The sequence below is a fragment of the Actinophytocola sp. genome (assembly GCF_035712165.1).
Classification (GTDB): domain Bacteria; phylum Actinomycetota; class Actinomycetes; order Mycobacteriales; family Pseudonocardiaceae; genus DASYTH01.
Genome location: NZ_DASTBH010000562.1, coordinates 1 through 103,393, shown reverse-complemented (window position 1 = coordinate 103,393; position 103,393 = coordinate 1). Strand labels below are relative to the sequence as shown.

At 70.0% G+C, this 103,393-nt stretch carries 154 protein-coding genes and 1 tRNA gene (1 of these 155 cut by a window edge); 71 read left to right on the top strand and 84 right to left on the bottom strand.

What is annotated here, in order from left to right:
- The 4 genes in view from VFO68_RS32805 to VFO68_RS32790 are tightly spaced (at most 30 nt apart) and all read right to left on the bottom strand, a layout consistent with a single transcriptional unit that may run on beyond the window.
- On the bottom strand, window positions 1-1,327 hold the 5' portion of the coding sequence (locus tag VFO68_RS32805) for a hypothetical protein (protein WP_325162318.1). Its footprint begins 662 nt before the window's first position; 1,327 of the gene's 1,989 nt are visible here — the first part of the coding sequence; its start codon is at window positions 1,325-1,327; its stop codon lies beyond the left edge, outside the window.
- 30 nt (window positions 1,328-1,357) lie between these two features.
- Window positions 1,358-2,293 (bottom strand): hypothetical protein, encoded by a 936-nt coding sequence (locus tag VFO68_RS32800; RefSeq protein WP_325162317.1) that lies wholly within the window; start codon window positions 2,291-2,293, stop codon window positions 1,358-1,360.
- 3 nt (window positions 2,294-2,296) lie between these two features.
- Window positions 2,297-3,199 carry a DUF2637 domain-containing protein gene (locus VFO68_RS32795; RefSeq protein WP_325162316.1) on the bottom strand — a complete coding sequence of 301 codons (903 nt, stop codon included), beginning with the start codon at window positions 3,197-3,199 and terminating at the stop codon, window positions 2,297-2,299.
- Window positions 3,196-3,504 (bottom strand): hypothetical protein, encoded by a 309-nt coding sequence (locus tag VFO68_RS32790; RefSeq protein ID WP_325162315.1) that lies wholly within the window; start codon window positions 3,502-3,504, stop codon window positions 3,196-3,198. The genes VFO68_RS32795 and VFO68_RS32790 overlap by 4 nt, the downstream gene beginning before the upstream one ends.
- Window positions 3,505-3,611: 107 nt before the next feature.
- Between VFO68_RS32790 and VFO68_RS32785 the strand changes: the two genes are divergently transcribed.
- The 8 genes from VFO68_RS32785 (at window position 3,612) to VFO68_RS32750 (ending at window position 18,724) form a co-directional block, all read left to right on the top strand.
- Window positions 3,612-3,950, top strand: a complete 339-nt coding sequence (locus VFO68_RS32785; RefSeq protein ID WP_325162314.1) for a hypothetical protein — start codon at window positions 3,612-3,614, stop codon at window positions 3,948-3,950.
- Window positions 3,951-4,169: a hypothetical protein gene (locus VFO68_RS32780; RefSeq protein ID WP_325162313.1), complete on the top strand. Its 219-nt coding sequence runs from the start codon at window positions 3,951-3,953 to the stop codon at window positions 4,167-4,169. It begins immediately after the preceding gene.
- A 281-nt stretch (window positions 4,170-4,450) separates the two neighbouring features.
- Window positions 4,451-6,049: a phage portal protein gene (locus VFO68_RS32775; protein WP_325162312.1), complete on the top strand. Its 1,599-nt coding sequence runs from the start codon at window positions 4,451-4,453 to the stop codon at window positions 6,047-6,049.
- A 25-nt stretch (window positions 6,050-6,074) separates the two neighbouring features.
- Window positions 6,075-7,412, top strand: coding sequence for a hypothetical protein (locus VFO68_RS32770; protein WP_325162311.1), 1,338 nt, complete (start codon window positions 6,075-6,077; stop codon window positions 7,410-7,412).
- A gap of 168 nt (window positions 7,413-7,580) precedes the next feature.
- Entirely contained in the window at window positions 7,581-8,891 is a 1,311-nt protein-coding gene (locus VFO68_RS32765; RefSeq protein ID WP_325162310.1) for a 2'-5' RNA ligase family protein, read from the top strand.
- Window positions 8,892-9,184: 293 nt separating this feature from the next.
- Window positions 9,185-16,993 carry a hypothetical protein gene (locus VFO68_RS32760; protein ID WP_325162309.1) on the top strand — a complete coding sequence of 2,603 codons (7,809 nt, stop codon included), beginning with the start codon at window positions 9,185-9,187 and terminating at the stop codon, window positions 16,991-16,993.
- On the top strand, window positions 16,968-17,225 hold the full coding sequence (locus VFO68_RS32755) for a hypothetical protein (protein WP_325162308.1): 258 nt from the start codon (window positions 16,968-16,970) through the stop codon (window positions 17,223-17,225). Before VFO68_RS32760 ends, VFO68_RS32755 begins: the two co-directional genes overlap by 26 nt.
- A gap of 167 nt (window positions 17,226-17,392) precedes the next feature.
- Complete coding sequence (locus VFO68_RS32750) at window positions 17,393-18,724, top strand: phage major capsid protein (protein WP_325162307.1); 1,332 nt, start codon at window positions 17,393-17,395, stop codon at window positions 18,722-18,724.
- Window positions 18,725-18,793: 69 nt separating this feature from the next.
- Here the strand turns inward: VFO68_RS32750 and VFO68_RS32745 are convergent, their stop codons facing one another.
- The 8 genes from VFO68_RS32745 to VFO68_RS32710 all read right to left on the bottom strand — a co-directional run bounded on the left by VFO68_RS32745 (window position 18,794) and on the right by VFO68_RS32710 (window position 21,182).
- Window positions 18,794-19,231, bottom strand: a complete 438-nt coding sequence (locus VFO68_RS32745; protein ID WP_325162306.1) for a DUF6011 domain-containing protein — start codon at window positions 19,229-19,231, stop codon at window positions 18,794-18,796.
- Window positions 19,232-19,290: 59 nt separating this feature from the next.
- Window positions 19,291-19,431, bottom strand: a complete 141-nt coding sequence (locus tag VFO68_RS32740; protein WP_325162305.1) for a hypothetical protein — start codon at window positions 19,429-19,431, stop codon at window positions 19,291-19,293.
- The gene (locus tag VFO68_RS32735; RefSeq protein ID WP_325162304.1) at window positions 19,425-19,694 is read right to left on the bottom strand and encodes a hypothetical protein; all 270 of its coding nucleotides are present in this window, start codon (window positions 19,692-19,694) and stop codon (window positions 19,425-19,427) included. Before VFO68_RS32735 ends, VFO68_RS32740 begins: the two co-directional genes overlap by 7 nt.
- Complete coding sequence (locus tag VFO68_RS32730) at window positions 19,691-20,149, bottom strand: hypothetical protein (protein ID WP_325162303.1); 459 nt, start codon at window positions 20,147-20,149, stop codon at window positions 19,691-19,693. Before VFO68_RS32730 ends, VFO68_RS32735 begins: the two co-directional genes overlap by 4 nt.
- A 61-nt stretch (window positions 20,150-20,210) precedes the next feature.
- Window positions 20,211-20,372: a hypothetical protein gene (locus VFO68_RS32725; RefSeq protein ID WP_325162302.1), complete on the bottom strand. Its 162-nt coding sequence runs from the start codon at window positions 20,370-20,372 to the stop codon at window positions 20,211-20,213.
- 2 nt (window positions 20,373-20,374) lie between these two features.
- Entirely contained in the window at window positions 20,375-20,620 is a 246-nt protein-coding gene (locus VFO68_RS32720; RefSeq protein WP_325162301.1) for a hypothetical protein, read from the bottom strand.
- A 2-nt stretch (window positions 20,621-20,622) separates the two neighbouring features.
- On the bottom strand, window positions 20,623-20,811 hold the full coding sequence (locus VFO68_RS32715; protein ID WP_325162300.1) for a hypothetical protein: 189 nt from the start codon (window positions 20,809-20,811) through the stop codon (window positions 20,623-20,625).
- Window positions 20,808-21,182, bottom strand: a complete 375-nt coding sequence (locus tag VFO68_RS32710) for a hypothetical protein (RefSeq protein ID WP_325162299.1) — start codon at window positions 21,180-21,182, stop codon at window positions 20,808-20,810. The genes VFO68_RS32715 and VFO68_RS32710 overlap by 4 nt, the downstream gene beginning before the upstream one ends.
- A 205-nt stretch (window positions 21,183-21,387) precedes the next feature.
- On the opposite strand from VFO68_RS32710, the gene VFO68_RS32705 reads away from it, so the two are divergent.
- The 17 genes from VFO68_RS32705 (at window position 21,388) to VFO68_RS32625 (ending at window position 36,419) form a co-directional block, all read left to right on the top strand.
- A complete protein-coding gene (locus tag VFO68_RS32705; protein ID WP_325162298.1) occupies window positions 21,388-21,852 on the top strand; it encodes a hypothetical protein in 465 nt (154 codons plus the stop codon).
- Between the two features lie 49 nt (window positions 21,853-21,901).
- Window positions 21,902-22,243, top strand: a complete 342-nt coding sequence (locus VFO68_RS32700) for a hypothetical protein (protein ID WP_325162297.1) — start codon at window positions 21,902-21,904, stop codon at window positions 22,241-22,243.
- Window positions 22,243-23,316, top strand: coding sequence for a hypothetical protein (locus tag VFO68_RS32695; protein ID WP_325162296.1), 1,074 nt, complete (start codon window positions 22,243-22,245; stop codon window positions 23,314-23,316). The genes VFO68_RS32700 and VFO68_RS32695 overlap by 1 nt, the downstream gene beginning before the upstream one ends.
- A gap of 1 nt (window position 23,317) precedes the next feature.
- Window positions 23,318-24,004 carry a hypothetical protein gene (locus tag VFO68_RS32690; RefSeq protein WP_325162295.1) on the top strand — a complete coding sequence of 229 codons (687 nt, stop codon included), beginning with the start codon at window positions 23,318-23,320 and terminating at the stop codon, window positions 24,002-24,004.
- A 10-nt stretch (window positions 24,005-24,014) separates the two neighbouring features.
- Window positions 24,015-24,662, top strand: coding sequence for a hypothetical protein (locus VFO68_RS32685; protein ID WP_325162294.1), 648 nt, complete (start codon window positions 24,015-24,017; stop codon window positions 24,660-24,662).
- A 12-nt stretch (window positions 24,663-24,674) separates the two neighbouring features.
- A complete protein-coding gene (locus VFO68_RS32680) occupies window positions 24,675-25,172 on the top strand; it encodes a hypothetical protein (RefSeq protein WP_325162293.1) in 498 nt (165 codons plus the stop codon).
- A gap of 21 nt (window positions 25,173-25,193) precedes the next feature.
- The gene (locus VFO68_RS32675) at window positions 25,194-25,571 is read left to right on the top strand and encodes a hypothetical protein (protein ID WP_325162292.1); all 378 of its coding nucleotides are present in this window, start codon (window positions 25,194-25,196) and stop codon (window positions 25,569-25,571) included.
- A complete protein-coding gene (locus VFO68_RS32670; RefSeq protein ID WP_325162291.1) occupies window positions 25,568-26,179 on the top strand; it encodes a hypothetical protein in 612 nt (203 codons plus the stop codon). Before VFO68_RS32675 ends, VFO68_RS32670 begins: the two co-directional genes overlap by 4 nt.
- Before the next feature lie 5 nt (window positions 26,180-26,184).
- On the top strand, window positions 26,185-26,463 hold the full coding sequence (locus VFO68_RS32665) for a hypothetical protein (RefSeq protein ID WP_325162290.1): 279 nt from the start codon (window positions 26,185-26,187) through the stop codon (window positions 26,461-26,463).
- A 95-nt stretch (window positions 26,464-26,558) separates the two neighbouring features.
- Window positions 26,559-28,016, top strand: coding sequence for a hypothetical protein (locus tag VFO68_RS32660; RefSeq protein WP_325162289.1), 1,458 nt, complete (start codon window positions 26,559-26,561; stop codon window positions 28,014-28,016).
- A gap of 19 nt (window positions 28,017-28,035) precedes the next feature.
- A complete protein-coding gene (locus VFO68_RS32655) occupies window positions 28,036-28,446 on the top strand; it encodes a hypothetical protein (RefSeq protein ID WP_325162288.1) in 411 nt (136 codons plus the stop codon).
- A 160-nt stretch (window positions 28,447-28,606) separates the two neighbouring features.
- Window positions 28,607-29,197 carry a hypothetical protein gene (locus VFO68_RS32650; RefSeq protein ID WP_325162287.1) on the top strand — a complete coding sequence of 197 codons (591 nt, stop codon included), beginning with the start codon at window positions 28,607-28,609 and terminating at the stop codon, window positions 29,195-29,197.
- Between the two features lie 86 nt (window positions 29,198-29,283).
- Window positions 29,284-29,445 carry a hypothetical protein gene (locus tag VFO68_RS32645; protein WP_325162286.1) on the top strand — a complete coding sequence of 54 codons (162 nt, stop codon included), beginning with the start codon at window positions 29,284-29,286 and terminating at the stop codon, window positions 29,443-29,445.
- A gap of 170 nt (window positions 29,446-29,615) precedes the next feature.
- Window positions 29,616-32,810 carry a hypothetical protein gene (locus tag VFO68_RS32640; RefSeq protein WP_325162285.1) on the top strand — a complete coding sequence of 1,065 codons (3,195 nt, stop codon included), beginning with the start codon at window positions 29,616-29,618 and terminating at the stop codon, window positions 32,808-32,810.
- Between the two features lie 2 nt (window positions 32,811-32,812).
- Window positions 32,813-33,496, top strand: a complete 684-nt coding sequence (locus VFO68_RS32635) for a LysM peptidoglycan-binding domain-containing protein (RefSeq protein ID WP_325162284.1) — start codon at window positions 32,813-32,815, stop codon at window positions 33,494-33,496.
- A complete protein-coding gene (locus tag VFO68_RS32630) occupies window positions 33,493-35,346 on the top strand; it encodes an NlpC/P60 family protein (RefSeq protein WP_325162283.1) in 1,854 nt (617 codons plus the stop codon). Before VFO68_RS32635 ends, VFO68_RS32630 begins: the two co-directional genes overlap by 4 nt.
- Window positions 35,346-36,419 carry a hypothetical protein gene (locus VFO68_RS32625; protein WP_325162282.1) on the top strand — a complete coding sequence of 358 codons (1,074 nt, stop codon included), beginning with the start codon at window positions 35,346-35,348 and terminating at the stop codon, window positions 36,417-36,419. Before VFO68_RS32630 ends, VFO68_RS32625 begins: the two co-directional genes overlap by 1 nt.
- Here VFO68_RS32625 and VFO68_RS32620 read toward each other — a convergent pair.
- Window positions 36,416-36,631 (bottom strand): hypothetical protein, encoded by a 216-nt coding sequence (locus VFO68_RS32620; protein WP_325162281.1) that lies wholly within the window; start codon window positions 36,629-36,631, stop codon window positions 36,416-36,418. The genes VFO68_RS32625 and VFO68_RS32620 overlap by 4 nt on opposite strands.
- A gap of 73 nt (window positions 36,632-36,704) precedes the next feature.
- Between VFO68_RS32620 and VFO68_RS32615 the strand changes: the two genes are divergently transcribed.
- The 11 genes from VFO68_RS32615 to VFO68_RS32565 all read left to right on the top strand — a co-directional run bounded on the left by VFO68_RS32615 (window position 36,705) and on the right by VFO68_RS32565 (window position 44,060).
- Window positions 36,705-37,031: a hypothetical protein gene (locus VFO68_RS32615; RefSeq protein WP_325162280.1), complete on the top strand. Its 327-nt coding sequence runs from the start codon at window positions 36,705-36,707 to the stop codon at window positions 37,029-37,031.
- On the top strand, window positions 37,028-38,179 hold the full coding sequence (locus VFO68_RS32610; RefSeq protein ID WP_325162279.1) for a baseplate J/gp47 family protein: 1,152 nt from the start codon (window positions 37,028-37,030) through the stop codon (window positions 38,177-38,179). The genes VFO68_RS32615 and VFO68_RS32610 overlap by 4 nt, the downstream gene beginning before the upstream one ends.
- Window positions 38,180-38,243: 64 nt before the next feature.
- Window positions 38,244-39,005, top strand: coding sequence for a phage tail protein (locus tag VFO68_RS32605; RefSeq protein ID WP_325162278.1), 762 nt, complete (start codon window positions 38,244-38,246; stop codon window positions 39,003-39,005).
- Window positions 39,002-40,531, top strand: a complete 1,530-nt coding sequence (locus VFO68_RS32600; RefSeq protein WP_325162277.1) for a hypothetical protein — start codon at window positions 39,002-39,004, stop codon at window positions 40,529-40,531. The genes VFO68_RS32605 and VFO68_RS32600 overlap by 4 nt, the downstream gene beginning before the upstream one ends.
- A gap of 2 nt (window positions 40,532-40,533) precedes the next feature.
- Window positions 40,534-40,821, top strand: a complete 288-nt coding sequence (locus VFO68_RS32595; protein ID WP_325162276.1) for a hypothetical protein — start codon at window positions 40,534-40,536, stop codon at window positions 40,819-40,821.
- A 330-nt stretch (window positions 40,822-41,151) separates the two neighbouring features.
- Window positions 41,152-41,520 carry a hypothetical protein gene (locus VFO68_RS32590; protein ID WP_325162275.1) on the top strand — a complete coding sequence of 123 codons (369 nt, stop codon included), beginning with the start codon at window positions 41,152-41,154 and terminating at the stop codon, window positions 41,518-41,520.
- Window positions 41,517-42,389, top strand: coding sequence for a hypothetical protein (locus VFO68_RS32585; protein ID WP_325162274.1), 873 nt, complete (start codon window positions 41,517-41,519; stop codon window positions 42,387-42,389). The genes VFO68_RS32590 and VFO68_RS32585 overlap by 4 nt, the downstream gene beginning before the upstream one ends.
- A gap of 71 nt (window positions 42,390-42,460) precedes the next feature.
- Window positions 42,461-42,592: a hypothetical protein gene (locus VFO68_RS32580; RefSeq protein ID WP_325162273.1), complete on the top strand. Its 132-nt coding sequence runs from the start codon at window positions 42,461-42,463 to the stop codon at window positions 42,590-42,592.
- Window positions 42,582-43,382 carry a M15 family metallopeptidase gene (locus VFO68_RS32575; protein WP_325162272.1) on the top strand — a complete coding sequence of 267 codons (801 nt, stop codon included), beginning with the start codon at window positions 42,582-42,584 and terminating at the stop codon, window positions 43,380-43,382. The genes VFO68_RS32580 and VFO68_RS32575 overlap by 11 nt, the downstream gene beginning before the upstream one ends.
- Window positions 43,383-43,395: 13 nt before the next feature.
- Window positions 43,396-43,758: a hypothetical protein gene (locus VFO68_RS32570; RefSeq protein WP_325162271.1), complete on the top strand. Its 363-nt coding sequence runs from the start codon at window positions 43,396-43,398 to the stop codon at window positions 43,756-43,758.
- On the top strand, window positions 43,755-44,060 hold the full coding sequence (locus VFO68_RS32565; protein ID WP_325162270.1) for a hypothetical protein: 306 nt from the start codon (window positions 43,755-43,757) through the stop codon (window positions 44,058-44,060). Before VFO68_RS32570 ends, VFO68_RS32565 begins: the two co-directional genes overlap by 4 nt.
- 20 nt (window positions 44,061-44,080) lie before the next feature.
- Here the strand turns inward: VFO68_RS32565 and VFO68_RS32560 are convergent, their stop codons facing one another.
- The 42 genes from VFO68_RS32560 to VFO68_RS32355 all read right to left on the bottom strand — a co-directional run bounded on the left by VFO68_RS32560 (window position 44,081) and on the right by VFO68_RS32355 (window position 70,817).
- Window positions 44,081-44,263, bottom strand: a complete 183-nt coding sequence (locus tag VFO68_RS32560) for a hypothetical protein (protein ID WP_325162269.1) — start codon at window positions 44,261-44,263, stop codon at window positions 44,081-44,083.
- 107 nt (window positions 44,264-44,370) lie between these two features.
- Complete coding sequence (locus VFO68_RS32555; RefSeq protein ID WP_325162268.1) at window positions 44,371-44,775, bottom strand: hypothetical protein; 405 nt, start codon at window positions 44,773-44,775, stop codon at window positions 44,371-44,373.
- Window positions 44,772-46,550, bottom strand: a complete 1,779-nt coding sequence (locus VFO68_RS32550) for an ATP-dependent helicase (protein ID WP_325162267.1) — start codon at window positions 46,548-46,550, stop codon at window positions 44,772-44,774. Before VFO68_RS32550 ends, VFO68_RS32555 begins: the two co-directional genes overlap by 4 nt.
- A gap of 138 nt (window positions 46,551-46,688) precedes the next feature.
- Window positions 46,689-47,546: a PD-(D/E)XK nuclease family protein gene (locus tag VFO68_RS32545; RefSeq protein WP_325162266.1), complete on the bottom strand. Its 858-nt coding sequence runs from the start codon at window positions 47,544-47,546 to the stop codon at window positions 46,689-46,691.
- Window positions 47,543-47,755: a hypothetical protein gene (locus tag VFO68_RS32540; RefSeq protein ID WP_325162265.1), complete on the bottom strand. Its 213-nt coding sequence runs from the start codon at window positions 47,753-47,755 to the stop codon at window positions 47,543-47,545. Before VFO68_RS32540 ends, VFO68_RS32545 begins: the two co-directional genes overlap by 4 nt.
- A complete protein-coding gene (locus tag VFO68_RS32535) occupies window positions 47,721-47,987 on the bottom strand; it encodes a hypothetical protein (RefSeq protein ID WP_325162264.1) in 267 nt (88 codons plus the stop codon). Before VFO68_RS32535 ends, VFO68_RS32540 begins: the two co-directional genes overlap by 35 nt.
- A complete protein-coding gene (locus VFO68_RS32530) occupies window positions 47,987-48,337 on the bottom strand; it encodes a hypothetical protein (RefSeq protein WP_325162263.1) in 351 nt (116 codons plus the stop codon). The genes VFO68_RS32535 and VFO68_RS32530 overlap by 1 nt, the downstream gene beginning before the upstream one ends.
- Before the next feature lie 60 nt (window positions 48,338-48,397).
- On the bottom strand, window positions 48,398-48,712 hold the full coding sequence (locus VFO68_RS32525; RefSeq protein WP_325162262.1) for a hypothetical protein: 315 nt from the start codon (window positions 48,710-48,712) through the stop codon (window positions 48,398-48,400).
- Window positions 48,709-49,569: a hypothetical protein gene (locus VFO68_RS32520; RefSeq protein WP_325162261.1), complete on the bottom strand. Its 861-nt coding sequence runs from the start codon at window positions 49,567-49,569 to the stop codon at window positions 48,709-48,711. Before VFO68_RS32520 ends, VFO68_RS32525 begins: the two co-directional genes overlap by 4 nt.
- A gap of 93 nt (window positions 49,570-49,662) precedes the next feature.
- Window positions 49,663-52,008: a hypothetical protein gene (locus tag VFO68_RS32515; RefSeq protein ID WP_325162260.1), complete on the bottom strand. Its 2,346-nt coding sequence runs from the start codon at window positions 52,006-52,008 to the stop codon at window positions 49,663-49,665.
- The gene (locus tag VFO68_RS32510) at window positions 52,005-52,880 is read right to left on the bottom strand and encodes a hypothetical protein (RefSeq protein ID WP_325162259.1); all 876 of its coding nucleotides are present in this window, start codon (window positions 52,878-52,880) and stop codon (window positions 52,005-52,007) included. Before VFO68_RS32510 ends, VFO68_RS32515 begins: the two co-directional genes overlap by 4 nt.
- Window positions 52,881-53,033: 153 nt before the next feature.
- Complete coding sequence (locus VFO68_RS32505) at window positions 53,034-53,543, bottom strand: hypothetical protein (RefSeq protein ID WP_325162258.1); 510 nt, start codon at window positions 53,541-53,543, stop codon at window positions 53,034-53,036.
- A 69-nt stretch (window positions 53,544-53,612) separates the two neighbouring features.
- Window positions 53,613-53,852, bottom strand: a complete 240-nt coding sequence (locus VFO68_RS32500; RefSeq protein ID WP_325162257.1) for a hypothetical protein — start codon at window positions 53,850-53,852, stop codon at window positions 53,613-53,615.
- A 45-nt stretch (window positions 53,853-53,897) separates the two neighbouring features.
- Window positions 53,898-54,149: a hypothetical protein gene (locus VFO68_RS32495; protein WP_325162256.1), complete on the bottom strand. Its 252-nt coding sequence runs from the start codon at window positions 54,147-54,149 to the stop codon at window positions 53,898-53,900.
- On the bottom strand, window positions 54,146-54,361 hold the full coding sequence (locus VFO68_RS32490; RefSeq protein WP_325162255.1) for a hypothetical protein: 216 nt from the start codon (window positions 54,359-54,361) through the stop codon (window positions 54,146-54,148). The genes VFO68_RS32495 and VFO68_RS32490 overlap by 4 nt, the downstream gene beginning before the upstream one ends.
- Before the next feature lie 57 nt (window positions 54,362-54,418).
- Entirely contained in the window at window positions 54,419-55,207 is a 789-nt protein-coding gene (locus tag VFO68_RS32485) for a metallophosphoesterase (protein ID WP_325162254.1), read from the bottom strand.
- A gap of 161 nt (window positions 55,208-55,368) precedes the next feature.
- On the bottom strand, window positions 55,369-56,154 hold the full coding sequence (locus VFO68_RS32480; protein WP_325162253.1) for a hypothetical protein: 786 nt from the start codon (window positions 56,152-56,154) through the stop codon (window positions 55,369-55,371).
- Window positions 56,154-56,597 (bottom strand): hypothetical protein, encoded by a 444-nt coding sequence (locus VFO68_RS32475; protein WP_325162252.1) that lies wholly within the window; start codon window positions 56,595-56,597, stop codon window positions 56,154-56,156. The genes VFO68_RS32480 and VFO68_RS32475 overlap by 1 nt, the downstream gene beginning before the upstream one ends.
- A 312-nt stretch (window positions 56,598-56,909) precedes the next feature.
- Window positions 56,910-57,704: a DNA polymerase III subunit epsilon gene (locus VFO68_RS32470; RefSeq protein ID WP_325162251.1), complete on the bottom strand. Its 795-nt coding sequence runs from the start codon at window positions 57,702-57,704 to the stop codon at window positions 56,910-56,912.
- Complete coding sequence (locus VFO68_RS32465; protein ID WP_325162250.1) at window positions 57,701-57,982, bottom strand: DUF7352 domain-containing protein; 282 nt, start codon at window positions 57,980-57,982, stop codon at window positions 57,701-57,703. Before VFO68_RS32465 ends, VFO68_RS32470 begins: the two co-directional genes overlap by 4 nt.
- Window positions 57,979-58,428 (bottom strand): hypothetical protein, encoded by a 450-nt coding sequence (locus tag VFO68_RS32460; protein WP_325162249.1) that lies wholly within the window; start codon window positions 58,426-58,428, stop codon window positions 57,979-57,981. The genes VFO68_RS32465 and VFO68_RS32460 overlap by 4 nt, the downstream gene beginning before the upstream one ends.
- Before the next feature lie 17 nt (window positions 58,429-58,445).
- Window positions 58,446-60,731 (bottom strand): DEAD/DEAH box helicase, encoded by a 2,286-nt coding sequence (locus VFO68_RS32455; RefSeq protein WP_325162248.1) that lies wholly within the window; start codon window positions 60,729-60,731, stop codon window positions 58,446-58,448.
- Window positions 60,728-61,192, bottom strand: coding sequence for a hypothetical protein (locus tag VFO68_RS32450; protein WP_325162247.1), 465 nt, complete (start codon window positions 61,190-61,192; stop codon window positions 60,728-60,730). Before VFO68_RS32450 ends, VFO68_RS32455 begins: the two co-directional genes overlap by 4 nt.
- Entirely contained in the window at window positions 61,189-61,620 is a 432-nt protein-coding gene (locus tag VFO68_RS32445) for a hypothetical protein (protein ID WP_325162246.1), read from the bottom strand. The genes VFO68_RS32450 and VFO68_RS32445 overlap by 4 nt, the downstream gene beginning before the upstream one ends.
- Complete coding sequence (locus tag VFO68_RS32440) at window positions 61,613-62,221, bottom strand: hypothetical protein (protein ID WP_325162245.1); 609 nt, start codon at window positions 62,219-62,221, stop codon at window positions 61,613-61,615. Before VFO68_RS32440 ends, VFO68_RS32445 begins: the two co-directional genes overlap by 8 nt.
- Window positions 62,218-62,685, bottom strand: coding sequence for a hypothetical protein (locus VFO68_RS32435; RefSeq protein ID WP_325162244.1), 468 nt, complete (start codon window positions 62,683-62,685; stop codon window positions 62,218-62,220). Before VFO68_RS32435 ends, VFO68_RS32440 begins: the two co-directional genes overlap by 4 nt.
- A 59-nt stretch (window positions 62,686-62,744) precedes the next feature.
- Complete coding sequence (locus VFO68_RS32430) at window positions 62,745-62,993, bottom strand: hypothetical protein (RefSeq protein ID WP_325162243.1); 249 nt, start codon at window positions 62,991-62,993, stop codon at window positions 62,745-62,747.
- Complete coding sequence (locus tag VFO68_RS32425; RefSeq protein WP_325162242.1) at window positions 62,993-63,256, bottom strand: hypothetical protein; 264 nt, start codon at window positions 63,254-63,256, stop codon at window positions 62,993-62,995. Before VFO68_RS32425 ends, VFO68_RS32430 begins: the two co-directional genes overlap by 1 nt.
- 31 nt (window positions 63,257-63,287) lie before the next feature.
- Window positions 63,288-63,851 (bottom strand): hypothetical protein, encoded by a 564-nt coding sequence (locus VFO68_RS32420; protein WP_325162241.1) that lies wholly within the window; start codon window positions 63,849-63,851, stop codon window positions 63,288-63,290.
- Complete coding sequence (locus tag VFO68_RS32415; RefSeq protein ID WP_325162240.1) at window positions 63,851-64,591, bottom strand: hypothetical protein; 741 nt, start codon at window positions 64,589-64,591, stop codon at window positions 63,851-63,853. The genes VFO68_RS32420 and VFO68_RS32415 overlap by 1 nt, the downstream gene beginning before the upstream one ends.
- Window positions 64,592-64,662: 71 nt before the next feature.
- Entirely contained in the window at window positions 64,663-64,944 is a 282-nt protein-coding gene (locus tag VFO68_RS32410; protein ID WP_325162239.1) for a hypothetical protein, read from the bottom strand.
- Entirely contained in the window at window positions 64,941-65,402 is a 462-nt protein-coding gene (locus VFO68_RS32405; protein WP_325162238.1) for a hypothetical protein, read from the bottom strand. The genes VFO68_RS32410 and VFO68_RS32405 overlap by 4 nt, the downstream gene beginning before the upstream one ends.
- Window positions 65,403-65,636, bottom strand: a complete 234-nt coding sequence (locus VFO68_RS32400) for a hypothetical protein (RefSeq protein WP_325162237.1) — start codon at window positions 65,634-65,636, stop codon at window positions 65,403-65,405.
- Window positions 65,637-65,645: 9 nt separating this feature from the next.
- Window positions 65,646-66,062, bottom strand: coding sequence for a hypothetical protein (locus VFO68_RS32395; protein ID WP_325162236.1), 417 nt, complete (start codon window positions 66,060-66,062; stop codon window positions 65,646-65,648).
- A 2-nt stretch (window positions 66,063-66,064) separates the two neighbouring features.
- Entirely contained in the window at window positions 66,065-66,205 is a 141-nt protein-coding gene (locus VFO68_RS32390; protein WP_325162235.1) for a hypothetical protein, read from the bottom strand.
- A gap of 2 nt (window positions 66,206-66,207) precedes the next feature.
- The gene (locus VFO68_RS32385) at window positions 66,208-66,630 is read right to left on the bottom strand and encodes a hypothetical protein (RefSeq protein ID WP_325162234.1); all 423 of its coding nucleotides are present in this window, start codon (window positions 66,628-66,630) and stop codon (window positions 66,208-66,210) included.
- On the bottom strand, window positions 66,627-67,127 hold the full coding sequence (locus VFO68_RS32380; protein ID WP_325162233.1) for a hypothetical protein: 501 nt from the start codon (window positions 67,125-67,127) through the stop codon (window positions 66,627-66,629). Before VFO68_RS32380 ends, VFO68_RS32385 begins: the two co-directional genes overlap by 4 nt.
- On the bottom strand, window positions 67,124-68,191 hold the full coding sequence (locus tag VFO68_RS32375; RefSeq protein WP_325162232.1) for an HD domain-containing protein: 1,068 nt from the start codon (window positions 68,189-68,191) through the stop codon (window positions 67,124-67,126). The genes VFO68_RS32380 and VFO68_RS32375 overlap by 4 nt, the downstream gene beginning before the upstream one ends.
- A gap of 246 nt (window positions 68,192-68,437) precedes the next feature.
- Complete coding sequence (locus VFO68_RS32370; protein ID WP_325162231.1) at window positions 68,438-68,635, bottom strand: hypothetical protein; 198 nt, start codon at window positions 68,633-68,635, stop codon at window positions 68,438-68,440.
- Between the two features lie 43 nt (window positions 68,636-68,678).
- Complete coding sequence (locus tag VFO68_RS32365) at window positions 68,679-69,761, bottom strand: hypothetical protein (RefSeq protein WP_325162230.1); 1,083 nt, start codon at window positions 69,759-69,761, stop codon at window positions 68,679-68,681.
- Window positions 69,758-70,042: a hypothetical protein gene (locus VFO68_RS32360; RefSeq protein ID WP_325162229.1), complete on the bottom strand. Its 285-nt coding sequence runs from the start codon at window positions 70,040-70,042 to the stop codon at window positions 69,758-69,760. Before VFO68_RS32360 ends, VFO68_RS32365 begins: the two co-directional genes overlap by 4 nt.
- Before the next feature lie 73 nt (window positions 70,043-70,115).
- Window positions 70,116-70,817 carry a hypothetical protein gene (locus VFO68_RS32355; protein WP_325162228.1) on the bottom strand — a complete coding sequence of 234 codons (702 nt, stop codon included), beginning with the start codon at window positions 70,815-70,817 and terminating at the stop codon, window positions 70,116-70,118.
- 1,005 nt (window positions 70,818-71,822) lie between these two features.
- Here VFO68_RS32355 and VFO68_RS32350 point away from each other — a divergent pair.
- The 10 genes from VFO68_RS32350 (at window position 71,823) to VFO68_RS32305 (ending at window position 75,042) form a co-directional block, all read left to right on the top strand.
- Window positions 71,823-72,038: a hypothetical protein gene (locus VFO68_RS32350; protein WP_325162227.1), complete on the top strand. Its 216-nt coding sequence runs from the start codon at window positions 71,823-71,825 to the stop codon at window positions 72,036-72,038.
- Complete coding sequence (locus tag VFO68_RS32345; protein WP_325162226.1) at window positions 72,038-72,337, top strand: hypothetical protein; 300 nt, start codon at window positions 72,038-72,040, stop codon at window positions 72,335-72,337. Before VFO68_RS32350 ends, VFO68_RS32345 begins: the two co-directional genes overlap by 1 nt.
- Window positions 72,334-72,543 carry a hypothetical protein gene (locus tag VFO68_RS32340; RefSeq protein WP_325162225.1) on the top strand — a complete coding sequence of 70 codons (210 nt, stop codon included), beginning with the start codon at window positions 72,334-72,336 and terminating at the stop codon, window positions 72,541-72,543. The genes VFO68_RS32345 and VFO68_RS32340 overlap by 4 nt, the downstream gene beginning before the upstream one ends.
- Window positions 72,543-72,830 (top strand): hypothetical protein, encoded by a 288-nt coding sequence (locus VFO68_RS32335; RefSeq protein WP_325162224.1) that lies wholly within the window; start codon window positions 72,543-72,545, stop codon window positions 72,828-72,830. Before VFO68_RS32340 ends, VFO68_RS32335 begins: the two co-directional genes overlap by 1 nt.
- A complete protein-coding gene (locus VFO68_RS32330; protein ID WP_325162223.1) occupies window positions 72,817-73,371 on the top strand; it encodes a hypothetical protein in 555 nt (184 codons plus the stop codon). Before VFO68_RS32335 ends, VFO68_RS32330 begins: the two co-directional genes overlap by 14 nt.
- On the top strand, window positions 73,368-73,811 hold the full coding sequence (locus VFO68_RS32325; protein WP_325162222.1) for a hypothetical protein: 444 nt from the start codon (window positions 73,368-73,370) through the stop codon (window positions 73,809-73,811). Before VFO68_RS32330 ends, VFO68_RS32325 begins: the two co-directional genes overlap by 4 nt.
- A complete protein-coding gene (locus tag VFO68_RS32320) occupies window positions 73,808-73,996 on the top strand; it encodes a hypothetical protein (RefSeq protein ID WP_325162221.1) in 189 nt (62 codons plus the stop codon). The genes VFO68_RS32325 and VFO68_RS32320 overlap by 4 nt, the downstream gene beginning before the upstream one ends.
- Complete coding sequence (locus VFO68_RS32315) at window positions 73,993-74,307, top strand: hypothetical protein (RefSeq protein ID WP_325162220.1); 315 nt, start codon at window positions 73,993-73,995, stop codon at window positions 74,305-74,307. Before VFO68_RS32320 ends, VFO68_RS32315 begins: the two co-directional genes overlap by 4 nt.
- A 21-nt stretch (window positions 74,308-74,328) precedes the next feature.
- Window positions 74,329-74,556 (top strand): hypothetical protein, encoded by a 228-nt coding sequence (locus VFO68_RS32310; protein ID WP_325162219.1) that lies wholly within the window; start codon window positions 74,329-74,331, stop codon window positions 74,554-74,556.
- 246 nt (window positions 74,557-74,802) lie between these two features.
- Window positions 74,803-75,042 carry a hypothetical protein gene (locus tag VFO68_RS32305; RefSeq protein WP_325162218.1) on the top strand — a complete coding sequence of 80 codons (240 nt, stop codon included), beginning with the start codon at window positions 74,803-74,805 and terminating at the stop codon, window positions 75,040-75,042.
- Between the two features lie 4 nt (window positions 75,043-75,046).
- On the opposite strand, the gene VFO68_RS32300 is transcribed toward VFO68_RS32305, so the two are convergent.
- Window positions 75,047-75,403, bottom strand: a complete 357-nt coding sequence (locus VFO68_RS32300; RefSeq protein WP_325162217.1) for an HIT family protein — start codon at window positions 75,401-75,403, stop codon at window positions 75,047-75,049.
- A 159-nt stretch (window positions 75,404-75,562) separates the two neighbouring features.
- Between VFO68_RS32300 and VFO68_RS32295 the strand changes: the two genes are divergently transcribed.
- From VFO68_RS32295 to VFO68_RS32250, 10 genes are all read left to right on the top strand, one after another.
- Window positions 75,563-75,685: a hypothetical protein gene (locus VFO68_RS32295; RefSeq protein WP_325162216.1), complete on the top strand. Its 123-nt coding sequence runs from the start codon at window positions 75,563-75,565 to the stop codon at window positions 75,683-75,685.
- 70 nt (window positions 75,686-75,755) lie between these two features.
- Complete coding sequence (locus tag VFO68_RS32290; protein WP_325162215.1) at window positions 75,756-76,124, top strand: hypothetical protein; 369 nt, start codon at window positions 75,756-75,758, stop codon at window positions 76,122-76,124.
- A gap of 82 nt (window positions 76,125-76,206) precedes the next feature.
- On the top strand, window positions 76,207-76,587 hold the full coding sequence (locus VFO68_RS32285; protein ID WP_325162214.1) for a hypothetical protein: 381 nt from the start codon (window positions 76,207-76,209) through the stop codon (window positions 76,585-76,587).
- On the top strand, window positions 76,584-76,862 hold the full coding sequence (locus VFO68_RS32280) for a hypothetical protein (RefSeq protein ID WP_325162213.1): 279 nt from the start codon (window positions 76,584-76,586) through the stop codon (window positions 76,860-76,862). The genes VFO68_RS32285 and VFO68_RS32280 overlap by 4 nt, the downstream gene beginning before the upstream one ends.
- The gene (locus VFO68_RS32275; RefSeq protein WP_325162212.1) at window positions 76,862-77,554 is read left to right on the top strand and encodes a hypothetical protein; all 693 of its coding nucleotides are present in this window, start codon (window positions 76,862-76,864) and stop codon (window positions 77,552-77,554) included. Before VFO68_RS32280 ends, VFO68_RS32275 begins: the two co-directional genes overlap by 1 nt.
- A gap of 15 nt (window positions 77,555-77,569) precedes the next feature.
- Window positions 77,570-77,830 (top strand): hypothetical protein, encoded by a 261-nt coding sequence (locus VFO68_RS32270; protein ID WP_325162211.1) that lies wholly within the window; start codon window positions 77,570-77,572, stop codon window positions 77,828-77,830.
- A 250-nt stretch (window positions 77,831-78,080) separates the two neighbouring features.
- A complete protein-coding gene (locus tag VFO68_RS32265; RefSeq protein WP_325162210.1) occupies window positions 78,081-78,347 on the top strand; it encodes a hypothetical protein in 267 nt (88 codons plus the stop codon).
- 128 nt (window positions 78,348-78,475) lie between these two features.
- The gene (locus VFO68_RS32260) at window positions 78,476-79,150 is read left to right on the top strand and encodes a hypothetical protein (protein WP_325162209.1); all 675 of its coding nucleotides are present in this window, start codon (window positions 78,476-78,478) and stop codon (window positions 79,148-79,150) included.
- Complete coding sequence (locus tag VFO68_RS32255; protein ID WP_325162208.1) at window positions 79,137-79,388, top strand: hypothetical protein; 252 nt, start codon at window positions 79,137-79,139, stop codon at window positions 79,386-79,388. The genes VFO68_RS32260 and VFO68_RS32255 overlap by 14 nt, the downstream gene beginning before the upstream one ends.
- Complete coding sequence (locus tag VFO68_RS32250) at window positions 79,381-80,913, top strand: terminase large subunit domain-containing protein (protein ID WP_325162207.1); 1,533 nt, start codon at window positions 79,381-79,383, stop codon at window positions 80,911-80,913. The genes VFO68_RS32255 and VFO68_RS32250 overlap by 8 nt, the downstream gene beginning before the upstream one ends.
- On the opposite strand, the gene VFO68_RS32245 is transcribed toward VFO68_RS32250, so the two are convergent.
- From VFO68_RS32245 to VFO68_RS32150, 20 genes are all read right to left on the bottom strand, one after another.
- Complete coding sequence (locus VFO68_RS32245; protein ID WP_325162206.1) at window positions 80,914-81,123, bottom strand: DUF6233 domain-containing protein; 210 nt, start codon at window positions 81,121-81,123, stop codon at window positions 80,914-80,916.
- Window positions 81,124-81,137: 14 nt separating this feature from the next.
- Window positions 81,138-81,485 (bottom strand): DUF6011 domain-containing protein, encoded by a 348-nt coding sequence (locus tag VFO68_RS32240; RefSeq protein ID WP_325162205.1) that lies wholly within the window; start codon window positions 81,483-81,485, stop codon window positions 81,138-81,140.
- Between the two features lie 28 nt (window positions 81,486-81,513).
- Window positions 81,514-82,077 (bottom strand): hypothetical protein, encoded by a 564-nt coding sequence (locus VFO68_RS32235; protein WP_325162204.1) that lies wholly within the window; start codon window positions 82,075-82,077, stop codon window positions 81,514-81,516.
- A 136-nt stretch (window positions 82,078-82,213) separates the two neighbouring features.
- Window positions 82,214-82,287, bottom strand: a tRNA-Met gene (locus VFO68_RS32230).
- A gap of 9 nt (window positions 82,288-82,296) precedes the next feature.
- Entirely contained in the window at window positions 82,297-82,620 is a 324-nt protein-coding gene (locus tag VFO68_RS32225; protein ID WP_325162203.1) for a hypothetical protein, read from the bottom strand.
- The gene (locus VFO68_RS32220) at window positions 82,613-83,239 is read right to left on the bottom strand and encodes a hypothetical protein (protein WP_325162202.1); all 627 of its coding nucleotides are present in this window, start codon (window positions 83,237-83,239) and stop codon (window positions 82,613-82,615) included. The genes VFO68_RS32225 and VFO68_RS32220 overlap by 8 nt, the downstream gene beginning before the upstream one ends.
- A complete protein-coding gene (locus VFO68_RS32215) occupies window positions 83,236-83,541 on the bottom strand; it encodes a hypothetical protein (protein ID WP_325162201.1) in 306 nt (101 codons plus the stop codon). The genes VFO68_RS32220 and VFO68_RS32215 overlap by 4 nt, the downstream gene beginning before the upstream one ends.
- Window positions 83,538-83,774, bottom strand: coding sequence for a hypothetical protein (locus VFO68_RS32210; RefSeq protein ID WP_325162200.1), 237 nt, complete (start codon window positions 83,772-83,774; stop codon window positions 83,538-83,540). The genes VFO68_RS32215 and VFO68_RS32210 overlap by 4 nt, the downstream gene beginning before the upstream one ends.
- Complete coding sequence (locus VFO68_RS32205) at window positions 83,774-84,268, bottom strand: hypothetical protein (RefSeq protein ID WP_325162199.1); 495 nt, start codon at window positions 84,266-84,268, stop codon at window positions 83,774-83,776. Before VFO68_RS32205 ends, VFO68_RS32210 begins: the two co-directional genes overlap by 1 nt.
- 2 nt (window positions 84,269-84,270) lie before the next feature.
- The gene (locus VFO68_RS32200) at window positions 84,271-85,101 is read right to left on the bottom strand and encodes a hypothetical protein (protein ID WP_325162198.1); all 831 of its coding nucleotides are present in this window, start codon (window positions 85,099-85,101) and stop codon (window positions 84,271-84,273) included.
- Window positions 85,102-85,131: 30 nt separating this feature from the next.
- A complete protein-coding gene (locus VFO68_RS32195; RefSeq protein ID WP_325162197.1) occupies window positions 85,132-85,629 on the bottom strand; it encodes a hypothetical protein in 498 nt (165 codons plus the stop codon).
- Window positions 85,630-85,685: 56 nt separating this feature from the next.
- On the bottom strand, window positions 85,686-86,249 hold the full coding sequence (locus tag VFO68_RS32190; protein WP_325162196.1) for an LPD29 domain-containing protein: 564 nt from the start codon (window positions 86,247-86,249) through the stop codon (window positions 85,686-85,688).
- A 141-nt stretch (window positions 86,250-86,390) separates the two neighbouring features.
- Entirely contained in the window at window positions 86,391-87,509 is a 1,119-nt protein-coding gene (locus VFO68_RS32185) for an exo-alpha-sialidase (protein ID WP_325162195.1), read from the bottom strand.
- Entirely contained in the window at window positions 87,509-87,793 is a 285-nt protein-coding gene (locus VFO68_RS32180; RefSeq protein WP_325162194.1) for a hypothetical protein, read from the bottom strand. Before VFO68_RS32180 ends, VFO68_RS32185 begins: the two co-directional genes overlap by 1 nt.
- Window positions 87,790-88,254, bottom strand: coding sequence for a hypothetical protein (locus VFO68_RS32175; RefSeq protein WP_325162193.1), 465 nt, complete (start codon window positions 88,252-88,254; stop codon window positions 87,790-87,792). The genes VFO68_RS32180 and VFO68_RS32175 overlap by 4 nt, the downstream gene beginning before the upstream one ends.
- Complete coding sequence (locus VFO68_RS32170) at window positions 88,251-88,703, bottom strand: hypothetical protein (RefSeq protein WP_325162192.1); 453 nt, start codon at window positions 88,701-88,703, stop codon at window positions 88,251-88,253. Before VFO68_RS32170 ends, VFO68_RS32175 begins: the two co-directional genes overlap by 4 nt.
- Window positions 88,700-89,518, bottom strand: a complete 819-nt coding sequence (locus VFO68_RS32165) for a DUF4097 family beta strand repeat-containing protein (RefSeq protein WP_325162191.1) — start codon at window positions 89,516-89,518, stop codon at window positions 88,700-88,702. Before VFO68_RS32165 ends, VFO68_RS32170 begins: the two co-directional genes overlap by 4 nt.
- Window positions 89,515-89,943: a hypothetical protein gene (locus VFO68_RS32160; RefSeq protein ID WP_325162190.1), complete on the bottom strand. Its 429-nt coding sequence runs from the start codon at window positions 89,941-89,943 to the stop codon at window positions 89,515-89,517. Before VFO68_RS32160 ends, VFO68_RS32165 begins: the two co-directional genes overlap by 4 nt.
- Window positions 89,940-90,308, bottom strand: a complete 369-nt coding sequence (locus tag VFO68_RS32155) for a hypothetical protein (protein WP_325162189.1) — start codon at window positions 90,306-90,308, stop codon at window positions 89,940-89,942. The genes VFO68_RS32160 and VFO68_RS32155 overlap by 4 nt, the downstream gene beginning before the upstream one ends.
- Window positions 90,305-90,949 (bottom strand): hypothetical protein, encoded by a 645-nt coding sequence (locus tag VFO68_RS32150; RefSeq protein WP_325162188.1) that lies wholly within the window; start codon window positions 90,947-90,949, stop codon window positions 90,305-90,307. The genes VFO68_RS32155 and VFO68_RS32150 overlap by 4 nt, the downstream gene beginning before the upstream one ends.
- Window positions 90,950-91,081: 132 nt before the next feature.
- Here VFO68_RS32150 and VFO68_RS32145 point away from each other — a divergent pair, with 132 nt between their 5' ends.
- Window positions 91,082-91,582, top strand: a complete 501-nt coding sequence (locus tag VFO68_RS32145; RefSeq protein ID WP_325162187.1) for a hypothetical protein — start codon at window positions 91,082-91,084, stop codon at window positions 91,580-91,582.
- 50 nt (window positions 91,583-91,632) lie between these two features.
- Here the strand turns inward: VFO68_RS32145 and VFO68_RS32140 are convergent, their stop codons facing one another.
- The 4 genes from VFO68_RS32140 to VFO68_RS32125 all read right to left on the bottom strand — a co-directional run bounded on the left by VFO68_RS32140 (window position 91,633) and on the right by VFO68_RS32125 (window position 94,701).
- Entirely contained in the window at window positions 91,633-92,328 is a 696-nt protein-coding gene (locus VFO68_RS32140) for a hypothetical protein (protein ID WP_325162186.1), read from the bottom strand.
- A gap of 66 nt (window positions 92,329-92,394) precedes the next feature.
- Window positions 92,395-93,381 (bottom strand): hypothetical protein, encoded by a 987-nt coding sequence (locus tag VFO68_RS32135; protein WP_325162185.1) that lies wholly within the window; start codon window positions 93,379-93,381, stop codon window positions 92,395-92,397.
- A gap of 150 nt (window positions 93,382-93,531) precedes the next feature.
- Window positions 93,532-94,080, bottom strand: coding sequence for a hypothetical protein (locus VFO68_RS32130; RefSeq protein ID WP_325162184.1), 549 nt, complete (start codon window positions 94,078-94,080; stop codon window positions 93,532-93,534).
- A 72-nt stretch (window positions 94,081-94,152) separates the two neighbouring features.
- Window positions 94,153-94,701, bottom strand: coding sequence for a hypothetical protein (locus VFO68_RS32125; RefSeq protein ID WP_325162183.1), 549 nt, complete (start codon window positions 94,699-94,701; stop codon window positions 94,153-94,155).
- A 179-nt stretch (window positions 94,702-94,880) separates the two neighbouring features.
- Here VFO68_RS32125 and VFO68_RS32120 point away from each other — a divergent pair, with 179 nt between their 5' ends.
- Window positions 94,881-95,066 carry a hypothetical protein gene (locus VFO68_RS32120; RefSeq protein ID WP_325162182.1) on the top strand — a complete coding sequence of 62 codons (186 nt, stop codon included), beginning with the start codon at window positions 94,881-94,883 and terminating at the stop codon, window positions 95,064-95,066.
- A 57-nt stretch (window positions 95,067-95,123) separates the two neighbouring features.
- Here the strand turns inward: VFO68_RS32120 and VFO68_RS32115 are convergent, their stop codons facing one another.
- Window positions 95,124-95,927 (bottom strand): DUF7168 domain-containing protein, encoded by an 804-nt coding sequence (locus VFO68_RS32115; protein ID WP_325162181.1) that lies wholly within the window; start codon window positions 95,925-95,927, stop codon window positions 95,124-95,126.
- A gap of 5 nt (window positions 95,928-95,932) precedes the next feature.
- Complete coding sequence (locus tag VFO68_RS32110) at window positions 95,933-96,178, bottom strand: hypothetical protein (protein ID WP_325162180.1); 246 nt, start codon at window positions 96,176-96,178, stop codon at window positions 95,933-95,935.
- A gap of 98 nt (window positions 96,179-96,276) precedes the next feature.
- Here VFO68_RS32110 and VFO68_RS32105 point away from each other — a divergent pair, with 98 nt between their 5' ends.
- The 7 genes from VFO68_RS32105 to VFO68_RS32075 all read left to right on the top strand — a co-directional run bounded on the left by VFO68_RS32105 (window position 96,277) and on the right by VFO68_RS32075 (window position 99,201).
- Complete coding sequence (locus VFO68_RS32105; protein WP_325162179.1) at window positions 96,277-96,564, top strand: hypothetical protein; 288 nt, start codon at window positions 96,277-96,279, stop codon at window positions 96,562-96,564.
- Window positions 96,565-96,644: 80 nt separating this feature from the next.
- A complete protein-coding gene (locus VFO68_RS32100; RefSeq protein ID WP_325162178.1) occupies window positions 96,645-96,980 on the top strand; it encodes a hypothetical protein in 336 nt (111 codons plus the stop codon).
- Between the two features lie 59 nt (window positions 96,981-97,039).
- Window positions 97,040-97,918 carry a hypothetical protein gene (locus VFO68_RS32095; RefSeq protein ID WP_325162177.1) on the top strand — a complete coding sequence of 293 codons (879 nt, stop codon included), beginning with the start codon at window positions 97,040-97,042 and terminating at the stop codon, window positions 97,916-97,918.
- A 75-nt stretch (window positions 97,919-97,993) separates the two neighbouring features.
- Window positions 97,994-98,332, top strand: coding sequence for a hypothetical protein (locus VFO68_RS32090; RefSeq protein ID WP_325162176.1), 339 nt, complete (start codon window positions 97,994-97,996; stop codon window positions 98,330-98,332).
- Window positions 98,333-98,340: 8 nt separating this feature from the next.
- The gene (locus VFO68_RS32085) at window positions 98,341-98,604 is read left to right on the top strand and encodes a hypothetical protein (RefSeq protein WP_325162175.1); all 264 of its coding nucleotides are present in this window, start codon (window positions 98,341-98,343) and stop codon (window positions 98,602-98,604) included.
- Window positions 98,605-98,638: 34 nt separating this feature from the next.
- A complete protein-coding gene (locus tag VFO68_RS32080) occupies window positions 98,639-98,884 on the top strand; it encodes a hypothetical protein (RefSeq protein WP_325162174.1) in 246 nt (81 codons plus the stop codon).
- Between the two features lie 77 nt (window positions 98,885-98,961).
- Window positions 98,962-99,201 (top strand): WhiB family transcriptional regulator, encoded by a 240-nt coding sequence (locus tag VFO68_RS32075; RefSeq protein ID WP_325162173.1) that lies wholly within the window; start codon window positions 98,962-98,964, stop codon window positions 99,199-99,201.
- 111 nt (window positions 99,202-99,312) lie between these two features.
- On the opposite strand, the gene VFO68_RS32070 is transcribed toward VFO68_RS32075, so the two are convergent.
- Window positions 99,313-99,783 carry an IPT/TIG domain-containing protein gene (locus tag VFO68_RS32070; RefSeq protein ID WP_325162172.1) on the bottom strand — a complete coding sequence of 157 codons (471 nt, stop codon included), beginning with the start codon at window positions 99,781-99,783 and terminating at the stop codon, window positions 99,313-99,315.
- A 278-nt stretch (window positions 99,784-100,061) separates the two neighbouring features.
- On the opposite strand from VFO68_RS32070, the gene VFO68_RS32065 reads away from it, so the two are divergent.
- Entirely contained in the window at window positions 100,062-100,388 is a 327-nt protein-coding gene (locus VFO68_RS32065) for a hypothetical protein (RefSeq protein WP_325162171.1), read from the top strand.
- A 5-nt stretch (window positions 100,389-100,393) separates the two neighbouring features.
- Window positions 100,394-100,807 (top strand): hypothetical protein, encoded by a 414-nt coding sequence (locus tag VFO68_RS32060; RefSeq protein WP_325162170.1) that lies wholly within the window; start codon window positions 100,394-100,396, stop codon window positions 100,805-100,807.
- A 159-nt stretch (window positions 100,808-100,966) separates the two neighbouring features.
- On the opposite strand, the gene VFO68_RS32055 is transcribed toward VFO68_RS32060, so the two are convergent.
- Window positions 100,967-101,851 (bottom strand): metal-dependent hydrolase, encoded by an 885-nt coding sequence (locus VFO68_RS32055; RefSeq protein WP_325162169.1) that lies wholly within the window; start codon window positions 101,849-101,851, stop codon window positions 100,967-100,969.
- 29 nt (window positions 101,852-101,880) lie between these two features.
- Here VFO68_RS32055 and VFO68_RS32050 point away from each other — a divergent pair, with 29 nt between their 5' ends.
- The 4 genes from VFO68_RS32050 to VFO68_RS32035 all read left to right on the top strand — a co-directional run bounded on the left by VFO68_RS32050 (window position 101,881) and on the right by VFO68_RS32035 (window position 103,351).
- Window positions 101,881-102,387 carry an HNH endonuclease signature motif containing protein gene (locus tag VFO68_RS32050; RefSeq protein WP_325162168.1) on the top strand — a complete coding sequence of 169 codons (507 nt, stop codon included), beginning with the start codon at window positions 101,881-101,883 and terminating at the stop codon, window positions 102,385-102,387.
- Window positions 102,388-102,433: 46 nt separating this feature from the next.
- On the top strand, window positions 102,434-102,679 hold the full coding sequence (locus VFO68_RS32045; protein ID WP_325162167.1) for a hypothetical protein: 246 nt from the start codon (window positions 102,434-102,436) through the stop codon (window positions 102,677-102,679).
- 2 nt (window positions 102,680-102,681) lie between these two features.
- Entirely contained in the window at window positions 102,682-102,966 is a 285-nt protein-coding gene (locus VFO68_RS32040; protein WP_325162166.1) for a hypothetical protein, read from the top strand.
- Between the two features lie 94 nt (window positions 102,967-103,060).
- Window positions 103,061-103,351 (top strand): hypothetical protein, encoded by a 291-nt coding sequence (locus VFO68_RS32035; RefSeq protein WP_325162165.1) that lies wholly within the window; start codon window positions 103,061-103,063, stop codon window positions 103,349-103,351.
- The last annotated feature ends 42 nt before the right edge of the window (window positions 103,352-103,393 follow it).

Here is a 103,393-nt window from a genome sequence, read left to right as displayed (position 1 = left end):
GGTCGTCGGGGATCCGGTCGGCCCGCACCGAATGGCCCGGCATGACGAAACTCTCGCCGTTCTCGTCCTGCATCCGGAAACAGAACCGGTGTCGGATCTGTTGGCGGATCTGGCTGGAGCCGATGGCCTCCAGCGTCGGGTACTGGGTGGCGAGCACGAAGCGCACGCCCAGCGCACGCCCCTTCGTGCCGATCAGCGAGAACCTGTCGACCAACTTGGAGTCGCCCATGCCCAGCAGGTCCTTGGCCTCATCCACGATGATCGAGATGATCGGCCCGTCGTAGACGCCCTTGTCGTTCCAGACGCGGGCGCCGCGCAGCGCGAGCTTGTGCTGGCGGACCGCGAGCAGGCCCACCTCGTCCTCGGTCATCGCGAAGATCAGCTTGCGGGCCTGCTCGACCGACGCGGTGAAGTAGCCGAGCGTGGGCTTCCACGGGGTCAGCTCCACTTCCTTGAAGTCGAAGCCGATCATGAACTCGTCCTCGGCGACCGCCCCGGTGGCGCACTCCAGGTTGATCAGCGACGACTTGCCCGAGCCCTGCTGACCGGCCGCCAGCAGGTTCCGCGCGCCGACGCCGGGCACGAACCGCTGCACCTTGGCCATCTCGCCGTCCTCGCGCGGACCCAGCACCATCGGATCCGAGGCGCGCCCCAGGTGCGTGGGCAGCGGCCACGGCTGGGCCGCCGCGTGCGGGTCGCGCTCGATGACCTGCCAGCGCACCGAGTTGGTGGACTTGCCGTCCAGCTCTATGCGCAGCGTGCCCCGGTCGGCGCCCATCGCGCCCTCGATCCGGCTCTTGTCCCGGATGATCGAGTCCACCTCGTAGGCGCCGAGCGGCCAGGTGAACTTGCCCTTGCGGCCGATGGGTGTCATGACCACGCCCACCGGCTTCAGGTGCTCACGACCGATCCGCTTGGCCACCTGCGGCCAGTCCCGCAGGTTGCCCTCGATCTTGACCTGGACGCGCTTGCGGTCCGAGGTCCACCACGGGATGCCCAGCAGCAGCACGCCGCCGAACCAGGTCACGGCCAGCCAGTTGAACGCGTCCGGGAACAGCTCGTGGGCCGACATCACCCACGCCAGCGACGCCACCAGCACCGCGTAGGCGTAGACCCGGCGCATGCCGTCCCGGACGCGGGTGTAGGCCCACGCGCCACCGGTCAGCAGGATGGCGCCCAACGCGAAGATCAGCTGTCCGGTGGACAGCATGGCGGACAGCATCGCGGCGATGAGCGCGGCGGCGCCGAGGTAGAACGGACCCCATGCCAGCCGACGCCGGTAGAGCACGTCCCACAGGTTGATGTCGTCGGTCTTGCGCGTCGCCATCGTGGTGAACCTCCTTCAGCCCTTCCTGCTCTAGCCCGCCAGCGTCTCGTCGCTGGGGACGTTGCCCGCCGCGCCTTCGCGGCGACGTTTGGCGGCGGCGATCTCGGCCGCCAGCTCGTCCTTGATCACCACGATGTGCTTGGTCCACTCCTCGGCGGCCACCTCGTAGGCGGACTGCACGTTGTTCAACGCCATGAGCAGCGCCGGGTCGAAGCCCCGCTGGATGTAGAACATCCGCAGACTCTCGACCACCTCGGCGGCGTACGCGTCGGCCTGCTCCATCCCCAGGGCCAGCTGCTCCATCTGCGACAGCCTGCGGGGCTTGTGATCGAACAGTTCTTGGAACGCCTTCTTGACGAACTTGGCGACCTCGTTCTCAGCCACTGCGACACTCCCGATCTTGGTCAGCTTGTCCCGGTGCGCCTTGATCAGCGCGTCCGTCTTGTCCTTGGGCTTGGGGGCCTTCTTCTTCGCGGTCTTCTTCTTGGCCGTGGGCCGGGTGGCGGGTGCGACTCGCGCGGTCCCCCACTTCGTGAAGGTGACGGTGGTCCTCGCGCGGTCGGCCAGCACGACCGGCTCGGCGGCGGCCACCTTCTCCGAGTAGGCCATGGCCGCCGCTGGCGTGCTGAACTTCTTGTCGCCGACGTAGGTGGCGCCCTTCGTGCGCCTGCCCTTGGGGATCTCGCCGGGCTCGGGAACGTAGCCGCTCTCGAAGTCCCGGTTGTCCTTCCAGGTCTTGACCTTTTCTGCGCCCTTCCTGACCGCCTTGCCGGTCTGCTTGGCCGCGAACTTCGCGGTCCCCTTCGTCGTGCCCTTGACCACCCGCCAGGCCCAGTTGCCCTTCTTCGGCGTCGTCGGCTTCGGACCGAGCGCCTTGCGGATGAAGCCCTTCTTCTTGCGGACTCTGACCTTCTTGGCGGGCCGCGTCTTCGCCGCCCGTCGCGGCTTGGCCGCCGCTTTGGCCACGGCCTACACCTCCTCCTGTCGGGACTCCTGCTGCTCGCGGTACTTGCGGGCGATCTTGCGGCCGTAGCCGGGGGTGGTGCCGAAGTAGGGGATGCCGACCACGCGGTCCAGCTCGGCGCCGGTGACGTCGCCCTTCGCCTGCGCGAGGTAGGCGAGCATCGCCTGCTCGGCGGTCGCGCCCTCGATCAGCCACGCCGGACGGTCGGCGCCGTCGGTGCCGGTGGCCCGCAGCTGGACGACATCGGCCTGCGGCTCCTGCTCGCGCTGCTCGGCCCTCTCGCGCTCGCGCTGCTCGGCCCTCTCGCGTCGGCGCTCGTCGGCCTCGGCCCTGCGGGCGGCGGCCTCCTCGGCGGCGCGCTTCTCCTCGGCGGCCACGCGCTCGGCCTCGACGCGGGCGGCCTCGGCGAGACGCGCCTGCTCGGCCTGCGCGGTGGCCAGCGCCTCGGCCTGCTCGCTCATGCGCCGGACGAACCGGAACACCATCTCGACGACGAGGGCGAGCGCGATGGGCGGCCACCCGGCGATGGTCTTCTCCGCGCCCCACCCGGTGGTGTTGTGTGCGATGTTGGCGATGATCGACCACAGGATGCCCACCACGATGATCGCGTAGGCCAGCTTGTCGCTCTTGCGCCCGGCCCGCGAGTCCGCGTAGAGCACCGCCGAGGCGGCCACGATTGCGCCGTCCACCGAGACCGGGAACAGGTAGGCCCGCCACTCGCTGTTGACGTCGTCGTTCGCCTTCGCCCAGTCGAGCATGTGGCTGTAGCTGATCGCGGCGGCGATTCCGCCCACGACGGCGGTGGCGAACAACGCCACGCCGGTCGCCGAGAAGACCCGCCGCAGAGCGCGGCGAATCGGGCCGTGAGGGCGGGGCGCGTCGGGAGCACTGCGACGCGCTTGCTTCATGGCTGGTCACCCTCCAGGTAACGGTCGTGTCGGCCGCGCCACGTGGTGGCGGGCACTCCGGTCTTGGTGCTGATCGAATTCCAGGAGACACCTCGGACGCGGACTTGCACGAGTACCGCGTCTCTGGCGTCCCGTAGGTCACGGGCGGCGTCGTCCAGCGTGCACAGCTCGTCGAGCAGTGGGCCTCGGGCCTGGTCGGCGCTGGCAGCGATGCGTTCGCGTAGCTCGCGGACGTGTTCGGCCAGCGCTTTCACCTCGGCACCCAGGCTCACGGAGTCGATCGAGACAGCGGCGCTGTCGGTCATCCATCCGTCCCTCGGTCAGCCTTGCGTATTTACGCATACCCTAGCAGATCAGGTACCGCTGTCCAGCCGGATAGCGAATCCCCACCAGGGACGTAAGGTGCATATGCATGAGCACCTGCACCGTGTACGCCACCATCGGCAACAGCGACGACAAGCTGTCACAAGCACGCTGGTCGAACTTCGCGGCCGAGTTCGTCGAAACCATCCGCATCCAGGCCGACGAGATCCACGGTGTGTGGTGGTCGGAACCGAGCAGCCCGTGGCAGAACTGCTGTGTCGGATTTTCGATCAAGGACGAGGTGCTGCCGCTCGGGTCGGACGCGCCGTCCGCCGATCGCGGCAAGGACAGGCTGCGGCTTCTGCAAGAGTCCCTGACCAGATTGCGTGAGCACTATGGCCAGGAGGCCGTGGCCTGGGTACGCGGGTACCCGCCGGAGATGATCTAGGTGGAGCCCTTCGACCCTGTGGCCGGGTTCGGCACCGGCGAACCGCTCGGCATCCTCGCCACGCCTCCCACGCGACCAGTTCGCCCCGAGACCGGCTGGGAGCTGCCCGAGGAACTGGACGAGATCGTGCGTACCCAGCTTCGCGAGATGATGATCGACTACGACCGAAAGAGCCAGAACGCCCGCGCCGTCGCTTGGTGGCGCTCGCAACGTGGTTGACAAGCCGGTTGTTTACTGGTTTGCTAACCGACTGACACCAACCGGGAGGAAGGCCAACCATGCTCAACACGGACAACGGTGCCGGACACGATGGTGAAGCCATCGCCGACAAGGTCTACGACGCCGTCGTGGCCAAGACCGGCTCCGGCGCGAGCTGATCCACCCCCACCGCGACCCCCGGCCAGCTCGTTGACCGGGGGTCGCCGCGCGCCTGCGCAAGAACGCACCCCCTGGTAGCTACGCTCGCCACCAGCACGGACATCAGGTGAGGGGAGAACGCGGTGGCACGACGGACCTTGGCGCCCACCCTTCGCCGCAAGATCGCCGGTGCCCTCGGCAGGGAGACCAAGGGACTCTCGGGCCGGGTCCGGTCCTTCTTCCGCCAGTACGTCGTCGTCGGCCAGCCTTACCAGCAGGACTGGAACACCGACCGTGCCGTCCGCGAGGGCTTCGAGGTCAACCCGTGGATCTACCGGGCAGTGCACGTCATCGCCTCGGCCTCGATCGCGCGGAAGATCGTCATCCGGCAGGGCGACCCGGACAAGGGCGAGCCCGTGCCCGTGGCTGCCGACCCCACCCGGCTGACCCACCTGTTCAACGTGCAGGCCAACCCGTGGGAGCGCGCCAAGGTCTTCCGCTACCGGCTGATCGCGCAGTGGCTGCTGTCCTCGCGCGGCGTGTTCGTCGAGGTGATCCGCACTCGCGCGGGCTCGATCGGGCTGCTGAACCTGCTCGACCCGGACATGGTGGAGATCGTGCCTGTTCGCGAACGTCTCGCCGACGGCCGCGAGAAGGTGGATCCGCTCGGCGCCTTCCGGGTGACCGTGAACGACGCCAGCGGACCGTACAACGAGTTGCCCCGGTTCGATCCCAAGGCCAGCTTCGGCGAACAGCCCAGCAGCGTCCTGTGGCTGCGTAGCCCGCACCCCACCCTGATGTTCCGGGGCATGAGCCCCACGCAGGCGGCCGGACTGTCCGCCGACCTGGACAAGGCCGCCCGGCTCTACAACCGCCGGTTCATGGAGCAGGACGGCCGCCCCGGCGGCATCCTCGCCGTCAAGGGCCAGGTCCGCGACGACACCTTGCAGATCCTCGAAGCCCGGTTCAACGGCGGCCCCGCCTCGGCCGGGCGCACCAGCGCCATCCAGGCCGACGCCATGGAGTGGGTGGACACGTCCAACCACCCCAGGGACACCCAGTGGTCCGAAACCATGGACCGGATGCGCAAAGAGATCAGCATCGTGTTCGGCACGCCGGAGTCGGTGCTGGGCGACGCGTCCGGCCGCACCTTCGACAACGCCGACGCTGAGAAGGCCAACTGGCAGGAAGACACCCTGGTCCCGCTGTGGGCCATGCTCGACGACCAGCTGGACATCCTCACCGGCGCCTACGACGACGCCCTGTTCTTCCGGCACGACCTTGACGACCTGTGGCTGCTCAAGCGGCACGAGCGCACCGACGTGGACCGCGCCGCCGCCGACTTCGCCGAGGGCCGCATCACCCTTGACGAGTGGCGCGAGATCGCGGGTAAGCCGCCGTTCAACCAGCCATGGAGTCGCGTCGTCTACCTGCCCGGCGGCACCGTTCCGGCGGGCGACCCGGACGACGTCGCCGAGGTGATCAAGCTCCAGATGCTCGGTTCCGGCGTCGCGGCCGACCCGTCCGCCGAGGCCCGCGCGGGCGCCGAGGAGGGCAGCCAGCTCGGCGCCCGGATGGCCGAGAACATCAACAACTCGCGCCAGCTGCGGCTCGCCGCCAGCGGCGGCCGGGCCGTGTCCGGGGCACTGGACGGCAAGGCGGTAGTGGTCGAGGCCGAGCTGGAGGGTAAGCAGGGCGGCGCGCGAGACCGAGGTGGGCTCGCGACCGCTGGGTGGCGATGACCTACCGGAGCTGAATCCCGCGAAAATGCGGGTTCGCGAGGCGCTCCCCAGCCCCGCGCCCGGACCGGTCCGCGACGCGCTCGCCGCCGTCACCGACGCCCGCGCCCGCCGCGCCGAGGAGGAGTTGACCAAGCCGCTCCAGGCGTACCTCGACCGCACGATCGGCGTGGTCCGCGCCCGCCTGAAGGGGCCGAAGGGCCGCAAGGGCACGCGCTGGTGGGACGTCGAACACAAGGAAAGCCCGGTCACGAGGACCGGGCCGGGTACCCCGATGGTATCCACCAAGGCCCTGGACCCCGACTACATCCTGCCCGCCAAGGTCGGCGACGAGCTGCGCGAGCAGCTGCCCACCGCCGCGCTGCACATCGCCACTGAGGCGGCCAAGGACACCGCGACCCGGTTGGGCTCCGGCGATGAGCCAGACCTGGGCAGCTTCGACGAGGGCGAGATCGCGCAGGCTGTCGAGGACGCGGTGAGTCGCATCCTCGGCGTGGCCGACCGACACGCCAGCGAGCTGCGCAAGGCCATCCTGGACGCCGACGAGAACGCCGAGAACCTCGACGACGTGTTCGACCGGATCGAGGAGGCGCACCGGCGCGGCGGCAACTGGGTGCTGATGTCGGGCCGGACTCTGGCGAACGCGCTGGCCAACGACGCCGCCTACCGGCAGGCCGCCCGTCTCGGCGTCACCCACGCGCAGTGGCTGTCCCGGCGAGACGAGCGCGTGCGGCGCACCCACGCCCACCCCACCGGCGCCGACGGCCAGGTGCGTCGCCTGGGCGACAAGTTCCAGGTCGGCAAGTTCAAGCTGCGCTTCCCCGGCGACCCCACCGACCTGCCCGCCAGCTGGGGCGAGGTCGCCAACTGCCGGTGCGGGCTGCTGTTCCGCAAGCCGGACAAGACCGTCAAGCGTCGCCTGGCCCGCGTGTTCGACGCCGCCACCGACCGGCAGGCGCCGGGCGAGGCCCTCGACACGCTGCGCACCGCGCTCGGCAAGGCCGCCGCCGCGCCTGACGGGCCGGTGCTGATCACCGCACCGACCGGGATGGGGCTGCCGCCGGTGGCCACGCTGGTCACCCTCGGCCGCGACATCGTGGGCTACCGGACGCTGTCCGACCAGGTGGACGCGGTCCCTGGCCAGATGGTCACCCTGCCCTCGGCGCTGGTGCTCGCGCTGGCCCCGGCCGCGACGACCGCTACTACTTTGGCGGTCCTCATCCCCGCCGGAGCGGTGATCGGTGTGGCAGCCGGAGCGAACGGCGCGGCGGTCATCCTGCCCAGTGGTGCCGCGCTCGAAGTGCTCGGCGCCGGTGTCGACGGGCTGCGCGCCGTGTTCACGAGCGAGACCGAGCAGACCCCCTGAACGACGAAACCCCGGCCGCCGGGCCGGGGTCTGTCGGTTCCGCACGAACAACCCGTCGTGGAGACGGTGATGCCGTGAGAACCCCAGGTTACCTTGCGTTTTTACGCACGTCAATCGACCGGGCGCGCCTGCCACGTAACCCCGCGTCCTGCTGTGATGATGACCGGCATGGCAGACGAGCAGACCGGGGGCATGATCGCGCTCATTCCACGAGCCGACGACGCCGAAGCCCTGGCCGTCCCGCGCGGGGACAAGCCCGAGGAGATGCACCTGACCCTGGTCTACCTCGGCAGCGACGTGTCCACCATGGACAACCGGCAGCGCAACGCCATCGCCGCAGCCGCCGCCAACGTCGCGGTGATGCTGCCCCCGGTCGAGACCCGCGTGTTCGGCCACGCCACCTTCAACCCGGACGGGCACGGCGACCGCGAGCCCTGCGCGGTCTACCTGGTGGGCGATTCCACGGTGCTCGGCCCGCTGCGTGCCGAGCTGGCCCAGTTCGGCGGCGACGATCAACACGAGCCGTTCATCCCGCACGTCACGGCTGGCTACGGGGTCAACCAGAACAAGCTGTCGTTCACCGGCTCGGTGATCTTCGACCGCCTGCGCGTGGCCCTGGGTGGTGATCACTACGACTTCCCGCTGGGCGAGCCGATGCAGAAGGGTCTGAGCATGCTTGAACACCTGGAGACCAAGCGGACCGTCGGCACCGGCGAGCGCGAGAAGCTGGCCAAGTCCGGCAACGCGCTCCCTGACGGTTCGTTCCCGATCGCGAACGTCAGCGACCTGCGCAACGCGATCAAGGCGTTCGGCCGCGCCAAGGACCAGGCCAAGGCCAAGGCGCACATCGTCAAGCGGGCCAAGGCGCTCGGCGCCACCAACCTGCTGCCCGACCAGTGGACCTCGGCCGACTCGAAGTCGATCGAGGAGTGGGAGACCTTCGAGACGAAGGTGATGTCGCCCAACCCCAACGCGGCCAAGCTGCGCGAGTACTGGGCGCACGGCGAGGGGCGCAAGAAGTGGCGGCCCGGCACCCCCGGCGACTTCCGGCGGCTGCGCCGTCACCTGATGAAGTACGTGCACAACCCGCGCATCCTCGACGGGCTGACCGCGAACATCCACAAGCTGGCCACCGGCACCTGGCCCGGTCCACACGCGCATGGCCACAAGGACGCGGCCACCATCTCGGTCGAGGAGTTCAAGGCCGCGATGCTCATGGCCGACCCCGACGCCGACTTCGACCTGATGAACGAGTTCACCTCGACGGCGCCCGAGGGCGACGACGAGGACGGCGACGAGCCGATCGAGGACGAGGACGACGCCTACGAGCAGGCGCTGGTGGACGACTTCATTTGGTCGATCAACGCCGACGGCGAGCTGGAACGTGACGACGACGCGCCGGTGGACGACGAAGAGGAAGAGGACGACGAGCCCCCGGCGGGACCGCGTGCGGTGTCGGAGGCGTACAGCCTGTTCTGATTGACTTGCCGCTGTCAGAGCGGCTAGCATTCAGGCATGCTACTACCCCGCGCTCAGCTGAACCACCCTCAGCTCATGGGTCCGGACGACCTTGGTGCCCAGGACCCCTGCGTCACGTGCGGACACGGGCGCTGGCGTCACCACCATGGCGTCTGCACGGAGTACGTCAACTGCGCCTGCGAGGGCAAGTTCGTCGAGCCCTATGCGCTGTTCGATCGGCCCGTGGGCGCGCCTGACCGGCCGTGACGCACCGCGCCCATACGATCAGCCCGAGTCGGCTGGAGGAGATCACCGTGACCGAGCAGGCGCCCGCCGGGCTGGAGTACAAGACCCTCGCCCTGGCCGAGGTGCCGCTGCGCATCGAGGTCAAGTCGGTGGCCCTCACCGAGCCCGCCGGACCCGGCACCAACGGCGCGGTCAACGCCCCCTACGAGTACGTCGATGAGAACGGCGTCCACATCGGCGTGGCCGAGTCCTTCGTGGCCGTCACCGGTGTGCGCGACAAGGTGGGCGACGTCATCCCGCCCGGCTCGTTCGCCCGCACCCTCGGCGAGCTGGAACCCAAGGCGTGCCTGGGGCACGACTGGAACCGGCCCATCGGCTACCCCGAGCTGATCGAGGAGTGGCTGCCCGGCGACCGCCGCCTGCCCGAGAAGAAGGTGGACGGCACCCCCTGGCCCGAGCACGCCGGTGTGCTGTTCGCCCGCACCCGGTACAACCTCGAAACCGAGGATGGCCGCCGCGCCTACGCCGACGCCAAGTTCTTCGGCCCCCAGCGCACCGCCTGGTCCATCGGCTACGTCCCCCACGCCACCAAGACCCGCCACGGCATCGACCCGTACACCAAGCTGCCCACCCGCTTCCTGCACGACCCCGACCTGTACGAGTACAGCCAGGTCCTGCACGGAGCCCACCCCATGGCACTGTCTCAGTCGATCAAGTCCGGCGAGCCCGACGGCATCGAGAACAAGGCCCGGTTCGTCCAGGACTCCAACTACTGGGGCTACCCCAAGGGCACGCCGATCCGGCCCGGCATGCGCCCGCGCGGCAAGACCGCCCAGCGCATCCGCGCCCAGGGCAAGACCCCCTCGCCCAACGAGGGCGTGACCACCGAGGCGCCCAAGCCGGACAAGCCCGCCCCGCGCATGAAGCCGGGCGCGGGCAAGGTGGAGAACCGCGTCGCCGGAGGAGACTCCGAGGGCCTGTTCCCCGAGCCCGAGAGCGAGGGCCGCGTCCGCGCGGAGAACCCGAAGGGCGCCGACGAGCAGCATGTGGCCGACCTCGCCCAGAACGAGGCGGGCGACCTCGAAGGCGACCAGGACGACAACCGCGACAAGGCGTTCCGGGGACTGCTGAAGGAAGGCATCACCCCCAACGAGCTGCGTTCCGACCTGGAGAACGTGGCCGACAACGAGAAGAACACCAGCGGCTACACGCTCGAACCCGACCAGATCGACGACCTGGTGGGTGAGTACAGCGCCCGCTACGACGCGCTGGCCAAGCGGCAGGCCCGCCAGCGGCGCGGCGAGCCCGAGCAGGACGGCTCAGCGCAGGACGGTGCTGGCCAGCCAGCGCCCCAGGACGAAACCGACGGCGGCGCACCCGGCGAAACCCCCGAGGGCGGCCCCGAGGGGCAGCAGCCTGCGGGCGGCGCGGGCGAGCCTGCGGGTGGTGACACGGCTCATGCGCCCGAGGGTGACACGGGGGATGGTGAGCCCGCGCCCGCCGCGCCGAAGCTGTCCGCCGACAAGCTTGCCACGATGAACAAGCGGCAGGCCGCCGCCGCTGTCGCCGAGCTGGACGACGACAACCTGGCCGAGCTGGACGACGAGATGACCCGCCGCGCCGCCGCGCTGGGCAAGGCTGGCCAGCGCAGCGACGCACACCAGGCCGTTGTCGACGAGCGCGCCAAGCGGGCCGCCGCCGGAGGGCAGGGCGAGCCCGGCGAGCCGGGCGGCGAAACCGACACCGGCGCGCCAGCGGGCGAGACACCGCAGGTTGAGGACTTCCAGCGCCAGCACTTCGAGCGCCTGGCACGCAACGCCCGGCCGCTGTCCACGCGGGCTCAGCAGCTGCTCGCCGACGCCAAGCCGGACGCTGAGGGCCACCTGGCGGTCCAGGGCGTTCAGGGCGACCGCCGCATCCGCGAGTTGCAGAACGCGGGCCTGGCCTTCGGCAACGCCGACGAGAACGGCTCGGTCAAGCTGACCCCGCTGGGCGCGCAGCGCCGCCGCGAGCTGGCGGGAACGGACGGTGCCGGACCGGAACAGGGGACACCCGAGGGAACATCTGGGGGGACACCCGAAGGGACAGATCAGGGGGTCGATACCGGAGACGCCGGGCAACCCGCAGGTGACGAGCCGTCCACACAGGACGGCACGGAGGACACCGGAGGGGACATTCCGGCGGGCGAGGACATGCCGCCGGAGGACATCGCCCCCGCCGGTGACGGCCTGCCCGAGCCCGGCCAGGTTCCACCACGCACGCCGCTCAACGAACGCGGCGACTCCTACGACGAGCAGGGCAACCTGATCGAGGGCAACGGCCGCTTCGGCGACGCCGAGAACGCCGCCCTGGACGCGCTGCACGACCACGACGAGACCGCGCTGACCGAGGCCCTCGACCAGTTGCGCGCGGGCAGCTTCGTCGACCTCACGATGGCCGACGGCACCCACGTACGCCGCAGCGAATCCACCGCCCCCCTCGCCGCCGAACTGGTCAACTCCGACCCGGCCGAGGCCCGGCGCCGCATCCTGGAGTGGGCGGCCACCGCCAACGGCCGACACCAGGCCGACACCCGCAACCAGCACCTCGCGCAGGTGGCCGCGTACGACGCCCTCGACGACGCCGAGCTGGACGCCGAGGAAGCCCGCCTTCTCCAGCAGCGCGCCGACTTCGCCGCCGACGACGCCAGCCCCTACGACACGGTGCTGTGGGAGAACGGCATCATGCTGCGGGCGCTGGAGGAGTCCCGGCGCAAGCGCGGCGAGCAGACCCTGCCGGGCGCCGAGGACGCCGAGCCCGAGCAGCCCGACGGCGCGGTCATCACCGCCGACGAGATCGCCGACGCCGAGGAACTCGCCGACGCCTCCCACGGCGTGCGCGAGGCCGACGACGGCGCCGTGGAAGTCGACGACGACGTGGCGGCCCGACAGGACCGTGTCGCCGGTCTGCTCACCCAGGCCAGCACCGCCGCCGGACTCGACCTGTCCACCCGCGACGACAACCAGCTGCGCGCCGACCGCGCCGACGTCGTGGCCGAGCTGCGCTTGCAGACCTACCTGGAGGCCCGCCGCCGCAAGCAGAACGGCGACACCACCGGCGAGGACCCCGTCAGCCCTGACGACGCGGGCACCACCACCGGCCGCCGCGCCTCCGGCGAGATCACCGACAGCGAGGACGAGGGCAAGCCCCCGGCCCCGCCCGGACCGCCCACCCGCCCCGGCGTCGCGGGCGCCGCCGAGGACTTCGCCGACGCGCTCGAACTGCCCGAGGGGCCGGAGCGCGCCGAGGCGGTCGAACGCACCCGCGCCCGCCTGGCGTCCAGCCTGCGCCGCTCACGCTCGGACACCGACGCGGTCAAGGCGCTGCGCGCCCTCATGGACGGCCCCGCCGACCCGACCCCGCAGGAATTGCGCGACGCCGCCGAGGCCATCCGCGCCGACGCCCGCGCCCGCCGCAACGAGAACGCCCGCAACCGGCGCACCGCGCGCCGCTTCGAGCGCGAACGCCTGCGCAGCCTGCTCGGCCAGATCGAGGCCGAGATGTCCAACCGGGGCATCGAGTACGACACCGCGCCTGAGGACCTGGCCACCCCCGACAACGACGGTGCCCTGCCCGGCGGGGCGGTCAACCCCACCGCCGGAACCTGGGTGCACCGCGTCGAACGCATCGAGTGGGCCGGACAGCAGAACGACGTCGCCGAGGTCACCGGCAGCCACTACAGCGCCAGCGTCACCACCCCGCAGGGCCGCCGGGCCACCTACGAATGGGCGGTCACCGACGACCAGGGCAACACGGTCGCCAGCGGATCCGGCGAGACCCCGGACACCGCGTCCGCCCAGGCCGCCATCGAGATCGCGCTGGCGACCCAGGCCAAGCTCGGCAACCTGCCCGCCGACGCCCACCTGCCCACCGCCAACCTGCCCACCGACTCCTCGCGCCGCCCGGCCGAGGAGATCACCGCCGCCATGGACGCGGTGCGCGAGCGCCTCACCCGCCCCGGCCGACCGGTCAACCCGATCACCGGGCGGCCCGACCCGCTCACCTCCGCTGGCGTCACCACCCGGCCCGCCACCCGCCGCGCCTTCGACAGCTCGGCCGACGTGCGCGCCCACCTCACCCACCGCATCGCCACCATGGACGACCGCGACCGGGCCGGGTTCCTGAACAAGACCCTCGATGACATCCGGTGGGACGACGTCACCCTCACCCCCGGCGGCCAGTTCATGGTCGTCACCAGGGCCAGCGACCGGTCACCGGCGCTGTTCTCCACCACGCACGGGCTCTACGTCAGCCCCGCCGACGGCATGTCGGTGGTCCGCATGGGCAAGGCCGACCTGCTCAAGTACGGCAGCCTGCTCGAAACCATCCGGGACGACAACGGCCGGGGGATCGACTGGACCGTTGAGGCCGGGCCGGAGATGAACGCCCAGCTCAACGAGTTGGACTTCGGCAACGGCGTGACCGGCCTGAGCGGGCTGACCCAGGTGGCCACCCGCACCATCGCCATGGACAAGCTGCGGGCCGGGAAGTGGCAGGACAAGCTGGTCCGCCAGGTCACCGCCGCGTCCATCGGCAACGACGGGGTCAACAACTGGACCCGCCGCGACTACACGAAGTCCACCCACCGTGTGCTCGACCTGACCCTGGCCAACGGGTTCGGCCGCAAGCAGGACGCCGAGGACCGCAAGACCCTCGCCATCGCCGACGGCGCCGAGCTGCTGGCCAACATGGGCGCGCCCGACGCGGCGGCCGTGCTGCTGCGCCGCCGGGCCACCGAGCTGCGCGACCAGTACGGCACCACCGCCGACGACAAGGGCGCGAACCTGCTGGAGGCCATGGCCATCGGCATCCTCGGCACCTACTCGCCGGTACGTTCCTCGGGCGACCGCGCGGTCAACCTGCGCATGGGTGAGCGGCTCACCTTCGCCGACCCCGAGACCGGCGGCGTGCGGACCTTCCGTGCCCTGTCCCCGATGCGCTCGGAAGGCGGCTCCTACGGCGGCTCCACCGCGCTGGTGGTGGACGAGTCCAGCGGCAAGCTCTATGACGCCAAGATTGGCAACGCGGTCGGCGGCGGCCAGCGCATCTCCCTCTACAACCGCAGCGTCGCCGAGGGGCGCGGCTACGCCGACTTCACCAACGACCTCGGTTCCAGCGGGTTCGCCGTGACCGGCCCCGGCGAGCCGGTGCCCACCACCCGCGACGAGCTGCGCGAGGCGGCCACCGCCGACGCCTCGATCTTCGGCCAGGACGTGCTCGACGCCGCCGCCGACACCCTGCCCGAGAGTGCCGCCGAGCGCGCCAACCGGCGCGGCGCGGCCCCCGACGGGGAACGCCCGCCCCGGCGCACCAGCCCGCGCGCACCACGGCGCCAGGCCCCCAAGCCCGAGGACGTCAAGCCGGTGCCCGGCGAGGCATACCTGGCCGACGTGCAGGGCCAGCACCGCCAGAACTACATGGGCGGTGACTTCTCGCTCGCCGACGAGGCCGGGCCGAACGGCTTCGCCTCCCTCGACGAGGCCCGCCAGTGGGCGCGCGAGCAGTCCGCCACCATGCCCGACCTGGACAAGCGCGGCACGCCGGGCTACATGCTGGTGCGCGTCGCCGACGACCCGGCATTCACCGAGGCCGGTGGCGCACGCCTGTCGCCCGGCGGGCACTTCATCATCACCAAGGACGCCCTGGTCATCCACGCGCGCACCGGCGGCGCCGTGTGGGGCTTCGGGCCGACGATGGAGGGCACCACCTTCTCCACCCGCGACTCGGCCACGGCGGTCGCGGACTACTTGGAGCGCGGCCGGTTCGACGGCCAGGGCATCGACTGGTCGGCGCCCAGGGACAGGCTGGTCACCCAGACGCGCGCAGTGCTGGGGTCACGCACCACCGGCGAGAAGTTGCAGCCCGGCGCCCTGGTGGCCCGCGCCGCCATCACCGACATGCTGGCCAACACCAAGACCGCGCCCAAGGGTGACGACCTGGACAGCATGCGCAACGTGCTCGACGCGCTCGACCGGCTGGGCGTGGGCATCCGCAACGCCCCCAACCCGGACGCGTTCACCGTCTACGAGAACCGGCTGAAGACCAACCGGTACGTGGCCCTGTCCGGCCAGCGCGTGCAGGGCGAGGACATGGTGGCCGCCAACAGCAAGGCGGGCGAGCGGATCGCGAAGAAGGTCCGCGACGAGTTCCGTATCGCCGAGGCGCTCGGTCAGGCCGCCCCGCTGGACGCGGTGCGCCGCCTCAACCGGGTGGCCGACTCGATCGGCGACGAGAAGATCACCGACGCCAACGGCAAGGACTACACCCCGGCCGCCGACCTGCGCGCTCTGGCCAAGCAAATCACCGACACGTGGGACAGCGACAACCCCAGCCCGCTGGGGCGCCTGCTGCGCAACGACTCGCGCGGCACCATCCGCCCGAGGCGGCCCATCGAGATCGAGCCCACCGGTGCGGTCAACTCCACCGAGGACGCGCTACAGCGCGCCGAACGGGAGGCCGAGCGGCTGACGCGCACGCTCGCGCGCTACCCGCTGCGCCTGGACCGCGACGACAACGGCGACCTGCGGGCACGGTTCGGCCTGAACGAGATCATCTCCGACGGCTACGGTGAGAAGATCTCGATCAACGCCGACGGGTCGATCGAGATTGTCTGGCCGCAGGACCGGGTCGGCCGCATGCGCCTGTACCTGCCGCCCGGCTCGTGGGACTACGACCCGAACACCGACGACGCGCTGCCCGACGCCAGCGGTGTCGGCACCCCGGACAGCGGGGACGGCGGCGACCCGGCCCGCGAGGCGCTGACCAAGCTCGCCGACTTCCGCGAGAAGACCGCCAAGAAGGTCGCGGACCTCCTGGGCGCCACACTCAAGCCGGGCGGCAGCACCAGCATCGACGACGCCAACTACGACCCCGGCTACGTGATGGCCCAGAACGTGATCAACTACGTGCAGCTGGGCGAGTTCGACAAGGCCACCCAGGGCGTGCGGGTGCTCAACCGCTTCTACCGCGCCAACCTGCGGTCCGACTTCGACGGGGAGGACGTGGTCAACCAGATCGACTCCCTGTCGGTCGCCGACGAGGTGCTGGCGGACGCGGCCCCGTTCGCCCCCGCCGTCGGCGGCACCCCGGAGAAGCGGGCCGCCGTCAACGACCTGATGTTCACCATCACCGCCGACGGCGACCCGAGCGTGGTCCGGGACCTCAAGCGGATCCTGCTCTACGACGGCGGGATCGAGGGGGCCAAGCCGGAGACGCTGGCCAACTACAGCCTCGACACGCAGGTGATGAAGGTCGCCGGGACGGCGCTGGACAACCCCGACGACATGACCGATGAGGGCAAGGGCTGGTTCAGCCAGTCCGGCCTCGGCCTGCTGGACCGCACGCTGACCCACGAGTACGGCCACCACCTGCACAACATGCTGATCAAGACCGACTCGACCCGGAACCAGCGGATGATGGAGGAGATCGCCGAGTCCATGGGTATCGGGCTGCGCGGCGACGAACGCGGGTTCGGCGCACAGGACTGGGTGCCCAGCCGCCAGTCCACGATCATCGCCCGTGTCGGCACCTACGCGGCGACCAACCACTTCGAACTGGTGGCCGAGCTGTTCACCGAGTGGCGTGGCAAGAAGGACGGCGCCAGCGAGCCCGCCCAGATTGTCGGCAAGTACCTCGGCAACCCGAACGCGGGCGCGCCCGAGCTGAACGCGCAGCGCCCGCCCGCCGCGCCGAACCTGCCGGAGACCGGCGACCAGCAGCGCGCCGACCGTGAGGCCCGCACCCAGGACTTCTTCGGCGGCAACAACGACACCGAGCAGACCGCCACACAGACCGCCGAGGGGGTGAACGAGGATGACAACCAGGCTGCCAACGCGTGACCAGCTGACGACCATGCTGGCCGCCGTGCGCGCGGAGCCCGAGGGGCCAGACCAGGCCGTGGCCATCGAGCGCCTGGAGGCTCAACTGGCCGCGCTGGACGAGGGCGAGGGGCTGACCGGCCCGGACGCGGACCTTGCCGAGCCCGAAGACGAGGCGCTGACGACGGCCGCGACGCCTGCGGCACCGGCCGCTCCGGCGCCCGCCGAGAAGCCGGATAAGAAGCCGTTCTAGCAGCGGCTACTACAGAGAGTTACGCGACACGCCGAGCGGATCCCGTCCGCTCGGCGTTTGTCGATCTACGGTGTGCCTCACGTGCCAGGCATTGGCCAGCACGACGAGCGCGCCAGGTGGTGACCGGCGCGGGCAACACGTCACTGCGCACCGAAAGGCATCACCTGATGTCGAACATCACCATGGAGCGAGACTCGCTCCGCAAGCAGCTCGTCGAGAAGAAGGCGCTGCTCGACCGCATCCAGGCGGGCGCGGTCAAGGACGAGACCGGCAACGGTCACTTCGTCGTGTCCGAAGAGGGCCGCCGCGACTTCACCAAGGTCATGGGCGAGACCAAGCAGATCCGCGCTCGCCTCGCCGAGTTGGGCGAGTACGAGGCGCTCGACTCCTACCTCAACGACCCCGGCGCCGAGCCGACGCACAGCGGCGGCAAGGGCGGCGTCCAGCAGCTCACCATGGCCCAGTTCAAGAGCCTGGGCGAGCGGTTCCTGGAGTCCAAGGAGTACAAGGAGCGCGACCCGGCCACCGGCCTCACCCGCTCGTCGTTCACCGTCGAGGAAGACCTGACGGTCCTGGAACGCAAGGACATCTACACCGCCGCCGGTGGCACGCTGACCCGCTTCGGGTTCGGCCGCGTCGAGCAGGAGCCGCTGGTGCAGCGGCCCTACCGCACCGACCGTGTGCGCGACCTGTTCCCGGTCGCCCAGACCTCCTCGAACCTGATCGAGTACATGCGGGTCCTGGGCTACCTCGACGGGCAGAACAACGCCCGCCCGGTGCCCGAGCGCGAGACCGACGCCGACGACTCGCCGTTCGGTCTCAAGCCGCACACGCGGCTGAAGCTCCAGCCCGCGCAGGCGCCGATCCGCACGATCGCGCACTACGAGGTGGCCCACCGCAACACCCTCGACGACGAGCCGATGCTGCGCTCGATCATCGACACGGAGCTGCTCTACGGCCTGCGGCTCGTCGAGGACGACCAGGTCCTCAACGGCGACGGCAACGGCGAGAACCTGCTGGGCATCCTGCGCACGCCGGGTATCCAGAACTACCCCGGCGCGGTCACCCCGTCCCCGGTGCAGTCCACCGACACCTACATCGACGCGGTGCGCCGGGCGGCCACCCGCGTCATGCTGGCCTACTACTCGCCCACCGGCGTCGTGGTCCACCCGTACGACTGGGAGACCATGGAGCTGACCAAGGACGGGCAGCGCAACTACGTGCTGGCGCTGAACGTCGCGGTCGGCGCCGAGAAGCGCATCTGGCAGATGCCGGTCGTGGCGTCCCCGGCGATGAACCAGGGCGTGGGCCTGGTCGGCGCGTTCGGCCTGGGCGCGAAGATCTACGACCGCCAGCAGTCCAACATCCGCATCGCCGAGCAGCACGACGACCTGTTCATCCGCAACGCCATCGCCATCCTGGCCGAGCAGCGGATCGGTCTCACCGTGTCGCGGCCGGAGTCGTTCATCAAGATCGACCTGCCGGGCTCGATTCCGTGATCGACCCGCTTCCCGCATAGGCCACAGCCCCGGCGCTCCGTTGACCCGCCGGGGCTGTGCTCTGTCCGCCTAGAACTTGCCCGCGCAGATCGGGCCGATGCCCGCCTCGATCGAGGCTTCGTTGGTGAGCGTGCGCCCGCACACGCAGCACGTGCCGTAGAGGGCGCCGAACTCCTTGGCCTGCTCCAGGGTGAGCCGGTGGGTGGAGTTGAGCTGGCGGATGGCGCCGGGGGCGTACTCGAACGACCAGGCGTCGCCGTCCTGCACGAGGCGCTTGGCGTAGGGGCGTCCGTTGCCGTGCACCGCGATCTGCACCTTGAAGATCACGCCGTTGAGGCGGTACATGCCTTCGGTGGCGGGCTCGGGGCGCGGGGCGGGCACCTCGGCAACCGGCTGCGAGGCGGGAGCCTGGCGGGTCCGGGAGCACTCGCGCACCTCGGCGATGCTGCTGTGGTAGTCCTGGCAGTGGCCGCAGCGGATGTAGCGGCGGGTCTCGGTGGCGTTCATGGGCTTCTCCTCGGTGTCGAGCGGAACACCGATAGGTTAGCCGGTCTGAGCGCGGCTCGTCAATACCCTGGGACGAGGATGCCCGCCAGCACCAACGCCGCACCGCCGAGCACGAACGGCGCGGCGGCCGACAGGCGGCCCTCGCGGATCGCGAACACCACGCCGAGCAGCACCATGCCGAGGCCGAGCACAGTCACCACGGCGAGACCCCGAAGTGGTCGCACGACCGCGCGGGCAGATCCTCGGTGAGAATCTCCACGCACACCACGCAGTCGTCGGCCGGGGCGTCGGATTTGTTCGCCCAGCGGTCGAAGCTGTTCACGTCACCGCAGACCGCGACGACCACCTGGCCCGCCTGCGTGGCGCCGCGTGGGTAGCAGATCTCGCACAGGCCGTGGATCAGGCGGCGCTCGCGCCGGGTTGGGGCGGGGGCGGCTGTGGGGTCGGCGACCGGCGTGCTCACTTCGCCTCCAGGATCTCGACCTTGCCGGTCTCGGTGTCCAGCGAGCAGCGCAGGATGACCTCGTAGAACGGGCGACCCATCTTGTCCAGCAGGTCGTCGGTGAGCTTGAAGCCCAGCTCGCGCTCCCAGCTCTCGCGCTCCTCGTACGGGCTGCCGCCGTGCAAGGCCCACTCGAACTCCACGATCTTTGGCGGCGCGGGCTCGGGAGGCAGCTCGTCGCCGACCGGCTTGCCCTCGCGCATCAGCAGCGTCAGCGGACTGTAGAAGTCGAGGTTGGGCACGCTGATCTCGTGCTCGTCGTCGGAGTCGATGCCGTACTCGGCGACGGTCACGCCGGAGGCGAGGTGTGTCAGCTCGAAGGCCGCGTGGAAGTCCTGGCGACGCCACAGCGAGCCGCGCCGGTCGCTGACGATGTCTCCGGGCCGGGCCTGCTTCGCGGTGATGGTGACGCTCATTTGCAGCCTCCGCACTGGGAGCTGGGGCCGCCGCAGACGCCGCACGGCCAGTCGAAGTAGATCATCGGGTTTGGGCCTTTCCTTCTCGGCGCTCGCGCCGGTTGCTGCGGCGCTTGCGATACTTGGTCATGCGGGGCGAGTCGCCGACGTAGTCGCCCCGGCGCCCGGCCTTGCGGTCGTGCGCCTTGGTGTCCTCGAAGTCGACGCAGCGGCGGCGGGCCATGATCACTTCTCCTCATACCGTTCGGCGGCGCCTGGCTGGCGGGCGGCGGCGACCAGGATGCTGCGCTTCTCGGCCATGTCCACCACCTTGTCGTCGAGCAGCAGGTGCCAGTAGTAGCGCGGCGTCGGGTTGTGCACGTTGCCGTTGACCGGGTAGGCGTAGCCGGTGAGCACGCGCGAGATCATGAAGCGCGGCGCGCCGGGGATCGGCCGCTGGTAGTCGCCGTGCTCGGGACGAAGCGGTCGCATGGTCAGGCCCCCTCGTCATTGGTCACCGTGGGGACGTCGCCCGGCGAGGTCAGCTCGCTGATCTCCGTGTTCCAACCCTGCGCGGTCATCCACTCATCGGCGGCCTGAAGGTTCCGCTGACTACGGAAGGGGCCGACCACGATCGCGGTGTCCATGAACGGCGAGGTGCCGATGATCACGTGCTGGCTCATCGCGGGTAAACCCCCAGGATGCAGGTGTTGATCGGCTCGATGAACACGCGCCCGCCGGTGGTCTCGCGGACGTTCTCGGTCAGCTTCTCGGAGAAGACCCACTCGTCGGGGGCGTTGCCCTCCCACGCGATCGACCAGTTGCCCTTGGAGACCTCGCCCTGGGTGTGGTCGTACAGGGTGGGGGTGGCGTCGATCTCGGCCCAGGTCTTGGCCTGGCCGAACTTCTGCGCGGTCGTCCACATGCACGTGCCGTCGCAGATCACGTCCAGGTCGTCGGCATCCGGGCTCGGGTGGCCGGGGCAGACGTAGGAGTTGAAGGTGGTCAGGATGGTCTTCAGGACGGTGGCGGCGTCGGTGCGGCTGACGGACATCGGGGCCTCCTCGGGCGTTCAAGCGGAACATGGATAGTGAACCACCCCGACAGCGGCTTGTCAACCTCTCCGGAGTTTGCTCGCCGAGCAACTTCGGACAACTCCGGATACCTGCGGACGTCGAACGTCCCTGACCTGCGGGTTCCGGAGTTCCGCCGGAGTGTCCGCCGGACAATCCCGGACGGTGCGCCGTAGCCTGACCGGCATGGCAACGAACACCGAGGCCGCCGCCGTCCGCGCCCGCCGCAAGGCCGCCGCCAAGACCGATCCGGACAAGCCGCCCGCGCCGGTCACCGTCGGCGCCGACGAACCCGCCCGGCGCTACGAGGCCCTGGGAGATCCGCGCGAGCCCCGCGTGCAGGTCGGCACCATGCCCGACGTCCCGGACGGCCACCAGTTCAGCCGCCCCCACCCGCTCGCCCGGCCGCGTGAGGTCGCCGAGGCCACCGGCTGGTCCATGGACCGCGCCGACTCCGACGACTTCGTGGTGGCCGAGTGCGACGTCTACGAGTCGATCCTGCCCAAGGGCTGCACCACGCCCACCTCACGCATGCGCTGGGCCAAGGGCCAGCACGTGCCCGTCGAGGTCTACCGCGCGTGGGAAGCCGAGCGCGACGCCGCCGTCCAGGCCGCCGAGGAGACCGTGGTCCCCGAGACCCCGCAGGACTGACCGGCGCGCCACCCCTGATCAGCGCGGCGACCATGACACGATCGACCGCGTGCGGGCCAGCAGGTGGGACACAGATGCCGAGATCGGCGGGGGTTGGCGGGTCGTGCTGCGCCGGATGGCACAGGGGCAGGCCATCGTGCTCGCGCAGCCGACCCGCCTCGACCTGTGGGCTCGCGGCCTGGACCCCGCCGCCGACCCGCCCACCAAGACCGTCACCGCCGTGCTCGCCAGCGACAACCTCTCGGCCACCCTGGAGCTGTCCACCGCCGAGGTGACCACGCTCGGGCGCGGCAAGTTCGAGCACCGCCTGGTCGCCACCGACGAGGAGACCCACACCGCCGTGCTCATGCGCGGCGTGTTCCACGTTCGAGGCGCGGCAGGTGACCTCTGATGCTGCCCGGCCTGCCCACCTCCTCCGACCGCTCGGCCGACATCGCCGTGGTGGTCGAGCCGCAGCGCGAGATCGTCGAGGTCCGCACCGACGACGAGCGCGCCGTGTACGTCGTCGAACCCGTGGTGGCCTCCACCGCGATCGTGCCCACCGTGCTCGCCGACCTGACCGACGTGGACGAGACCGCGCCCGCCGACGGCCAGGTGCTCACCTTCGATTCCACCGTCGCCCGCTGGGGTCCGGCCACCCCGGCGCCGATCGCGCACACCCACCCCACCAGCGACGTGACCGGGCTCGACGCCGCGCTCACCGGCTTGGACGGACGCCTGGACACCCTGGAAGCCCGCCCGATCGTCGACTCGCCCGACGACATCGGCGCCGCCCCCGCCGGGGACTACGCCACCAACACCGCCCTGACGACCGGCCTGGCGGGCAAATCCGACACCGGACACACGCATCCGATCAGCGGCGTGACCGGATTGCAGGCCGCGCTGGACGGCAAGCAGGCGACCGGGGACTACGCCACCAACACGGCGCTGACCAACGGGCTCGCGGGCAAGGCCAACACCGTCCACACCCACAGCATCAGCAACGTCACCGGCTTGCAGACCGCACTGGACGGCAAGGCCGCCGTCGCGCACACCCACGCTGTCGCCGACACCACGGGCCTCCAGGCCGCGCTGGACGCGAAGGCGCCGCTGGCCTCGCCCACGTTCACCGGCACCGTCACCGCGCCCCGGTTCGTCACGCCGCCCGTCGTGCTCGCCGACGCGGCCACCATCGCCACCGACGCCGCCCTGGGCAACCACTTCCGGGTCACCCTCGCGGGCAACCGCACCCTGGGCGCGCCCACCAACCCGACCGATGGACAGAAGGCACTGTGGGAGCTGGTCCAGGACGCCACCGGCAACCGGACCCTGGCCCTGGACACCGGCGCCGCCGGGTTCGCGTTCGGCACCGACATCACCTCGATCACGCTGTCGACGGCCGCCGGGAAGCGCGACTTCCTCGGCGCCGTCTACTCGGCCGCGCTGAACCGCTGGCTGGTGCTCGCGTTCGCGAAGGGCTTCTGAGATGCCCAGCACCGCCGGACGCTTCGACGCCGCCAGCGACCGGGTCAGCTACACCGGCGCCACGCCGCCGCCCGACACGGCGACCGGCATCAGCTTCACCTGCTGGGCCTCCCTGGCGGTGGACCTGAACGACAACTCGTCGCTGTGGCGGCTGTGGTCGTCGGTGTTCGGAACGCGGGTCAACATGGCGACCGCCACCAACGGGGAGACGCCCGCCCTGTTCTCGGCCGGGAACACCGGCGGCGTGGTCGCCCCGCTGTCGCTCGTGGTGGACACCTGGCGCGCGGTGGGCTGCGCGATCTCCGGCACGACCGGCACCATCCGCATCGCCCCCGCTGACCTGTCGGCCGCGCTGTCGGCCTCGGGCACCGTGTCGGGCGGGGCGACCGCCGCCGGGTTCACCCTGGGCGGCCGGGACACCGGCGACTCCACCGAGTGGTTCAACGGCAGGATTGCCTACCCGCGCGTGTGGGCGGGCCTGCTGGACGGTGCGGAGATGCTGACCGAGTGGGCGTCGCTCACGCCGGTCCGGGGCTCCGGGCTGTGGGGGGCCTGGGAGTTGCCGAGCCTGGCCGATGTATCCGGCAACGGGCGCAACCTGACCGCCGGGACCACCCCGTTGACCGCCGAGGCGGGGCCGCCGATCACCTCGGGTTCGGCGACCCGCTTCCTTCCGTTCTTCTCGTAGGGGGTGCTCGTTGATCGTCGATGTGAAGCGGCTCAACAAGTACATGTCCAGTCCGCAGTGGACGGACGACCAGCAGGACGCGGCGGCCGACGTGCTCGCGGGGCTGGAGTCCACACTGGAAAGCGCGCTGTACGGCGCGTACATCACCCCGCGCTCGCGCGTGGAGGAGGGCACGGTGCTGGAGTCCGGGCTGGTCGTGCTCCGGCAGCCGGTCGCCTGGGTCGCCTCGATCGACGGCACCGCCACCGACGTCCCGGCCATGCCTGAAGACGCAACCCCCGGCGAGGGCCAGACGCTGCCGAGCCCGTGGACGCTCACCGAGCACCGCCTGCGGCGCATCGGCCGCCCCGGGTTCGGGCTCACCGGCTACTCGACACTGACGCCGTCCGACCCGACCGCCTGGGGCATCCCGGCCAGCCGGATCGGCAGCGCGACCGCCACGGTCACCGTGTCCTACCTGGCCGGATGGGGGAACGTGCCCGCGCTGGCCAAGGCAATCATGGACAAGGCCCGCGCGATCATGTTCAACACCCACGACGACACGGCCGCCATGCGCAACACCGACGCGGCCAAGGCGCCGCCCGCGCCCGCCGAAGACTGGACCGACGCCGAGCTGGCCAAGCTCGGCACCTTCCGCAACCTCGCGGCGTGGCGGTGACCCGTGACGACCATGCGCATGAACTTCACCTTTGACCAGGCGAAATGGGACTCGGTTCGCCGCGAGCTGCGTGCCATGCGTGCCCGCGCGCAGAACGTCCAGCCAGCCTGGAACGCGTTCCTGGACTGGTTCAGCCACGGCAACCGCCAGCAGTTCGGCACCCAGGGCAAGCGGTGGAGCACGCCGTGGCGCGAGCTGAAGCCCCGCACGGTTGCGCAAAAACGCAGTCTTGGGTTCACCACCGACATCCTGGTGCGCGAGTCCATCCTGCTGCGGTCGGTGGCCGACCGGCCGCTGGACTTCGAGCGCGTGGGTCCGCACGACATGAGCGCGGGCACGACCGTGGAGTACGCGGGGATCCACCACCGGGGGGCGCCACGCGCCCACATCCCGGCCCGCCCGCTGTGGGACACGAAGAAGATCGCTCGCGAAGGTGCGGCCACCTCCGCGATCAAGTCGTGGATCATCTCCGGTGAAGCGCGAGTGTCCGCGCGCACCGAGGGACGCTAACCAACCGGGAGAACCTTGATCATGGATGACGCCACACGCAAGCCATTCGTCGGCGAGCCCGTGCACTACGTCAGCTTCGGCACGCCGGGCGGGGAGTACCGCTCGCGCTGCCGGGCGGCATTCATCACCGAGCTGGGCCAGTGGGTCACCGTGAACACCGAACCCCGCGCGTCCTACGACCGCAGCGAGGGGCGGCCCATCCGTTACGCCGAGCAGTGGTTCTACGCCGACGCCGCCGCGCTGTTCGTGATGAACCCGACTGGGGTGTTCTTCAACGGCGCGGGGCCGGTCGCCTGCAAGCACGACGAGCTGCCTCCGCGTGACCGCATTGTGGCCGGTGAGCGCGCCGAGCACCTGCCCGGCACCTGGCACTGGCCCGACGAGTGGTGTACGTCGTGAGGGGCGCCAACGGGGTCCGCGACCAGATGACACTGCTGCTGGCCTCGGAGATGCCCCGCAAGATCCCGCTGCTGCGCGACGCGTGGAACATCGACGCGGCCAAGCTGCCCGAGGTCGAGCAGTTCGTCTCGGGCGACCTGCCCGAGCAGGCCCTGTCCGGCCCCGGCTCGCTGGTCGTGGTGATCAACCCTCGCCTGCTGCGCGCGGTGCGCACTGGCGACTTCGACGAGCGCGGGGCGCCGGAGTACCGCAGCCGCTACTCGTGTCGGGTCTACATCTGGGCGCTGGGACGGGACTGGGACGGGGCAATCGCGGCCCGCGACAATCTCGCCGCCTGCGCGCGGCTGTGCCTGTTCGAGTATCCGACGCTGACCAACGAGGGCGGCGACACCGGCTACCTGATGTACGAGAACACCTACACCGAGGACTTCGGTGTGCCGGTGCGCGCGTCCGGTTCGCGCTGCTGGGCCGCCGCCATCCTGTCCATCGACGCCGACGTGGAGGAGCACGTGGACGCGGGGTCCACCGTGCCGCCACTCGGTACCGCCCAGCAGATCGCCGCGACCACCACGGCCGTCGGCCCGACCCAGCCACTCCCAGGAGGATGATCATCATGGCCGCAACCAAGAGCAAGATCGTGCTGTTCAACCCGGAGCAGTCGCCCACCGTCTACGACAAGGAGGGCCGCACCGTCGCCGGTGCCGACCGGGTGACCGTGGACGAGCTGGACGAGGTCGGCAAGGCCGCCGTGGACGCGGGCCTGCTCGTGCGCGAGGAGGAGTCGAAGAAGGACGCCAAGGCGACCAAGGACGCGCCGCCGCTGCCGGAGACGGGCGAGAAGTCGGAGGACGCGGGGGGCTCCGGCGCGTCAAGCCCGGCGAAGCGTGGCTGAGGTGCCATGATTCGACCAGCGCCGGGCGGCTACAAGGTCAACCTTGAAGAATAGCCGCCCAAACGCTGGCAAGTCAATCCAGAAGGGGATAGCAGATGCCGGGTGTGACCATCACCACCGGGGCGGTCGCTGGCCCGAGCGCGCCGACCATCGCGCCCGCAAGCACCTACTTCGCGGTGGGACTTGCCGAGCGGGGTGCTACCGACGTCGCCGTGCTGTGCAACAGCTTCGCCGAGTTCGAGGCCAACTTCGGAACGCGACAGTCCTACGGCGCCCTGTGGGACGACCTGAAGACGTTCTTCGAGGAAGGCGGCACGCGCGCCTACGTCGCCCGCGTCGTCGGCCCCGCCGCCACCACCGGCGCCCTGGCCTCGCCGCTGATGGACCAGGCCGGAACGCCGGTCGCCACCCTCAACGTGGCCGCCCGCAACCAGGGCGCCTGGTCCTCGCGCGTCTCGGTCCAGGTCATCGCCGGGGCCACCGACGACACCTTCCGCCTGCGGGTCTTCCTCGACGGCAAGGTGGTGCGCGACTACACCAACCTGCACAACCCCGCCGAGGCGGTCAGCCGGGCCTCCAACGACCCGTACATCAAGCTCACCGACGCGGGCTCGACCACCGTCGCCCCGGACAACAACCCCGCCGTGCAGGGCAGCCCCGTCACCCTGGCCGCCGGAACCGACGACCGGGCCTCGGTCACCGCGACCCATTACGTGGCCGCGCTCGACCGCTTCGACATCGGCAAGGGCGACGGCGCCGTGGCCATCCCCGGCATCGGCCCCTCAGTGCACGCCGGGCTCATCGCCCACGCCGACATCAACAACCGGCTGGCCCTGCTCGTCGAGGCCCGCACCGCCGACACGGGCACCCTGATCGACACCGCCGCAACGCTCGACGCGAAGCGGGCCGGGCTGTTCGCCCCGTGGATCCGCGTCCCCGACAGCTACGGCGGCACCCGCACCATCTCGCCGGAGGGCTACGTCGCGGCGGCCCGCGCCCGCGCCCACGCCACCGGCCCGTGGCAGGCGGCGGCCGGGGAGAACTCGAAGGCCCGCTACGTGGTCGCCCCCGACGTGGTCTACACCGCCACCCAGGGCAACGACCTCGACGCGGCCAAGGTGAACGTGATCCGCACCGTCGCCGGGTTCGTGCGGCTCTACGGCTGGCGTTCGCTGGCAGCGGACGAGGTCAACTGGGGCTACCTGATCGGCGCCGACACGGTCAACCGGGTGGTCACCGAGGCGTACGCCCAGCTGGAGCCCTACCTGTTCGGCGTGATCGACGCACGCGGGCACCTGCTCGCCAAGATCGAGGGCACGCTGATCGGCATCGTGCAGCCGATGGCGGCGGCCGACGGCCTGTTCGCGCGGTTCGCCGACGACGGCGAGACCATCCTGGACCCCGGCTACCGGGTCAACGTCTCCCGAGAGCTGAACACCACCGAGTCCCTGGCCCTGAACCAGGTCCTCGCCGAGCTGGGCATCCGCGTGTCCCCCACGGCCGCGCTGGTGATGCTCACCGTGACCAAGGCCGCCGTCACGGCGGCTCTGTGAGCAGGAGGACAGAGCAGCTATGAAGGCGGCGCAGAGGCAATTCCTGTGGACCGTGGACGGCATCCCTGGCGGGTTCGCCTCCAAGTCCGGTGGCGAGATCACCTCGGACGCGACGAAGGTCTGGGACGGCGGCAGCCTCACCCCCGACGTCATCGCCAGTCCGCCCGAGGTCGGCGACATCACGCTGACCCGCCCGTACGACCCGGAGAACCACCAGGAGCTGCTGACCTCGCTGATCGCGAAGGTCGGGCAGATGCGGGTCACCATCTCCGGCCAGCCGCTCTCCGGCGACATGCGGGCCGTGCGCGGGGCGTCCCCGCGTGTGTACCCGAACGCGCTGCTGATCGGCGTGCGCGAGCCCGAATCGGACGCGTCCAGCGGCGACGCGGCCGACTTCGAGCTGACGTTCGCCGTCGGCTCGGCGGGCTGATCGAACAGACTCCGGCGCCGGGCGGGGTGCACGCCCCGGAGCACCCCGGCGCCGGTTCACGTCCGGCGCCGCCGGAGCGGACGCGGTGGATTGACCTCCCGGTTGGCCACCGCGTTCGCCCCAGCGGCGCCGGGCTCAACCGGGAGGAAAGGAACACCCCATGACCAGAATGTTCGACGCCAGCACCGGACACGGCGCCCCCGCCGAGGACGAAGACGCCCCGACGCCCCTGGAGGCCGAGGAGGTCTTCGAGGGGGCGGGCAGTCTCGCCATGCTCGGCGAGGCGGTCTCGGACCGGGCTGAGATCGAGCCCGAGATCGTCGAGGTGCCGGGGGTGCCCATCCGGCTCGTGTGCTCCACGGACATCCCGTCCAAGAAGCTGTCGAGCTGGCAGCGCCGAGCGCTGCCGCCCCGTATGCGCAACTCCTCGCAGATCAGCCCGTTCATGATGGACCAGTCGATCTTCCACGCGGCCGTGCTGGTGAACACCTGCGAGCGCGTCGAGGTGAAGCGCAAGGGCACCGAGGACGACTGGCGCACCATCACCAGCGCGAGCGGTGACCTGCTCACCCTGACCGACAAGGCGGTGTGGGAACAGCTGGGCGCGCTCGACAGCGCGGGCGTGATCAAGAAGCTGTTCCCGCGCGACTCGGACCTGGCGCACGCCGGGCAGCAGGTGCTCGACGCGGCCGGGTGGACCGAGAACCGCATGTACGGGACGGATGACGAGGACGCGGACCCTACGAACTGAGCAGCGTCAACCCGATCCGGAAACGCCGGGTCGAGGCGGCGCTGGAGTTCCTGAGCCATGACGCGCGTGTCGAGCAGGCCGCCCGCGTGGCCCGCGTGTTCCACCTCGACCCGGTGACGCTGCTCGACGACCACGGCGACGACTTCCCGATGCTGGTGCGGATCGCGGCCGTGATGGTGGTCAACCGCGACAAGAAGGCCGAGGCCGAAGCCGAGGCACGCGCGGCCCGGCGCAAGAGCCACAGGTAAGATCAACAGGCGGGAGCCGAGGGGACGGGGAGCCGCGCTACGGCCGGTCAGGATGTCATGCCTGACCGGCCGTTTCGCGTTCCTGGGCTCCCTCCGCGCGCCTTCCCGGTCCGGCCCCGTGGTCATGCAACGATCAGCCGGACCCAGGGCTGACGGCGGGGAGGTGAGGCGTGGCGGGCGAGGACGAAGTGCGCATCGACGCCAGCCTCAACGACGACATCAGCGAGGCGGTCGCCCGCATCGAGGCACGGCTGGACTCCCTGGAACGCGCCGTCGGCGAGATGGGCCGCGCTGGCGCGAAGGGCGGCGCCGAGTTCGCGGCCGGGATGGACAAGGCCGCCGAGTCGGCCGACGAGGTGGGCGACCAGTCACGGCAAGCCAAGAAGCCGGTCAAGGACCTGGGCGACGAGGCGGTCAAGTCCGGCACGAAGGCGGCCGTCGGCAGCAAGGGCCTGGACAGGTTCGCCAAGAAGGCGAACAAGGCGGGCCGAGAGGCCAAGTTCTTCCAGACCACGGTGAAGCTGTTCACCGTCGCCGGGATCGTCACCGGCGTGTTCGCCCTGGCGGGCGGCCTGTCCGCGCTGGGAGCGGGCGCGGCCATCGCCATCGGCGGCCTGTCCCCGATGGTCGGCGTGGTCGCCGGAGCCCTGCCGATCTTCGCCGCCGCGAAGCTGTCCATGCTGGCGTGGAAGCTCGCCGCCACCCAGCTCGAACCGGTGCTGACCCGCATCAAGAACCAGTTCACCGAGCTGGGCGACCAGATCGCCAAGGGTGGGCTGCGGTCGGGCCTGAACTACTTCTCGAACTCGATCGGCAAGCTGGCCAGCGTCACCGGCAAGGGCCTGGCCGGACTCGGCAAGGAGATCGGCGGCGCGGCGCGCAACGCGGGCGACATGGCTAAGTCGGCACCGTTCCTCAACCAGGTGAGTGCGATCTTCGTCGGGCTGCGGCCCATCGTCGCCAACCTCGCCAACGGCCTGCTGTTCCTCGCGCGAGCCCTGCTGAACGTGCTCCAGGCCGCCCTGCCGATGGCCCAGGACGCCGCCCAGATCTTCCGCGACGCGGCCGAGGCGATGGCCGCCTGGACGGCGCGCAACCTGGAGAACGGCAAGCTGACGGCCTGGCTGAACAAGTCGTGGGAGATCTTCAAGCGCACCATCGGCGTCATTGTGGACGTGCTGATCGGCCTGTTCAACATCTTCCGCGTCGGCGCCGGTTACGCGGGTGAGATGGGCAGCTCGATCGAGGACGCGGCCTACAAGTTCCGCCTGTGGACCGGGTCCGCCGAGGGGCAGGCCCGGATCAACCAGTACTTCCAGGACAGCCTCCCGGCGCTGCGCGAGATGGGCAAGCTGCTCGGGATGATCGTGAAGGGGTTCGGCGGGCTGGCCGCGAACCAGAACGTGGCGCCGCTGCTCAACCAGATCCGCACCGAGTTCGCGCCCGCGCTCGGCGAGCTGGTCTCGAAGCTGTCCGGCCAGCAGGGGCTCGGCCCCGCGCTGATCGAGGCGGCGACCGCGCTGGTTCGGTTCATGTCGCAGCTGGACTTCTCGGCGCTGACGATGTTCGTGCTGGCCATCGCGAAGCTGGCCGAAGCTGTCGTGTGGATCATGCAGAACGTGCCGGGCGCCTCGTTCCTGATCTCGGGCCTGGTCGCGGCGTTCCTCGGCTTCAAGCTGCTGGGGCCGGTGTTCACGTTGGTGGGCAAGGGTGCCGAGGCGTTCAAGTGGGTGAGCAAGGCGCACGCCGGGGTAGGGGAGCTGACGGTGGCGCAACGCCTGTTCGGCAATGTCACCCGCTGGCTGGGGCCGATCTTCACCAAGGTGGGCATGGCCATCGTCGGCGTCATCCGAGCCATCGGCGCGGCGATGCTGGCGAACCCGATCTTGATAGTGATCGCGCTGGTGGTGGCCGCGATCATTTTCATGTGGTTCAAGTTCGCATGGTTCCGAGACGCCGTGATCGCCGTGTGGAATGCGATCAAGACGGCCGCGATGGCGGTGTGGAATGCGATCCTGGCAGCAATTCACTGGGTAGTGAATACTGCCGTTAGTATCTGGCAGACCCTGGTCACAGCCTGGAACGCCGTGGTCAACGCGATCAAGACGGCCGCGATGTGGCTGTGGACGAACGTGTTCGAGCCGGTCTGGAAAGTGATCGTCGCCGGAGCGCGAATCGCTTTCAACATCATCAAGTTCATCGTTCAGACGGTTGTCTACGTCATCATGGTGATCGTCTGGCTTATCGCCAGCACTTTCGAGGCGATTTTCAAGGCCATTATTGCGATTGCAAAGTGGGCGTGGGAGACCATCCTGCGGCCGATTTTCCAGGCCATAGCAAACGTCGCCGTCGCCGTATGGAACGCGATCAGCTCCGCTGCGACCTTCATGTGGAACCTGATCAGCCAAGGCGCGATGTGGCTGTGGAACAACGTCCTCCTGCCGTTCTTCACGACCCTGAACTCTATCGCGACGGCAGCCTGGAATGCGGTCTCGGCGATTGCCACGGCAGCCTGGAATGCGATTTCGGGCGCCGCGAGCGCAGTATGGAATTCCGTCCTCCTGCCAATTTTCAACACAATTCGAAGCGTCGGATCCGCGATTTGGACGGCCATTCAGTCGGTGGCCTCGGGCGTGTGGAACGGGATAAAGTCGCTGGTCAGCGGCGTGTGGAGCTTCCTCAAGCCGATCTTCGACGCGATCGGCAAGGCGGGCTCGGCCGTGTGGGACGGGATCAAGGCCGCCGCCGACGCGGCAGGCAAGGTCATTCACGGCATCTGGGACGGGATCATGTCCGTCATCAAGGCCGTGTGGAACGGCATCGCGAACGTGTGGAACGCGATCCCGTCGGTGACGATCCCCGACTGGGTGCCCGGCATCGGCGGCTCGACCTTCGGCCTGCCCAAGATGCCCAAGCTCTGGCACGGCGGTGAGGCCCCGCCGGGCAAGGCCCTGGTCGGCGAGCACGGTCCGGAGCCCGTGGTGGTCAACGGTCAGGTCACCGGCATGGTCGGCGTCAACGGCCCCGAGATCACCACCCTGCCCTCCGGCGGCTACGTCGTGCCGAACCTGTCGACCCTCGACGCGCTGCCCGGCCTCACCAAGACCATCCCCGCCGGGGTGGCGGCGGCCGTGGCGCGGTCGGTGCCCGGCTACGCCGACGCGCTCGGCCCGGCGGCCAGCAGCGGCGGCGACGGGCTGGCCCGCTCGATCGACCGGTTGGCCAGCTCGATCGACGGCCAGATGCCGCCCGTGCACGTGCACGGGACGGGGGACACCACCAAGGACGTGCTGGACGCCTGGCGCGCGTACCGGCGCGAGGAGGAGGCCCACGGCCGGTACAAGTACGAGACGGCAGGGAGGTAGGCGTGGCTGTCGTCCTGATCCGCGACCCGCTCACCGGGAAGTCCTTCCCCGGCATCGAGAACGAACGGATGTACCTGTACGGCGAAAGCGGGAAGATCACCTTCTCCGTGGCGGTCGCCCCCCGCGCGATCACCTACGACAACATCGGCCAGGTGTGGGTCGAAACCGAGCGCTCCGGCCGCGAGCCGCTGCTGCTGCGCAAGGGGCTGCGGCTGGAGACCATGGCGTTCTCGTTCCTCGCGATCGACACCGCCAACATGTTCGCCCCGCAGGCGCCCGCCGTGAACGCCATCCGCGCGCTGGCCTACACCCGCGAGCGGGTGATCGTGCGCTACGGCCCCCAGGAGGCCGGGCTGTGGCGAGTCGACGACATGGGCTACACCTCCGAGCTGCGCCATCCGGTCACCAACGAGATCACGCGAGCGACCATCTCGGTGACCCTCAAGCGCGCCAGCGACGCCGCTCCGGCCGTCGGGCCGATCACCGGCGGAACCCAGCCCGCCCCGGCGCCGCCCGCGCCCGCGCCGCAGCGGCGGCACACCGTGGTCCGAGGGGACACGCTGTGGGGCATCGCGCAGCGGTACTACGGCAAGGGCACGCTGTGGCCCCGGATCTTCGATGCCAACCGCAACCAGATCAAAGATCCACACTGGATCTACCCCGGTCAGGTGTTCGTGATCCCATGACCACGCTCACCGCCGCGCAGGTCGCGGTCCTGGTCAAGCAGGCGGGCTTTCCCGAGTCCGACTGGGTGACGATGGTCGCGGTGTGCAAGGCCGAGTCCGGCTTCCGCGTCGAGGCGAAGAACCCCAGCAGCTCGGCCTCGGGCCTGTTCCAGATCCTCTGGTCGGTGCACAAGCAGTACGACCAGCGCAAACTGCTCTCGGACGCGGCCTACAACACCAAGGCGGCCTACGACATCTACAAGTCGCAGGGCAAGCGGGCGTGGGTCGCCTACACCTCCGGCGCCTACCAGAAGTACATGAACGAGGCCCGCCAAGGCGTGGCGCAGGCCGCCAACGTGACCGGGAACCCCTCCCTGCCCGGCAGCAGCGGCACGGCCAACGGCGACAGCGGAACCACTCCGGCGGTCACGTACGGGCCGCTCGGCCCGGAGGCGACCAAGGCGGGCGTGGGTACGCCGCTGGCGGCGGCCGAGGAGACCGCGACCGAGCTGGCGGGGCTGCGCATCCTCGGTTCGGAGATCGCGGGCGACTTCTCCTCGGTGATCATCGGTAGCCCCACCTACCAGGCCGCCGTCGACACCGTGCCGCACGTGACCTTCACCATCGCCGACCCCGAGGGTGAGCTGCTCTGGCAGGCCCGCAACCTGTGGGTGCAGGGCACCCGCGTCCAGTACCGGGACCTCGACCTGCGCATCGACGAGATGAAGTTCGAGCCCGGCAGCCACGGCACCGGCCAGCTGACCGTCACGTGCATCGACGACATGGTCTATGCCCTGATGAAGCTGCGCGGCCCCCGCACCGCCGAGGGGCAGAGCGCCACCAGCTGGATCTGGACGGAGATGTTCCAGGCTGGGCTCCGGCCAAGCCTGTACTTCCTGGGCGAGGCGGTGCCGACCCAGTCGGTGATCGCTCGCGACGCCGAGGACCAGTCGGGCACCGGCGGCAGTGGCGAGATCCCCAGCGCCTGGACCACGATCGTGCGCCTGGCCAAGGAACTCGGCAAGCGGGTGTTCATCTCGGGGCGCCGCCTCGTGTTCGGCTCATCCGCGTTCGCCATGCAGTGGACCGCGCCCGGCCCGCTGCGGCTGTCCTGGCACGCGCCGCCGACCGAGGGCGAGCGTTTCCTGACCATGCCCAGCGCCCGGTACGTCTCGATCGGCAGCCGGTCGGACGTCGTCCAGGTGACGGCGCGCATCCCACTCAACCGTGCCCAGTACTTCCGCCCCGGCGTGCCGGTGATGATCCGCAACACCCCGAGTGTCGCGGCCAACGACTGGATCACGTTCATGTGCACGTCGATCTCGCACAACCTGGGGACCGACACCGACGGCGCCGAGATCACCCTGACCCTGCCGGTGGATCCCCCGCCGCAGCCACCCACCCAGACGACCAGCGCGGGCGCCAACGGCGGCTCGACCTCCTCGGGCAGCTCGGCCTCCGGCGGCGGCGCCGACGGGCAGGTGGGCCAGTTCGTGGCGCTGGCCCTCCAGCAGGCCGGGAAGCGCTACGTCTTCGGCGCCGAGGCGTCGGTCTCGGATCCCAACCCGCGCGCCTTCGACTGCTCTGAGCTGGTCGAATGGGCCGCCGCGCGAGCCGGGATCAACCCGAGGGTGCCGGACGGGTCGGCCGCGCAGCTCGCGCACTGCAAGTCCAAGGGAACCCTGATCAGCGTCCAGCAGGGCATCAACACCAAGGGCGCGCTGCTGTTCATGCCGGGCCACGTCGCGATCTCGCTGGGCAACGGCAAGACCATCGAGGCGATGAACCCCAGCCAGGGTGTGCGGCAGGGCAACGCGAACAACCGGGGCTGGACGGCGGCCGGTCGCATCCCAGGAGCACAGGGGTACTGATGGGCGACTACGGCTACCTGCACATCGGTCGGGTGATCAACCAGGATCCGACCTCCGGCGGCTACTACCTCGAATCGGTCGCGCTCGCCCGCGACCGGAAGTTCGGACCGTGCCCCTCGTGTGTGCCCGGCCTCCTGGCCGGTGACCGGGTGGTGCTGGCAGCGACCGGGACCAGCCGGGACAACCTGGTCATCCTGGGGGCGCTGGACCCCCGGTATCCGGACATCAGCGACATCCCCGGCCTCACGGCCGCGCTGGCGGCCAAGGCCGACCAGACCGCGCTGGACGCGGCCGTAGCCAACATCACCACCGAGCACAACACCAACGTCACCCAGAACACCCGGCTGGACGGCATCGACACCCTCAACACCACGCAGAACACGCGGTTGACCGCCGTCGAGGGCGTCAACACCACGCAGGACACCAGGCTGACCACAGCCGAGGGCAACATCTCCAGCAACACCACGACGATCAGTTCGCACACCTCGACCCTGGCCACGCACACCAGCCAGATCTCGACAATCCAGCAGTACACGCAGGTCTTCCGGGACGCGCACGAGTTCGACATCTACGGCGACATCATCAGCCCGTTCCCCCGCACTCTCACCACCAACACCCGAACGCTGGGTGCGCAGGTGGCCTACATCTGGCGCACCCGCATGCGCCTGGGCGTCGGGTTCGGCCGCATCCGGGTGATCGTGCAGACGGCCGGGACCGGTGCGGGCAGTTGCACCGCGTCGCTGCTCACGTCCAGCACTGCGGCCGGTCCGTACACGGTGGCCGGGAGCGGGACCAACACCCTCACCGCGACCGGCGTCCAGGACTTCACTTTCACCACCGCCAGCGTCAGCGCTGGCACTTACGTGATCTTGCTGCTGTGGGTCAACAACTCCTACACCACGACGCCCAAGATCGTCACCATGCAGAGCAACGTCCAGGTCACCGGCGGGCTCAACCCGACGATCGTCTTCGGCACCAAGACCGGCCAGGCGTCGGCGCCGACCTCGGTCACGATCACGGACGGCACGTGGACGGCCGAGCCCAACCCGTGGTGGATCGCCGCCGCGAACTAGGCACTCAGGCTGGCATGCCACGCGTCGTGTGTCTCGACGTTCGCCATCGAGACGAAGCAGCCGCACGCCTGGTGCACGACGACCACGCGGTTCCGGTCGGACTCGTCCGGCCAGTAGATCTGGCTCGACTGGTTCGGGTCGTCCCAGCTGAATGGGCCGACCGCGCTGTTGATGAACGCGTAGCCCTCGGGCGGCTCAATGGGTGCACTCATGATCCATAGCCTGGCAGCGGCCTCGGCGGCGCGTCTACCCCTGGTCAGCCTGGCCCGATGAGACGATGCCCGCATGCCCCGGCTGATCTCGTTCCCGTTCCGGCTCGACCCGACTGGCTCGATTGCCACGGTCGAGCAGGACAGCGACGGCGAGATCGACGAGCAGATCGCGCTGGCCATGCTCACCCGGCCAGGCGAGCGCGTTCAGGTGCCCACCTTCGGCGTCGCCGACCCCGCGTTCGCCCGCTTCGCGGTCGGTGCGCTGCAACGCCACTGCAACGACTTCGGCCCCGAGGTGGACATCATCACGGTGAACACGACCAGGCCAGCGGAGGGACGCGAGGAAGTCGTGATCAACTGGAGCCGCCGCGACGAGACACGGGAGGTTCCGGCCCAGTGACCAGCCCCAACGTGCAGCCCTCGCCGGACATCACCGCCTACGTCGACCTGCGGATCTTCGACGTCTCCGACCAGGACATCGTCAACACCGGCCTGGCCGCCGCGCAGCTCAACCTGCCCGGTTGGGTGCCCCGCGAGGGCAACACCGAGGTCGTGCTGATGGAGTCGCTCGCGCTGGAGATCAGCGAGGCGGTCGTGGCCATCAACCGCGTCCCCGGCGCCGTGGTCGCCGCGCTGCTGCTGCTGGCCGGTGTCGACAAGGACTACGGCGCCGCGCCGGTCGCCACCGCCACCTTCACCCTCGGCGACACGCTCGGGCACACCATCCCCGGCGGAACCCGGCTGTACCTGGTGCTCGACGACGGGACCACCGTCACCTTCCTGGTCGAACCGCCCGGCCTGACTGTCGCCCCCGGTAGCGACACCGGCACCGTCTCGATCATCGGCGACATCTTCACCGACCAGGCCAACGGCATCGTCGCGGGCACCCGGCTGGTCATGGTTGACCCGGTGCCGTTCATCGAGCACGTCGAGCTGGCCACCGACGTCGCCGACGGCCGGTCGGCCGAGACGGACAACGAGTGGCGCGACCGAGGCGTGGCCCGGCTGTCGCGGCTGTCCGACGCGCTCGTGCTGCCCCGGCACTTCGAGGCCGCCGCGCTGGAACGCTCCGAGGTGGCCCGCGCGGTCGCGCTGGACCTGTGGGACGGCTCCGGCGGCGCGCCCGGCGACGACCCCGGACACATCACCGTGGCGGTGCTCGGCGACGGCGGGGCCGCCCTGTCGGGCGCGGCCAAGACCGCCATCGAGGACGACCTGGAGGCGCGGGCGGTCGCCATCCTGGACGTGCACGTGATCGACGTGACGATCGTGACCGTGCCGTTCGCGGTGCAGTTCCACCCGCTGCCCGGTTATGACAGCGCCACCCTGATCCAGGCGGTGAAGGACGCGATCAACGCCTACGTGGACCCGCTGACCTGGCAGTGGGGCGGGACCATCCGGCGCTTCGAGATCGTCTCCCTGGTGGACCGCGTGGACGGGGTGGACTACGTGATGACGGTGACGATCAACGGCGTGGCCTCCGACTACGTGATCTCCGGGGCGGCGAGCCTGCCCGACGCCGGTGTGCTCACGGTGACCACGGGGTGATTCGAGTGTCCACACTAGAACGCAACTTGGCTCAGCCAAGCCAAGATCACCGTCCGGATAAGCCATGACGACCCCTCTGGCCAGCGAGCCGATGCCGGGCGACGGCCAGGTGCCCGAGATGAGCACGCTGGCCGACCGGCTCTATCAGCGCCTGCCCGAGGTCTACCGCACCATGGACGCGGCGGATTCGACCTGGCCGTTCAAGCGCTATCTGGCGGGCCTGCTCGCGGTCGCGGGCCAGATCGATGACACCGTGGACGGCATCGGCGGCGACCGCCCGATCGGCCCGGCGCAGCCCGAACCCTGGGCGTTGCCCGCCGACCAGCTCGCCAACTGGCGCGACGCCCGCTTGAGCAGGGCGTCCGCGCTCGCCGACCCCACGCAGGCCGAGGCCGCCTGGCTGCCGTGGCTCGCGCAGCTGGTCGGCGCCGTGCTCGATCCGGCGGCCAGCGAGCAGGAGAAGCGCGACACCATCCGCTACGCCACCTCGGGCTGGCGCGGCGGCACCCGGCAGGCCATCGCCGACGCCGCCAAGTCGGCCCTGAACGGCACCCAGTACGTGCGGGTGCTCGCGCACACCAAGAACAGCGGCGGCTCGCTGGTGGCCGGGACCGCCTGGGAGATCACCGTCGTGACCCGGCTGTCCGAGACGCCGGACGTGAACGCGGTGCTGGGTGCGGTTTTGCGCAAGGGCGTCAAGCCCGCCGGTGCCGTGCTCTACCACTACCCGGCGACGGCGAGCTGGTCGGCGGTCACCACCGCCTACAACACCTGGGCCAGCCGCGTCGGCAAGACCTGGCTGGAAATCGAGGAGACGGGCTTGTGACCGAGACACGCAGCAACTACTTCGCGTTGCCCCGCTACAGCGCCGATTCCGACGAGGTCATGACCCGTGCCGACTGGGAGGAAGCGGCCACCCGGATCGAGGAGCGGGCCGCCTACGACGACGGCACCAGCAACGCCGCCCTGCCCGCCACCCTGCTCAAGCCGGGCCGCTACACCCGCCAGGACCTCACCGACGGCTACGCCATCCACCGCCGCAGCGCCAGCGCCTGGGAGTGGATCGGCGGCACCATCGCCCCGGTGCGCGTGCGGTACCGGGCCGCCGCGCCCGGCGACACCGTGCTGTCCGTCGACCAGGGCGCCGACGCGTCCACCAAGCTCACCGTCACCGGCGCCGGGGACGTGACCACGACGGGCGCCTACGCGGGCGCCTACGGCATGATCGCGGCCGACGGCGAGGCAGTGGACGCGGCCGTACGCGGACGGCTGTACGTGCGCACCAAGGCCGACGGGGAGCGGGGCGTGGTGCTGCGCCCGCACGGCGCGGGTGCGGGCTACATGCTGGCCGCCGAGGACACCGGCGGCTCGATCGTGACCACCCTCGATTCGGTCGGCCGTCTTCAGCAGCGGTCCTTCTCCGCGTTCGGCGGCGCCACCATCCCGACCACGCAGACCGTCGCGGTCGCCCCCACCAACGCCGACGACAGCGTGAACGGCCTGCTGGTGCACGGCTGGGGGGACAGCGTGACCCCGGCCATCGCGAACAAGCCGGTCCTGCGGGTCCGGGAGATCGCCTCCGGGAACGACCTGCTGGTGGCCGCCAAGAACAGCCTGGTGCTCGGTCGCACCGGCTGGACCGGCGCGGTGATCGACCTGAAGGCGCCCACGATCAACCTCACCGGTGCGGCCGTGGCGACCTCGCTGGCCTCCGGGCCGCTGACCACCTTCGGCAACGCGCCCGCCGTGGTGACCTCGTCGCTGGCCTCGATCACCAGCCCGGTCACCAACATGTACGCGCTGCTGACGACGGACCTGGTGTGGTACCGGTACACCGGCGCGGTGTGGGCGGCCATGATGCCGATGAACGGCGGCACCACCAACGCCACTCGGCACGAGGCACGCTACGCCCAGACGGTGGCCCTGAATGTCCCGAGCACGGCGAACGCCTTCACGACCATCGCCTACGCCGCCGACGTCGAATGCTCCGACGTCAGCCCCTCCGGCCCCGGCAGCGGCAGCGGCCAGTACGACCTGTTCACCCTGAATCGGGGCGGTCGCTGGACCATCAGCGCCGCAGGCGGGTACTCCGGCAGCAGTAACGGCGTCAGCGGCACCCGCCGCGTGCTGATGATCTCCGACACCAACGACGGTCCCACGGCCAAGTTCCTTGCGGGCAACTCGGCATGGCCAGCGGCCGGGCACGCTGCTCAGCTCAACGCCAGCGTGACTCGGCGGTTCCCGGCGGGCCAGACCATCCGCGTGCTGACCTTCCAGGACGTCGGGCAGACGCTCGCGCTGGTGACCGACCGCGAGGGCGGCTATGTCACCTTCGCGTGGGAAGGAAGCTGATCATGAGTAGCTACCCGTTCGTGACGATCGAGCCCGGCGACATCAGCGTGCTGCGGCATGAGCGCCTGCACGCGCTGGAGGTCTCGCTGGTGCGGGTGCTCTTGCAGATGGAGGAGGGGCCGGGCGACCCCTCTCTGGGGCAGCAGCACGATGATCTCGTGGCGCGGCTGGCCGTGCACCGTGCGAGCCTGGGGCTGCCGGACGCCGAGCCAGAGGGGGAGTCGGATGGAAAGCCCGCCGGGGAGCCTGCGCAGGGCGATTCTCCTGCTGAGCTACGCGCTGCTGGGTAGCGCGGGCCTGCTCGTGTTCGTGTCCACTCCGTCCAGCTCACTGGTTGATCAAGGCGGCTGGATCATCGTCTACATCTGGGGCACGTTCTGCCTCGTAGGCGGCACCGGCGGCGCCGTAGGGCTGATCTTCAAACGACGCCCGATCGAGGTCCTCGGGGCCGCTCTCGGGGTCACGGCGAGCCTCACCTGGTGCGCCTCGCTGGTGTTGCAAGCTGTGTCCACACAGAACGCGGTCCCACTGACTGCCGCGTGCATGACTGCCTCGCTCGCCGCGATGTTCGCGCACCGATGCTGTAGCGGGACCGTGGCGGAGCGAAAGGGGCGGGCGCGTTGGTGGTGGCACAGGCGGACGCCTTAGCCGGTTCGTCCGGGCTGCTGCTGTTCCTGTTGGGCGGCGGCCTGATCGGCGCGTTGATCTCGGCCTACCGGTTCTACGTCAACTTCCGCACCACGGAGCGCGGCCTGGCGCGCCAGCGCATTCAGCAGGCGGCTCGCAACGAACGCAGCGCGCAACACGAGGCCGGACTGTGGCAGGCTCGCTGCGCCGATCTTGAGTATTTGATGAGGCGCGAGGGGATTACCGTCCCGCCGCTGTCGGCCGAGTTGCAGGCCCTGGTTTCGCCGAACGCAACGGAGCAGACTGCGGTGGACTGGAACATCACCCCGAGCCCTGGAAACGCCAGCGGGGGACCGCCATGACCGACATCGACACCACCGGGATCGAGCCCGACGGCAAGGACGACGAGCCCCCGGCCGACACCCGCCGCCGAACGCACTTCTGGGCGGCGCTCCTGGCCGCCTGTCTGGCCGCGCTCCTGATCGGCGGCTCGCTGCTCTACTCCATGATCAAGACCAACGAGAACAAGATCGACGCCCAGGGGCAGGCGCTGGCCAACTACGACATCGTGGTGGGCCAGATGTGCGAGGTGGCGGGCGGCCAGGTGAACACCGACCCGGCGGCCAAGACCTGGTGCGCGCGAGTGCAACGCGGCGAGCCCGCCGTGCCGCTGCCCGCCGACGTCGCCACTCGCGAAGGCCAGCCGGGAATCGGGGTGGCCTACACCCGTCAGGTGGACCGCTGCTACATCGAGGTGGGCCTGACCTCCGGCGTCAGCAACCGGTACGGGCCGTTCTGCGGCGACCCCGGCCCCACCGGACCGAGCGGTCCGACCGGCCCCACGGGACCGACCGGCGAGAGCGGCGCGGCCGGGCCGACCGGGGATCGTGGCGAGAAGGGCGACACTGGCGAGCAGGGCGTGGGGATCGCGGACGTGCGGGCCAACGGGTGCAACGTGGACGTGCTTCTCACCGACGGCACCACGCGCACCGTCGGGCCGTTCTGCTCGCCGTTCGGCTCCTGGACCGTCACCCGTCCCGACGGCTCGGTGGAGCGGTGCACCCGCGACGGCGGCGAGGACAGCGCCCCCAACTACCGCTGCGAGATCATCAGCGGGCCGACGAGTCCCGAGCCGACCCAGCAGCAGCCACCGGCGAGCAACCAGCCCGAGCAGCCGCAGACCACCACCACGCAGGGCGGTGGCCTGCTGCCTACGTTGGGTGGCGGCTGACCCGCGTGTCCTCCCCCTGATCGGGGGAACCAAGGGTGAGGATGACCAAGGACATCCCACCGGGAGGACGCATGAGCTACGCCGACGGACCCGACGACGCGAACCCGCAGACGGTCGAGCAGGTGATCGAGGAGAACCCCGAGCCGGTCGCGGACACGGAGACCAACCCCGCCCCGAGCGAGGTGGCCGACGATGGCGAATAGCCAGAACGGCTGGCCGGTCGGCACGGCCGCGCAGATCGGCATCACTTCCCTGGTGGTCGCGGGCATCGCGTTCCCGCCGGGCGTGCGCGGCGGGGACGTCGCCACGGTGCTCGGCTACGTGGCCCAGCAGTTCCACAACCGCGTCGAGCACCTCTACACGCCGGGCTGCTGGGGGTACGCCTTCCGGCCGATCGCGGGCCAGACCACCGGCTACAGCAACCACGCCTCGGGCACCGCGATCGACATCAACGCGCCGAGCCACCCGCTGGGCAAGGTCGGCACGTTCACCGGCGCGCAGGCGGCCGAGATCCGGCGCATCGTCGCCGAGGTCGCCCCGGCGGTGCGCTGGGGCGGGGACTACTCGGGCCGCAAGGACGAGATGCACTTCGAGATCAACGCGAGCGCGGCCACGGTCGCGGCGGTCGCGGCGCGCCTGCGCGGAACCCCGGCCCCGCCGCCGCCCCCGCCTGCGGCGCCACCGTTCCCGCTGCCGAGCGGGTACTACTTCGGCCCGCGCTCCGGTCCGAACCAGTCGATCTCGTGCATGGCCCGCAACGGCTCGGACCGCCGGTGGCGCCCGGACCTGCGGCGCTGGCAGCAGCGCATGATCGATAGGGGCTGGGGCTCCTACTTCCGCCGGTACGGCGCTGACGGCATGTACGGCGAGACCGTGGCCAGCTCCGAGGCGGGCCAGTGTGCCCTCGCCTTCCAGCGCGAGAAGGGCCTGGCGGTGGATGGGCTGATCGGCCCGCAGACCTGGGCGGCGGCCTGGACCGCCCCGATCACCTGAGAAGGAGTCACCCGTGTTTGCGTATTTGCGCAAGATGTGGGCTCAGGTCGGCGGCGCGCTCGCGACGCTGGTCTACAGCCTGATCACCGACGGCGGGATCATCGGCGTGGAGTGGGCCGTGCTGCTCACCCAGGGCGTCGCGATCGTGCTGGTCTGGTACGTCGACAACACCGGCAGAGCCCCCTACGCGAAGGGCATGTCGGCGTTCTGGTCGGCCGCCTCGGTCGTGTTCATGACTGCGCTGCCCGACGGCATCAGCTCCCAGGAGTGGGGGCAGATCGCCATCGCGGGCATCACGGCCGTAGTCGTGCTGATGGTGCCCAACGGCGCGGCCTCCCGGACCGTTGTGGCTGGTGAAGGTACGGTGCGGCCATGAGCGATTCCCGCGCCGACGCGAACCTGGCCAAGCCCCAGGCGTTCGAGACCAAGCAGTTGCCGGGCACCTACAGCCCGGCGCCCACGCCGGAGTTCCACCAGCAGACCATCGACCCCGGCTACAGCAACTCCCCCGGCCCGGAAGGCGACGACGGCGGCTCGGAGTGGCCGACGTCGGACGCCGCTGCGGGCAAGTTCACCGCCGACCAGCCGGAGAGCGCCTCGGGCGCCGACTCCAGCGGCAGCGACTCGTCGAGCACGAAGACCGGCACGGCGAGCCGCAAGACGTCCAGCTCGAAGTGAACCCGACGGGCAAGGCCCGGTCACCACAATGTGGCGGCCGGGCCTTGCTGGTGTTCGCCGGGGAATATTCCCGCTGAGTGCGCCTCGTACTCGTCTACCGAGTCGAGCAGCGCGAGAGTGGCCTGCCCCAGCTCCGTTGCGACGAGCTGGTCGGCGTGGCCGGTCTGGATCATCAGGGCCGCCCACTGCTGTGCAGCGGCCACGATGCGTGTGGCGCTGCGGGCGGCGTTCTGGGTGGGTGATGCGGGTGCGTTCGGGACCAGGGACAGACCGCCGGGGATGAGGCTTAACGCCGGGCGGCCCGCCGCAGTCATACCTCTGGCACCGCAGGCGCACCAGGTCCGGTCAGCGGGTTGACGTACTCGGGGTTGGCCGCGTTCGCGAAGATGGCACGCACCTCCTCTACTGAAGTCGCCCAGCCGACGAGCGCCCCCGACGCCCGCCACTGGAGCAGCCGGGCCATCTGGCGCCGCGTGGGCGTCTCGCCCGGCCGCTTCATCTCGATCTTGATGCTGCGGCCGTTCACGCATCCGTCGATGTCGGGGTGGCCGCCCTCGCCCATCGGGCCGGTGTGCAGCTTCCAGGCGTAGCAGCCTGGTTGCGCCTTGAGCCACGACAGGGCCTCGTCGGTGATCTCCTTCTCCGAACGAACCTGGGGATGTCGTCGCGGTGGCCTGCCGGGGTCGAACCGCTCGTCGAGCACGTCAGCGTTCACGCGGGCACCTCCAGGTCGGCGGGCAGCAACTCGCGGCGCTTGAGGTAGTTGCGCGGCCCGAACGGGGCCAGCAGGCGCAGCTCCTCGAAGGCGCGGGTCATGGCGACGTAGAACAGCCTGATCGTCTGGTCGCGGCCGTTGATCGAGTTGGTCATCTGGCCAATCCCGGCGGCCGACATGTCGGGGGCGACGTAGACGACGTCGGCGGCGGCGCCCTTCACCGAGTGGATGGTGCCCAGCACGACCTTGGGCTTCTCGTCGAGGGCGACCGCGCCCCGGCGGCGCGCCACCTGCAACGGATAGGCCGCCTGCTTGGCCTTGCTCGGCAGGATGGCACCGGCCAGCCACTCCAGGTCCGGGGAGACCGCCCGGTTCAGCGCGTCCTCGTCGGCGAACAGCGCGGCGATGTCCTCCCACGGCACCTCGCCGTCCGGCAGGCGGTCAGCGTGCGCTTTCACGCCGCGCCGCAGCCCGGCCGCCTCGGCGGACACCAGGGGCAGCCAGGCCCGCACGTCATCGCCGGTCCACGGCCGCGACCGGTCCACGGTCAGGATGTGCCCGGCCTCGTCGACCAGCTCGCGTTGCGGCAGGTCGGGGTCCAGCACGAGGTAGCGGAAGACGCGCTCGGCGGTCGAGGTGCCGTTGCCGGTGCCGAAGGGGTTCCAACGCGGCTCGGTGGGCCGGAACGGGTTGTGGAACGGGATCCCGCGCTCGCGCAGCGACTTGATCAACGGCTCCAGCATGTAGGCGCAGCTCGCGATCACCATCACCGTGCGGTCGCGGCCGATCTCCTCCTCGATCCGGTCGGCCAGCACCGGGTCCTGGATGTTCTCGGGCACCCCGTAGGCGGCGCCCTCGATGATCTCGCCGGTGTCGTGGTCGCCCTCGAAGCGGGTGCGCGGCCGGTAGACCTTCTCCTGTCGCAGCGACAGGCGGTGCACCCAGCGCTCGGCCACGGCGTGCACCGAGCGCGGGACGCGCCACGACTTGTCCAGCACGTAGCGGTTCACCGCGTACTCGTCGCCCTGCCCGAGGGTGAGCAGCCGCCGGGGGTCGCCGCCGCGCCACTCCATGATGGCCTGGTCGTCGTCGAGGGCGACCACGAGCGAGCTGGCTTGCCTGCCCCAGGCCAGCACCAGCTCGGTCTCCAGGGGCGTGTTGTCCTGGGCCTCGTCCACGATGAACACCTGCGGGCGGCCAGGCGCGTGCTCGCCCTCGCGGGCGCGTTCCAGGGCGCCCTCGATCATGTCGGTGTAGTCCACCGCGTCGTTGGCCTGCTTCCACTCGGACCACATCCCGGCGAACGCGGCGAGGTCCGGCGGGTAGTCGGCCGGGTCGGTGAAGGTGGCGCGGGCGCGGTCGAGCGCGGCCAGCAGCTCGTCGCCGTTGGCGGCGGTACGCATGTCGGTGTTCTGGGCGCCACCCTCGGTGGCCGCCTGCGGCGCGGCGCGGCGCGAGTCGGGAGTGATGCGCCACTCGGCGCCGACCGTCTTGTTCCAGTCGGCCACGACCTTCGGGTCCAGGGCGACGTTGAGGCCCGAGCCCAGCGACCGGTAGGCGAAGCTGTGCAGGGTGCCGATGCGCCGCTTGGGCAGGCCCACGCCGCGTGAGGCGATTTCCTGGGCGGCGGTGACGGAGAAGCTGGCGATGGAGACGGACTCGGGTCCGTTGGCGTTGACGATCTCCTTCACGCGGCGTGAGAGGTAGCTGGTCTTCCCGGTGCCGGGCGGGCCGTACACCTGGTGGACGACCCCGGCGGGTGCGTCACTGTCCATGTCGAACTCCTGGGTTGATCTTGCGGAACCGTCGTCTTCGCGACCGTAACCCGATCATGTACGACTTCGCCAGCCATGTCGGTGTGTCGCGCTTGCCTTGTAACCCTCGGTGGGTCATCGACCCGCAACCTTGCGTAGCTACGCCGGTTCGGGTGACTCGATCTCTAGCCGTGTCCACAGCGGACAGTCAACGCGAACCGAGCAGTAGGTGCAGTTGCTGCCGTCAGGAGTCGGCCTGTTCTCGCGGTCGCCCTCGGCCTTCTCGGCAAGCACGTCATGCCCGATGACGACCTCGCGGGCCACCGGAAACGGGACGTCGGCAGTCACCTCGCGGTTGTCCAGCGTCGAGTACAACCCCACCGACACGCGCTTCACCCAGGGCCAGGACAGCCGGACGGCGTAGGCGTAAAACGCCATGGCGTCATCACGGGGCAGCTCGGTCGAGCGGGGCAGGTTGCGCAGGCGCTTGCGCTTCCAGTCCCGGATGTGCACCGCGTCGTGCCCGATCTGCAACGCCAGGTCGAGCACGCCGCGCATCATCCGCCCGGACGGGGTCGGCACGACCAGCTCATGCTCGACGCCGAGCACCGCCGACGGGCGCGGCACCGGCAGCCGGGCCAGGACGTCGAAGACCTCGGACTGGATCGACAGGTTCAGCTCGTACCCGTCGACCCCCTCGTCAGGCATGCCAAGGCGATCCCAGGCGGCATCGATGGCGTCCATGGCTTCCCTCGCGAACGCCGACATGCGCCCGCCGGGGTCCGGCTGCGGGTGTGCCCGTTCGACGGCGGCTCGGTAGGCGGCCTCCAGGCCCGCGTGGCTGATGGTGCCCAGCCGCAGCTTGGTCGCCGTCTCCGGCGTGCTGGCGACCACGCCAGGCGTCTCGGCGACCGCCGTGGGCGTGTGCACCCCACGCCGGTAGCGCAGGAACTCCTGGCGCGGGCAGGACCGGTAGGTGAGCACGCGCGAGGGCGACCAGACTTCAGGCGCGGTCACCGCTTGGTGGCCTTCTTCTCGCTGGCGGCGGTGTGCCGGTCGTCGGCCGAGATCTCGCGGATTCGCAGCGTGGAGAAGCCGCTGGTGCGGACCTCGATTAAGGCGTCGTCGGGGATCTCGTTGCGCTCCGCGTCGGCGATGAACGACCGCAGCTCGCCGAGCGTGAGGGCCTTGTCAGCCCGTCGGGGTTCGTGGGTGATCTTGCGCATGGCTGTCCTCCAGGTGAATCAGGGCGTACTGGGCAGGGTCGGGAGGGTCGAACCGGGGCGCCCGTGGGGTCACCCCGGCCCGTACCTCCAACTCCAGGGCCAGCTCGTCGCGGGCCGAGCGCAGGCGGCGGCAGTCCTCCGGGCCGTAGCCGGTGAACTCGTCGTCGCCGAGCGCGCGAACGGCGGCGGCCACCCGTTGGGTGACCAGCCGCCGCGCTGCCCGCTTGTCCATCAGGAGTACAGCTCCATGTCCATCATGGCCTCGCGCCGCATGTCGTAGGCGGCGTCGGGGTCACCGTAGCTTGCCTGCTCCAGCCAGTCCGTGAACTCGCCGTCGGCCGGGTCGTCGGCCGGGTTGGCGTAGTCGTGCAGGTAGGCGCACTGGTTGGCCTCGGCGTCGGTGTAGTGGCCACCGCCGCAGTCGGAGCAGAAGCAGGTCTCGCAGCACAGCTTGCCGTCGCGGTCTTCGGCGCCGAGCTGACCGAACGGGTCCACCTCGACGGTGAACGCGTGGGTGCAGTAGTGGCACCGGGCGGTGATCCGGACCGGGCTGAGCGGGCTGGCAAGGGTGCTGATGGACATCGGGATCCTCCTGGCGTCGAGCGGAACAAGGAGAATACTAGCCGCCGATCTTCCGGCTTGTCAACCTTCGAACCGGTGTTCACCGCGCAGCAACTTCGCCGACTCCGACAGTTCCGGCGGCAGTCGCAGGCTCGGCGAGGACTGCTCGCCGGTCTTCAGGTCCTGGAGGTAGGCAACATGCTCGCGCTCCTCCTCGGCGTGCCGTGCCTCGATGGCCCGCCGCCGCGCCGTCCGGTACCGGGCGAACCAGATGGCGAAGAAGATGGCGCCGACCGTGACCCAGAAGCCGCCCACGAGCACAGCCAGCACCAGCAGCGGTGAGGGGGAACCGGGCGCCACCAGGCCGCCCCGCGCGATCAGCTCGGCGCCGTTCACAGCGAGCCCCGGCTAATCCAGTACCGCAGCGCCCGCGCGTCCAGCAGCGACCACACCACATCGTCGGCGGCGCGGTGCTGGATGGTGGCGCTGCGCTCGAAGTTGAACGGGACGCCCTGCCGCAGCGAGTTGATGTTAACGAGGTGCATCACCTCGTTGTCCACCTGCTGCTCGCACTCGATCAGGTCGAACGGCAGGGCGGCCTCGTCACGGTCCGGGTCCGGCGTCTTCTCCAGCCTGGCGGCCACCGCGTCGACCGCCGCGCGGGCGCCCGGTCCGGCGACCCACAGGGCCACGCTGGTGTCGAAGCACCGGTAGTGCCAGCGGCCCACCGGGCTGACCCCGCCGTCGATGATCGGGCGCCGGGGGTAGAACTCGTCGAACACCTCGGTCAGCACGCTGTCGTCGAAGTGGCTCACACCCGCGCCCGCGAGGGCGATGCGGTCCTGGGAAGTGATCCCCGCCTTGTGCATGTCCTCGACGACGAGCCGGTAGAAGTCGCGCGAGTGGGTGAGAATGCCGTTCGGGTTGGTCGCGTAGGCGTCGAACCAGGCCGACCGCAGGCCGGACTCCTCGTGCATCTGGCGGGCCACCGGCGAGATGAAGCTGTTGTCGTGCCAGCTGGACTCGTCGGTGGGGTCCAGCAGCCGGTTGTACTGGTCGGCGGGACGCCTGCCGTCACGGCCGGTGGCCTTGGCCGCCAGCTTCGTGAAGCGCTGGCGCAGCGGGCTGATCATGCGCAGGTGCTCGTCGGTGAAGCACCAGGCGACCTCCAGCACGGTGTCGACGTTCGGGCGCAGACCGCCGGTCTCGCAGTCGAACCAGAAGAACACGTCTCGGGGTGTGGTCTCGGACAAGGGGGTCGGTCTCCTCGGGTTGATCGGGACGTTCTCACTCGAAACGCTAGCCGCGCACAGAGTGGCTTGTCAATCCCCCGGACCGGGGGCGCGTCACCGCGCCGCCCGGCCCTGCTGCTCATCGATGCCGACCCCGGCATCCGGGTCGTGACCATCCGAGACGGCCCGCAGGCCGCGCTTGCCCGCGCTCACCTCGTAGGAGTGCCGCGTCACCGCGATGATCGCCTCCCACTCCTCAGCGGAGAACTCGCCCGGCTCGATCTCGTACCAGGTCTGCCGAGCGCTCATGCCGGGGGCACCGACACGAGGGCGGCGCTTGACCAGCTTCAGGTACTCCAGCACGCCGGTGTTGCCCCGCCCGAGCACGGCGCCGGGCTGGCGGCGGCAGTGGTCGAGAAACTCGTTGCGGCCCACGTAGATCACCGGCGGGTTGGCCGACGTCCAGCCGCGCGTCTCCTTCACCCACGGGCGCCCCTGCGCGCCCACCTCGTTCGGCTCGCCGGTGCCGTGGTGCAACATCAGGTAGTCGAACAGCCAGTCGTGCGCGTAGCTCGCCAGGTCCGCGCCCGAGGAGTCCTTGCGCCACAACGGAACCAGCGCACGAATGCAAGCGGACCAGTCGGCCTTCGGCCCGTCGTCGCGGGCGATGATCAGGCAGTCCCGTTCCAGCGCCATGATGAACCCGGCGGGCCGGTCGAAGACGTCCCGGCGCCACCACTCCGTCGGCAGCAGGCGGCCGGGCCGGTAGCGGCTGGGCCTGCCCACCGGCCAGTCGAAATCGAGCGGCAGACGGATCATCAGGCGCCCGCGCTGGGCGTCGCCGTAGTCGCGATACTCGATCGCCCACACCTCGACGCCCCGGCTGCGGTACACCTCCGGGATCAGCAGGTCGGTCAGGACCGCGAGCTGCGCGGCCTCGATGTCGCCGCGCTCCGGCAGGTCGGCCGCCCGGCGGGCCTCCTCGGCGTGCGGGTGCTCGACGGGCTGCCTGTCGTTGGCGTCGGCCCGGACCTGCTGGTCGGCCGCCGCCACATACTCCTCATCGGTGGCGGGCTCGTGCTCGATCAACTCTTCAGTGAACGCGGTGAACGCCTGCTCGTCGGCGTCCGGGTCGCCCTTGTCCTCGGCGGGCGGCGTCGGCTCGGGCCGGGGGCGTGGCTCGCGCATGCCCAGCCTGCTCGCGGCCATCTGGGCAATGCGGTCGTCGTGCTCAGCGCGGACCTGGGCTACTCGGTCGGCCTCAGCGCGAAATCGGGCGACGGTCCGGATGATGTAGTCCAGCCGCCGCCGTGGGTTCACCTTCTCCGTCTTCTCGCCCTGCCGCAGGCGGCGACACATCAGGGCCTCGATCAGCCCCTCGGTGTCCACCTCCAGGTTGGCGAGCAGGCGCATCAGCGCCGCGTCGTAGCGGTTCTGGTCGTCCTTGAACTCGTTGCGGCGTCCTTCCCAGGTCTTGACCAGCTTGAACTCGTCGCCACCCTCGGCGGCCAGTTCCAGGATCTCGGCCAGCCACTCGGGGGTGTATTTGGCCTGGACGTAGGCGGGCGAGTTGACCCGCGCCCACACGGCCGCCAGGTTGACCGAGGACAGCAGGCGCTCCTGCTCCTCGGTCAGCTTGCCGCCGGAGGGGGCGATGGGGTTCACGTAGGCCGCGAGCACCGACGGGTCGGGCAGCACGTCCTCGAACTCGGACGGGTTGTAGGTGGCGTCGGGATTGTGCTCGATGATCTTCACGGGCCGGGGGCGGCCCGCGATCTTGCGGTTGGTCGTGCCCGCCGGACGCAGCAGGCGCGCCAGGTCGTGCACGCTGTCGACCTTCCAGCGGCCCAGGCGCTCGGCCTGGTACCGCGCCGCGCCCACCCAGTCCCGCTCCAGCTCGGCCATCTTCTGGCGCTCGGCTGCCTGGTCTTCTGGACTGTCCCCGCCATCGCGGACCAGCCACGGCTCGTTGAGCACCCACCAGCAGTGGACGCCGCCACCTGAGTGAATAACCAACGTAGGCGGCAAACGCATCTCGGCCAGGACGCGGCGCACCGCATCGAGGTCGGGAAACAGGTGCTCGGACTCGTGGCCGTCACCGGCGATGTCGAACTCGGCCCACAGCGCGACCAGCCCGGCGGACTGGTGCGCCTTGGGGCGCTGGTAGACGCACGCTCCGGAGTGCTGCCCGCGTTCCTCGCGCGCAAGCTTGGGGCAGTCGCACTCGGTCGGCGGCTGGTCGTGCAGGGTCGTGCACAGGTAGACGGCTTGGCTGCCGTCCCGCTCGTCTAGCTCAGCCACCAGAGAAGCGACGGCGCCCGGCTCGTCTGCCGGGCGCCACCGCGTCGTCTTGTCCCCGGAGGTCCACAGGGTCGTGTAGAGCCCGTGCAGCCTGTCGTCACCTTCGGGGCCGCCGAGCAGCGCCGAGCAGAACGCGAACGCCTGCTCGGCACGGCTCATGCGGGCGCGCCCTCCTGGGAGTAGTCGGCCACCGGCGCGTCGCCGATGGAGACGCCGCCCTCGCCGGGCACCACGTTGTCGGTGTCGGCCGGGCTGGTGACCGGCGGGGCCTGGTTGAGGATCGGCAGCATGGCCTCGCCGACCGCGAGCGCGGCCTTCTTGGCGTCGCGGCCGAGGTCCTCGCCCCTGGTGAACTTGATCTCGTAGTAGTCCGGGACGCCCTTGTCCTTGCCGACGATCTTCGTCAGCGTCAGCTTCGTCTCGACCTGGGCGACACCCTTGCGGGCCTTCAGCAGGTCGGCGCGGTAGCGCTTGAAGTTGCTCATCGAGGTGCGGGGGACCTGGATGTACCAGGGGAAGGTCTCACCGGGCACCAGGAACAGCAGGGCCTGCTGGGGCTTGCAGGGCGGCGGCACGCGCTTGCCGTTGACGTCGGACCACTGCCCCATGGGGCAGGTCTCGCAGGCGCCGGTCGGGTTGTCCGGGGAGTTCACGCCGAACAGGCCCTCGCCGATCTTGCCGTCGCGGCTGGTGCAGTCCGGGCGCTCGCCGGTGACCTCGTCGGACTCCCAGTAGTTGCGCCGGTTCTGCCAGGCGCAGACGATGCCGGTCAGCTCCTTGGCGCTGGCGTCCTCGCCGTTGTCGGTCCAGCCGAACACGGCGGCCGAGTTGCCCGACGGGATCTTGACCATGGTCAGGTTCTTGACCGACATGGCCTCGTCGTCGTCGAAGTTCTCGGCGAGCAGCTCCTGCAACTCCTCGAACCCCTCGGGGTCGAGGGCGGGGAACCTCTCGATCACCTCGGACGGGATGGCGAGCGCTGTGGTGGCGCGCGTGGCGACCTCGCTGCCGGTGGTGTTTTCGCTGGTCATGGGGATGCCTCTACCTCCAGAATCGGGTTGTTGATCTTCCCGGGGGCTGCTCGTCGGCACAGCCCGAGGGGAGCCGGGGCCAACCGAGCCTAGCCCCGGAACCGGACGGTTCAGGCCCACCGCGCGGGGCGTGTCGGGCCATTCCGACCGGAGCTACTTGCGCGCCGCGCCCACGCGGATCTCGGCGTTCTCGCCCAGCTCGACGACCTTGGCCAGCGCCTCGGGCACCGGCTGCTCGGCGTCGCGGTACTCGCGCAGGATGGCGCCCATGGTCTGGTAGTTAACCGTCTCGGGCTGCACCTGGGCGCCGCGTCCGATGGCGCGCAACGCCTCCACGGCGTCGGCGGCGGTGTACCGGCCGCCACCCTCCTCCACGGGCTTCTCCTTGTAGAGGGGGAAGGTGGGGCGGTGGATGTACGCCTTGCGGCCGTCGACCCGCATGTCTTCCAGGCCGTGCAGCTCGAAGACCTCCAGGATCTCCTCGCTCAGCTGCTTCTTGCGGGCCTTCAGGTCGGCCACCGCGCCCTCGTGGGCCTTCAGCTGGTCGGTGACCGTGGCCAGCTCGCGGATCTTGGCGACGTCGATGGTGGGGGGCTGCTCGGCCTGCGGCGTGGTGGGCGCTGTCGACTCGGGCGCGGCGGCGGCTTCGTCAGGTGTGGTCATCAGTTGCGTGTCTCCAGTGGAAGATCATGCGGAACGTAGGGAAAGACTAGCCGGTCAGACTTGGGCTAGTCAACTCCAGGCGCTGACCAGGTCACTCCCGGCGGTGGTCAGCGTGACGCGGTGCACGGAGGTGCCGCCGACCTCGATGGCGCCGTTGCTCCGCAGCTCGGCGAAGGTCCGGCGGCGAGCCCCGGACACGGTGCCGTTCTCGTCGCTGTAGGTGCCGGTGCGCGGGTCGTAGCTGATCTTGCCTTCGCTCACCTCACGCAGCGCCACCAGGCGCGAGTCGGTCTTGTTCAGGGCTGTCATGGGTCGATCCTTTCGCAGGTCGGCGAGGAATGTCATGGGGGAATCCTAACCGCTGATCAGGCGGTATAACAATCTCGTCCGGTCCCGCCGGTGACGGCGCTCGCGGTGAGCGCCGCCACCTCGGCCGAACGTGCCGCACGCGATCCGGAGCCGGACCGCCCGGACGCGGTCCATGGCCAGCGCGCGGATCCTGCGCAGGGGCACCTGGCGCTCCCAGTGCTTGATCGTGGCCTCGTCGTCGAGGTCCACCAGGAACGCCCCGCGTGTGCCGTCGGGGTTGCGCAGGAACACCTTCACGTCTCGGCCCGCCGCTCGCGCCTGGACCTGGTCACGATGTGCCAGCCGCCGCAGGTCAGGCAGATCTGGGCCTCGCGGCCCTCGTCGGCGCGTGATCCGTTGATCGCGGACTTGATCTTGCTGTCGAGGATTGCTTCGTCAGCTGCGGCCTGGCTGACGTAACGCGGTGCGCGTGTGGCCACGCACTTCTTGTTCTTGCCCTTGCTGGCCAAAGTGGTTGATCTCCCGGTTGTCCACATATCCACAGGCACCCTGTGGACTGGTTGCTGCTACCTCTTGGCCTCGCGGACCTTGGCCGCCGCCTCCATGGCGGTCAGCTGGCGGTCGGCGAAGCCGGGGTCGAAGTCCTCGATCAGGGCGGCCAGCTCGTCGGCGCCGACCGGGGCGAAATCCCAGACGTCCACCCCGACGTTGATCTGGTGCATCGCCGGATCGATCGCCCACTGCGTGTGGACGTGCCCGTGTATCAGCCACGGCGCGACCCCGCGCTTGGGCAGCTGGGGCCGGTACTCCACGTACCGATCGGGGTAGTCGCTGCGGGACTCGCCGGTGTAGGGGAAGTGCGAGACGAGCACGGTGGGGTGGCCGAACATCGGGCCGCCGAGCAGTGGGACGTGGATGGCGTAGCCGCTGCGGCGGATCGCCTCGCCGGTGATCACCGCGTCGAACCCGGCGGCGTCGCGGTACCACTGGACCATGCGCGCCAGCTCGGCCTTGCTCATGCCCTGCGAGATGACCTCGCCGTCGGCGTTGCGGACCTTGCGTCCGTGGAAGCACAGGTCGTGGTTGCCCGCGACGAGCCGCTTGTGGCCGTGCAGGCGGCGCACCAGGGGCAGCGTGACGTCCCGGTCGCCGAGCGCGATGTCACCGAGCAGCCACACGGTGTCATCGGGGGAGACGCGCTCGTTCCAGCGGGCGATGATGGCCTCGTGCATCTCGTCGAGAGTCCGGAATGGCCGGTCGCAGTGTTCGATGATGCTGGCGTGGCCGAAGTGCAGATCGGCCGAGAACCACATCTTGGTCTTGAGTGCGCGCCATCCGGGGCGGGCGGGGTTCACCGCGTTACCTCCTGACGCGAAGTGTCGTTGAGCTGGTCAGACATCTTCTCTCCCATGGAAGCTAGCCGCGCTCAGAGCGGCTTGTCAATGTTTTGTCCAAAGAAGAAACCGGTATCACCCGCGCGGGGGATACCGGCCTCCTCTGTCTACTGTGGGTAGTCCTACTTGGACTCGCGCAGCAGCGCCACGACCTCGGCCGCCACCTCGGCGGTGTCCCGGCCGCTCGCGTTGGCGAGCAGCTCCGCGACCGCCGCCGCCTTGTCCTGGTCGGCCGACGAGGCGGACGCGCCCGGCACCGGAACCTCGGTGAACTCCGAGCAGACCCACGCGCGGCCCTCGCCGATGAACTCCAGCAGCTCGGCCCACTTGACCGCCTTGCCGCTGAACGGGCGGCCCGAGACGTACCACTTGCCGAACTTCCGCACGGCCACGTAGTCGTAGACCTTGGCCTCCTCGTTGCGGAGCAAGTCGGCCTCGAAGGTGTGCTCGAACTTGATCACCGTGCCGTCGCCCGGCTCGCCGCCGAACCGCTCGACGACCGCCACCATCCCGGCGAACGTCTTCAGCATGTTCTCCAGGTCCTCGCGCATCCGCGCGATACCGGACATGTCCATCGTGTACTTCTCCTTCGGGTTGTTGTTGTCCTGCGGAACGAACGTGCTGTACTGCTCGATGAACCTCTTCAGGCTGGGGAACTGCCGGTAGGCCCAGTCGGTGTAGGTCACACCGGTCTTGCGGCTTCTGCGGGCGACGTCCGCGAACAGCCCGGACGCCTCGTCGATCACGATCATGGCGCCGTCGGGAACGGCCGGGTCTACCGCGATCCGAATGTCACTGGGCAGGTACGACGCGCGACCCTTCTTGCCGTCCTCGGTCCAGAAGGTGCCGGGCGGGTCGCTACGCATGGGCGAGGCGACCTGAAAAAGGCCGAACATGTCGTCGTTCATCAGCGGATCCTCGCAGGCTGGCGCCTGTTCTGACGCCGCAGCAGGTAGTCCATGTCGTCGGCGTCGGACCGGTTGAACTCGACGGACGAGTAGTCCTCGTCGGTCCAGCCCAGCGCGGCCAGCAGCGGCCGGACGGCTGCCCACCAACCCATCGGGTGCCCGAGGTTCACCCACATCTCGGGGGTGAACTTGGACCACTCGCTGGGCTCGTGCACCAGCACGCTCTTGGGGTTGACCGGGTCGTGGATCACCTGCACGAGCAGGATGCGCGTCATCGGCACCTGCTCCATCGGGCCGTCGGCGTGGACCGGTGTGGCCTGGATCAGGTGAGCGCGGTAGCGGGTGGAGTCGCCGGGGGAGTACCAGACCCAGCCCGAGTAGCCGGACTGGCGGTGGCGCTCCAGCGCCTTGAACACCTCGACCGCCTTGCGCAGTTCTGTCATCGTCACCTCCTGGGTGTCTGCCTTGCGGAACACCTCAAGTCTAGCCGCTGTCTTACCGGCTAGTCAACCCATGAAGGGTTGCGCATTCCCGCACCCATGCGGCAACCTTGCGCCATGGTGGGCGCCTACGCGCCGTGTCGGGGATGCCTCCGAGCTTCGCTGTCGTCACAGACCGCCGCTCGAACTCTCTGGTCGCGGGCCGTCGTCGGGTAGCGCGGGCGCCCACCCTCAGCCGGTGCAGGACGTATGGGCCTGCTTTACCGAACAGCCCCCGCGTCCGGGCGAACGCGGGGGCTGTCTCGTGCGGTCCGGCTACAGCGGAACCGTCTCGGTGGTCGCCGCGACGAACGGGCGGATCGGCCACTGCCCGGCTTCACCGCGCACCCGCTCGGCGTCGGCGGCCTTGCCGGTCTTGGCCAGGTAGTTCGCGAAGTCCCGCGCCTGGGCGCGGTGCCAGTCGCGCTGGGCTTCCTGTAGCTCGTGGAGGGTCATGCCGCTGATCGGCATCCGGTGGGCCATCTTCCAGGCCAGCCGCCACGCGGCGGTCGTGTCGCCCTGCGAGGTGTGGGCCTCCTCGTCGGTGAGCACGATGCCGTAGCGAGCGCAGGCGTTGACCAGCTTGCGCCCGCCCTTGCCCCGCACGTACTTCTCCAGGCGCTTGTCGCACACCAGCGGGTCCACCACCAGCGGCGGGCACACGTTGCCGTCCTCGTCGACCGGGCTGGCCAGCAGGCCCTCCGGGTAGCCGGGCCAGTCCTGGCGGCGCATCTCCCGGTCCAGCAGGGTCAGGTCGTAGGGGGCGTTGTAGATCACCACCGGCTCGCGAGCCACCCACGCCTGGCACAGCAGCTCGACCATCTGGCCGACCGCCTCGCGCGGGTCACCGCCGTGCTCGCGGGCGTACTCCGTGGTGACCCCGTGCACGTCGCTGGCCTGCTTGGGGATCTCGACGCCGGGGTCTACCAGCCAGTTGGTGGTGGACTCCAGGCCGTCGGCCGAGCCGGTCAGCCAGGTGCCGGTGACGATGCGGTCGTTCTCGACGTCGATCCCGGTGGTCTCCAGGTCGAAGGCGTGGATGCGGCCGTCCAGCCACGGGGCGCGGCTCATGCGGTCGCCTGCTCGAAGACGTGCCACACGAACGAGGCCATCGGCACCGTGCCGAGGTAGGCCACGCCGTCCGGGATGGGGTGGCCGGTGCCCCGAATCAGGAACCGGCGGGACTCCAGGCCCTCGCTGTCCTTGCGGTCCATGAGGTCGAAGTCGCTCTCGAACCACAGGGTGATGTTGCCGCGCTGCTCACCGACGTGTCGGACGACCGCCCCGGCGGGCAGCTGCTTCACCTGCTCGTCGGTCAGGTCCAGCGTGAGCTTGAGCATGGTCTTCATGCAGTCGTGTCCTCCTCGGGCAGTTCGTCCTCGCCCGCCAGCGCGGCCAGCCAGCGCCTCTCTTCGAGGTCACCGACGCCGTTGTCGATGGCGATGCGCCCGAGCACGAACGCCTGCGCTCCGGCGAAGTGGGTGCGCGCCCGGTCGCATGCCTCTCGTACGACGTGCGGGACGCTGCTGGACCGGGCGAGCCGCAGGTAGCCGAGCCCATCGGCGTACATCTTGGGGCCGTCCAGCTGCTCGGGCTCCGACTCCTCGGGCTGCTCGGCGGCGGGCGCGAACACGAAGTTGTGGCAGGGGCAGACGCCGCCGAGCGCGGTGGTGGGCACCCGGCCCGCCTTGCCGAACTCGACGGTGCAGCCGGTGCCGTTCGGCCCTTCCCCGAAGTGGGCGCTGCGGGGGTGCTCGCACCGACGACACGGGTCGTTGCTGTCAGGTTCCGTCATACATTCCTCCCGGTTGGTTAACCAGCCACGGGTGCGCCGACGCGCGCCCGCTCGTTCTTGATCAGGCGGTCGAACGGTAGTACGACCTCGCCCTTGCCCTCGATCCACCGCTCGGTCGTGTCCTCCTCGGGCGCGGTGAAGCCGACCGCCGAGGCGTCGATGCCGTGCGCGTTGAGCACCGTGGTGATCAGCGACTGGCGGGACTCCAGGCCCTCGTAGACCTCCATGTCGGCGGTGTTGGCGGCCAGCAGGTGCACCATCACCACGGGCCGCTCCTGGCCGGGCCGGTGCAGGCGCTTGCGAGCCTGGAGGTAGTCCGACAGCGAGTAGCCCAGGGAGTACCAGACGGCGACGCGGGCGCGGGTCAGGTCCACGCCGGTGCCGCCGGACTGGATCTGTACCCCCACCACGTCGACATCCGGGTTCATCTCCGAGTCCATGGTGAGTCCGTCGGACCGGCGGCCGGACACCTCGGCGTAGCGCAGGCCCGCCTTGTTCGCGATCTCCTCGACGGCGTCCAGGTCGGAGCGGAACCGGCAGAACACCACCGTGGGCTCCGGCGGCTCGTCACCCCCGGCGACGCAGCCCACCTCGTCGAGCACCTCTTCGAGCAGCTCGGCCTTGCCGGTGGAGACGCGCACCTTCTCGCCGTCGTCGTCGGTGACGGTGCCGCCGGTGAGCTGCTGGAGGCGCAGCAGGCGGACCATCACGTTCGCGGCCGTGACCGTCTTCGAGTCGTCCCGCTCGGTCAGGTCCCACTCGTTGGCCAGGCCCTCGCCGCCGTCAAACGGGAAGTTCTCGGCGCGGGCGAACAGCGGGTCGGACAGGAAGGTCTCGCCGTGCTCGGCGAGGAAGTCGGCCAGCGCGGCAGCCTTCGCCTTGCCCTCGGCGGTCTCGGACAGGTCCGCCCACAGCTCGGTGTCGATCTGGTCGTAGATCTTGCGGGCGGCCGGTTCCAGCTCGAACTCGCGGGTGATGTCGGTGACGGCGGGCAGCTTGAGGTCCACCGTGGGGCGGTAGGTGATCGAGAAGAACTTCTCGGCCAGGTCCTCGATGTTCTTCACGCCCACGATGTGGTAGTCGCCCAGCGGCCCGGTGATCGCGTACTGCGAGCGGAACAGGGTCCAGGACACCCCGAAGATGCCGGGGTCCAGCGCCCGGAAGATGCCGAACACGTCCAGCGGGGTCTGCGGCATCGGCGTGCCGGTCAGCCCGATGCGCTTGCCGGTGAAGTCGACCCACTTCGCCAGGTTCTTCGAGATCTTGCCGTTGTGGGCCTTGACGCGGTGCACCTCGTCGTAGATCGCGACGTCGATGCGGGCCGGGGGCCGCCAGTCCGCCCACGGCGCGTGGGCCAGGGCCTCGTAGTTGATGACGGCTGCGTGCACCGGGGCGCCACAGGCGCAGTCGAACAGGCACGACTCGGCCTCGTGGAGGCGCTCGGCCAGGTTGAGCGACACGAAGCCGCGCTTGGCCCGCCGCGAGGGCTTTAGGCCGGACACGATGTGCCAGCCCTGCGCGGAGAACTTGCGGACCTCGCGCGGCCACACGCCGCGCACCTTCGACGGGCAGACGATGATCACCCGCTTGCCCTCGGTGCGGTTCACCGTGGCGATGGCCGCCAGCGTCTTCCCGCCGCCCATGATGATCGCGTGCAGGCTCGCCGAGGCATGGCTGCCGAACTCGACCGAGCGGCGCTGGTGCGGGCGCAGGCTCCACTCGGGCTTGATCAGACCGGCCTCGGCGAACTCGGGCAGCGGCGCCGACTCGTCGAGCAACGCGAGCAGGTCGCCCTTGCGGTGATGCTCGGCCGCCAGCTCGGCGACGCGCGGGCTGACCTGGGCGTGGCTGCCCTCCAGGGCGGCGAGCAGGTTGGCCGCGTTGGTGGGGGTGGCCGCGTACCGCCATACCCACGCGCCACCCTCTTTTGAGGGTTTGCCGCCCAGCCGCTTCAGGGTGTCCTTGAACGCGAACGGGGCGGTGGCGCCGATCTTGCCGTCGGCGAGCACGCGCAGCACCGGCACGTTGCGCGACTGGCCGCCGCCCGCCTGCGGGCTGGCTGCCTGCGGAGCCTCCGGCTCGGGCGCGGGCGGCAGCGGGATCCCGGCGGCGGCCAGGTTCGAGCGAGACAGCAGGCGGTGCGCGGTGCGGGCCTGGGTGACCGACAGGGTGGCGCCCCGGCGGACCATGCTGGCCAGCGCGGCGCCCCGGCTGATCTCGGCGTAGGGCACGACTCCGGCGTCCACGGCGGCGACCAGCGCGCGGCCGACGGCCGCGATGCGGTCGAGGTGGGTATCGGTCACCGGGGCACCTCGACCCCGTAGGAGGCGAGCGTGCGCAGCGCGGCGCGTTCGGCGGTGCACTGCGTACCCTCCTCGGCCGCGCAGCCGCGCTCTCCGGCGTGGTCGTCGGCGGCGGTCTCGAACCAGTCGGCCTGGAGGTCATGGCCGCGCTGGCGAGCCTCGGCGGCGGCCAAGCGCAGGACCTCGGGCGCGAGCTTCTCCGGGATGCAGTTGGGGCAGTAGTCGCCGCGCTGGTCGCAGGTCCATCCGAGTTGCTTCACCACGTGCTTGCGCACCACGCCGAGCCGTTCGGCCGGGGTCATCTCGGTGGAGACGATGAAGTCGCTCTCGAAGGTGTCCAGGCAGCGGTCGCAGAACACCCCGAGGCGGCAGGGGTACATCTCGCCCTGGTTCATGGCGGCGGCGCGCACCACGGCGGCGACCGAGGCGGCGGCGTCGGGGGTGGGGGTCGGTTCGGTCACCGGTTGTCTCCCTTGTCGATCTCGGCTATGGCGTAGGTGACGGTCTCGCCGTCGGCGTGGCGCACGGTCCGCTCGGCGACGTGCGTGCCCACGAGCACCTCCTGGTCGTCGGGCTCGCTGAACCGCTCGACAAGCACCAGGTGGCCGACCGGCAGCATGCGGGCCGGGCCGATCAGGTGCCAGTTGCCCTCGTAGCTGATGAAGGCCACGCGGTCGCGCTGGAGTTTGAACCCGCCGGGGATGACGGGTAGCTCGGCGGCGGCGCGTCCGGCGACCAGGCGCACCGCGTCGGCGGGTAGCCCGTCGTTGAGGTACCGGCCGCTGCGGTACTCGGCGGCGATGTAGCGGCCACCGCCGAGACTGTCGGGATGAGTCCGCGAGATCAGCCCGTGCTCGGGGCTCCAGTACAGCTCGGGCGGCTCACTCATCGGCCGCCTCACCTTCGATCCGGCGCTTCAGTTCGGCGGCCACCTGGGCGCGCGTCTCGGGTGAACCAATGGGCGGAACCCCAACGGGCTGGGTCGCGAACTTCAGGTCGGCGCCGTTGAACTGGGGGCTGGTGCGCCGCACGTGGTTGACCACCGACTCCAGGACCTCGACGCGCATGTCTCCGGCCAGCCGCTCGAAGTCGTAGTGCAGCTGCTGGGTGCGGCCGACGAGCAGGCAGTGCGCCCACGAGGTGAGCAGCTCCAGTCCGTCGTCGCCGGAACGCCCGTGCTCGTTCATCATGCGGATGAGGCGGCGCTGCTGAGCCGAGGTGGGCGGGGGCAGGTCGCCGTCCTTGACTCCGGCCTCACGCAGCAGGTGGCGGGTCCAGGTCCCGGCGAGCACGCCGAGCAGCAGGGTGGCCGCGTGGTGCTTGTCCGTGCTGACGCCTTCCATGCGCTTCTCGTAGTCGGCGTCGAAGGGAAGCGGCCAGGTGCGGCGCTCGGCCTTGGCGGCGTTCCAGGTGTCGAGGAACCGGGCCACCATGTGGCTGTCACCGCGCGCCAGCGAATCGATGTTGAGGATCTTGTTGGGCTCGGTCACGCGACACCACCGATCAGCAGTTCGGACCAGGTGCAGGTGCAGCCGGGGTAGGAGCACACCCGGACGGTGCGGTCGGCGCCGTCACGCTCGAACAGGACGCCCATGCGGTGGAAGCCGACGTGGCCCTGGTCGCACTCGGCGTACGGGGTGAAGACGCGGTCGAGGTGGCGGCCCATCCTGGTCTCGCCGGGCATGGGCTCCAGGGGGAAGCGCAGCCAGTAGCCGTTGCGCCGGGCCTGGGCGTCCAGCCAGCGACGGCGGTCCCGGGCGCGGGCCTCTTCTCGGTCGTTCTCGGCGTGCTCCTGCGCGACCGGTGAGTTGGGCGCATAGCGACCGAGCAGGTAGAGCAGGACGAGCACGAGCGCGCCCGCGACGTAGATGTTGATGAACGCGGCCGTCAGGCCGATCATGACACCGAGGATGGTGCCGACGATGACCTTGGGGCCGATGGCGCGTGTGGCCATGAGGTCCTCCGGTGGGTGAGACGGAACCCCTGTAGGTTAGCCGACCACCCACCGGCTAGTCAATCAGCGTCGGGCGTGTCGTCCTCGAAGGTGAACTTCTCCAGGAACGCGCCCAGGAAGTAGGCGCTCGCGGCCAGGGTCAGCGTCCAGAAGGGAATGGCCCTGGAGTTGCCCACCTCGGCGGGGTTGCGCCACGCGCCCGAGATCATCCACACCACGAACCCGGCCAGCACGATCAGGTAGGCCAGGCAGCGGCCCAGCTTGCTCGGGCGGTACCGGAAGCGCAGGCGCGCCAGACGGCCGCTCATCAGTTGAGCCACTTCGGACCGGCGGTGTTCTCGATGCCCGCCGCCGTGGCGTCCTCGTGCACCACCCGCCGGATCAGCAGGCGGTTGTTCATGCCGGACAGCCACACCAGCACGCCGCCGTGCTCGCCGTCGCTGGCCAGCTCGACCGAGGACAGGCGGCCGGTGATCTCGGCGCCGTCCGGGTAGCCGAGCTGCTCGCCCTGGATCTCCACGGTGATCTTGTTGCCGAGCAGGCCGCCGAGCCGGGACAGGATGGCGGTCACCTCACTCAGCGCCGCTTCGTACGAGTCAGGTTCACGCGCTACGGGCTCGGACACTGTCGCTCTCCTTGCGGTTGGGACCTCGGGCCGTCGGGCAGTCGATACGATCATCGTCCCACCACATCGGCGGCGGCCAGCCCTCCTCCTCCGCACGCTGCTTGATGGTGCGCGCCCAGCGCTTGGCGAACGGGTTGGTAGCCCGCTCCTCGCCGTCCACGTCCCAGAAGCGATCGTAGAAGTCGATGACCAGGGCCTCCACGCGGACGGTGACTGTCTTGGTCCTGCCCAGCAGGATCTTGCGCAGCGTCTCGCTGGACAGCCTCAGGTCGCGGGCGATGGTCACGAAGCCGTGTCCCATGCGGGCCAGCGCCCGCAGGCGGCGCAGCGTGCCCAGCGCAGGCACCCGGCTCGTGTCCCCGCCGCGCACCGCCAAGAACTTCCGGTAGCGGACGTAGGCGGCTCGGGCGGGCGCGCAGCGGCAGCGGTACCGGATGTAGGCCAGCTGGTCGGCAGCGTGCACCTCGCTGGTGCAGGCCGGGTCCACCTGCTCGGGCGGCAACGGAACCATCAGACGGCGCGGGCGGCCGGTGCGTGCCATCAGTCGTGCCCGCTCTCGCCGGTCTCGTCGGCGCGCATCGTCTCGGCGACCAGGCCGCGCAGGCGGTCCAGCTCGTCCAGGATCGAGTCGAACGTCTCCACCGCCATCTCGACCCGCGTGTGTCGCGCGTAGCTGCTCTGGGAGTCGGTGACGCCGCCCTTGTAGCGGTCGATGTTGAGGCCGAGCTGCTTGGCGCGGGTCAGGGTCGCCACCATGTGGTCGTATCGGACCGCGATGGCGCGCTCTTGGTTCTCGCGCGCCTGCTTGGCCGCCTCGTCGCGCTCGTGCTTCTCGCGGGCCACCGTCGCGTAGTCGCCGTCGAGGTCGCGGGGGTGGATGACGGTCAGGATCAGGCCGCGCTGGTCGTTCTCGTCCTGCCGCATCTCCTTCAGCGGCACCCTGCCACGCGTGGCCAGCTCGGCGACCGCCTTGTCCAGGAGCAGCGCGGCCTCACGCATCACGTCGTGGGCGGCCTGCTCGTCCTCGTCGTGCACGATCCAACGTTGCACCGCGTCCCACGCGGGCTTCTGGAGCCGGACCGCCAGGTAGCCGGTGGTGTCACCGCGCCGGGACCGGGTCGCGGTCATGCTGCCGTTGGGGTTCGGGAAGACCTGCATCGACTCGAAGTTCCAGCCGGTGACCGAGTACCGGTCGGTGTTGTGCACCAGGATCGGCTGCGGGTGGCCGTACTTCTCTTTGGTGCCGTACCAGGTACGAGGCTGGATGTCGCTCGTCTTCATGATCAACTCTCCGGGTGAGGTCGGGCGGAACCAGTCTAGGTTAGCCGACCTCACACCGGCTAGTCAACTCATCACGCGGGGCGCCGGATCCGCGCCCACAGGATCCTGTCCAGCGGCACGATCTCGCGCTCGTTCTCGTCGCCGTCGAAGGAGTCGAACATCAGGACGCCCGCGCCTACCTCGGCGACCAGGCCGTGCAGCTCGTCGTCCGGGCCGAAGTGCAGGCTCACCCGCGCCCCGTGCTCGCAGGCGGTCGCCAGCGACTCGCGCAGCTCGTCCAGGCCGACCTCGACCCGTAGGCCCGGCACGCTGTCGTCGCCCAGCTCCTGCAAGTTGATCTCGACGCCGCTCACAGCTGCCCCACGTCCCGTCCGTTCTCGATCATCAACTGCTGAGTGCGGTGGTACGCCTCGAACATCGTGACCGGGGCCGCGCCGCCCTCGGGGTCGTCGGTCCGCATGTACGGCAGCATCACCTGGTCGATCGTGACCATCTCCGTCTGGATGATCGCGAGCTGGGCTTCCACCCAGTCCTTCACGATCCGCCAGGCGACCCGCTTGGCCTGCTCGTCGGTCTGGAGTGATGGGGTGACCTTCTGTCGCCGGAGCACGCGCTGCACGGCCTGCCAGTCGGCGGGCACGGTGAACTCGCGCATCCCGAACGGCGTCATCGCGGTGAACGCCAGCGCGACCGGCTCGCCGTTGTCGTAGCGCATCGCCACGCCGGAGGCGCCCGCCTTCGCGAGAATGGTCTGGACCTCTCCGGCGGTCTTGGCGGCGTCGATCTTCGTCGTGTAGTCCTTGATCGGCATCTACAACCCCAGCTCCTTCTTGCGTCCCTCCAGGTAGGAGACCAGGTTGTCGGCCGCCGCGTTCAGCTGGTCGATCACGCCTTCGCAGGCGGTCATCTCCTCGCCGAAGTCCCAGATGTTCCCGCCCAGGGCCTCGGCCTCGGTCGCCAACGACCGGGCGTCGTCGAGCAGGCAGGACAACGCCTGCGCCCGCTCCTGCTGCGTGGCGTTCTTCATCGTCGGCTCGTCCTTCATTGCGACCCCCTAGACGCTCTCGGACTGGCGCAGAGCCCGGTGGATGTCGCCGAGCTGCCGTTCCAGCCGCGTCAACGTCGTCGCCGACAGCTCAGACCTCGAATCACCGATCAGCTCGGCCAGCGCGGACTCAAGCCGCCGCAGCTGGGTCCGCAGCGCCACCGCGTCGTTGCGAGCGTCCACCAGCGCCGTCTCGGCCAGGTTCTCCTCGGTGACGTAGTAGACGATCACTTCGCTGTCGCCAGGCCGCACCTTGATCGTGTCGGCGTAGACGTCCACCCCGGCCGCCGACAGCTCGGCCCGGCAGGCGGCGACCGCCTTCTCCACCTCATCGTGCGCGCAGCCGTCCCACACGCCCTCGCCGTAGCAGGGCACCGCGTACTCCCGGCGGATCACCTGGACCCGGCGCATCGTGTAACTGGGCATGATCACTTCCACCGGTTGAAGGCGCACCAGCTGACCCGGCAGCGCAACCGGCCGCCGACCTTCTCGGCCTTGTGGTGGTTCGGACAGGTCGGCAGCGCCTTGGTGCGCACCTTCTTCTTCGGGGCCTTCTTCTTCGGCTCCATGATCAACCCACCTCCACGGGGATCCGGTTGGGCGCGTGCTCGCGCTCCCAGCGAGTCAGGCGGCACTGCCGCCGCGTGCCGCGCCAGTGCGCCCGCTGGGCGCCGCCGCAGAAACAGTTCTCCGACGGCGGCCAGGTCGTCAGGTACGGCTGGGCGTCCAGCGCCCAGTGGCTGCGCCACTGCGGGTGGTTGAAGTGCGCCCAGGCCAGCGCCCGCAACGTCGGGCAGTGGTCCAGCATCGCGGTACGCGGCATGCCGTCCGGGCCGAACCCGCAACCCACGCAGGACAGGTCCCGGTCGTCGCGGGTGGTGTGCTCGGCGAGCACAGCCATGATCGCGTCGGCCAGGTGTGGGTCGCGGGCGGTGTACTGGCCGGTCCGCGCGGCCTCGGCGCGGTCGCTCAGGAAGTGCCACAGGCGGCTCATGCCAGCACCCCCGCGTCCTTCAGGATCGTGAACGCGGCCTCGAAGAGAGCCTGGCCCTCCTCGGACCCATCCACCCGCAGCTGGGCGTGCGCCACGATGTGCGGCGCGGCACACAGCGGCGTCGACTCGTCGTAGCCGCCGGTGGTGCGCATCCACTCCCACGCCTGCATGAAGTTCGGGAACACCGCCGAGCCCTCGGCCGCCTTCTCGATCAGCCGCTGCTTCATGTAGGCCGCCGCGTCCAGCAGCTCCTCGTACAGGTCCAGGTCGGCGTCACGGCCGTTGAACGGCTGCAACGGTGTCCCGTACCGCGTGATGCCAATCGCCTCACGGGCCATCAGGTCGGCCGCCACCTGCGCGTGCACCGACGGGTGCGCGTTCGGGGTGGGCAACACCTGGTCCTCGGGCCGTTGCTTGGTGGGCACCGGGTCGTTCAACGCCTGCCGCGCCGCGTGGCCGCGAGCGAACGGACTCGGCAGCATGTTCTCCTCGGTCATGCCTGGCCTCGCATCACGTAGTCGATCACCTTGTCGATCGAGAAGTTGTCGACCTCGGCCGCCAGCCGAGCCGACTCCCACCCCCGGTTCGGGGTGTGCGGCGAGCCGACCGGCAGCCACTCACCGGTACCGTCAGCGCGGCGCCGGTAGTCCAGGTCGCCCGCGTAGACCGCGTCGTGCTGCTCGGCGGTCATCCGCTCGCCGGGGCAGTGCGTGGTGGTGGCGCCCTCGAAGCTGTTGCAGCGCTCGCAGGCGAACAGGCCGCCGTCGCAGAACATGCACGAGCGGCCGTCCTCGCCGTCCGGGCACGAGCCGGGCTCGTGGCTGACCGCGACGTGGCCGGACTGCTCGAAGGTCACCGCCTGGGCCGCCTCGTTGTCCAGCGCGCCCACCGGCAGTGCCAGCTCGCGCAGGCGGGCCTCAACCTCGGCGCACAGCCGGTCATAGACCCGCAGCAGCCCCTCGCCCCAGGTGTACTGGGCGGTCACCGCGTCCAGCTTCGGCCGCTGCTCGGTGCGCATGTCCACGAAGTCGTCCACCGTCAGGCCCTGCACGGTGATGTCGTGGCACCCGGCGAACAGGTTGGCGATCTTGACGATCACCTTGTCCAGCGCCCACACGAACCGGGCCTCGGCCTCGTCGCGCTGCTCGTAGCGCAGGATCATCTCCGGGAACCACGGCAGCGTCGCCCCGAACATCCGCGCGATCGACTCGGCCGACCGCGCCTCGCGCTCGATCTTGCGGCCCCACTCCTGCGGCGAGATCTTCAGCGTCGGCGTGTCCCCGGCCAGCGCCTCCACCGCGTCGTGTACCACCGCGAACTGGCACACCAGGCCCACGTCGAGCGAGTCGGTGCACCGCGCGGCCAGCGCCGGGGCGAGCCAGGCCAGCATGACCGTGTGGTCGGCGTCCGACTCCGGGCTACCGTCCGGCAGCCTCGTCGCCCGGTTCACCGTCGCGAACCGCAGCGCCAGGTCCGCCATCTTCTTGATCGGGTGGTACAGCCCCGCCGCGCCCATGTCCGTCGTCGGCGGCCACTTCGCGGTGTCTGCCTGGTTCCTCATCAGCGTCAGCCTTCCCGCCGGGCTCCCGTTGGTCCGGCTTGGTTGGATCAGGGAGAGTCGTGATCAACTCGTCGTAGATCGGTGTCGGGTCCTCCGGGTCGGCCAGCGGCCACTCCCAGCCCGGCAGCATGAACCTCGGCAGCGAGGACAGCGCGGGCTCGAAGGCCCGCGCCGCCCGCTGCGCCGAGCCCGGTGGGGCCGGAGCGGAGACCGCCGGTAACACCTGCGTGGTCTCCGCGTCCGGCCCTACCGGAGCCGTCGGCGGTCGGTCACCGTGAACCCCAGAGTCTCCAGCTGGTCCCGGCGCAGCATCAGCCGCAGCCGCCGGTCCAGCCAGGCGTCGATCCGCGTCATCTTGTCCGGCCACTCCATGGCGACCAGCAACTTGATCTCCGCGTCGACCCGCCGGATCTCCCGCAACACCTCGTGCCGAAGATCGCGCACGCCGCCTCGCCCTTCTCGGACCCCTGGGGTTGGGCACCAGGTGTTACCTGCCACCAACCGGCAACGAGGTGTTGCCTGGGTCACCGATGATCACGGTGCAGTTCTTCGAGACCTTGCACGCCTCGGCGGCCTGCTTCTGCGCCTCGATCTCCTGCAACCGCACGTAGCCGGGGCTGTTGCCCACGCCTTCCAGGATGGCCGCCCGGTCCGCCTCACCCTGCGCCTCGATGCGCTTGGCGTTCGCGTCCTGCTCGGCGGCGTAGGCTCGCGCCCGTGCCGCCGCGATGTTCGAGTCCTTGAAGTTGACGTCGGTGATCGTGATCCGCACCGGCGGGCAGGTGCCCTTGACCTTCTTCTCCTCGTAGACCGGCTGGCCGTTGGCGTCCAGCACCTGCTCCTCCATGGAGCTGCCGCTGTTCTTGACCTTCGGCCGCCACTCGGTCCACTCGACCTCGGCGCCGCCCGCGAAGCCGGTGCCGCAGAAGTACTTGCCGCCCAGCTTGTCCTCCAGTGTCCGCTGGAAGGTCGGCGCCAGGTTGCGCTCCATGGTCGTCCACACGTTGCCCGTGTTCGCGTCCAGCGCGTCCGCGTCGTACTTGCGGGTCTCCTGCCGCAGCGCCGTCTCCTCGGCGGGCACCAGCGTGTTCAGCAGCATCTTGTTGAAGTTGCCCTGGTTGAAGCCGTCCTCGCCGTCGGCCGAGATGCCGTAGCGGCGCCCCGTCGACTCCCAGAACCGCACGATCGGCGACTTCGTCCCGGCCTTGCAGTCCGAGTTGAGGTAGAAGTCGGCGGTCGCGTACACCACGACCTCGGGGCCGGGCTGGCTGGCGCCGTTGACGGTCTCCGGCAGCGTGCCCGAGGCGATCGGGTCGGCCGTGTCGCCGCCCTTGGGCCGGATGTTCCAGGTCCGCAGCGAGGTGGGCAGCGCGTAGATCTCGTCGTCCACCGGGTACGAGCCCGACTGGCCCGGCTGGATGCACTCCTGGAACTGGCGGGACTCGCCGGTGCCAGCGGTGTAGTACAGGATGATCTGGTCCGGCGCGGCGTAGGTCGAACACGCGGTCAGCGTGACGCCCAGCGCGGCGACGGCCAGGAAGATCCCGCCCCTCCTGATGGTCTTGTTCATGCGGTCTGGTCGATCCTTCCTCTGCGGTATTCCCTGACGTGCTGGCGGATCTTGGCCGCCAGCAGGCTCTCGATGTCGCTGACGTTGTCCAGCTCGGTCTCGATCTTGTCGACGGTGATCTCCAGCGCGAGCAGGTTCTGGCCCGCCTTGTGGGCCTCCTGCTTGGCGCGCTGCCACTCGTCGCGGCGCACAGCCTCGCGACGGTCCTTGACCGCCCACGCGATCAGCGCGGCCACCAGCACGACGATGATCACCACCAGGACGGCGATCACGACTTTCACTCGGTCCTCCTCGGGGGGATCGGGGGCCGCTCACGCGGTCCGGATGCGGTAAGGCTAGCCGTTGGGTGCGCGGCTAGTCAATGGGGTCGTCGTCGAGGTCATCCAACCCCAGCAGCGGCCCCGCCACATGCGGCGCACCCGCGCCCCGGCGGGTCACCGTGTCGCCCGGCTCGAACGCCCCGTCGACCATGCCCGCGACCACCTCGGGCTCATCGTCATCACCCACCGCGAAGCCGGGCGGCAGGCGGAACCACACACCCCACCGCTGCCTGCCCGGCTCGGCCAGCGCGGTCACCCCGCGCACCCGGACCGCCCCCAGGAACTCCAGGGCCTGCGTCGCCATCGACACCGTCACCGGCACGTTGTCCAGCGATGAGCCGAACGAGGCCACCGCCTCGGCGCGCACGTGCACGACCTCGGCACGCTGGCGGGTCTTGCCCAGCAGCGGGGCGTTGTCGAGTAGGGCGCGGTCGTACGAGGCCGTCGGGGGCACAGCATTCAGGTAGGCCCGCAGCGCGGCCTGCACGCGCAGGCGGTTGCGCTCGTCCACCAGTAGGCCGTTCGCCTGGGCCGCGTTGCGCATGCGGACCTCGACGCCGCTCACGTCGTCCGGGTGGAACCACATGCGCATGGGCTCGCCGGGCTCGCGCTTGATCAGAGTGGGCAGCACTCCGGCGCGCACCAGGTCGCGCACCTCCTGCTCGTTCTTGTCGAGGATGTCGGCCACGTCCGGGGTCGTCAGCGCGAACCCCAGGGCCTGGTGATCAACCGTCATGCCGCAGATCATGCACCAAAGGCTTGGAGATTGGCAAGCCGGTACTGACTGCGCTCCGCAGTCAAGCGTCATGCATGGACAGTCATGGGCTGTGATTTATGTTGGTCACCAACATCAGACAAGGGTGTCCAGAAAATCGGGTACATCCCCAGGTCGCGCATGCATGTGGGACACCCTCCAGTGCATGGTTGTCCAGCTTGACTCAGACCCATGACCTTTGTGGACAGATGCATGTACCGGCCGGTAACAAGCCTCCTACTGTGGCTTTTCCCGCCCGCCGAGCCGGGGCCGCCGCAGGGGCCGCCGAGGGGTCGAAACCGTGCCCTTATAGGGGGTGGTCCGGTCACGCCAGGGTCGAAATTTCGACATGACCCATGATGCATGACTGCTTGATCTGGTCTGATCTGCGGAAAGGGTACTGAACCAAGCATGAAAGACATGACCTGCATCAAGCATCATGCATCAAGCGTTTGAGTCATGGCTGAATCAGCACCCCAGGGTGTCCAGTCCACTCGGATGAACCCGCAGGTCAGAGCCGGTCAAGCTGGACAACCATGCATTGGCGCCCTGACCACATGCATACCGACCTGCGGAAACGCGAGGATGCATGGACACGCTTGATAGGGAAGGGTGTCCACGAATGGCCGAAAATACCCCCCGGGGGTATCGGACGGCTCGTCAACCGGGCTTGACTGGCCCATGATGCATGCCGACCACGCATGACCTGCTTGACTCACCCAGAGTATCGTTACCAACATTGTTATCCGGATGAGACATGATCTTGGTAGTAATTTAAAGCGCTGATTTGCCGGAGCTACGCAGAGTGCCGTGACCTAACGCGCTGTGCTTGGTGTCGCGTAGCCGCCACGAGACCGGCTAGGCTGTGCTCTGTCGGCCCCGGCAGCGCCGCCCGCCCTCCACTTCCTCGCAGCGCGAGGCGTGCTCGACAGACCGGGGCCGACACCTAGTTGACAAGCCGGTGATCACGCGGCTAAGCTACGCGGCATGAGCAATGCGCAGACCGCCCTCGCCGCCCCGCCCGCCGTCACCACCGCCGAGAAGGCCGCCATGCTCGCGGGCACCGTGCTCGTCGCGGTCCTGCTGACCCTGCCGGTCACGCGCGGCATCGTCGTCGACTCCGTGGTCACCACCCTGCACTTCGTTGCCGACGTCGCCGCGAGCGCGGCGCACGCCGTCGGCAGCGTGCTCGGGCTGGCCTGATGGACCCGGCCAGCCTCGCGGTCGGCGCGGCCATCCTCGTCCTGGGCTACCTGTTCGGCAGGGTCGGCCGGTCGCGTCGCGCTTCCAGGACCGGCAGCCCCTCCTACGTGTGCGGGTGCAGGCACCACCTGTCCCTGCATGACCCCACAACCGGCGCCTGCAAGGCCAGCGACTACAGCGTGGCGCAGGACCGCTACCGCCCCTGCTCGTGCCAGCAGTACATCGGCGAGCGCCCGTTGGACCTCAGCCTGATTGAGCAGCAGGCCCAGCGCGCCCGGCAAGCCGAGGGTGACTCGTGAGCGGGGACCACCGCGAGCTGTCGTTCGCCATCCTCACCGCCGACTACGAGCACTGGACGCCCGAGCAGCGCGCGGCGGCCGAGGCCGACCCGAACACCAGCCTGTACTCCGATTACGCGGTCGCCCTGGTCGCCGAGGCTATGCATGCCGCAGGGCAGGCTGTCATCGACGCCCATCCCGAGATGTTCCGAGGAGAGTTGATCTAGTGACCGACACCCGCGCCTTCGACGACGACCGCACCACCGGCCCGCTGCGTTCCTGTGGCAGGTGCACCAACGGTGAGGGCGAGACCGTGCTGAAGTTCGACTGCCCGGTGCACGGCCGCCTCGCCGAGTGGGCCGCCGACAACGCCGACCCCAAGATCGTCGAGAAGGTCGCCGACGCCGCCAGCTCCCACGAGCGCGCCGCCGCCGCCTGGGGCGAGATCACCGGCGCTGTCGCCGACGTCTTCGAGACCTTCGCCGGAAAGCTGCGCGGCCGTGGCGACCGCTGACCACCCGCAGCGCCGCGTACTGGACGGCGTGGCCCGCTTCGGCCACTCCTTGCCCGCGCTGGCCGCCCTGACCCTCGTGCTCTCCGTGCCGTCCTGGCTGCACATCGACGCGCTCTACCCGTACACCAGCCCGGCCTGCTTCATCGCCGCGATCCTGATGTTCCTGTCCCTGACCCACACCGTGCTGCCAGAACACGACTGCCAGCGGTGCGACCGCGCACGCGGCCACACCCCGCAGGATGTCGCCGACCGGCAGCTGTGGACCTTCTGGTTCTCCCACCGCCTCGACGAGCAGCCCTCGCTCACCTGGGGCTGCCTGATCGCCGGGGTGATCGTCACCAACACCGCCGTCCACGTCACCGGCGTGACCCTGCTCTACATCCCGCTTGACCTCGGCTTCACGGCCATGTGCTGGAGCACCTGGCGCCACTTCTTGTTCGCCCCCTGGTGCGCGTACTGCCGCGACGGAGGCGGCGGTGGCTGGGACGGCGACCACGAACGCATCCCCGACCCCGAACCCGTTGGGCAGGGCACCCGATGACCGAGACGACCGCCATGGCCTACGGTCCCGACCGGCCCGACGAGCATGGCCACCGCAACCCCACCAACGCCGAGGTCGTCGTGCTCGGCGGCCATGCCGCGCTGTGCGTCCCCGACGAGGCCCTGGTGGAGGTCGAGACTCTGCCGGGCGACTGGGCCGAGCCCGGCCAGCGGATCACCGTGCGCCGCATCCAGCTCGGGCACATCCGGCGCCCCGGCTACAACCGGCGGGCTGCCATCGCCGCCAAGTGCGCCATGTCCACCCTGGCCAGCCGTATGCACCCGGCGTCCGGCCCGTTGCGGTCCTCTGACCCCGTGGCCTACTGGGACCTGCGCGCCAGCATGGACGACCAGCGCGCCGCGCTCTGCCTGGCCAACGGCATCCCCGTCGAGCAGGTCAGCCGGGACGGCTACGACGTCAGCAGGACCGCGCGCAGGTGATCGACCACCGCAGCGAGGCCCTCAACCGGTACTGGCACCGCTATGCGGCCTGTCCGCGATGTGGCGTCGAGGCGGGCGACATCTGCATCGACCAGCGGTTCCCGGACAAGATCCCGTGGCGGCGGACCCTCAAGCCGCACGCGGAACGTCCTCGCATGGACGGCAGGCCGAGGAGGAGATCGTGAATCGGTTCTTTGGCGAGCCCTGGGGCGCGCCGTTCATTGCCGACGCCGAGCAGGTGGCCGCCCCGGTCGGCAAGCCGTGTCTGGAGTGTGGCGAGCTGGTGGCCGAGGGCGACCAGGGTCTGCTCGTCCCGCACGCCCGCGCGGGCGACGATGGGCGCCCGCTGTCCACCGATGCCCCGGTGCATCGTGAGTGCCTGGTGCTCGGTGTGTTCGGGCACGTCGCTGGGACCTGCTTCTGCCATCAGGGCCTCGGCACCATGCGCGAGCGCGGCCGGGCCACGGTGGCGTGGCTGGAAGTGAATCGTCAGTAGGTAACCAACTGGGAGGACACTGTGGGGAGAAAGGGCAACGACAGCAAGGACGAGAAGAAGCCGGACCCGCCCAAGAAGCCGGACCCGCCCAAGAAGGCGTGGCAACACCGCAAGGGCGGCACCGGCGCCGGAACCCCGCCCCGCGAGGGCATGAGCACTGCCAGCCGCAAGAAGTGCGGCAACGACCACCCCGCCAACAGCGAGGGCAAATGCTTCACCGCAGGCTGCGTCCACTACGTTCGCGGGTGACATCCGGCGGCGAGGCTGCCTGACGAGGCGCTCAGTAGAGGATCGCCGGTAGGGGTGGGCGGGGTCGCGCGACGCGCGCTGAGCGGTAACGTGCCCCCCGGCCCGGCCGCGCAACGGCTCCGGCCTACCCCGCCTGACGGCCCCGGCTCGATCGAGCCGGGGCCGTCGGCCTTCTGTGCCAGATGGCACGCTCCAGCCCCGCCGCACGGCGTACTCTGCCCGCGCCCGAGCTGGCAGCCTTGGCTCATGGCAATCGAGCAGCTGCTGTCCTTCGCCCTCGCCGCGCTGGCCCTGACCAACGCCGAGCTGGCCGGACGCAAGCGCCGCGCCGCCTGGGTGGTCGGCATGGTCGCCCAGGTGGGCTGGATCTGCTTCATGCTGCTCACCCGCAACTGGGGCTTCCTGATCTCCATCACCGGCTTCACCGTGATCTACATCCGCAACTACCGGGCATGGTCGCGCAGGCCGGAGCCCGCCGCCGCGTAGGCGCTCACGCCGCCGCACTCCAGGGCAACGCCAGTCCGTCGCCCGCACGGCGGGGCACCAGGTGCACGTGCAGGTGGAAGACGGTCTGGGTGGCGACCGCGCCCTGGTTGGTGATGATGTTGCAGTCGGCGTAGCCGAGCCGCTTGGCCAGCTCGGCGGCGCGGGCCATGGTGATCGCGGTGACCAGCGGCTGGTCGGCGGCGTCGCGAACGTGCACGCGCGGGATGACCAGGATGTGACCCTCCGTGCACCCGCGCTTGCCGCCGCGTTCGCGGGGGAAGATCGCGATAGTGTCGGGCCACTCGGCGACGATGGTGGCGGGGCCGGTCCCGGTGGCGATGTCGCAGAACGTGCAGGTCATGTAGCTATTCCAGCGAATGACGAGCCGTCTCGAAACCGGTTGATTGTTTCCTAGGCCAACAGGAAACAGGAAGCCCTCGGCGAGCGATGTAGAGATTGACTAGCCGTTGACGAAACGGCTACGATAACTACGTTCCGCAACCAGCCCGAGGAGTACCTAGTGATCAACACCGCCTGCCCCGCCGCCCTGCCCCGCGTCTCCGAAGAGGAGTTGGACGCGGCCGACAAGATCATCGACGAGCTGCACAAGAAGCACGGGGACGTCTTCGACTTCAGGGGTTGACGAGCCGGGCGGAACACGGCTAAGCTATCCATGTTCCGCCCGATACAACTCCACAGAGATGAGGCCCCCAATGGCTGCGATCACCTGCGGCAACCGCGCCCGCCACAACGGCACGACCGGCACCCACGCCACCGTCGACAACGTGCGCCGCTGCTACCTCGACCCCGATGCCGAGATCTGCAACTGGTTGATTGAGATCCCCGCCCACTGGGTCGAAGAGATCGAGGACATCGTGGACGCCCAGATCGTCGAGTGCGGCGCACTCGCCTGGGAACTCCCCGACGGACGTGGCTGGACCTGCGAAGCAGGCCACGAGCACATCCACGCCGAGGTCCGCGACCAGGAAGGCTGGGACTACGCCGAAGACCTCGACGAGGCCAACCGCCTCGCCAAGGTCGGCGTCGCCTCCGTCCAGATGGACGGTCGCCCGTGGGTCTGAGCACCCACCCCCGCAGCCCCGCGCGAATCCCCCCGCGCGGGGCTGCGGTCTCTCCTCATCTCACCTCACTGAAAGGCTCGCCATGCTGCAACACACCGTCGCCCCCGTCCCCGCCCGGCTGTCCGGCAAGCGCGCCGCACTCATCGAGGGCATGAAGCGTTACTACCTCAACCCCAACGCGCTGTGGCAGCCCGTCCCCGCCTACGGCCTGTCCATCCGGTTCAGCAGGCGCGGCCTGGACACCCCCGAGATCCACCAGCGCACCTCGAACTTCCACGGCGTCCACATCCGCGCCCGCTGGCCGAGCCCCACCTACGACCAGCACGTCTTCCTCACCCTCACCTCCACGCAGTCCACTCCGATCCTCGGCGTCGCCCGCGCCCCCTGGGTCGGCCGCTCCGACAGCACGATCACCTTGGCCCGTGCCCTGGAGGTCCTCGACGACCCGGCGAGCGCGCTGTGAAGATCAGCCACCACACCGAGCGGTTGATCCGCGAGGCCGCCGTGCTCGGCTTCGTCAACGGCTTCTGGTCGGCGGGCGGCCAGTCCGGCGACGTGCCGCCGGACCTCGACATCCTCGCCGGGGTCCTCCGGGCCGCCCGGAGTAACGCCGACCTCTACCCCACCCTGTCCGGCATCGAGTTCTCCGACAGCAACCCCGTGGTCGCGCACATGGCCACCGAGGACACCGACCGGCTCGCCGCTCTGCGAGCGCTAATCGAGGAAGGTCTGCGCTGATGCTGTTGCCCGAGCCGCCTCTGAACGAACACGGCCGCCTCGCGGTCAACACCGCCGACATCGCCGAGCACCTGGAGTACGGCCTGACCGCCGGGTGCACGGTCTGCGACCACTCGGCCATCCACTGGTGGCGCATGCCTACCGGCGAGTACATCCCGGTGCACGCCGCATGCGCCCGCCGCCTGGTCAACGGCTGGCACGAGCGGATCGAGAGCGGCGACGTCGGCCAGCCCGAACTCGGCGGCGGCGCCCGCCGAGGCGCCTACGCCCGCCGCGCCACTGCCACCGGCGCCCGCGTCCATCCGCCCCGGCCGCGCTCGGCTCCGTCGCGGTCGCTCGGCTCGCCGTACTTCCGGCCTGGCATGCCCAAGGGTGCCCCCTGGGTGATCGTGATCGAGTCCACCCACGGCCGCCTGACCTTCGTTCACGGCGACAACGAATCCCACGCCCGTAAGGTCTTCAACCAGGACGCGGCCCTGACCGAGCGCGGCCTGCCGCTGTGGCCCAGTGGCCCGATGGCCCTGGGCGCCGCCCTGCTCGATCCCACGGGCGCGATCGTGGACGGCTGGGGCGAGGAGTTCGACCTGGACTCGCCATCCCCGCACAAGCGACCTGAGCCCCACCGTCCAGTCGTCGCCGACAAGCCCGGCAAGCGCAAGCGGGCCAGCGCGAAGGACAAGACCTACGACTAGCCCTACGATGTGGCCATGACGACGACTCTCGCGCTGCTCAAGCCCGGCGACCTGGTGCATCTGGTGATCGAGAACCCGGACGGCGACCCGAACCCCGAGGTGTGCTCGAAGCTTTGCCACGAGACCACCGTGGCCGACGTCGACCCCGAGGCGGACACGATCGGCCTGGAGGGCGGGGTAGCCGCCGCGTTCGACGGGGTCAGCCTGCCCAAGATCGAGGCGGGGCCATCGGGCCGCGAGCTGGGGACGTTCCACCTCCCCGCCATGTGCGGCTGATGCTGGGCGCGCTGATCGCGGCCGGGCTGTCCCTGGTCGGCACCTTCCTGATCATCGGGTTGTGGAACCGGTCTTTTCGTCCCTGACGTCTACCTGGTTGATCATTCAACAGATGTGACTTACCCTCGCGTTGCGGCCCCCGTCTGACCATCCCCGGTGCGGGGGCCGTGGCGTATCCACTCTCCTATTGACGAGCCGCTGTGACACCGGCTAAGCTATCGGTGTTCCGCTCGATCAAGGGAGAACCGCCATGCACCCCAAGTTCGCCGAGTTCATGACCGGCAAGCCGGACGCGCTGCTCATCGGCGCGCTGCGCCTGGTTGACGCCAAGCCCAACCCCGACGAGCACGAGCGCATGACCCGCGCCGCGCTCATCGAGGAGCTGGAGAACCGGCACCCCGACGCCAGCGCCGCCGTCGAGATTGCGTTCGACTCCGCGCAGCTTGCGCTCATGGAGACCGGCGTCGAGCCCGAGGTGGACTACGTCGCCGTCCTGCTCGCCGCCATCTCCGCCTGACCCAGGGCGCACGAAGGCCCCCCGCCTCGACAACGGGGGGCCTTCCCATACCTCTGGACAACCGGCCCGCTGAGCGTACCTCCGCGAGCCTGCCCTGCGCATCCGCGCATGCCGCTTACCCTGGGCGCATGGCGGAAGATCAGCACCACGACCCGGTAGCCGAGTGGCCCAAGGGCGCCCGGCCCGCGCAAGCCTGGGCCGACCCCGCCGACCCCACCCTGCCGCCCGTCTCGGCGGGCTCGGCCGCCGACCGCAAGGCCGCCCGCATCCTCGCCGACCGCCTGCCCGGCTACGGCGACCCCGCCGTCCGGCCCGTCCAGTTCGCAGAGGCGTACGCCCACCTGGTCGCCGTCTCCTGCGCCCGCGCCGAGTTCTACGGCATCCTGCTCGCCCAGCAGTACGAGGCCGAGGGCATCGGCGCGCTGATCGGCCACAAGCTCGACGTCGACCGGTTCGGCGACACCCACGAAGTCGCCGAGGCCACACGGGGACTGGCCGCCCTCGAAGCCGAGGAACGCGACCGCGCCGCCAAGCTGATCAAGGACGGCGTCCGGCTGGGCATCGAGGCCCAGAAGGTGGACGTCATGCGCTCCTACGGCCGCACCGTCGTCGAAGCCCTGAAGGCCCTGTGTGGCGAGCTGGGCATCCCCTGGGAAGTCGAGGCCCGCCGCGCCGCCCAGCGCGCCATCCTCGCCGCCAGGACCACCCTGGGCTACCAGGTGGCCGCCCCCGACCGTGCAGGCCCCGCGCTCACCGAGACCGAACGTGCCAAGCTCACCGGAGGCCACCATGCGGACTCGTAGCCTGCTCGCCCTCGCCCAGCTCTGGCGCTGGCGTCGCGTCCGCCGACACGGCGTCGTCCTCGTCGTCCCCCGCCAGCCCGCCCCCCTCGGCATCGCCTACACCTGGGACGGCCGCTGCGTCGGCACCGCCGACCGCGACCACCTGGCCCGCCAGCTCACCCGCACCGAACGGCGCCGCCAGCACGCCGTAGCCGCCGACATCCGGCGCGCCCACCCCGGTTGGCCCGGCCGTGACTGACCCGCTCGCCGACCTGTCCGACGAGGGCCTGGCCGGACTCTGGGCCATCGCCCAACAGCTCGACCAGAACCCCAACGGCACCGTCACCGACTGGGCCAACCTGGGCAGCCTCGACGACATCGGCCCCGAGTTCGACCCGGAAGACCAGGTGTGGGCCGGGATCCAGCGCCAGATCCTGACCGACCTCGAACCCCCCCGGCCGCTGCCCTGGCGCAACACCGCGCGGACCTCCCAGCTGCCCCCGCCCGGCCGCTGGCGGCACTGGCTGATCATGGCGGGCCGTGGCTGGGGCAAGACGTTCGTCGGCGCCGGGTGGCTCGCCGAGCGGGCGCTGGCCGACCCCGGCGACTACGCCATCGTGGCGCCCACCCTCGGCGACGCGAAGCTGATCTGCGTGGAAGGCCCCTCCGGGCTGCTGAAGGCCCTGGGCGGCGAGGACGGCCCGCACGTCGCCAACTACAACCGGTCCGAGTACACGCTGTACCTGAAGAACGGCAGCCGCATCCGGCTCGGTTCGGCCGACGCCCCCGCCCGCATCCGAGGCTGGAACTTCAAGGGCGTCTGGTGCGACGAGGTGGGCTCGTGGAAGGACCTCACGGTCTGGAACGAGGGCATCAAGTTCGCCACCCGCATCGGCGACCCGCGCATCATCATCACCACCACCCCGACGCGCGGCAACAAGATCCTCGTCAAGCTACTCGACGCGCACCGCGACGCGGGCGGCTCGATCGCGGGCGGCCTGGCCGCCAACACCTACCTCACGCGCGGCGGCACCCGCGAGAACGCCAAGAACCTCTCGGCCGACTGGCTGCGCGAGATCGAGGAAGAGTTCGCGGGCACCACCCTGGGCCGCCAGGAGCTGGACGGCGAGCTGTTGCGCGCCGTGCCGGGCGCGCTGATCACCCTCGACATCATCGAGCAGACCCGGCTTACCGCCGAGCGGACCCCGGACCTGTGGCGCGTGGTATGCGCGGTGGACCCGGCGGTCACCAACACCGAGGACTCCGACGAGTGCGGCATCATCGTCGCCGGGCTCGGCCCTGCCCCGACCGACTGGGTGCAGCCGCCCAACACCCCGCCATCGCTGCCCAACGCCCCGCACCTGTACCTGCTGGAGGATTATTCCCGCCGGGTGACGCCGTACGCGTGGGCGCAGAAAGCCCTCGAAGCGTCCGACGACTGGGCGGCCGGTGCGATCACCGCCGAGACCAACCAGGGCGGCGACCTGGTGCACACGATGGTGCAGCTGGTCGCCGAGCAGTCGAAGCTGCGGGTGCCACACCTGACCAAGGTCACCGCGTCGGTGGGCAAGCGGGCGCGAGCCGAGCCGATGGCGGGCATGTGGGAGCAGCACCGCGTGCACGTGGTTGGAACGCTCAAGCACGTCGAGGACCAGTGGGCCTCGTGGGTGCCGGGTTCGGCGAAGGACTCGCCGGACCGGCTGGACGCGTCGGTGTGGGCGGGCGTCGAGCTGCTGCCTCACCTCGGGGTGAAGCCGGGCTCGACGGTGCGGCTGATCGCCTGATCAGGTCGAGTCGGCGACGTAGGACGCGAGTTCGAGCGGGTTGCATAGCTTGCACGCCACGGCCCGGCCGTTGTCGTCGGCCAGCCGCAGCACCTCGGCCGCGTCGATCGGCACGGCGTACCGGCCGTTGCCGACCCGGCAGGCCGCCAGGTGCAGCACCCGGCGGCGCTCGCTGACGCCGCGCTTGCGCGACGTGTTGACGACGAACATGGTCAGCTCGCTGTTCAGGCGGCGGCCACCGCGTCGAGGACGCGGGCCGCGATCAGGTGGTAGCAGGTCCGCCCGTGCTGTCCGGCGGTGCAGGTGCACAGGGTGGCGTCGGTGCGGTGGATGGCGCTGGTGCCCTTGACGACGTAGAAGGTGTCAACCCCGGAGGGGGTGATGCCGCCGGAGGCGATGAGGGCCATGGCCTTGTCGACCTGGGGCTGCTTGAAGGTGGCGACGGTGGCCGCCACCTTGGTCTCGACCTTGGCGGCGCAGGTGCGGCCGTAGCCGCGTGCGACCGAGCGGGGGTCGGTGAGCTTGCGGTGGCAGCGCTTGCAGATGGCGGGCGCCTGCGTCGTCGTGGTCATGAGGATAGTATAGCCGGTCAACCGACGGCTAGTCAACCTTCACGTCGTCCCAGGTGACCTGAGCCCAGCAGCGCGTGATCTCTGGACGGTAACCCCAGTCAAGAGGCTGCTTGTCGTCCTTCCAGCCCGCGCCCGCGACCAGCACGGCCTCGGCGATGGCGGCGTGCTTGCGGGCCAGCATGTCGCGCACCATGTCCGAGACGGTGCCGCCATGCTCCGCGATGCGGGCCTGGACGCCAGAGTTGTACCGGACGTAGGCGCGGACGGCGGTCTTGCGCTGGTCGTCGGTCATCTCGCCGGACAGAGGCAGGCCGTACAGCTTCAGCATGCGCACCGCGTCGTGGGCGTTCATCAGGGTCTGGAGTCGGGCGCCGGTGGCGGCCGAGCGGACGGCCGCGCCGCCACCGCGAACGCCGAGCGCGCGGGCCGCGCAGGTGGAGCCGTAGTAGCAGGGCTCGCCGTCGTCGTTGCCCTCAGCGTCCACCGGCATGATGATCACGGTGCAGCGCAGGTCGGCCTTGCCGCAGTTCTCGCACTCCACCACGTCGCTGGTGGTGCCGATGTAGCGGAAGTTGCCCTTGTCCGTCGTCATGCCAGTAGACTAGCCGGTGGTTCACCGGTTCGTCAACTCCGGCCCGGCGACCCCGCCGCGAAGGACGGGGCCGCTTGCTCTGCCGGGCTGAGCTACCGCCCCCACAGGGTGCGGACCGGATTCGAACCGGCGACCGTAGCGGAGACAGGATTCGAACCTGCGGCCTGCGGGTTATGAGCCCGCCGCGCTACCGAGCTGCGCCACTCCGCTGCACCCAGACTAGCCAGGCTCGACAACCTCTTTCGCCGTGAACCACACCCCGGCTCGCCCGCGCCGTTCATCTACGGCCCAGATCTGTTCGCCGTACTCGTAGCCCAGCCGGTACCAGCCCACCTCGGGTTCGACCGCTGACAGCTCGGACCCGAACCACGCCTTGATTGAGGAGTCGGCCAACACGCGCGCCCGGTCCACGTCATGCGTCCCCAGCACCACCGCGCCAGCCGACCAGCCATGAACCGTGTCGTCTTCCCACGACCACGCAACGATCTTGCGCGGTCGGTAGGTCCGCCCGTCGGGCCGCTCGATCGGTTCCAGGTCAGCCATCGTCCTCACCGATCAGCATGGACTCGTCGGTGTCGAAGTCGCGGCCGTACAGCGTCCGGTGCTTCTCCTTGCCGAGCACGAACGGGTGACCGCGCCGCAGCGCGCACGGGTGGGCGGCCACCGATTCCAAGCATGGCTCGTCGCACCCGCAGCCGGGGTAGCGCCGGTTGATGGTGAACACCGCGTTGCACGGTTCCGCGATCGAGCCCGCCTTGCCGTCGGCGCCCAGCAGCTGCTCGAACAGCGGGCTGCGTTCCTCGGGTAGGACGGCGTTCTGGAAGTGGTGCAGCGCCGACACGGCGAGCCGGTGCTGGCGGCGCAGCTCGGCCAGCTCGTGCTCGCGTTGCCGGAGCGTGTCCGCGATCTCGCCCACCTTGCGCTCGGCCATCGTGGTGTTGTTGCGCGCCGACGCGGCGGCCAGGCGTTCCTCGACCAGCTCGGTGCGCAACGCCTTCAGCGTCTTGGCCCGCTCGGGATCCCCGCCGAGGGGGTGGACCTCGGCGAACAGGTCGGCGTGGACGTACACCCCTGGCGCCAGCTTGATCATGTCGTCATCGCGCACGGTGGCGACGAGCGTGGCTTCGACCTTGTTGTCAAGACCCTCTGGCTTGCTGATCATGAACTCGCCTCGTGATTCGTGAATCGTGAATGCCCGTCGATCGAGCAGCAGGTGCACGGCGTGTGCTTGCGGTGCAGGTGCCGCAGGCCGCCCTCGGTGGCGCGCTCGCGGGCATGCCGGTCCGGCTCCTTGCCGATGGTGGCCCGGTAGCGGTCCTCCATTCGGTCTGACCGGTGGTAAGCCCGCCGCCCGCAGATCCGGCACTCCCACATGTAGGTGACCCGACCCGCGTCCCAGATGGGCCGCCGGGCGCGGCGCACCGAGATGGGGTTCTCAGGCGCCGCGCCCAGCTTGACCGTCACCGCTTCCTCCGGCGGCGCATCCTCGGCGCGGTCGCCGAGTTCAGGCCGTGCGCGCAGCAGGCGCAGACGCGCAGCACGTACGGCCTGCTGCCCTCCAGGTTCATCTCGCCGCCGGGGAAGGCGACCGCCCGCAGGTAGTCCTCCCCCGGCTCGATCCAGCCCGAGCAGCCCGGCCCGAGGCGGTCGCCGCACGGCCACCGCCTGCGGGCCGTCACCGTGTGCTGGGTCTCCATCAGCGCCCCAGCAGCTCGTTCAGCACCCGCTCGGCGTGCGGGCGCAGCTGGTCGGCGTACCGGTCGCGGCGGTCCTCCAGCAGGCCGGACTCCTCCACGTACGCGGTCGAGAGCGTGATGGCGGCCCGGTCCAGCAAGCCCTCGATGTCCGACGCCTCGATCACCTCGAAGGGCTGGTGAATCCACAGCCGCAGCAGGTACTCGCCCGCGCGGGTGAGGAACACCGGCGACCAGTTGATCACCTGTCCGGCCGAGTCGATCCGGTCCACCGGCGTACCCGCCGGACGCAGGTAGTCGATCAGGCCCGCGTCGAGGAACCGGTTGGCGTACTTCAGCAGCGCCTCATGCCACCCGACGTGGCCGCCGACGGTGCGCCAGCGCCGGTTGAACGGCGGCACCGTGCCGTCGGCGTGCAGCCGGAACTGGAGGCGGTTCTCTCCGATCAGCCCGAGCGTGTCGGCGGCGCGCTTGCTCACCTGGTAGGGGTTCTCCATGATCAGCCCCTCATCCGCAGGTCGCCCATCGTGACCACGCCCCGGCTGTCGCGCGGCAGCTGCAAGCGCTCCAGCTTCTCGTTCTTGCGCCACCCGTTCCAGCAGCGCACGTAGAAGTAGAGGATCTCCGCGCGCTCGCGCGAGCGGGCCTTCGTGGACGCCCAGTAGATCAACTTGTTCCGCAGCAGCAGCACCGGCGAGCCGTTGTCGAGCCCGGCGCCACTGGTCAGCAGGCCGAAGAACTCGCTGGCGGTCTCGGCACCGGCCGCCTCGGCGGCCATGAAGTAGACCGCGCCCGAGGTCCCCTTGGACGCCCTGGTCGCGTGGTACAGCGCGCGGGCGTGCGTGGCGGCGGCCTCCACGGCGTTCGTGTTGGCCTCGACGAACTCGACGATCTCGAACGTCGAGTACTTGATGTTCATGCCCGGCAGGTCGTTGCCTTTCCAGTGCATCACCAGCGCCGCGATCTGCGCGACCTCGTTGGGGTGGGCCACCCCCTCGATCTTCAGCTGGTCCGCCGGGCTGCGCTTGACCCCGGAGTCCATGTAGCGTTGGCTGTCCGGCTCCAGGTTGCGGATGACCACGAAGGTCTGGGGAATGCCGGACTCGATCACGGCGGCGAGGCGGTTCTGGCCGTCCAGCAGTTCACCGCCCCGGTCGAAGCGGATGGGGTCGCCGATGAAGGTCCACTCGCCCTGACGCATGGCGCGGGTGTACTGGTTGATCGACTTCCGCTTGAAGGCGCGGTTTTGCGCGTTGTGGTGCTCCAGGATCTCCTTGGCCTCGGCCGGGCCGATCATCTCCGTGGTGATCTTCGGGTTGCTGTTGGTCATCTCTCTCCCTCGGGACGTCAGGGGCTCGCGCTACCGCGTCGAGCGCGGCTTGGGTGGGGTGTACTTCGGCGGGGTGTACTTCGGCAGCGGCGTCGAGCCGCCGCCGGTCGGCGTGGCCTTCTTCGGCGGGGCGGGCGGCGGCGTGTACTTCGGCACGCTCGCCGTCGGCGCCGCCTTGCTCGGCTTGGGCGCACCCGAGGGGCGCGGCTGCGGGGTCGGCTTCGCCGTGGTGTTCGCGTTCGACGGCCGGTAGCCGTGGCCCGCGACGTGGCCGCCGTACGGGATGTAGGGGTGCCAACCGACGGGGCGGTATCCGCCGTAGGGTCCGACCCAGTACCAGGTGACGAACGTGCCGTCGGCGGCCCAGTAGCCGCAGTCGTCTTCGAAGTGGGCGAGGTCCTCGGCGTCGCAGTCCTCGGTGTGGTAGCTGGTGTCGTCGGCGTAGCCGGTCGAGTCGCAGGCGGTCAGCACGACCGCGAGCGCGGCGACGCCGGAGCCGAGCGCGGCGGCCAGTTTGGTGATCTTCAAGGTTCCTCCAGGGAGACGGGATGCCGGGCTCGGAAGTCCCGAGCCCGGCGGGGAGGTCAGGGGCGCGAGGTCTTGACCGAGAGGCGGTAGACGCCGTCGCGCACGGTGTCGAAGTCGCCATACGCGTACGGGCCGCCGACCAGCAGGTCATCGAGGCTGCCCTGCTCGGGAAGGCCGGACTCCTTGCGGACCTGGGCGGCCAGCACGGAGGTGAAGCCCTCCGACAGGGCGCGCCGGGTGCCCACGCTGGTCGTGCCGAAGTGCACCAGCTCGACGTCGCCGCAGCACCGCGAGTTGGTGGGGCCGTTGTTCTCGGCGATGTCGCAGCCGTAGGTCTCGGCCGAGCGGGCGCCGTGCTTGCGGCAGTACCAGGAGTTGGCCGAGTAGGAGCAGTCGGTCATGCCCTCGAACCGGCCGCCGTTGAACCCGTAGGCGGCGTTCTCGACCTCTTCGACGGTCGGGCCGTCGGTCCATGCCACGTCGATCGAGGCGCCCATCGAGTAGCGGTCGATCCGCACCGAGAACTTGACGCCAGGGAAGCACGCCTTCAGGACCGGGCGCAGCATCCTCGCGGCCTCGGCAACGTCGATCCAGCGGGGGCGGGTGGTGGTCTCGGTCATGGTGGCTACCTCCTGGGCTTCGAGCGGAACAAGCGAAGTGTAGCCGACCTGACAGCGGCTCGTCAACCTCCGTCCAAAAACGAGCCCCGACCGGCTGCGACCGATCGGGGCTCGCCCGTCCCGCCCAGGACGTCTACCGGGTCACAACCACCCGAGGTACAGCCTGCTGTCGGTGGGCGACCGCTCCATGCCCAACGGGCAGAAGATGCGCCCCGGCCCCAGCTCGACCGGGTGGGCATACGTGCTGCCCACCGCGTCCACCGTCGAACCCGCAGGCATCGGCATCAACTCGCGCTCCACCACCCACGACACACCCTTGTCGCCCGAGCTGGCCAGCTTCGCCGCCCGCGTCGCCGTGTCCCGGTACACCGTGTAGATCCGGCCGTTCGAGGCGTACACGCTGGCGCTGTTGCCCGTCGCGTTGGGCAGCACGTTGCGGTAGATCGGCGACCACACGTTCGCCGCCATGTCCCACGACCGCACGGCCAGGGACTTCCACGAACCGTCCCGCATGATCAGGATCGCCGTGTTCCCCGTCCCCACCACCCAGGGCTCCTGGAACGGGTTGTTGCTGCCAGGGTCGCCGATCGCCACCCGGTTCGTCGACCAGCTGGCGCCGTTGTTGTCCGACCAGGCCACATACGCCGAGTCCGTCGTCTCGCCCACCTTGCGGCCGTAGAAGCCGGTCACCAGGCGGGCGCCGATCTTCACCACCGGCGCCGAGATCGCCGCGTACGGCATGTTCGGGTCGATCCGCACCGACGGCCCGAACGTCGCCCCGCCGTCGGTGGAGCGCGCCACGCGGGCGCCCGAGGGGACGCCGTTCACCGACACGAAGTAGGTCAGGAACACGTCCCCGCCCACGGCCGACAGACCCGACGGTCCCAGGTGCGGGTCGCGGACATCCCCGCCGTTGTCGACGGTCACGTGGGTGGGCGTCGACCAGCTGTCGCCGTTGTCGGTGCTGACCGAGGTCAGGATCTCCCCGTCCGCCGAGGCGTGCGCGCTGCCGTGTCGCCACATCATGCGCAGGCGACCGTCGGCGAGCCGAACCACCGTGGGGAAGCCGGAGTGGTCGCCGTCCAGCCCGAACGCGCGGTACTGGCCCGGCACGGGGGCCGGGGCAACAGGTGTCGTCATGCCCGCGACGCTAGCGGCCTGGACCGTCACCAGCGGGGATGTGTCGGTCGGCGCGCTGTGCCACGGCGCCACCATCATGATCAGTGCGGCCAGGCTCGCCGCCAGTGCGGTGATCTTCATCAGGGCCACACCACGGCTACACGTTGCACGGAGCCGCCGATCTCCGGCGGCTCGTCGTCGGTGAAGCGGGGCTTGTCCTTGGCCTGGTCCTCGGCGAACGCCTCTGGGGTCAGGTAGGTCTCCTTGTATTCCGTGTCGTAGAGCGACTCCACCACGTCGCCACCCCAGGTGTCGAAGCCGTTGCCCTCCTCGTCTTCGGCGAGCACCACGGGGAGTGTGGGGTCCATTGTGGACAGCTTGGCGATGAGGTCCGCCACCGTGGGCGGCTTCCACTCGTCGGTCACTTCGCACCTTCCTTGATCTTCTCCTGGTGGTTGCGCCACGCGGCCGGGCCGATGGCGTAATCGGTGTTCAACTGCTTGGCCGCCCACACGGCCTTGTCCCACGGGATCGAGCGCGCCCCGAACAGCAGCTCGGTCACGTCCTCGCTGTGCGGCCAGTCGTGCAGGTCCAGCACCTGGCCGGTGACCGGCTCGCCGCTGCCGTCCTCCTGCACTTCGTAGTTGGCCGGGCTGGCGACGAACAGCGGCGAGCCCAGGAATCCGGCCGCGCGCAGCTCGATCAGGATGGGCTCGATCACCTCCAGGTAGGCCGCCTCGTGGTCCTGGCCCTCGCCCGGCTCGATCAGGTCGGCCGCCTGGCGGATGCCGCGCAGCGCCGCGTCGAGCAGCTCCTGCGGCAGCCCCGCCAACGGGTGACGCCCGCCGTGCGGGCGCCGCATCGCGTCCTCGTCGTACCGCGTCATCGCGAGACCTCCCCGGCCAACCGGGTCGGGCCGGTCCAGCCCTCGCCCAACCGCACGCCACGGTGACGCAGCAGGTCGGCGACCGCCCGGCCCATCGCGGGCCACGCGCGCCGGAACGCGCGCACCTTGTCCGGGTCCGCCGGGCGCGCGTTCGAGCCGGAGCCGGGCCGGTGCACCGCGACGTCGGCCATGGTTGAGATCGCGCGCTCGTCGAGCAGCGCCTGCTCGGCGAGACGTTCCAGCTTCTCCAGGCAGCGGCGGCAGGTGACCGGCTCGTCGGTGTAGTTCCAGCGGCCCTGGTAACGGCCCGGCCCTACCAGCTCGGAGGTGTAGCTGGTGCCGCACAGTGCACCGAACTGGCGCGGCGGGTGCAGTCCCGCCGTGCTCACCATCGTGGACAGCGCGTGCACCGCACCTGTTCCGGCGGCCGAGGTCCTCCCGTGTTTCACGTCCTCACCCGCCCCGAGACGCTGCCCGCGTTCACGCTGACGTTGACGCCGGAGGAGCGGGTCACTCGGACGTCGCCGGACACCGTGCTGGCTGTCACCGATCCGTCGGCGACCGCGTACACCTCGATGTCACCGGACACGCTGCGGGCGTTCAGCTCGCCCGCCAGGGACTCGGCGCTGATGTCACCTGAGACGCTGTTCGCCTGCATCCATCGCGCGCCGCTGGCGGTGATGTCGCCCGCGACGGTGTGCGCGTTGACGCGCCGGGCACCCACGGCGCGCAGGTCGCCGTTCTTGGAGGTGAAGGTCACCTCGGCGAACTCGGCCTCACCGTCGGTGGACACGCTCATGTCGCCCGCGACGGTCTTGCCGGTGACGTGCGAGTCCGAGGGGACCATGGCGGTGACCCGCACCTGGCCGGGGGTGCCCATGTGGACGGTGCCGCCGCCGACGCTGCCGATGCGGACTTCGCCGTTGCCGCCGACGAAGATGCCTCCGTACACGTCACCCACGCTGACCACGTTGCCGATCACGTTGCCAACGACGACGTTGTGGCTGCCGTAAACGACCCGCCTGCCGCTGCCGGGTGGCGCGGGCACTATCACCCGGACGTTGCTGCCCGACATGTGAATTTCGGCGCGCTCGATCAGCGCCAAGGCCACCTCGTCGCCGGGAAACACCGGCTCCAGGGTGACCTGGGCGACGTCTCCTTCGGCCCGGCTGGCGCGCACTTCGATGCTGCCCGTGGTGACGTCGATGTGCAGGTTCACCGCGCCGACATGTTCGAGTACGCGTGTGCGCTTCTCCTCGGTCACACTTTCCTCCCGGTTGAGTCCTGAGTGGGCTGGACGTATTCGACGAACCATCCGCTGTCGTGACTGTCGCGGCTGAACTGGACGCCCGCGTTTGCGATCCTGTCCAGGTCCTCGTCGGAGAACTGGGCCTCGCCGCCGCAGGTGACCAGCACCAGCGCGGTCAGGGTCCGGAGCGCCAGCTGCATCGGGGCCAGCTCGGCAGCCAGGTCCTCGACCTTGCCGATCAGCTGGTCGCGCTGCGCCCGCAAGATCATGTTCTCGGCTTCGACCATGCTGTTCGGCCGGGTGCCGTTGATCAGGTCCGCGCTGGCGCCCATGCGGACCTCGGCGTCCAGCCTCTCGATCCGGTTGGTGATCCGGGCGTCGATCTCGGCGCCGGTCCGCGAGACGGGCGGCAGCTGGTTCGAGGGGGTCGGGACGGTCATGCGTTCTGCTCCTCACGAGCGCGCATCTCGGCGATGTTGGCCGCGCGGCGCTTCTCTCGGTACGCGAGGTAGGCGCGGGCGCCCGCCTCGTTGAACAGCAGCACCAGGCGGTGCAGGGTTCGCTCGTCGAAGGTGGCGGCGAGCGCGTCGGCCTCGGTGTAGTCGGGGAAGGTCTCCTCGTCGGCCTGCTCGCCGCCGGACATGTGCGGCAGCAGCGCGGCGGCGACCGCGTGCAGCAGCCGGACGTCCGGCCCGACCAGGGTGGCCACGTCGTCGGTGAGCAGCTGGACGGCGGGCATCTCTGCCTTGCGGGAGGCCGCGACGAACGCGGCCACCCGCTCCACGGCGGTGATCTCGGTGGTCACAGCAGCACCTCGACCATCTCGCCGGTGGCGTACTCGGAGTAGCTGCCGTTGAGCGCGGACCACGAGTAGGTGTTGCCGTCGCCGCCGCTGGCCGTCGTCGCCAGCCAGCGCCCGACCTCTTCCTGGTAGATGAAGACCACGTCGTTCACCGTGGAGCGCACACGCAGGCCGTTCTCGCGCGGTTCTGGCGAGTCGAGGGGAAACCGGCGGGGCTGCGGCTCATCGAGGTCTACCGGCTCGCCCAGGACGACGTCGCTGTCCAGGTCGGCACGCTCGGCCACGTCGTTGATGCGGACCAGCTGGACGGCGGCCCATTCGCGCGCCCACTCCGTCTTCGCGAACTGGTCCTCGGAGAACTCGCGCTTGTACGCGTAGACCTTCTCGGGGACCTCCATGTCGTGGTAGCAGTTTGGGTTGTCGCTGGGTCGGCCGCTCTTGAGCACGTCGAAGCCGAACAGGGTGATCTTGCCGAGTTCCCACGGGCCGCCGTCGGCGCGGTTGAACACGGCCTTGATCTTGATGGGCCGGATCGCCTTGGCGCTCCACTCGTTGGGCTTGACGTCGCGGACGTCCGGGTGCTCGGGCACCTCTCCCCAGACGGTGATCCTCTCAAGCGCGCTTTCCGCTTTGATGATCAACATGATGACTTCCTCGGGTAGTCGGGCGGAACAGGGATAGTAAACCATGCTGGGCGCGGCTCGTCAACCCGGCCCGTCGGCTCGCTCCCGAGTGGCACCACCACCTCACGGTCGCGCCGCCGTACGCTTCTGCACGTGCAGCTTGAGGGCAAGATCACCGACTACGGCGACCTGGTGCACCAGGAACGCTGGATCATCAAGGGCAAACGCCTCCGCGCCGTCCTGCACGTCGGCCGCCACCGCAAGGCCACAGCCGCCGAGCGCGACAGCAGCACGACCCCCCGCACCGCCACCCCCGGAAAGGTTGATCACCACATGGACCTCATGGCCGACCAGGGCTTCGACCTGCTCGCCCCCACGTTCACCGACGAGATGGGCAACGCCACCGACGCGCCCGCCGACTACGCCAGCGAGTTCAGCGTCAGCGACACCTCGATCCTCGCCGTCACCGACAACGGCGACGGCACCGCGTTCGTCGCGGCCACCGGCACCCTCGGCCAGGCGGTGCTCACCGCCACCTACACCTTCGACGGCCGCACCGTCTCCGGCGACGAGCTGGTGACCGTGGTCGCCGGTCTCGCCGAGCGCGTCACGCTGAACTTCGGCGAGCCGCGCGAGGTCACCCCCGACGCGTGACACGACGACAGCCCGGCCCCACGCGGGGCCGGGCTGTCGCGCATCCGGGGTCAGGCGGTCTTGGCCGCCTGCTCGGCCTCGGCCTTCAGTGCGTTGGCCGCCAGCGCCGCCAGCGTCTCGCCGCGCGTCGGCGGCCGACCCTTGCAGCCCGCTGACCGGTGGTGCAGGTGGTGCTCGAAGTGCAGGTGGTGGGTCTCGCAGAACTCGTCCCACATGTGGACCTCGCGCACCTGGTCACCCTTGATGTCCCAGGCGAGTTCTTCGAGCAGATCCACGTCGTCGAAGACCACGATGATCTCCTCGCCCACGCCGTTCTCGTTCCACCGCTCGATCCGGATCGAGTCCTCTCGGCTCGGCTGCCCCGGCCAGCCGCGCAGCTCCACGTAGACCAGGTCTTCGCGGCGGCCCAACCACTGCTTGTCCGGGTTGCGGTAGCGCTCGCGAGCCTCGTCCTCGGTCTCACTCATGCGCTGGACCGAGAACCCGATGCCGTGGATGCCGGGCCGCAGGTGGATGCCCACGCCCACGCCGAGGCGGTGGCTGACCGGGTTGAACCCGCGCCGGTCGATCCGGAGCCCCGCGCGCACGTCCGGCGTGCCCGCGCGGTCGCCGAGGTAGCGGCGCATCATGGTCATCCGGCGGTCGCCGACCAGGCCGATCATCTTGCGGGCCAGCACGTCCACGGTCATGAAGGTGACGAACGCGCAGGTGTCGCGCTGCTGGGCGCGCTGTTCGATGTTGATCACTGGGTACTCCTCGGGGTGGTGCGGAACGGGTGAAGGCCCGCCCGGTTCGCCGGGCGGGCCGCGCGGTCAGAGGAGCTTGCCTCTGGTGACCACGGTGGTGATCTCCTCGGTGCGGTCGTAGATCGAGTGCTCCTTGACGGTCGCCTTGATCGTGACCTGCTGCCCCTTCTCCAGCTCGATGTAGTTGCTGGCCTTCCACTTCACGGTGCCCTCGGGGGTGTCGAGGATCATCACGGTGCAGGTCTTCGGCGTGTAGCCGTAGTTGGACTCGAAGTGGTCGAACCACCGCACGGTGCCGGTGAACTCGCGGCGGTCGCCGATCTCGCCGATGGCGGCGTTCACGCGGGCGGCGGCCTTCGCGGCACGCTCGGCCTCACGCTTGGCGGTCTCGGCCTCGGCAGCCTCCAGCTCGTGAACCAGGCGCACCAGCAGTGCGGCCTGCTTCTCCGAGGCGAACGAGCCGTACTGGCGGGCCTTGCGCGCCATGTCGGACAGGGTGCTGATCGCCCAGTCCTTGCGGTTGCGCTCGGCCCAGGTGGTGCCCGCGACCGGCGCGGTGACCTGCTCGCCGTTCGGCTCGTCGACCCAGCGCGGCCGGGTCTCGTAGACGGCACCAGCCTGGCCGATGTTCCACGCGTAGGTGGCCCAGACCAGCTCGGGGTAGGTCTCGCACAGGGCGTTGAACGCGGTGAGCTTGGCCTGGCGCTCGCGGTCCAGCGCGGCGGCCTTGCGGGCGGCATCGAACTCGGCCTTGGTCATCTCGAACCGGTTGTCGAGGCAGGTTTCGCCCACGTAGATCAGCGTGCGGGTGGGCAGGTGCTTCATCAGCGCCGAGTAGCGCAGCAGCGCGCCGCAGTGGTCGCACTGACCGGCGCCGCCGTGCACGCCGGAGAAGGTCCATCCGGCGTCCAGCAGCTCGCGGCGGGCCTGGAGGAACCAGTCGTTGGCGCCCGGCCAGTCGGCGCGGGAGTCGAACACGGCGACGAACTCGTAGTCGGCGGGGTCGAACTCGGCGGCGGACGGGCGGTGGATGTCGGTGCGGGCGCTGGTCATCGGGTCCTCCTCGGTCGTGCGGAACACCGATAGCTTAGCCGTCTAGTCAGCGGCTCGTCAACCCCCGATCGAGGCCGAGCGCGACAACGGCCCCGGTCCCGCGTCTCCGCAGGTCCGGGGCCGTTGCTGTTCCGCCTGGCAACCCAGGTTCTAGGACGCCACCGCCGGAGCGGTGTGCGCGCCGGGCACCTCGATGCCCTTCTCTGCCGCCCACCTCAGCACGGCCGCCAGCTCACGCACGTGCTCGGGCGGACCCGAGCGGCCGTTGCGGTCGCGCCGCGCCACGGCGGCCGGGTAGGTCTCGTCGTAGCGCTGCCAGCGCCGCACGGTCTGGTCGTGCAGGTCGAACAGGGTGGCGATCTCCTCCGTGGAGACCAGCTGGCGCTCGGTCGCCTCGGCCGTGGTGACCAGGGGCAGGTCGTTGTCGTTGCCCTCCTGGGCGGCCTGGCGCCGCAGGTACTCGTCCACCTGCTCCTGCGACCACAGCGGCACGTCGCCGACGCGGGCGACCGGGCGGCACAGTGCGCCGCGCGGGTTGGCCGGGTTGGTGATCTCGCGCCGGGTGAGCGAGTCGGCGATCGTGTTGGTGGACAGGCCGGTGGCGTCGGCGACCCGACCGATCTCCAGGTACTCGGATGCGGCCTTGATGTCGCCGGTCAGGTCTAGCGCACCGGCAGCCCAGCGGGCTCGGCTGTTCATGGTCTCGTCCTTCCAGGTCTGCGCGGGGGTGCGCGTTTACGCCACTAGCTTAGCCGCCACGATAGCGGCACGTCAATCCGACTGGAGGGATGGCGTCAGCGACTCGACCACGATGCCGCGCCGAGCCAGCTCAGCGGTGGCGTCCTCGTCGGACACACCCAGCGTTGGCCGCTGCGCCGCCCGACGCTTACCCTCGGCCACCGCCGCCAGACCCGCCAGGAAGAACTCCTCGGCCTGGCGCAGCGTCAGCGGTGCGTCGTCGGAGGTGTCATGTGTCTCGAAGACCACGCTCACGCCCTCGTCGGTCAGCTTCACGCCCACCTCGGCCTGCGCCTCGGGGACCTCCGTCGGCGAGTACGCGGCAAGCCCACCCCACCGCAACCCCTCGCGCTCAGGGTCGTAGTCGGGCACGTGTGGCACGTTCCCGAAGACGTCGTGAAAGATCGCGATGATCTCGCGCACCGGCACCGCGATGGCCACCCGCGTGTTACGGGCGCCCACCTCGTCGGCCATGTCGGACAGGCGCTGCTTGAGCATCGAGTCGACGCCTACCCCGTCGAACCGGGTGCGCTCGGGGATCGTCACCTTCGCGGGTGACGAGTGCTCTGCGGTCACATCCATCTCCAGTCCACGCTGTATCAAGGTCCGCCGTGTAGGTGACCTGCTGCATCACGAATGGTAGCCGGGATGGCGGCGGACCATGATTCTTTGCCACCCGGACGGTAGCTTTTGTTGCCGCGTCACGAGCGGCTACACTTGGTGGCCAGTTCCGTACACAGACCCCGAGGAGAACGGACGGCATGGCACTCGTAACGATCTTTGCGATCCTGACGCTGGTGTTCGCGTTCCGGCGCAAGGAGTGGTTCCTGACGATCATCGCCGTCATCACCGGCCTGATGCTCGCGACCACCGGCACCGACATCGGCACCAAGGCGGTCGAGATCCTGACCTCCGTCAGCCAGACCATCGACGGGCTGTTCAAGTAGAGCAGTCCGACGGAGCCCCCGACCAGAGTCTGGTCGGGGGCTCCGTCGTTTCCGGTCCTACCGCGCGGGCAGCGCCGGACGGTCACCTCGGGTTACGCCGGTGCCGCCACCCAGGTCGGCCTTGTCGCCAGCGCGACGACCGTCGCGCTTGGCGTAGGCGTCGACCTGTCGGTTGTTCTTCCGGGGCTTGAAGCCGAAGTTGGCCTCGTAGAACGCCTTGACCTGGTCGCGGCGGCCGACCAGCACCAGACCGGTGCCGGGTTCGCCGTCCCCGTCGGCGGCGTGCTCCTGGTCGTACTTCGCGCGGGCCTCCTGCTCCTTGCGCCACAGTCGCACGCCGACCCGCTCGCCGAAGCCGACCAGCCAGCTCTTGCGGTACTGCCGCGTCTCCGACGCGGTGGAGTAGCTGTAGGGGCGCTCCTTGCGCACCGCGTTCACCGCCTGGAGGAGCAGCGAGGTGTAGAGCAGCTCGACGCGCTCGACGTCACTCCGGAACCCGATGATCGTGATCGAGCTGACGATGTTCCGGTAGTGGCTGTAGAAGCTGCGGCAGTTGAGTGCGCTGGCGATCTGGCTGGCCAGCAGCATCTTCTCGTACGAGTACGGGTCGGAGATCAAGATCTTCTTCTCGATGATCGTGTCGGTGGCCTGCCCGCGCCGCGCGGCCAGCATCATCTCGGTGACGCCGTGTCGGGCCATGAGTTCCATGGCGCGGTTCAGCGCCGCGTCGCGTTCGCCCTCGGGGGCGCGCTCGTCGGCCGCGATGGCGAGCTGGGCTTCGATCTGGCCCAGCTTGCCCGCGCGGCGGCGCTCGGCGATCTCTTCGGGCGTGGAGCGCTCGACGGTGGGGTTCTCGGTCACGGGGGTCAGTCCTTCCTCGACTGGAACGGGCGGAACACACCGGGCTGGCCGGTGATCGTGCGGACGTGCTCGGCGGCCTCGGCCTGGCACTGCGCGTCGGCGCAGACGTAGGTGGAGGCGTGCGGGCTGGTGCGGGCGAAGTCGGGGGAGTCGATGGGTGGGTACGACACCATCCCCTCGGGGGTGTGCTTCTCCTCGAAGCTCACGGTGACCTCCTGGTCGTTCGAGCGGAACGAGGGATAGTGAACCATCCTGAGAGCGGCTTGTCAAACTCTATTCAGGAGTTGACGAGCCGCCCTGAGCGTGGCTAAGCTATGTCTTGTCCCGCTCGAACGACCAGGAGGTCAACATGTCGGTCACCTTCGCCGCCTACAACGTCACCGCCGACGAGTTCGCCGACGTCGAGGACATCAACGTCAACAACAGCAATGCCGCTCGGATCCTCCGGGCGCTGGGCTTCGACGACGAGGTCTCGCTGGGCGACCTGTGCGGAAGCACGTCGGCGCGGGACTTCCAGGCGCGCGTCGTCCTGGCTCGCCGCTTCCCCCGCGACGACTACATGACCGGTCGTCTCGACGACCTGTTCCGACTCGCATCGGCGGCGCGAGCTGCTGACTGCGTCGTCTCCTGGGCCTGACCAGCCCGACCGGGCGCCCCGCGCGGGGCGCCCGGTTCCGTATCCACGTTCCGTCCACGTTCAATCCACAGGAGTCTGGTATGGCCGCCAAGATCGACGCGATCACCGAGTACAACCTGGCTGTCGCCAACGTCGAGTTCCGCGAGCAGCGCACCGTGTTGCGCGAGCGCATCACCGTCGAGATCAACGGGCGCAAACAGACGATCGGCGCCATCAGCTCAGACGGCCGGTGGGGCTACGACCGCGAGGGACGCAACTGGGTCGCCTTCCCCCGCGACCCGAGCGCGGCCGGGACGGTCTCCTTGTCCTACCACTCGTCGCTGGACGCCGCCCGGCGCTGGACCTTCGACCTGGACCACCCGGTGCACACCGTGCCGCGTGCGCCGCAGCCGGTCCGGTACGAGGTCTACCGGTAGTTGACGAGCCGCGCTACGAGCGGCTACACTATCGGTACGACGACGAAAGCGAGACCGAAATGACCACCCGCACCGCTCCCGCCCCGATCTTCACCGACATCAGCGCCGCCACCCCTGCCGAGATCGACTACCACCTGGCCCACCTCGAAGCCGAGTCCTACCAACTCGACCACGGCCTGGTCTCCCTGCGCCGCGAGCTGGGTCACGCCGAGGAGATCGCCCAGGGCTACGGTCCGCGCTACGGCGCCCGCAAGCCTCGGCCGGTCGCCGAGATTGCCGAGCTGATTCAGAACGCCGAGTTCCGCCTGACCGAGATTCGACACCACTTCGTCACGCTCAACGCCGAGTACGCCCGGCGCGGCGGCTGGCCCCGGTACTACCTCGTCGAGGACGGCCACCTGCACTACGACGTGTCCGGCTCCCGCTGCTCGCGCATCCCCAGCACCACGCACTACTGGATGACCGACTTCAGCGGCGAGGACTCCGCGAAGGTGATCGAGCTGGCCGGTGAGCGCGTCTGCACCACCTGCTTCCCCGACGCGCCCGTGAAGCCGCGCCCCGCGTCGGTCCGATTCATGACCCGCACCGAGGCCGAGCGCGCCGCGTACGCCGAGGACAAGGCGCGCAAGGTCGCCGCCCGCAAGGCCGCCCAGATCACCACCCCCGAGGGTGGCGAGCTGCGCGTGCCGCGCAGCTTCGGCGGCACCGACCACGTCAAGACCGAGCGGGCCGCCTGGAACCGCGCCATGGCCGACGCCACCACCATCGCCTGGTACGGCACCAAGGACTCGGTCGCCGAGCGCGAGGCGGTCGAGCTGTGCCTGGCCGCGCTGGCGCACCGTCGCGGTGTCACCGTGGACAGCCTGCGCACGGAGCTGAACAAGAAGATCGCGACCAAGGGCCGCCGCGAGGGCTTCACGGTCCTGGCGACCATCTGAGACAGGAAGACCGGCCCCGCCTGGCGGGGCCGGTCTCGCTCATCCCGAACGTCCCGGTTCAAGAGGAGGGCCAACGTGTCCGAGGAAAACCCTACCGTCACACCGTTTCTGGCGTCCCTGCGGGACTCCAGTGTTGACCTGCTGGTGACCCGCTACCGCCGGTCCACCGCCGCGCTGCTGCGCCTCACCGACCCCGATGCCCGCGCCCGACGCCACCGGCGCATGGACGCCATCACGATCGAGCTGGTCGAGCGCGGCCTGGGCGAGCTGGCCAGCGACCTGAACGACGAGTGGGCGGCGCTGGACCTGCTGGCCAAGGCCGACCCCAGCCACCCGGTCGCCGCCGTGATCGGCTCCGGCCTGGCCACGATCCGCCTGCGTATCCAGCGCCGCGTCGCCCTGGCTCCCCGGTGAGCGCCGTCATGGTCAGGGAGCGTTGCCCGCGTAGCGGCAAGGTCAAGTTCGGCAGCCGGGCGGCGGCCGAGCGGCGCCTGGAGGAGATCGCGCGGATGCCGGTCACCGACGCGGTGGCCGACCACTTCTACCGGCCCACCCACGTCGCGCCACGGTGCCGCAGCTGCGGGTTCTTCCACCTGTCCAGCACCGGCACCACCAAGCCGCACGGCCGGGGGACTGCCGCGCGGCTGGTGCCGAAGCGGCGGGGGAAGGCTCGGCGGAAAAAGTAGTTGACGAGCCGTCACGAGAGCGGCTAAGCTACAGGTGTTCCGCAAGCAGCAACCCCCGGAGGTCACCGTGAGCTTCACCCTCGACGGCATCGAGATCGAGACCATCCCCGCCACCATGGTCGAGCTGGCCTGCGGCGGCCACGAGATCATCGCGGCCCGCGTCGACACCGGCGAGTTCGTCGAGTGCTCCGACTGCGGCCCGGTCAGCGACGAGCAGGCCACGCTCTGCCAGGTCGTCGGCGTGTTCCGCACCGCGATCGTGCCCACCACCACCGTCTGATTCCCCCAGCGAGGAGCCCCCGGCGCCGACCTGGTGCCGGGGGCTTCTCGTGTCAACCGCGCCGAGGAGGTGCACCGATGGACTGGATGATCAACGCCGCGTGCCGTGGCGCGCCCGACCCCGACCTGTGGTTCCCCGTCTCCGAGATCGGCCCCGGCGCCCTCCAGGTCGCCGAGGCGAAGGCCGTCTGCGCGGACTGCCCGGTCCGCGAGGACTGCCTGGCCTTCGCCGAGGCGCTGGGCCTCGACCACGGCGTCTTCGGCGGCCTGGCGGCCAGCGAGCGCCGGGAGCTGCACCGGTCAGCTGTGACCGCGTAGCCTGTCGGTGTCGCCTTTGCGGACCGACGAAACCCTTGGCTAGGGGTCACAGCGAAGCCCCCTCCGGAGTCGCAACTGGAGGGGGCTTCGTGCTGCCGGGGCAGCGGCCGGTCAGCTGTAGGTGAAGCCGTTGGTCACGGTCACGTTGCCCGCGTCGTCCTGGACGACGACGTTGTACGCGCCCGCCGTCTTGGCCGGGGTGGTCACCTGCACGCGGGTGTCCGAGATGCGCTTGAACGCGGTGCCCGCCGTGCCGCCGAAGGTCACGCCCTCGGTGCCGCCGAGGTTGGTGCCGTTGATCGTCACCACCGTGCCACCGGCCGCCGCGCCCGTGTTCGGCACGATCGAGGTCACCGTGGCGGTCTTGAACAGGCCCTCGATCACCGACTCGGGCACACGCTGGCCAGCGTGGAACAGCAGCGCGTCGGCGCCCTCGAACGTGGCGTTGCCCTCGTTCTGGGTGAACAGCTGGTGCACGTCCTCGTTGAAGACCCAGATGCTCTCCTGGGTCTGCTCGGTGGCGAGCGCGTACAGCTCGGTCTTGTTGAGGACTGTCCCGTCCTCCTTGACGAACGACGACATGGGCGTCTCCCTGGGGTCTGGCGGCTACGTAGCGGGGCCAGTATCCAGCCCGTGGCCTGCGGAGACGGGCCGACGCGCCGCAAGGGTTGACGAGCCGTTCTGACATCGGCTAGTCTACTGATGTTCCGTTCGACAGCCCGAGGAGCTGATCCCCATGAGCAACATCGTCAAGCCCAACCCGGCCGACTTCGACGACATCGAGGACTACTTCGCCGCGCTCGACGAGTACTACGAGGCCAGCCTGTACGTCGGCCTGGTCGTTACGGCGGCCTGATCGCATGGCCACCGACCGCGAGATCCTGACCCGGATCGCTGACCTGGCAGTCGTCGGCGAACGCCACGACGCCGCCGACGACGCGCTGGCCGCCATCCGCAAGCTGGCCGACGAGCAGGTTGCCGCCGCTGCGGGCATGCCCTCGGACCGTGACGTCCTGCTCGACACGGCCGACGCGCTGCGCGCCGCCGGTGAGGCGTTGTTCAACGCCCCCGGTGCGCCGGTCGGCCTGACCCGCCGCGTGTGGAAGACCGAGGACCGGGTGCGCGAGCACTTCGGTCTCCCGAACCCCGACGCCGTCCCGACGTCGGACCCCGAGAAGAAGGAGTGACCAGCATGGATCTGTTCGGCTTCAAGCGCCGCAGGGCGCAGCGCGAGGCCAACGCCCGCCAGCGGGCCGCCGCCGTGGAGCGGGCCACCCGCACGGTGCAGGACCGCCCGGCGCCCCCGCCCGCGAGCCCGCGTCGCGACGTGATCGGCAGCTACCCGGAGCCCCGGCGGCGCCACCGCCCCGAGGCGGACGCGCCCGACCACCTCAACCCGGCCAACCCGCTGAGCCCCCTCAGCCCCGTGTACCCGTTCAGCTCCAACTACGCCGACCCCACGCCGGGGCCGGACCACAGTGCGAGCCATCACCACGGCTCGCACGACTTCGGCGCGGCGGGCTCGGGCCTCGGCTTCAGCGGCTCGGACAGCGGCAGCTCGTCCAGCTCCTACGACAGCGGCAACAGCTCGTACGGCGGCGAGTGATCGAACTCGAAGCGGCCCGGCATCAGGCGATGCCGGGCCGCTCGCGTATGCGCCGGTGAGGGGGTAGCCTCCGAGACGAGGAGCCCACCTCCCCCCTCGGGACTCCCCAAGGCTGTCACAGGCCGGACGCCCCCAGTGACCCCCAGGCTGGGGGCGTCGTCATGTCCAGGGCAGCAGCGACAGCAGGCCCGGCCACGCGTCCGGCACGGTCGCCACCGCGAGCACCAGGACCACCGGCAGCAGCAGCGCCCACGTCACCACGGCCTCGCCGCGCTTGCCGGTGTGGAACCGCAGAGCACGCGGTGTGCCGATCGGGTACCAGCGCCGCCCCCGGATCTTGACCGGGTACAGCCACGAGCAGCCCGAGCGGGTCATCGAGTCGCCCAGGCAGTGCGCCCAGCAGCCCACCGCGACCGCGCCGCCGACCCACCAGGACCGGCCTCCCTCGGGCAGCGCATAGGCCGCCCACCACGACGCCAGCGCGGCCAAGACCATCAGCGTGACCCATGCCTGGTCATGGCGTAGGAACCACCGCCAGAACCGGGCGCCCAGTCGCCGCGAACGCGACCGCCTGCTCATGCCGGTCAGCTTGCAGGCCACCCAGTCGAAGAACCGGTTGAGCTGTCGCATGCCGACCAGGGCGCGCAGGGCGAACGCCAGCATCGTGAACAAGATCAACATCAGGCCGGGGCGCCACAACGCCAGCGCGCCCGAGGTCGCGCCCGCGAACACGGCGAACAAGATCGTGTGCGTGATGCCCCGGTGGCCGCCGTCTCTGGCCTCGTCTCGCGCTGTCTTGGTTCCCTGGTAGATGACCGCGCTGGTCGCGTTCGTGATCCGGGACAGCCGGTAGGAGATGGGGCCGAACGTGCGCGCGATGCTGGCCTCGGGGTGGTCGAGGTCGGGCAGCAGCGCGGCCCCGGCGCAGATGGCGGCGGCGGTGAACGCGGTCGCCGGGGTGACGGTGGCACCGCCGAGCTGGGCGACCTGGCAGCCGACCAGGCCCAGCGCGGCGCCGGACAGGGCGTGGCCACGTGCGAGCATCAATCCTCCAAAATGTGTACGGTTCCATCATGGTCAATACGAGTCGGCCGCTGGCCGAGGACATCGCGAAAGCGCAGGCCGCAGAGACGTCCGAGGGGTGCTGGCCCTGGCAGGGCAACATCCACGCGAGCGGGTATGGGCGCCGGAACGTCAACCGTGTGGTGAAGCGGGCGCACATCCTGGTGTACGTCGCCTTGGTCGGCCCGATCCCTGACGGCTACCAGCTCGATCACACGTGCCATGGTGCGGCCGAGGACTGTCGAGGGGGACCGACCTGCCGCCACCGGCGGTGCGTCAACCCGGAGCACCTGGAGCCGGTCACCCGGCGTGAGAACTGGGAGCGCGGCCGGTCGCTGTCTCGACAGGCACGCGACGTGCGGACGTGTCCCAGCGGACACCCGTACAGCGAGGAGAACACCTACGTTCACCGAGGCAAAGGCGGCAGGGAGTACCGGCGCTGCAAGGTCTGCATCCGCGCGTCGAACCGGGCAAGCTGGCACCGGAAGCAGTTGACAAGCCGTTCTCATAGCGGTTAGTCTATCCATGTTCCGCTACACCGCAACCCGACCCGAGGAGTCGACCATGGCCCGCAAGTCGCTCAACATCTACCTCGTGACCCGCAACGACGACGTGGACTACGAGGACAACGACGCCGTGGTGGTCACCGCCGCCAACGCCGACGACGCCCGCGAGTTCGCCGCGAGCGCGCCCGGCTCACGCCCCCGCAACTCTGCGTGGCACCTGTCCACCACCACCGTGACCCTGGTCGGCAAGGCGCTTCCGGACGCCGTCGGCGGCACGGTGCTCGCCTCGAACAGGGGAATGTGATCATGGCCGCGCGCATCCGCTTCATCTCCGGCCCGCAGGTCACGACCGACCTTGACGTCAACCGCCGACGCACCGGCCGTGACCGCGTGGTCATGCTCGTGCAGGTCGGCGAATCGAAGGCTCCTCGCGAGGTGGAGCTGACCGAGCATGACCTGCTGAACCTGATCGCGAAGTCCGCCGACATGTTGGAGGTCCATCGCCGCCGCCGTGAGGCTGGCCTGTCACCCCTGGGGTCCGGCGAGGTCACCAGCCCCGGTGACGTCGGGCGCATCCCCGGCGACCTGTAGTTCGGAAAGATCTTGGCTCCGGGGGTTGACGAGCCGGGCTCAGAGCGGCTAGTGTTCTAGTTGTTCCGCTCGACAGCAACCCCCGGAGGCCGAAATGACCAGCACCTTCGCCGACACGGTGGCCCAGGACCTCGCCCTCTACCTCGCCGCCCGCGACGTTACCGAGGACATCCCCAAGGGCGTCCGCCTCACCCCGCACCAGGTCCGCATGCTTCAGGTCGTCAGCGACTTCTACCCGACCTGCCCGGCCAGCGAGGACGGTGCCCATAACCGCAGCGTCGTCTCCGCGCCCTACCAGACCACGGTCAACGGCAAGGTGCTCACCGCCACCTGGCGCAAGTGCACCTGCGGCCTGGTCGAGGGCACCGAGTACTACCAGCGGTAGCCAGACCGGCGGCCCGCCCCCAACCCAGAGGAGGGGGCGGGC

What these genes read in the sequence shown, in the direction of transcription:
- VFO68_RS32055 (WP_325162169.1), bottom strand. Translation starts at nt 101,851, where the DNA reads ATGCTCGCACGTGGCCACGCCCTGTCCGGCGCCGCGCTGGGCCTGGTC.
- VFO68_RS32750 (WP_325162307.1), top strand. Translation starts at nt 17,393, where the DNA reads ATGTCGAACATCACCATGGAGCGAGACTCGCTCCGCAAGCAGCTCGTC.
- VFO68_RS32730 (WP_325162303.1), bottom strand. Translation starts at nt 20,149, where the DNA reads ATGAGCGTCACCATCACCGCGAAGCAGGCCCGGCCCGGAGACATCGTC.
- VFO68_RS32205 (WP_325162199.1), bottom strand. Translation starts at nt 84,268, where the DNA reads ATGGAGAACCCCTACCAGGTGAGCAAGCGCGCCGCCGACACGCTCGGG.
- VFO68_RS32095 (WP_325162177.1), top strand. Translation starts at nt 97,040, where the DNA reads ATGACCACCCGCACCGCTCCCGCCCCGATCTTCACCGACATCAGCGCC.
- VFO68_RS32190 (WP_325162196.1), bottom strand. Translation starts at nt 86,249, where the DNA reads ATGACCGAGACCACCACCCGCCCCCGCTGGATCGACGTTGCCGAGGCC.
- VFO68_RS32710 (WP_325162299.1), bottom strand. Translation starts at nt 21,182, where the DNA reads ATGTCCGTCAGCCGCACCGACGCCGCCACCGTCCTGAAGACCATCCTG.
- VFO68_RS32705 (WP_325162298.1), top strand. Translation starts at nt 21,388, where the DNA reads ATGGCAACGAACACCGAGGCCGCCGCCGTCCGCGCCCGCCGCAAGGCC.
- VFO68_RS32220 (WP_325162202.1), bottom strand. Translation starts at nt 83,239, where the DNA reads ATGATCAGCAAGCCAGAGGGTCTTGACAACAAGGTCGAAGCCACGCTC.
- VFO68_RS32565 (WP_325162270.1), top strand. Translation starts at nt 43,755, where the DNA reads ATGAGCGATTCCCGCGCCGACGCGAACCTGGCCAAGCCCCAGGCGTTC.
- VFO68_RS32715 (WP_325162300.1), bottom strand. Translation starts at nt 20,811, where the DNA reads ATGAGCCAGCACGTGATCATCGGCACCTCGCCGTTCATGGACACCGCG.
- VFO68_RS32200 (WP_325162198.1), bottom strand. Translation starts at nt 85,101, where the DNA reads ATGACCAACAGCAACCCGAAGATCACCACGGAGATGATCGGCCCGGCC.
- VFO68_RS32725 (WP_325162302.1), bottom strand. Translation starts at nt 20,372, where the DNA reads ATGGCCCGCCGCCGCTGCGTCGACTTCGAGGACACCAAGGCGCACGAC.
- VFO68_RS32500 (WP_325162257.1), bottom strand. Translation starts at nt 53,852, where the DNA reads ATGACAGCCCTGAACAAGACCGACTCGCGCCTGGTGGCGCTGCGTGAG.
- VFO68_RS32605 (WP_325162278.1), top strand. Translation starts at nt 38,244, where the DNA reads ATGACGACCCCTCTGGCCAGCGAGCCGATGCCGGGCGACGGCCAGGTG.
- VFO68_RS32105 (WP_325162179.1), top strand. Translation starts at nt 96,277, where the DNA reads ATGTCGGTCACCTTCGCCGCCTACAACGTCACCGCCGACGAGTTCGCC.
- VFO68_RS32345 (WP_325162226.1), top strand. Translation starts at nt 72,038, where the DNA reads ATGGACCCGGCCAGCCTCGCGGTCGGCGCGGCCATCCTCGTCCTGGGC.
- VFO68_RS32395 (WP_325162236.1), bottom strand. Translation starts at nt 66,062, where the DNA reads ATGCCCAGTTACACGATGCGCCGGGTCCAGGTGATCCGCCGGGAGTAC.
- VFO68_RS32120 (WP_325162182.1), top strand. Translation starts at nt 94,881, where the DNA reads ATGGCACTCGTAACGATCTTTGCGATCCTGACGCTGGTGTTCGCGTTC.
- VFO68_RS32690 (WP_325162295.1), top strand. Translation starts at nt 23,318, where the DNA reads ATGCCCAGCACCGCCGGACGCTTCGACGCCGCCAGCGACCGGGTCAGC.
- VFO68_RS32660 (WP_325162289.1), top strand. Translation starts at nt 26,559, where the DNA reads ATGCCGGGTGTGACCATCACCACCGGGGCGGTCGCTGGCCCGAGCGCG.
- VFO68_RS32225 (WP_325162203.1), bottom strand. Translation starts at nt 82,620, where the DNA reads ATGGCTGACCTGGAACCGATCGAGCGGCCCGACGGGCGGACCTACCGA.
- VFO68_RS32795 (WP_325162316.1), bottom strand. Translation starts at nt 3,199, where the DNA reads ATGAAGCAAGCGCGTCGCAGTGCTCCCGACGCGCCCCGCCCTCACGGC.
- VFO68_RS32720 (WP_325162301.1), bottom strand. Translation starts at nt 20,620, where the DNA reads ATGCGACCGCTTCGTCCCGAGCACGGCGACTACCAGCGGCCGATCCCC.
- VFO68_RS32235 (WP_325162204.1), bottom strand. Translation starts at nt 82,077, where the DNA reads ATGACGACGGACAAGGGCAACTTCCGCTACATCGGCACCACCAGCGAC.
- VFO68_RS32275 (WP_325162212.1), top strand. Translation starts at nt 76,862, where the DNA reads ATGCTGTTGCCCGAGCCGCCTCTGAACGAACACGGCCGCCTCGCGGTC.
- VFO68_RS32630 (WP_325162283.1), top strand. Translation starts at nt 33,493, where the DNA reads ATGACCACGCTCACCGCCGCGCAGGTCGCGGTCCTGGTCAAGCAGGCG.
- VFO68_RS32040 (WP_325162166.1), top strand. Translation starts at nt 102,682, where the DNA reads ATGGCCGCGCGCATCCGCTTCATCTCCGGCCCGCAGGTCACGACCGAC.
- VFO68_RS32400 (WP_325162237.1), bottom strand. Translation starts at nt 65,636, where the DNA reads ATGAAGGACGAGCCGACGATGAAGAACGCCACGCAGCAGGAGCGGGCG.
- VFO68_RS32385 (WP_325162234.1), bottom strand. Translation starts at nt 66,630, where the DNA reads ATGAGCCGCCTGTGGCACTTCCTGAGCGACCGCGCCGAGGCCGCGCGG.
- VFO68_RS32480 (WP_325162253.1), bottom strand. Translation starts at nt 56,154, where the DNA reads ATGAACGACGACATGTTCGGCCTTTTTCAGGTCGCCTCGCCCATGCGT.
- VFO68_RS32680 (WP_325162293.1), top strand. Translation starts at nt 24,675, where the DNA reads ATGCGCATGAACTTCACCTTTGACCAGGCGAAATGGGACTCGGTTCGC.
- VFO68_RS32060 (WP_325162170.1), top strand. Translation starts at nt 100,394, where the DNA reads ATGGATCTGTTCGGCTTCAAGCGCCGCAGGGCGCAGCGCGAGGCCAAC.
- VFO68_RS32465 (WP_325162250.1), bottom strand. Translation starts at nt 57,982, where the DNA reads ATGAAGACCATGCTCAAGCTCACGCTGGACCTGACCGACGAGCAGGTG.
- VFO68_RS32675 (WP_325162292.1), top strand. Translation starts at nt 25,194, where the DNA reads ATGGATGACGCCACACGCAAGCCATTCGTCGGCGAGCCCGTGCACTAC.
- VFO68_RS32655 (WP_325162288.1), top strand. Translation starts at nt 28,036, where the DNA reads ATGAAGGCGGCGCAGAGGCAATTCCTGTGGACCGTGGACGGCATCCCT.
- VFO68_RS32475 (WP_325162252.1), bottom strand. Translation starts at nt 56,597, where the DNA reads ATGACAGAACTGCGCAAGGCGGTCGAGGTGTTCAAGGCGCTGGAGCGC.
- VFO68_RS32175 (WP_325162193.1), bottom strand. Translation starts at nt 88,254, where the DNA reads ATGACGCGGTACGACGAGGACGCGATGCGGCGCCCGCACGGCGGGCGT.
- VFO68_RS32770 (WP_325162311.1), top strand. Translation starts at nt 6,075, where the DNA reads ATGCGGGTTCGCGAGGCGCTCCCCAGCCCCGCGCCCGGACCGGTCCGC.
- VFO68_RS32365 (WP_325162230.1), bottom strand. Translation starts at nt 69,761, where the DNA reads ATGAACAAGACCATCAGGAGGGGCGGGATCTTCCTGGCCGTCGCCGCG.
- VFO68_RS32260 (WP_325162209.1), top strand. Translation starts at nt 78,476, where the DNA reads ATGGCGGAAGATCAGCACCACGACCCGGTAGCCGAGTGGCCCAAGGGC.
- VFO68_RS32530 (WP_325162263.1), bottom strand. Translation starts at nt 48,337, where the DNA reads ATGTCCATCAGCACCCTTGCCAGCCCGCTCAGCCCGGTCCGGATCACC.
- VFO68_RS32695 (WP_325162296.1), top strand. Translation starts at nt 22,243, where the DNA reads ATGCTGCCCGGCCTGCCCACCTCCTCCGACCGCTCGGCCGACATCGCC.
- VFO68_RS32550 (WP_325162267.1), bottom strand. Translation starts at nt 46,550, where the DNA reads ATGGACAGTGACGCACCCGCCGGGGTCGTCCACCAGGTGTACGGCCCG.
- VFO68_RS32130 (WP_325162184.1), bottom strand. Translation starts at nt 94,080, where the DNA reads ATGAACAGCCGAGCCCGCTGGGCTGCCGGTGCGCTAGACCTGACCGGC.
- VFO68_RS32265 (WP_325162210.1), top strand. Translation starts at nt 78,081, where the DNA reads ATGCACCCCAAGTTCGCCGAGTTCATGACCGGCAAGCCGGACGCGCTG.
- VFO68_RS32375 (WP_325162232.1), bottom strand. Translation starts at nt 68,191, where the DNA reads ATGAGGAACCAGGCAGACACCGCGAAGTGGCCGCCGACGACGGACATG.
- VFO68_RS32380 (WP_325162233.1), bottom strand. Translation starts at nt 67,127, where the DNA reads ATGACCGAGGAGAACATGCTGCCGAGTCCGTTCGCTCGCGGCCACGCG.
- VFO68_RS32785 (WP_325162314.1), top strand. Translation starts at nt 3,612, where the DNA reads ATGAGCACCTGCACCGTGTACGCCACCATCGGCAACAGCGACGACAAG.
- VFO68_RS32665 (WP_325162290.1), top strand. Translation starts at nt 26,185, where the DNA reads ATGGCCGCAACCAAGAGCAAGATCGTGCTGTTCAACCCGGAGCAGTCG.
- VFO68_RS32625 (WP_325162282.1), top strand. Translation starts at nt 35,346, where the DNA reads ATGGGCGACTACGGCTACCTGCACATCGGTCGGGTGATCAACCAGGAT.
- VFO68_RS32620 (WP_325162281.1), bottom strand. Translation starts at nt 36,631, where the DNA reads ATGAGTGCACCCATTGAGCCGCCCGAGGGCTACGCGTTCATCAACAGC.
- VFO68_RS32745 (WP_325162306.1), bottom strand. Translation starts at nt 19,231, where the DNA reads ATGAACGCCACCGAGACCCGCCGCTACATCCGCTGCGGCCACTGCCAG.
- VFO68_RS32535 (WP_325162264.1), bottom strand. Translation starts at nt 47,987, where the DNA reads ATGGACAAGCGGGCAGCGCGGCGGCTGGTCACCCAACGGGTGGCCGCC.
- VFO68_RS32355 (WP_325162228.1), bottom strand. Translation starts at nt 70,817, where the DNA reads ATGACGGTTGATCACCAGGCCCTGGGGTTCGCGCTGACGACCCCGGAC.
- VFO68_RS32300 (WP_325162217.1), bottom strand. Translation starts at nt 75,403, where the DNA reads ATGACCTGCACGTTCTGCGACATCGCCACCGGGACCGGCCCCGCCACC.
- VFO68_RS32045 (WP_325162167.1), top strand. Translation starts at nt 102,434, where the DNA reads ATGGCCCGCAAGTCGCTCAACATCTACCTCGTGACCCGCAACGACGAC.
- VFO68_RS32575 (WP_325162272.1), top strand. Translation starts at nt 42,582, where the DNA reads ATGGCGAATAGCCAGAACGGCTGGCCGGTCGGCACGGCCGCGCAGATC.
- VFO68_RS32585 (WP_325162274.1), top strand. Translation starts at nt 41,517, where the DNA reads ATGACCGACATCGACACCACCGGGATCGAGCCCGACGGCAAGGACGAC.
- VFO68_RS32765 (WP_325162310.1), top strand. Translation starts at nt 7,581, where the DNA reads ATGGCAGACGAGCAGACCGGGGGCATGATCGCGCTCATTCCACGAGCC.
- VFO68_RS32405 (WP_325162238.1), bottom strand. Translation starts at nt 65,402, where the DNA reads ATGCCGATCAAGGACTACACGACGAAGATCGACGCCGCCAAGACCGCC.
- VFO68_RS32390 (WP_325162235.1), bottom strand. Translation starts at nt 66,205, where the DNA reads ATGGAGCCGAAGAAGAAGGCCCCGAAGAAGAAGGTGCGCACCAAGGCG.
- VFO68_RS32070 (WP_325162172.1), bottom strand. Translation starts at nt 99,783, where the DNA reads ATGTCGTCGTTCGTCAAGGAGGACGGGACAGTCCTCAACAAGACCGAG.
- VFO68_RS32510 (WP_325162259.1), bottom strand. Translation starts at nt 52,880, where the DNA reads ATGACCAGCGAAAACACCACCGGCAGCGAGGTCGCCACGCGCGCCACC.
- VFO68_RS32505 (WP_325162258.1), bottom strand. Translation starts at nt 53,543, where the DNA reads ATGACCACACCTGACGAAGCCGCCGCCGCGCCCGAGTCGACAGCGCCC.
- VFO68_RS32305 (WP_325162218.1), top strand. Translation starts at nt 74,803, where the DNA reads ATGGCAATCGAGCAGCTGCTGTCCTTCGCCCTCGCCGCGCTGGCCCTG.
- VFO68_RS32150 (WP_325162188.1), bottom strand. Translation starts at nt 90,949, where the DNA reads ATGTTGATCATCAAAGCGGAAAGCGCGCTTGAGAGGATCACCGTCTGG.
- VFO68_RS32035 (WP_325162165.1), top strand. Translation starts at nt 103,061, where the DNA reads ATGACCAGCACCTTCGCCGACACGGTGGCCCAGGACCTCGCCCTCTAC.
- VFO68_RS32460 (WP_325162249.1), bottom strand. Translation starts at nt 58,428, where the DNA reads ATGACGGAACCTGACAGCAACGACCCGTGTCGTCGGTGCGAGCACCCC.
- VFO68_RS32085 (WP_325162175.1), top strand. Translation starts at nt 98,341, where the DNA reads ATGGTCAGGGAGCGTTGCCCGCGTAGCGGCAAGGTCAAGTTCGGCAGC.
- VFO68_RS32185 (WP_325162195.1), bottom strand. Translation starts at nt 87,509, where the DNA reads ATGAAGATCACCGCACTGGCGGCGAGCCTGGCCGCACTGATCATGATG.
- VFO68_RS32210 (WP_325162200.1), bottom strand. Translation starts at nt 83,774, where the DNA reads ATGGAGACCCAGCACACGGTGACGGCCCGCAGGCGGTGGCCGTGCGGC.
- VFO68_RS32135 (WP_325162185.1), bottom strand. Translation starts at nt 93,381, where the DNA reads ATGACCAGCGCCCGCACCGACATCCACCGCCCGTCCGCCGCCGAGTTC.
- VFO68_RS32430 (WP_325162243.1), bottom strand. Translation starts at nt 62,993, where the DNA reads ATGAGCGGCCGTCTGGCGCGCCTGCGCTTCCGGTACCGCCCGAGCAAG.
- VFO68_RS32290 (WP_325162215.1), top strand. Translation starts at nt 75,756, where the DNA reads ATGGCTGCGATCACCTGCGGCAACCGCGCCCGCCACAACGGCACGACC.
- VFO68_RS32050 (WP_325162168.1), top strand. Translation starts at nt 101,881, where the DNA reads ATGGTCAATACGAGTCGGCCGCTGGCCGAGGACATCGCGAAAGCGCAG.
- VFO68_RS32650 (WP_325162287.1), top strand. Translation starts at nt 28,607, where the DNA reads ATGACCAGAATGTTCGACGCCAGCACCGGACACGGCGCCCCCGCCGAG.
- VFO68_RS32255 (WP_325162208.1), top strand. Translation starts at nt 79,137, where the DNA reads ATGCGGACTCGTAGCCTGCTCGCCCTCGCCCAGCTCTGGCGCTGGCGT.
- VFO68_RS32420 (WP_325162241.1), bottom strand. Translation starts at nt 63,851, where the DNA reads ATGGCACGCACCGGCCGCCCGCGCCGTCTGATGGTTCCGTTGCCGCCC.
- VFO68_RS32415 (WP_325162240.1), bottom strand. Translation starts at nt 64,591, where the DNA reads ATGAAGACGAGCGACATCCAGCCTCGTACCTGGTACGGCACCAAAGAG.
- VFO68_RS32110 (WP_325162180.1), bottom strand. Translation starts at nt 96,178, where the DNA reads ATGGTTCACTATCCCTCGTTCCGCTCGAACGACCAGGAGGTCACCGTG.
- VFO68_RS32100 (WP_325162178.1), top strand. Translation starts at nt 96,645, where the DNA reads ATGGCCGCCAAGATCGACGCGATCACCGAGTACAACCTGGCTGTCGCC.
- VFO68_RS32285 (WP_325162214.1), top strand. Translation starts at nt 76,207, where the DNA reads ATGCTGCAACACACCGTCGCCCCCGTCCCCGCCCGGCTGTCCGGCAAG.
- VFO68_RS32245 (WP_325162206.1), bottom strand. Translation starts at nt 81,123, where the DNA reads ATGTTCGTCGTCAACACGTCGCGCAAGCGCGGCGTCAGCGAGCGCCGC.
- VFO68_RS32240 (WP_325162205.1), bottom strand. Translation starts at nt 81,485, where the DNA reads ATGACCACGACGACGCAGGCGCCCGCCATCTGCAAGCGCTGCCACCGC.
- VFO68_RS32325 (WP_325162222.1), top strand. Translation starts at nt 73,368, where the DNA reads ATGACCGAGACGACCGCCATGGCCTACGGTCCCGACCGGCCCGACGAG.
- VFO68_RS32470 (WP_325162251.1), bottom strand. Translation starts at nt 57,704, where the DNA reads ATGAGCCGCGCCCCGTGGCTGGACGGCCGCATCCACGCCTTCGACCTG.
- VFO68_RS32515 (WP_325162260.1), bottom strand. Translation starts at nt 52,008, where the DNA reads ATGAGCCGTGCCGAGCAGGCGTTCGCGTTCTGCTCGGCGCTGCTCGGC.
- VFO68_RS32445 (WP_325162246.1), bottom strand. Translation starts at nt 61,620, where the DNA reads ATGAGTGAGCCGCCCGAGCTGTACTGGAGCCCCGAGCACGGGCTGATC.
- VFO68_RS32065 (WP_325162171.1), top strand. Translation starts at nt 100,062, where the DNA reads ATGGCCACCGACCGCGAGATCCTGACCCGGATCGCTGACCTGGCAGTC.
- VFO68_RS32435 (WP_325162244.1), bottom strand. Translation starts at nt 62,685, where the DNA reads ATGGCCACACGCGCCATCGGCCCCAAGGTCATCGTCGGCACCATCCTC.
- VFO68_RS32755 (WP_325162308.1), top strand. Translation starts at nt 16,968, where the DNA reads ATGACAACCAGGCTGCCAACGCGTGACCAGCTGACGACCATGCTGGCC.
- VFO68_RS32350 (WP_325162227.1), top strand. Translation starts at nt 71,823, where the DNA reads ATGAGCAATGCGCAGACCGCCCTCGCCGCCCCGCCCGCCGTCACCACC.
- VFO68_RS32075 (WP_325162173.1), top strand. Translation starts at nt 98,962, where the DNA reads ATGGACTGGATGATCAACGCCGCGTGCCGTGGCGCGCCCGACCCCGAC.
- VFO68_RS32540 (WP_325162265.1), bottom strand. Translation starts at nt 47,755, where the DNA reads ATGCGCAAGATCACCCACGAACCCCGACGGGCTGACAAGGCCCTCACG.
- VFO68_RS32580 (WP_325162273.1), top strand. Translation starts at nt 42,461, where the DNA reads ATGAGCTACGCCGACGGACCCGACGACGCGAACCCGCAGACGGTCGAG.
- VFO68_RS32595 (WP_325162276.1), top strand. Translation starts at nt 40,534, where the DNA reads ATGAGTAGCTACCCGTTCGTGACGATCGAGCCCGGCGACATCAGCGTG.
- VFO68_RS32270 (WP_325162211.1), top strand. Translation starts at nt 77,570, where the DNA reads ATGACGACGACTCTCGCGCTGCTCAAGCCCGGCGACCTGGTGCATCTG.
- VFO68_RS32615 (WP_325162280.1), top strand. Translation starts at nt 36,705, where the DNA reads ATGCCCCGGCTGATCTCGTTCCCGTTCCGGCTCGACCCGACTGGCTCG.
- VFO68_RS32790 (WP_325162315.1), bottom strand. Translation starts at nt 3,504, where the DNA reads ATGACCGACAGCGCCGCTGTCTCGATCGACTCCGTGAGCCTGGGTGCC.
- VFO68_RS32160 (WP_325162190.1), bottom strand. Translation starts at nt 89,943, where the DNA reads ATGACCGTCCCGACCCCCTCGAACCAGCTGCCGCCCGTCTCGCGGACC.
- VFO68_RS32125 (WP_325162183.1), bottom strand. Translation starts at nt 94,701, where the DNA reads ATGGATGTGACCGCAGAGCACTCGTCACCCGCGAAGGTGACGATCCCC.